The 83,121-nt window shown below is 69.5% G+C and carries 80 protein-coding genes, 1 tRNA gene, 1 rRNA gene and 1 other RNA gene (1 of these 83 cut by a window edge); 39 read left to right on the forward strand and 44 right to left on the reverse strand.

The window, feature by feature from the left end:
• Positions 1–1,168, forward strand: partial view of an FAD-dependent oxidoreductase gene (locus tag VNJ48_RS03155; protein WP_325599030.1) — the 3' portion only. 161 nt of this gene lie to the left of the window's left edge; 1,168 of the gene's 1,329 nt are visible here — the last part of the coding sequence; its start codon lies beyond the left edge, outside the window; it ends in the stop codon at positions 1,166–1,168.
• A gap of 245 nt (positions 1,169–1,413) precedes the next feature.
• On the opposite strand, the gene VNJ48_RS03160 is transcribed toward VNJ48_RS03155, so the two are convergent.
• The 6 genes from VNJ48_RS03160 to ctlX all read right to left on the reverse strand — a co-directional run bounded on the left by VNJ48_RS03160 (position 1,414) and on the right by ctlX (position 5,998).
• Positions 1,414–2,115, reverse strand: coding sequence for a hypothetical protein (locus VNJ48_RS03160; RefSeq protein WP_325599032.1), 702 nt, complete (start codon positions 2,113–2,115; stop codon positions 1,414–1,416).
• A 57-nt stretch (positions 2,116–2,172) separates the two neighbouring features.
• Positions 2,173–2,871 (reverse strand): hypothetical protein, encoded by a 699-nt coding sequence (locus VNJ48_RS03165; protein WP_325599034.1) that lies wholly within the window; start codon positions 2,869–2,871, stop codon positions 2,173–2,175.
• Positions 2,864–3,436 carry an RNA polymerase sigma factor gene (locus VNJ48_RS03170; RefSeq protein ID WP_325599036.1) on the reverse strand — a complete coding sequence of 191 codons (573 nt, stop codon included), beginning with the start codon at positions 3,434–3,436 and terminating at the stop codon, positions 2,864–2,866. Before VNJ48_RS03170 ends, VNJ48_RS03165 begins: the two co-directional genes overlap by 8 nt.
• Positions 3,437–3,537: 101 nt before the next feature.
• On the reverse strand, positions 3,538–4,197 hold the full coding sequence (locus VNJ48_RS03175; protein WP_325599038.1) for a class I SAM-dependent methyltransferase: 660 nt from the start codon (positions 4,195–4,197) through the stop codon (positions 3,538–3,540).
• Between the two features lie 74 nt (positions 4,198–4,271).
• Positions 4,272–4,904 (reverse strand): hypothetical protein, encoded by a 633-nt coding sequence (locus tag VNJ48_RS03180; RefSeq protein ID WP_325599040.1) that lies wholly within the window; start codon positions 4,902–4,904, stop codon positions 4,272–4,274.
• Positions 4,905–4,927: 23 nt separating this feature from the next.
• The gene (gene ctlX, locus VNJ48_RS03185) at positions 4,928–5,998 is read right to left on the reverse strand and encodes a citrulline utilization hydrolase CtlX (protein WP_325599042.1); all 1,071 of its coding nucleotides are present in this window, start codon (positions 5,996–5,998) and stop codon (positions 4,928–4,930) included.
• Between the two features lie 42 nt (positions 5,999–6,040).
• On the opposite strand from ctlX, the gene VNJ48_RS03190 reads away from it, so the two are divergent.
• From VNJ48_RS03190 to VNJ48_RS03215, 6 genes are all read left to right on the forward strand, one after another.
• Positions 6,041–6,838 carry a ceramidase domain-containing protein gene (locus tag VNJ48_RS03190; RefSeq protein WP_325599044.1) on the forward strand — a complete coding sequence of 266 codons (798 nt, stop codon included), beginning with the start codon at positions 6,041–6,043 and terminating at the stop codon, positions 6,836–6,838.
• Positions 6,835–7,587, forward strand: a complete 753-nt coding sequence (locus VNJ48_RS03195; protein ID WP_325599046.1) for a hypothetical protein — start codon at positions 6,835–6,837, stop codon at positions 7,585–7,587. The genes VNJ48_RS03190 and VNJ48_RS03195 overlap by 4 nt, the downstream gene beginning before the upstream one ends.
• Positions 7,587–8,084 carry an O-acetyl-ADP-ribose deacetylase gene (locus VNJ48_RS03200; RefSeq protein WP_325599048.1) on the forward strand — a complete coding sequence of 166 codons (498 nt, stop codon included), beginning with the start codon at positions 7,587–7,589 and terminating at the stop codon, positions 8,082–8,084. Before VNJ48_RS03195 ends, VNJ48_RS03200 begins: the two co-directional genes overlap by 1 nt.
• 46 nt (positions 8,085–8,130) lie before the next feature.
• On the forward strand, positions 8,131–8,997 hold the full coding sequence (locus VNJ48_RS03205; RefSeq protein ID WP_325599050.1) for a histidine kinase dimerization/phospho-acceptor domain-containing protein: 867 nt from the start codon (positions 8,131–8,133) through the stop codon (positions 8,995–8,997).
• Entirely contained in the window at positions 8,994–9,173 is a 180-nt protein-coding gene (locus VNJ48_RS03210) for a DUF1059 domain-containing protein (protein WP_325599052.1), read from the forward strand. Before VNJ48_RS03205 ends, VNJ48_RS03210 begins: the two co-directional genes overlap by 4 nt.
• 222 nt (positions 9,174–9,395) lie before the next feature.
• Positions 9,396–9,713, forward strand: coding sequence for an HU family DNA-binding protein (locus VNJ48_RS03215; protein WP_325599177.1), 318 nt, complete (start codon positions 9,396–9,398; stop codon positions 9,711–9,713).
• Positions 9,714–9,796: 83 nt separating this feature from the next.
• On the opposite strand, the gene VNJ48_RS03220 is transcribed toward VNJ48_RS03215, so the two are convergent.
• The 3 genes from VNJ48_RS03220 to VNJ48_RS03230 form a co-directional block, all read right to left on the reverse strand.
• Positions 9,797–11,215 carry a PepSY domain-containing protein gene (locus tag VNJ48_RS03220; RefSeq protein WP_325599054.1) on the reverse strand — a complete coding sequence of 473 codons (1,419 nt, stop codon included), beginning with the start codon at positions 11,213–11,215 and terminating at the stop codon, positions 9,797–9,799.
• Positions 11,216–11,303: 88 nt separating this feature from the next.
• Positions 11,304–11,990, reverse strand: coding sequence for a hypothetical protein (locus tag VNJ48_RS03225; protein WP_325599056.1), 687 nt, complete (start codon positions 11,988–11,990; stop codon positions 11,304–11,306).
• A gap of 73 nt (positions 11,991–12,063) precedes the next feature.
• Entirely contained in the window at positions 12,064–13,008 is a 945-nt protein-coding gene (locus VNJ48_RS03230; protein WP_325599058.1) for a helix-turn-helix domain-containing protein, read from the reverse strand.
• 70 nt (positions 13,009–13,078) lie between these two features.
• On the opposite strand from VNJ48_RS03230, the gene VNJ48_RS03235 reads away from it, so the two are divergent.
• Together VNJ48_RS03235 and VNJ48_RS03240 are read left to right on the forward strand one after the other, a co-directional pair.
• Positions 13,079–14,149, forward strand: coding sequence for a saccharopine dehydrogenase family protein (locus tag VNJ48_RS03235; RefSeq protein ID WP_325599060.1), 1,071 nt, complete (start codon positions 13,079–13,081; stop codon positions 14,147–14,149).
• A gap of 95 nt (positions 14,150–14,244) precedes the next feature.
• Positions 14,245–16,299: a PhoX family phosphatase gene (locus VNJ48_RS03240; protein WP_325599062.1), complete on the forward strand. Its 2,055-nt coding sequence runs from the start codon at positions 14,245–14,247 to the stop codon at positions 16,297–16,299.
• A 78-nt stretch (positions 16,300–16,377) separates the two neighbouring features.
• Here VNJ48_RS03240 and VNJ48_RS03245 read toward each other — a convergent pair whose 3' ends face one another.
• The 6 genes from VNJ48_RS03245 to VNJ48_RS03270 all read right to left on the reverse strand — a co-directional run bounded on the left by VNJ48_RS03245 (position 16,378) and on the right by VNJ48_RS03270 (position 25,001).
• Positions 16,378–17,115, reverse strand: a complete 738-nt coding sequence (locus tag VNJ48_RS03245) for a hypothetical protein (RefSeq protein WP_325599064.1) — start codon at positions 17,113–17,115, stop codon at positions 16,378–16,380.
• Between the two features lie 147 nt (positions 17,116–17,262).
• Complete coding sequence (locus VNJ48_RS03250) at positions 17,263–17,895, reverse strand: SatD family protein (RefSeq protein WP_325599066.1); 633 nt, start codon at positions 17,893–17,895, stop codon at positions 17,263–17,265.
• Between the two features lie 61 nt (positions 17,896–17,956).
• A complete protein-coding gene (locus tag VNJ48_RS03255; protein WP_325599068.1) occupies positions 17,957–20,923 on the reverse strand; it encodes a bifunctional [glutamine synthetase] adenylyltransferase/[glutamine synthetase]-adenylyl-L-tyrosine phosphorylase in 2,967 nt (988 codons plus the stop codon).
• 1 nt (position 20,924) lies between these two features.
• Positions 20,925–22,265 carry a glutamine synthetase family protein gene (locus VNJ48_RS03260; RefSeq protein ID WP_325599070.1) on the reverse strand — a complete coding sequence of 447 codons (1,341 nt, stop codon included), beginning with the start codon at positions 22,263–22,265 and terminating at the stop codon, positions 20,925–20,927.
• A gap of 52 nt (positions 22,266–22,317) precedes the next feature.
• A complete protein-coding gene (locus VNJ48_RS03265; RefSeq protein WP_325599071.1) occupies positions 22,318–22,908 on the reverse strand; it encodes a hypothetical protein in 591 nt (196 codons plus the stop codon).
• 56 nt (positions 22,909–22,964) lie between these two features.
• Positions 22,965–25,001, reverse strand: coding sequence for an NAD(+) synthase (locus tag VNJ48_RS03270; RefSeq protein ID WP_325599073.1), 2,037 nt, complete (start codon positions 24,999–25,001; stop codon positions 22,965–22,967).
• A gap of 81 nt (positions 25,002–25,082) precedes the next feature.
• On the opposite strand from VNJ48_RS03270, the gene VNJ48_RS03275 reads away from it, so the two are divergent.
• The 7 genes from VNJ48_RS03275 to VNJ48_RS03305 all read left to right on the forward strand — a co-directional run bounded on the left by VNJ48_RS03275 (position 25,083) and on the right by VNJ48_RS03305 (position 31,161).
• Positions 25,083–25,589, forward strand: coding sequence for a hypothetical protein (locus VNJ48_RS03275; RefSeq protein ID WP_325599075.1), 507 nt, complete (start codon positions 25,083–25,085; stop codon positions 25,587–25,589).
• Positions 25,586–25,909: a type VII secretion target gene (locus VNJ48_RS03280; RefSeq protein ID WP_325599077.1), complete on the forward strand. Its 324-nt coding sequence runs from the start codon at positions 25,586–25,588 to the stop codon at positions 25,907–25,909. The genes VNJ48_RS03275 and VNJ48_RS03280 overlap by 4 nt, the downstream gene beginning before the upstream one ends.
• Positions 25,906–27,792 (forward strand): alpha/beta hydrolase, encoded by a 1,887-nt coding sequence (locus tag VNJ48_RS03285; protein ID WP_325599079.1) that lies wholly within the window; start codon positions 25,906–25,908, stop codon positions 27,790–27,792. Before VNJ48_RS03280 ends, VNJ48_RS03285 begins: the two co-directional genes overlap by 4 nt.
• Positions 27,793–27,815: 23 nt before the next feature.
• Positions 27,816–28,337: a hypothetical protein gene (locus tag VNJ48_RS03290; protein ID WP_325599081.1), complete on the forward strand. Its 522-nt coding sequence runs from the start codon at positions 27,816–27,818 to the stop codon at positions 28,335–28,337.
• A gap of 137 nt (positions 28,338–28,474) precedes the next feature.
• Positions 28,475–29,332 (forward strand): 3-methyl-2-oxobutanoate hydroxymethyltransferase, encoded by an 858-nt coding sequence (gene panB / locus VNJ48_RS03295; RefSeq protein ID WP_325599083.1) that lies wholly within the window; start codon positions 28,475–28,477, stop codon positions 29,330–29,332.
• A 51-nt stretch (positions 29,333–29,383) separates the two neighbouring features.
• Positions 29,384–30,583 carry a PQQ-dependent sugar dehydrogenase gene (locus VNJ48_RS03300; protein ID WP_325599085.1) on the forward strand — a complete coding sequence of 400 codons (1,200 nt, stop codon included), beginning with the start codon at positions 29,384–29,386 and terminating at the stop codon, positions 30,581–30,583.
• Positions 30,584–30,594: 11 nt separating this feature from the next.
• On the forward strand, positions 30,595–31,161 hold the full coding sequence (locus VNJ48_RS03305) for a sugar O-acetyltransferase (RefSeq protein WP_325599087.1): 567 nt from the start codon (positions 30,595–30,597) through the stop codon (positions 31,159–31,161).
• Between the two features lie 11 nt (positions 31,162–31,172).
• Here VNJ48_RS03305 and VNJ48_RS03310 read toward each other — a convergent pair whose 3' ends face one another.
• On the reverse strand, positions 31,173–31,460 hold the full coding sequence (locus VNJ48_RS03310; protein WP_325599089.1) for a hypothetical protein: 288 nt from the start codon (positions 31,458–31,460) through the stop codon (positions 31,173–31,175).
• Positions 31,461–31,550: 90 nt separating this feature from the next.
• Positions 31,551–32,198, reverse strand: a complete 648-nt coding sequence (locus VNJ48_RS03315) for a hypothetical protein (RefSeq protein ID WP_325599091.1) — start codon at positions 32,196–32,198, stop codon at positions 31,551–31,553.
• Here VNJ48_RS03315 and VNJ48_RS03320 point away from each other — a divergent pair.
• The gene (locus VNJ48_RS03320; RefSeq protein ID WP_325599093.1) at positions 32,188–32,517 is read left to right on the forward strand and encodes a hypothetical protein; all 330 of its coding nucleotides are present in this window, start codon (positions 32,188–32,190) and stop codon (positions 32,515–32,517) included. The genes VNJ48_RS03315 and VNJ48_RS03320 overlap by 11 nt on opposite strands.
• 12 nt (positions 32,518–32,529) lie before the next feature.
• Here VNJ48_RS03320 and VNJ48_RS03325 read toward each other — a convergent pair whose 3' ends face one another.
• A complete protein-coding gene (locus tag VNJ48_RS03325; protein WP_325599095.1) occupies positions 32,530–32,766 on the reverse strand; it encodes a hypothetical protein in 237 nt (78 codons plus the stop codon).
• Here VNJ48_RS03325 and map point away from each other — a divergent pair.
• The 6 genes from map (at position 32,765) to mptB (ending at position 41,298) form a co-directional block, all read left to right on the forward strand.
• Positions 32,765–33,640: a type I methionyl aminopeptidase gene (map, locus tag VNJ48_RS03330; protein WP_325599097.1), complete on the forward strand. Its 876-nt coding sequence runs from the start codon at positions 32,765–32,767 to the stop codon at positions 33,638–33,640. The genes VNJ48_RS03325 and map overlap by 2 nt on opposite strands.
• Before the next feature lie 15 nt (positions 33,641–33,655).
• Positions 33,656–34,035, forward strand: an RNA gene (gene rnpB / locus VNJ48_RS03335) — RNase P RNA component class A.
• A gap of 25 nt (positions 34,036–34,060) precedes the next feature.
• The gene (locus VNJ48_RS03340; RefSeq protein ID WP_325599099.1) at positions 34,061–38,020 is read left to right on the forward strand and encodes a Pls/PosA family non-ribosomal peptide synthetase; all 3,960 of its coding nucleotides are present in this window, start codon (positions 34,061–34,063) and stop codon (positions 38,018–38,020) included.
• Positions 38,017–39,315, forward strand: a complete 1,299-nt coding sequence (locus VNJ48_RS03345; RefSeq protein WP_325599100.1) for a M1 family metallopeptidase — start codon at positions 38,017–38,019, stop codon at positions 39,313–39,315. The genes VNJ48_RS03340 and VNJ48_RS03345 overlap by 4 nt, the downstream gene beginning before the upstream one ends.
• Positions 39,315–39,773 (forward strand): hypothetical protein, encoded by a 459-nt coding sequence (locus VNJ48_RS03350; RefSeq protein WP_325599101.1) that lies wholly within the window; start codon positions 39,315–39,317, stop codon positions 39,771–39,773. Before VNJ48_RS03345 ends, VNJ48_RS03350 begins: the two co-directional genes overlap by 1 nt.
• A 67-nt stretch (positions 39,774–39,840) precedes the next feature.
• Positions 39,841–41,298 carry a polyprenol phosphomannose-dependent alpha 1,6 mannosyltransferase MptB gene (gene mptB / locus VNJ48_RS03355; protein ID WP_325599103.1) on the forward strand — a complete coding sequence of 486 codons (1,458 nt, stop codon included), beginning with the start codon at positions 39,841–39,843 and terminating at the stop codon, positions 41,296–41,298.
• Here the strand turns inward: mptB and VNJ48_RS03360 are convergent.
• The 5 genes from VNJ48_RS03360 to VNJ48_RS03380 are packed head-to-tail and all read right to left on the reverse strand — an operon-like array spanning position 41,191 to position 46,567.
• Positions 41,191–42,741 (reverse strand): DUF2142 domain-containing protein, encoded by a 1,551-nt coding sequence (locus VNJ48_RS03360; RefSeq protein ID WP_325599178.1) that lies wholly within the window; start codon positions 42,739–42,741, stop codon positions 41,191–41,193. The two genes, mptB and VNJ48_RS03360, sit on opposite strands and share 108 nt — an antisense overlap.
• Positions 42,732–43,955: a hypothetical protein gene (locus VNJ48_RS03365; RefSeq protein ID WP_325599105.1), complete on the reverse strand. Its 1,224-nt coding sequence runs from the start codon at positions 43,953–43,955 to the stop codon at positions 42,732–42,734. Before VNJ48_RS03365 ends, VNJ48_RS03360 begins: the two co-directional genes overlap by 10 nt.
• 34 nt (positions 43,956–43,989) lie before the next feature.
• On the reverse strand, positions 43,990–44,910 hold the full coding sequence (locus VNJ48_RS03370) for a lysylphosphatidylglycerol synthase domain-containing protein (protein ID WP_325599107.1): 921 nt from the start codon (positions 44,908–44,910) through the stop codon (positions 43,990–43,992).
• The gene (locus VNJ48_RS03375; protein ID WP_325599109.1) at positions 44,907–45,611 is read right to left on the reverse strand and encodes a class I SAM-dependent methyltransferase; all 705 of its coding nucleotides are present in this window, start codon (positions 45,609–45,611) and stop codon (positions 44,907–44,909) included. Before VNJ48_RS03375 ends, VNJ48_RS03370 begins: the two co-directional genes overlap by 4 nt.
• Positions 45,608–46,567 carry a glycosyltransferase family 2 protein gene (locus VNJ48_RS03380; RefSeq protein ID WP_325599110.1) on the reverse strand — a complete coding sequence of 320 codons (960 nt, stop codon included), beginning with the start codon at positions 46,565–46,567 and terminating at the stop codon, positions 45,608–45,610. Before VNJ48_RS03380 ends, VNJ48_RS03375 begins: the two co-directional genes overlap by 4 nt.
• Before the next feature lie 175 nt (positions 46,568–46,742).
• Here VNJ48_RS03380 and VNJ48_RS03385 point away from each other — a divergent pair, with 175 nt between their 5' ends.
• Complete coding sequence (locus VNJ48_RS03385; RefSeq protein ID WP_325599112.1) at positions 46,743–48,119, forward strand: hypothetical protein; 1,377 nt, start codon at positions 46,743–46,745, stop codon at positions 48,117–48,119.
• 10 nt (positions 48,120–48,129) lie between these two features.
• A complete protein-coding gene (locus VNJ48_RS03390) occupies positions 48,130–48,786 on the forward strand; it encodes a nucleotidyltransferase domain-containing protein (RefSeq protein ID WP_325599114.1) in 657 nt (218 codons plus the stop codon).
• Here the strand turns inward: VNJ48_RS03390 and VNJ48_RS03395 are convergent.
• Positions 48,783–49,157, reverse strand: coding sequence for a nuclear transport factor 2 family protein (locus VNJ48_RS03395; protein WP_325599116.1), 375 nt, complete (start codon positions 49,155–49,157; stop codon positions 48,783–48,785). The two genes, VNJ48_RS03390 and VNJ48_RS03395, sit on opposite strands and share 4 nt — an antisense overlap.
• A gap of 57 nt (positions 49,158–49,214) precedes the next feature.
• Between VNJ48_RS03395 and VNJ48_RS03400 the strand changes: the two genes are divergently transcribed.
• Positions 49,215–50,183, forward strand: coding sequence for an FAD-dependent oxidoreductase (locus VNJ48_RS03400; RefSeq protein ID WP_325599118.1), 969 nt, complete (start codon positions 49,215–49,217; stop codon positions 50,181–50,183).
• A gap of 12 nt (positions 50,184–50,195) precedes the next feature.
• Here the strand turns inward: VNJ48_RS03400 and VNJ48_RS03405 are convergent, their stop codons facing one another.
• The 6 genes from VNJ48_RS03405 to VNJ48_RS03430 all read right to left on the reverse strand — a co-directional run bounded on the left by VNJ48_RS03405 (position 50,196) and on the right by VNJ48_RS03430 (position 55,163).
• A complete protein-coding gene (locus VNJ48_RS03405) occupies positions 50,196–51,311 on the reverse strand; it encodes an acyltransferase (RefSeq protein ID WP_325599120.1) in 1,116 nt (371 codons plus the stop codon).
• Between the two features lie 243 nt (positions 51,312–51,554).
• Positions 51,555–51,932 carry a DUF1622 domain-containing protein gene (locus tag VNJ48_RS03410; RefSeq protein ID WP_325599122.1) on the reverse strand — a complete coding sequence of 126 codons (378 nt, stop codon included), beginning with the start codon at positions 51,930–51,932 and terminating at the stop codon, positions 51,555–51,557.
• A gap of 60 nt (positions 51,933–51,992) precedes the next feature.
• Positions 51,993–52,901, reverse strand: a complete 909-nt coding sequence (locus VNJ48_RS03415; protein WP_325599124.1) for an alpha/beta fold hydrolase — start codon at positions 52,899–52,901, stop codon at positions 51,993–51,995.
• A 19-nt stretch (positions 52,902–52,920) separates the two neighbouring features.
• Entirely contained in the window at positions 52,921–53,619 is a 699-nt protein-coding gene (locus VNJ48_RS03420; protein WP_325599126.1) for a GAF and ANTAR domain-containing protein, read from the reverse strand.
• Complete coding sequence (locus VNJ48_RS03425) at positions 53,558–54,523, reverse strand: sigma-70 family RNA polymerase sigma factor (RefSeq protein WP_325599127.1); 966 nt, start codon at positions 54,521–54,523, stop codon at positions 53,558–53,560. The genes VNJ48_RS03420 and VNJ48_RS03425 overlap by 62 nt, the downstream gene beginning before the upstream one ends.
• A gap of 361 nt (positions 54,524–54,884) precedes the next feature.
• Complete coding sequence (locus tag VNJ48_RS03430; protein WP_325599128.1) at positions 54,885–55,163, reverse strand: hypothetical protein; 279 nt, start codon at positions 55,161–55,163, stop codon at positions 54,885–54,887.
• Between the two features lie 140 nt (positions 55,164–55,303).
• On the opposite strand from VNJ48_RS03430, the gene VNJ48_RS03435 reads away from it, so the two are divergent.
• Together VNJ48_RS03435 and VNJ48_RS03440 are read left to right on the forward strand one after the other, a co-directional pair.
• Positions 55,304–56,755 carry a protein adenylyltransferase SelO gene (locus tag VNJ48_RS03435; protein ID WP_325599129.1) on the forward strand — a complete coding sequence of 484 codons (1,452 nt, stop codon included), beginning with the start codon at positions 55,304–55,306 and terminating at the stop codon, positions 56,753–56,755.
• 630 nt (positions 56,756–57,385) lie between these two features.
• Positions 57,386–57,811 carry an endonuclease domain-containing protein gene (locus tag VNJ48_RS03440; RefSeq protein WP_325599130.1) on the forward strand — a complete coding sequence of 142 codons (426 nt, stop codon included), beginning with the start codon at positions 57,386–57,388 and terminating at the stop codon, positions 57,809–57,811.
• Positions 57,812–57,871: 60 nt separating this feature from the next.
• On the opposite strand, the gene VNJ48_RS03445 is transcribed toward VNJ48_RS03440, so the two are convergent.
• Positions 57,872–59,335, reverse strand: coding sequence for an RNB domain-containing ribonuclease (locus tag VNJ48_RS03445; protein WP_325599132.1), 1,464 nt, complete (start codon positions 59,333–59,335; stop codon positions 57,872–57,874).
• Between the two features lie 64 nt (positions 59,336–59,399).
• Between VNJ48_RS03445 and yaaA the strand changes: the two genes are divergently transcribed.
• Positions 59,400–60,173 (forward strand): peroxide stress protein YaaA, encoded by a 774-nt coding sequence (yaaA, locus tag VNJ48_RS03450; protein ID WP_325599134.1) that lies wholly within the window; start codon positions 59,400–59,402, stop codon positions 60,171–60,173.
• Positions 60,174–60,192: 19 nt separating this feature from the next.
• Here the strand turns inward: yaaA and VNJ48_RS03455 are convergent, their stop codons facing one another.
• Genes VNJ48_RS03455 through VNJ48_RS03465 form a run of 3 tightly spaced genes read right to left on the reverse strand, consistent with a single transcriptional unit; the run spans position 60,193 to position 63,649 of the window.
• Positions 60,193–60,936 carry a zinc ribbon domain-containing protein gene (locus tag VNJ48_RS03455; protein WP_325599136.1) on the reverse strand — a complete coding sequence of 248 codons (744 nt, stop codon included), beginning with the start codon at positions 60,934–60,936 and terminating at the stop codon, positions 60,193–60,195.
• 40 nt (positions 60,937–60,976) lie between these two features.
• Positions 60,977–62,095, reverse strand: coding sequence for a Nif3-like dinuclear metal center hexameric protein (locus VNJ48_RS03460; RefSeq protein WP_325599138.1), 1,119 nt, complete (start codon positions 62,093–62,095; stop codon positions 60,977–60,979).
• 21 nt (positions 62,096–62,116) lie between these two features.
• Positions 62,117–63,649 (reverse strand): AMP-binding protein, encoded by a 1,533-nt coding sequence (locus VNJ48_RS03465; protein ID WP_325599140.1) that lies wholly within the window; start codon positions 63,647–63,649, stop codon positions 62,117–62,119.
• Positions 63,650–63,756: 107 nt separating this feature from the next.
• Between VNJ48_RS03465 and VNJ48_RS03470 the strand changes: the two genes are divergently transcribed.
• From VNJ48_RS03470 to VNJ48_RS03480, 3 genes are read left to right on the forward strand one after another with little or no spacing between them, the layout of a single operon-like run.
• Complete coding sequence (locus tag VNJ48_RS03470) at positions 63,757–64,254, forward strand: hypothetical protein (protein WP_325599142.1); 498 nt, start codon at positions 63,757–63,759, stop codon at positions 64,252–64,254.
• Positions 64,178–65,686: a sensor histidine kinase gene (locus VNJ48_RS03475; RefSeq protein WP_325599144.1), complete on the forward strand. Its 1,509-nt coding sequence runs from the start codon at positions 64,178–64,180 to the stop codon at positions 65,684–65,686. The genes VNJ48_RS03470 and VNJ48_RS03475 overlap by 77 nt, the downstream gene beginning before the upstream one ends.
• The gene (locus tag VNJ48_RS03480; RefSeq protein WP_325599146.1) at positions 65,664–66,338 is read left to right on the forward strand and encodes a response regulator transcription factor; all 675 of its coding nucleotides are present in this window, start codon (positions 65,664–65,666) and stop codon (positions 66,336–66,338) included. Before VNJ48_RS03475 ends, VNJ48_RS03480 begins: the two co-directional genes overlap by 23 nt.
• Before the next feature lie 13 nt (positions 66,339–66,351).
• Here VNJ48_RS03480 and VNJ48_RS03485 read toward each other — a convergent pair whose 3' ends face one another.
• From VNJ48_RS03485 to VNJ48_RS03510, 6 genes are all read right to left on the reverse strand, one after another.
• On the reverse strand, positions 66,352–67,230 hold the full coding sequence (locus VNJ48_RS03485; RefSeq protein ID WP_325599148.1) for a serine/threonine-protein kinase: 879 nt from the start codon (positions 67,228–67,230) through the stop codon (positions 66,352–66,354).
• Between the two features lie 6 nt (positions 67,231–67,236).
• Complete coding sequence (locus VNJ48_RS03490; RefSeq protein ID WP_325599150.1) at positions 67,237–67,611, reverse strand: hypothetical protein; 375 nt, start codon at positions 67,609–67,611, stop codon at positions 67,237–67,239.
• Between the two features lie 104 nt (positions 67,612–67,715).
• A tRNA-Val gene (locus tag VNJ48_RS03495) sits at positions 67,716–67,790 on the reverse strand.
• Between the two features lie 159 nt (positions 67,791–67,949).
• Positions 67,950–68,414, reverse strand: a complete 465-nt coding sequence (locus VNJ48_RS03500; protein ID WP_325599152.1) for a peroxiredoxin — start codon at positions 68,412–68,414, stop codon at positions 67,950–67,952.
• Positions 68,411–70,054, reverse strand: coding sequence for an AMP-binding protein (locus VNJ48_RS03505; protein WP_325599154.1), 1,644 nt, complete (start codon positions 70,052–70,054; stop codon positions 68,411–68,413). Before VNJ48_RS03505 ends, VNJ48_RS03500 begins: the two co-directional genes overlap by 4 nt.
• A gap of 36 nt (positions 70,055–70,090) precedes the next feature.
• Entirely contained in the window at positions 70,091–70,510 is a 420-nt protein-coding gene (locus tag VNJ48_RS03510; protein ID WP_325599180.1) for a DUF3052 domain-containing protein, read from the reverse strand.
• A gap of 159 nt (positions 70,511–70,669) precedes the next feature.
• On the opposite strand from VNJ48_RS03510, the gene aceE reads away from it, so the two are divergent.
• The gene (gene aceE / locus VNJ48_RS03515; protein ID WP_414689902.1) at positions 70,670–73,465 is read left to right on the forward strand and encodes a pyruvate dehydrogenase (acetyl-transferring), homodimeric type; all 2,796 of its coding nucleotides are present in this window, start codon (positions 70,670–70,672) and stop codon (positions 73,463–73,465) included.
• Between the two features lie 10 nt (positions 73,466–73,475).
• Here the strand turns inward: aceE and VNJ48_RS03520 are convergent, their stop codons facing one another.
• On the reverse strand, positions 73,476–74,450 hold the full coding sequence (locus VNJ48_RS03520) for an alpha/beta fold hydrolase (protein ID WP_325599158.1): 975 nt from the start codon (positions 74,448–74,450) through the stop codon (positions 73,476–73,478).
• A gap of 147 nt (positions 74,451–74,597) precedes the next feature.
• Here VNJ48_RS03520 and VNJ48_RS03525 point away from each other — a divergent pair, with 147 nt between their 5' ends.
• The 6 genes from VNJ48_RS03525 to VNJ48_RS03550 all read left to right on the forward strand — a co-directional run bounded on the left by VNJ48_RS03525 (position 74,598) and on the right by VNJ48_RS03550 (position 81,123).
• A complete protein-coding gene (locus VNJ48_RS03525; RefSeq protein ID WP_325599161.1) occupies positions 74,598–75,815 on the forward strand; it encodes a helix-turn-helix domain-containing protein in 1,218 nt (405 codons plus the stop codon).
• A 77-nt stretch (positions 75,816–75,892) separates the two neighbouring features.
• Positions 75,893–77,077 carry an acyltransferase domain-containing protein gene (locus tag VNJ48_RS03530; RefSeq protein ID WP_325599163.1) on the forward strand — a complete coding sequence of 395 codons (1,185 nt, stop codon included), beginning with the start codon at positions 75,893–75,895 and terminating at the stop codon, positions 77,075–77,077.
• A complete protein-coding gene (locus VNJ48_RS03535; RefSeq protein ID WP_325599165.1) occupies positions 77,077–78,090 on the forward strand; it encodes a beta-ketoacyl-ACP synthase III in 1,014 nt (337 codons plus the stop codon). The genes VNJ48_RS03530 and VNJ48_RS03535 overlap by 1 nt, the downstream gene beginning before the upstream one ends.
• Positions 78,091–78,128: 38 nt before the next feature.
• Positions 78,129–78,374 carry an acyl carrier protein gene (locus VNJ48_RS03540; protein ID WP_325599167.1) on the forward strand — a complete coding sequence of 82 codons (246 nt, stop codon included), beginning with the start codon at positions 78,129–78,131 and terminating at the stop codon, positions 78,372–78,374.
• A gap of 83 nt (positions 78,375–78,457) precedes the next feature.
• Positions 78,458–79,696, forward strand: coding sequence for a beta-ketoacyl-[acyl-carrier-protein] synthase II (locus tag VNJ48_RS03545; RefSeq protein ID WP_325599169.1), 1,239 nt, complete (start codon positions 78,458–78,460; stop codon positions 79,694–79,696).
• Positions 79,693–81,123: an acyl-CoA carboxylase subunit beta gene (locus tag VNJ48_RS03550; protein WP_325599171.1), complete on the forward strand. Its 1,431-nt coding sequence runs from the start codon at positions 79,693–79,695 to the stop codon at positions 81,121–81,123. The genes VNJ48_RS03545 and VNJ48_RS03550 overlap by 4 nt, the downstream gene beginning before the upstream one ends.
• Positions 81,124–81,207: 84 nt before the next feature.
• Here the strand turns inward: VNJ48_RS03550 and VNJ48_RS03555 are convergent, their stop codons facing one another.
• The 3 genes from VNJ48_RS03555 to rrf all read right to left on the reverse strand — a co-directional run bounded on the left by VNJ48_RS03555 (position 81,208) and on the right by rrf (position 83,104).
• On the reverse strand, positions 81,208–81,735 hold the full coding sequence (locus tag VNJ48_RS03555; protein WP_325599173.1) for a DUF3145 domain-containing protein: 528 nt from the start codon (positions 81,733–81,735) through the stop codon (positions 81,208–81,210).
• 164 nt (positions 81,736–81,899) lie between these two features.
• Positions 81,900–82,853, reverse strand: a complete 954-nt coding sequence (locus VNJ48_RS03560) for a tetratricopeptide repeat protein (protein WP_325599175.1) — start codon at positions 82,851–82,853, stop codon at positions 81,900–81,902.
• 134 nt (positions 82,854–82,987) lie between these two features.
• Positions 82,988–83,104, reverse strand: a 5S ribosomal RNA gene (rrf, locus tag VNJ48_RS03565).
• Between the last annotated feature and the right edge of the window lie 17 nt (positions 83,105–83,121).

Consider the following 83,121-nt stretch of genomic DNA (forward strand, 5'->3'; position numbering starts at 1 on the left):
CAAGGAGATCGTCAAGGCGCTCCAACGCGTGCTCGTCCACCCCGACGTGCGGCTCCTGGGCAACGTCGACCTCGGCGTCGACATCAAGCTCGAGGAGCTCCGGGAGTTCTATGACGCCGTCGTGGTGGCGACCGGAGCCAGGTCGGATCGCGAGCTGGGCATCCCTGGCGAGCACCTGCCCGGGTCGTACGGCGCCGCGGACTTCGTCTCCTGGTACGACTCCCACCCCGACGTGCCCCGCACGTGGCCCCTGGAGGCGGAGCACGTCGCCGTCCTCGGCGCGGGCAACGTCGCGCTGGACGTCGCGCGGGTGCTCGCCAAGACCGGTGACGAGATGCTCACCACCGACATCCCCGCCCACGTCCACGAGGCCCTGGTGGCCAAGCGGACGACGGACGTGCACGTCTTCGCGCGTCGCGGCCCGGCGTACGCGAAGTTCTCGCCGCTCGAGCTGCGCGAGCTGGCGCACTCGCCCCACGTCGACGTGATCGTCCACCCGGAGGGCTTCGAGGTCGACGAAGCCAGCATGGAGCACGTCGACCGCAACAAGCAGGCCAAGATGGTGCTCAACACCCTGGCCAACTGGGTCGGGCGTGAGCCCGAGGGCAAGCCGCACCGGATCCATCTCCACTTCCTCGAGCAGCCCGTCGAGATCGCTGGTGAGGTGGGCGTGGAGACGCTCCGCACCGAGCGCACGCGACTGGTCGGCGACGGCACGGTCGAGGGCACCGGACTGGTGACCAACTGGGACGTCCAGGCCGTCTATCGCGCGGTCGGCTACCGCAGCTCGGCCATCTCCGACCTGCCCTTCGACGACCGCGCCGCGGTCGTCCCCAACGAGGGCGGGCGGGTCGTGGACCTGGACGGCCAACGGGTCCCGGGCACCTACGTCACCGGCTGGGTCAAGCGCGGGCCGGTCGGCCTGATCGGGCACACCAAGAGCGACGCTGCCGAGACCGTGGCCCACCTGGTCGCTGACACCGTCCCGACAGCGCCCTCCCGGGAGCCCGGAGCGGTCGACGCCTTCCTCGTCGAGCGCGGTGTGGAGGTGACCGACCTCGACCACTGGCTCCGTGTCGACCAGCACGAGATCGAGCTCGGCGAAGCTGCCGGACGGGTCCGCGTGAAGCTGCCCGGACGCGAGGAGCTGCTCGCAGCCGGCCGGTGACGCTCAGACCCGGGTGGCTCGGGCCGCACAGGCGGTGCAGCGCATCATCGGCCACGAGACGTGTGCCGGCGGTGGTCGGGGGTCTCGTTCCGACGCCGGACCTCCGATCTGGCCTTCCTCCGGGAGTTGTTCGAGGTGCGCCCGCGCATCGGTGACTGAGTGGCAGGCCCCGAGCGGCTCGGCTCCGACATACCGAGCGTTCCTGCTGCACATCGGGCCCGCAGACCGCAGAATCGCTCGGAGCCTCAGCGCGGTGGGTCGTGGGCGGATCGGGCGAAGGTAGGTCCCTCCATCCCCCGGTCGAGGAGCATGCGACGAGGCTCGGCAGGTGCGCGGCGGCGCGACGCGAGCAGTCCGATCGCCAAGCCGCCCGCGGCACCGGGCACGACCCACCGCCAGCCGGCCAGGGTGAACCAGCGGGTCTCCGGGGCTGCAGGCGTCACAGGCGCGACTGTCGGCGCCGCCTCGATCGCCGGCGCCTCCTCGGCGACCGGCGGCTCAGCCGCTACGGGCTCACCGGAGAACAGGCGGTCCAGCAGTGCCGCCAGCTTCTCGCCGTCCGTGACCGCTCTCCACGTGGACTGGGAGCCCTCCGGCCCGAGCTGCTCGGAGCCGTTCACGAACGTGGTGGACACGGAGGCGGTGCCGTCAGGCGCCATGTGCACCGAGTCGATGCGCCACGGTGACACGTCGTGGATCAGCCAGGTCATCGTGTAGCGGGCGCCTCCGGACTCGGGTGGTTCCTCGACGGCCTCCGGACTCGCGGCGAGGAGCCGCTCGAGCTCGGCGTACGCCGCGGTGCCGGTGTAGAGACCGGTCACCTGGCCCGTGCCCGGTTGGCTGATGAGGACGCTGGTGGGTCCGCCTGCCTGGGCCGGGCCGGGAAGGCCGACGATTCCGACCAGGACCCACAGGGCAAGTACGGCGATGGTGAGTGATCTGCGCACGGCTCCTCCTTCAGACTGCTGTGCCCCACATACACCGCAGCCGGCGTCGAGGTTCCCTCAGTCGGTCGAGTCGGCGATCTCGATGGCGCGTTCGAGGCTCTGGTCCCCCTCGAGCCGCAACGTCAGGTCGCCCTGGGTCCAGACCAGCGTCGGAGCCGCGGTCCGGGGAGCCAGCCGCCGCCTGCTCCCGTCGTCCGCCACGACGCTGACGCCGTGTGGCGTCGGCAGCCACAGCGCGTCTCCGGCGTCGATGGTGATGATCTGCGCGTCGGTGACCATCTTCCAGAAGACCGGATCGAGGGTGCCCTCGAACTGGTCGAGGCGGACGGTGTCAGCACCGCTCCCCCAGCTGAGCGACACCCGGTAGCGGTCTGCAGAGACCGACACGCCGTCCGGCGCGCCGAGCTCGGCCGGGACCAGGGGGGTGAAGCCGGCGAGGGTGCCCGCTCGCTGCAGGCTGAGGCCTTGCGGTTCGGCAGGCACGGTGGGTTCAGCCGTCGTGGGGGGCTGGTCCTCGACGACGAGGACACCATGGAAGCCGAACCACTCCAGGATGGACGCGCCCACGGGAGTGGCCACGGCTCCGACGCCGAGGAGCGCGAGGAACAAGCCGGCGATCCAGCGGCGCAGCCGGCGTGGTCGGGATGCGGGCTCCTGGACGACGCGAGCCATGACGGCGGCCTCCAGGTCGGCGGGCACGTCGACGTGCAGGTCGTGTGCCAGCTGGCGCAGGCTCGCTTCGAGCGACTCAGACATGGCCCGCCTCCTGGTCGGGTGAGACGGCCTCGAGCTCGGTGCGAAGGCGCTCGAGCCCGCGGCTCAGTCGCGACTTCACGGTGCCTCGAGGCACGCCGAGGACGACTGCGGTCTCAGCCTCGTCCAGCTCGAGGAGGTAGCGGCAGGTCACCGCGGTCCTGAGCTTGTCGGGCAGCCGTCCGACCGCTCGCAGAAGCCGCTCCTTGTCCTCGCGCTGCACCACCTCGCCTGCAGGATCGAGGAGCTCGGGCGGGATCATTCGCTGCTCCCGTGCTGCGCGGCGGACGAACGACCGATGGACGTTGTGGGCCTCGTTGGCGACGATGCGCAGGAGCCACGGGCGGAAGGGGCGTCCGTCGCGGAAGCCGTCCAGCGACCGGTATGCCTTCACCAGGGCCTCCTGCACGACGTCCTCGGCGCTCGCGCCGGCCCCGAGCAGCGCCGCTGTCCGCATCGCCATCGGGGCATGCCGACGCACCAGCAGGGCGTACGCGTCGGGGTCACCCGCACGCGCCCTGCCGACCAGGGCAGCTTCGTCATCGGCGCTGATCATCACTCCGTCCATGGGAGCCGACACCTTCACACTGAGGTCTACACCGCCGGCTCCTCAATGGTTCCAGCCATCGCCCGGAACCCCAGACGGCCGTCAGAGGTCGTCGGCGATCCTCAGTGCCCTTCTGGTGGTACGCCGACGCGCTGAGCCACCAGGAGGTGGAACGCTCCCTCGCCCTCACCTACGCGGCGGTCCGCCGGGGCACCGAACCCGGCCGCCTCGAGCAGGCCGGCGACCTCCTCGACCGGTCGCAGGCGGAAGCCGTGAGCCGTGAAGGTCATCGTCCGCATGTTGTCGGGGTCACCGATGCCGACCACGACGCGGCCACCCGGACGGACGACGCGGGCGACCTCGGCGAAGGCGCGCGGCAGGTCCTCGACGAAGTAGACCGTGTTCGTCGTGATCGCCGCGTCGAGCGATGCGTCGGGCAGCGGGAGCGCACCCAGGTCGCCCGCGCTCAGGGTGAGTCGCCCCGCCTCGACCTCCTGGGCGAACCGTCGTCGCGCGCCGTCGAGCATGGTCTCCGAGATCTCCACGCCGTGGACGCGGCCACCGACGCCCACCCCGTCCAGGAGCAGCCGGAGACCGACGCCCCCGCCGAACCCGAGGTCCGCCACCGTCTGGTCGCGATGCACCTCACTGGCCGCCACGGCCGCGAGGACGACGTTTCGGTTGCCCTTGTTGAGCCCGCGAGCAACCAGCCGCCCGCGCATGCCCGAGGGGTGCCCGAGCTGCTTGGCGAGGCCCGCGCTGAACCGTTCCCGTAGTCCCATGGTCCGAGGCTGACGCACTGCTCGCCCGGCGGCAAGGCGCACCACCCGAGGTGGCGGAGCGGCAGGCCACCGGGCTACGCCGCGGTGTCCTTCGGCCCGGCCGGATCCTCGGCCTGATGCACGTCCAGGCCCAGCAGTCGGCTCGTGAGGTCGACGGCAAGCCCCAGCAGGAGGATCACTGCGAGCGTGCCGAGCCCGACCTTGGCGCCCAGGAGCCAGCCCACCAGTGCTCCGCCGCCCTGGACTGCGCTGTAGCTCCACCTGAAGGGGACTGGCGGGTCCCACGCCAGGGCAGCAGCCTCCGCCGGACCGGCGCCGGTGTCGCTGCCGAGATAGACCACGATCCCGACCGCCACCACCGGGAACGCCGCGGCCAGCAGCAGCAGGCGCATCGTCAGCCCGTCGGGACGGTCGAGCAGGGCGAGGACCCCCGAGACCGTGACGCCCACCAGGACGACCTGGACGACGGTGCCGGGTCCCGGACGGACGTGGCGTGCGGCGGCCATGGCGACGAAGACCGTGCCGACCAGCACGTTGGCGATCCAGAACGACGTGCCGGTCCACAGCGAGATCCCGTTGACCAGGGTCGAGTATCCGTCCGAGCCCAGCTCAGCAGTGAGCAGCATGCCAGCGCCGACGCCCAGCACCACACAGCCGCCCACCAGGAAGACCAGCTGGCGCAGCGAGTAGGGCACGGCATTCAGCATGCCAGCGGGCCCGTCACCTTGGCTCAGACGTCGGCCGGCGCGCTGTCGGAGCTGTCCGACGTGGCGTCCGGCCCGTCGACGTACCTGCCGTCCGGGGTCACCGGGTTGTCCTCGTTGATCGCCTCCACGGCCTCCGTCACCCCGACCTGCATCGCGGGCCGTCGACGGTCGAGGTGGATGCCCGCGATCATGCAGCGCACGGAGCCCCCCGCCAGCTCGATGGTCGGGATGTCGACGGCGACGATCTCGCAGTGCTCCTCGATCACGGCCACCTGCTCGGGACGCAGGCTCCGGTGGGCCCGTGCCGACATGGCCATGATGTAGCCGCGCTTGCCCTCCGGCGTACGCCCGCAGAGCTCGACCGCGTTGCCGGCGAACTCTCGAACCTGCTCCTCCGTCAGCTCGATGACGGCGCGGCCGTTGACGGACAGGCGCTCGCGCACCTGCTCACGACGTTGGACGTCGGGGATCATCTCGAGCGCGATGAGCGCGACCTCGGTGCCGACACAGGCGATGACGTTGGTGTGGTAGACGGGCACGCCCTTGGAGTCGACGGCGTCAAAGGCCATCGGCTCGTAGTTGAAGTCCGCGCAGAAGCGCTCCAGGACGGCGATGTCCGCGCGGTGGCTCCGCGCCGTGTAGGCCACGCGCGAGACGTGGTCGAGCACCATCGCGCCGGTGCCCTCGAGGAAGACACCGTCCGGCTCGAGGCCCGAGTAGTCGACGATCGTCTGCACGCGGTAGGTCGACTTGAGCATCTCGAGGACGTCGGACCGGCGCTCGTGGCGGCGGTTGGACGCGTACATCGGGTAGACCGCGACGTAGCCGCCCGCGTGGGTGGAGAGCCAGTTGTTGGGGAAGACGCTGTCGGGCCTCGTGTGGTCTTCGTCCTCGAAGACGTGGACCGTCACGCCGGCATCGCGAAGAGCATCGGCCAGGGCGTCCATCTCGGCCAACGCACGTGCCGACGTCGCGTCGTCGGACTGTCCCGCAGGCGCATCGGCCTGGAAGGCGTTGTCGGCGGCCGTCGCCGGATTGGGCGTGAAACGTTGGGCGCGGACCAGGATGACAGCGGCGGGGGCTTGGGCACTCACGCGGGGAATCTAGTCCATGTCAGGCCGTGGTGTGATGTTCGCGTGCATCCCCTGCGACCGCTGGCCATCACGGCCACGGTCGCAGCGCTGTCGGTCGGGCTGCTGGTGATGGCGGTCAGCTATGGATGGCTCGGCCCGGACGTCGGTCGCGGGGCCAACTTCTGCGAGGCCGCGCGCGCCGACGCGGTCGTCAGGCAGCCGACCAACACCTTCTCCAACGCGTCCTTCGTCCTCGCCGGGCTGCTGGTCGCGTGGCACGCGGTTCGTGCGGGCGCGTCCTCCCTGATGCCGCTCGGACTGCAGACGGCCTACGCGTCCGTGGTCGTCCTGCTGGGTCCCGCGTCGGCCGCCATGCACGCGACCCAGAGCTCGCTGGGCGGGCACCTCGACCTGCTCAGCATGTATCTCATCGCCGGCTTTGCCGCGTCCTACGCATGGGTCCGCTGGGTGCGCCGAGGCCCAGCGGCATTCGCCGGGGCGTACGCCGCATGCGTGCTCGGTTGCGAGCTCGTCGGTCTGTGGCCGCGTCCCGTCCCTGTGGTCAACCACGCCGGCAACATCGGCTTCGCGGTCCTGCTGATCGCCGCGGTCGTCCTGGAGACGCGGTTGTGGCGTCGGGGCGAGACCAGACGGTCCATCGGGTTCGGCCTCGCAGCGCTGGCCTCGATGCTGGTCGCGTTCGGGATCTGGATCATGTCCCAGCACAGCTGGTGCGACCCGCACTCGTTGTGGCAGGGACATGGCGCGTGGCACGCCCTCTGCGCCGTCGCGACCTACTTCCTCTACCGGCTCTACGCCTCGGAGCGGCCCGGCGTCCTCCGTGATGGGATCACGCCATGAAGACCTGGATCATCCTGGGCGCGATGGCTGTCGCGTTCAGCGCCGTCGGCGTCCTCCTGGCAGTGATCGCGATCGCCACCGGCAGCTGGATCATGCTCACGGGACTCCTCTTCCTCGCGGTGGGCCTGGTGATGGCCTGGTTCGTGCCGGTCACGCGTCGCGAGCAGAACGCCACCGCCACCGAGCCGCCCGCCGATGTCGCCGGGATCGTGCCGTTCGAGCGCGTGGCGGAGCTGATCCGGGAGCGGCTGGCCGGCACGCCGTACACCGTCGATCTCCAGGGCAGCCGGATCCTGGTGCACGCCGATCTGGCTGACACCGAGTTCCTCGGGTGGGCCTCGGCGCACAAGGTCAAGGTCGTCCGGGGCGTCGAGGTGGTGGCGAAGGAGCCGGGCGTGGCCATCACCCGTGACTTCGAGCAGGACTTCGAGCTCAGCCTGGGGGTCGGACGCGTGACTGGCAGCGCTCGGGTGCAGTCGGGACGGAGCCGATCCTTCGAGCGTCGCATCGAGTACGGCGTGGGCACGGACATGAAGGTCGGGCGTCAGGTCGACGTCCGGTTCTCGTCCCGGGAGATCAAGGAACCCGTCGGTGCCGTCCTGACCGAGACCGGTTGGAAGGGCGGCTTCTGGGCCTCGCAGCCCGCCGAGGCCAAGGTGGGCCTCATCATGGCGGTCGTTGCCGGAGCCGGCGGCGTGGTCACGGTCGCGACGCTCCTGGTCCTGGCCGCTCTGGGGAAGCTCAGCTGATGACCCGCGTGACCGCCGTGCTGGGCGACATCACCACCCAGGACGTCGATGCCGTGGTCAACGCCGCCAACAACCGGATGCGCGGGGGTGGCGGCGTCGACGGCGCGATCCATCGTGCTGGCGGCCCGGCCGTCCTGGCGGACTGCGTCGCCCGCTTCCCCGACGGACTTGCGACGGGTGACGCAGGATGGACGACCGCGGGCGCCATGCCGGCCCGTTGGGTGATCCACACGGTCGGGCCGATCTATCCGGGCGACCGGTCGCTCCTTGTCTCCTGCTACGAGCGGTGCTTGGCCGTGGCCGACTCCTTGGGTGCCACCTCGGTGGCCTTTCCGTTGATCAGCGCCGGTGTCTACGGGTGGCCCCTCGACGACGCCGTCCTGGCCGCGGTCGCGACGTTGCGTACGACGCAGTCGTCGGTCGACGAGGCCCGGATCGTGGCCTTCAGCCCGGCCACGCTCGTTGTCGTCGAGACGGCCCTAACTGCTGACGGATAGCCGCGACGCGGGCACACTGGGCAGACGGCAAGGTGCGGAGGTCCGGGTGGAACGTCCACGGCTTGTCCCCGGAACCAGCGAGCCCCCTGACGTGCGCGTGGTGGCGGTGCGCGAGGTGCTTGCTGGTGAACGCGTGCCTGACGTCGCTCGTCGCCACGATGTCGACGTCGCGGTGCTCCATCGCTGGGTGGCCGCCTTCGTCGATGCAGGGACGGCCGCGGTGACCAATCGGCCGACTGCCGACGACCATCGCCAGCGAGACCGGTTCTTGGCCGCCTTCGCCCACGAGACGCGGACACCCCTCACCACGGCGAGGGGATGGGTGGACATGCTGCGCGAGGAGGAGGTGCCTCAGTCGATGCTGACCCCGACCCTGGCCAAGCTGGACGACGCCCTGACCCGCTTGGCCGAACGCTCTCGTGATATCGAGCTGATGGCTTCAGCAGCACTGGGCCTGCTTCGACCCCGCGCGGGGCCGGTCTCGTTCGCAGAGCTGACAACCGGGCACGGGACGCCGGGCGCTTCGCAGGCGTATGCCGCAACGCGGCTGGTCGTCGACCCCGATCTCATGCAGCGGGTGCTGCGTGACCTGTGGCGGGCGGCCGAGCTGCCGCCCGTACCGGATGCCGTGGCCTGGGAGGCCCAACAGATCGGGCCGTGGACAGAGCTGCGCGTGGTCCGGACGGGTCCGCCGATGGATCACAGCACGTTGCAGACCCTTTTTGAGCCGTTCGACCTCAATCACGACGGCAGCGGCATTACGATCGGTCTGTACCTGGCACGAACTCTTGCGGTCGCACACGGGGGAACCGTCGGCGTCCACCAGGACGAGGAAACGACCACGTTTTGGGTCCGGGTCCCGAAACTCCACCCCGCCTCCCCCGAGGCGGACGAGCATGGAGTCCTGTCTTGAAGTTCTCATTGGCCTGTGGTGACGTGATGCCGGGTTGCGTCGCACGATTCGAAAGCAACTCGAGGGACGATCTGCTCGGTCAGATCGGCGCCCACGCGACCACCCACCACGGCATCAACGAGCTCAGCCCTGACATGCTGCGCTCCGTCGACAGCCTGATCGTCGCCTCGGCGTGATCTGAGCCGGCGATGCTCGGCGGGGATGGCACCTGCCCAGGGCGAGCGCCGACATCCCCTCGCTGAGTTCATTGATGACCACGAACGTGGCGGGCCATTGGGGTCGCGCCCGAGACAGAGCTTCGCGGACCCACTTGTGGACCCTTCGGCGACCACGCCGGGGAGGGGCCAAAACGCCGCAGACCGGGGCCAGTTTCCCGATTGTCCGGGCCGTGGTGTTGGCTGGAGGGCGTAACAACCACGAACTGTAGGGAGAACCCAATGAACAAGACCGACCTCCGCGACGCCATCGCGCAGCATGCAGAGCTGACCAACGCCCAGGCCGACAAGGCCATCGAGGCCGTGATCACCTCGATCACGAGCGCCGTCGCCAACGGCGACAAGGTCAGCCTACCCGGCTTCGGCACGTTCGAGGCGCGCCAGCGCAACGCGCGCACCGGCCGCAACCCGCAGACCGGTGAGTCCCTCGAGATCGCCGCGAGCACCGCCCCCGCCTTCAAGGCCGGCGCCGCCTTCAAGTCGGCCGTCAACAAGGGCTGACCCAGAAGCACCGCACCACCGCACCATCGGACGGCGTGACCCACGGGTCACGCCGTCCGTCGCACTTCGGAACCAGGGTGACTTCAGGACGCGTTGAGCCGCTCGGCCAGAGCTGGCACCCGCCGGGTGACGAGCTGGTCGAGCAGGACCACGACGAGCAACGACGCTCCGAAGAACGGCAGCAGCACTCCCAGGGCGAGCAGGCCCACCAGCAGCGCTGGCGTACCCCGGAGCGGCATGCGACCGCGAGGTGCCCCGATCGAACCAGCGGGCCGGCGTCTCCACCACATCAGCGGGCCGGTGAGGCACGACGCGATGACGAGCCCGCACATCAGCGCCGACCCCACCATCGACCACGGGCCGAACGACCGCCCCTCGTGCAGGCCGATCCCGTGCGCCACGACCTGGGCCAGGACCGGGTAGTCCTCGAAGCCGTACGTCGACACGACGTCGCCGCCGAACCGGTCGACATGCACCGTCCGCTCGTCGGACGGCGCATCGAAGGCGAACCCGATGACCGAGAAGACCCCGTCACCGGTGGCAGGCAGCGCGACCGTCATCGGATGCCGGAGGCCTTCCTCGGCGGCCACTGCGACAGCGGTGTCGACGTTGGCGACTGACCGCTCCCCCGATCCACCCAGGGGTCGCTCGGACCGTGGCACCGGGTTCTCTCCCTGCGCCCATGGGACGTCGGTCGCATGGCTGTGGGGCAACGACTCGTCCAGCGTGGACGTGGGGTCGGAGATGGCACCGTGGTCCAGGCTCCAGAAGGACGTGCCCCGCGAGGAGGCCAGCGACTGTGCCTTCTCTCCCCAGAAGCCGGTCCACGGGAGCCCCGAGACCAGCAGGAACAGCAACCCGACGCCGGCGACAACCCCCACCTGCGCATGCCGGGAGCGCAGCGTCCGCCCTTGTCGTGAGCGGGCGGCGCGTCCCTTCCAGAACAGGTAGTAGCCGGTGATGGCCATGACGATCGCCCAGCAGGCCGCGAGCTCGATGAGCCGTTCTCCCCAGGTCCCGGCCATCAGCTCGCCGTGAAGTCGCACGGCGTAGCCCGACAGCGTCCGGTCGGGGTCGAGCGAGCCGAGCACCTCTGCGCCGTACGGACTGACGAAGACATCGCGGGTCGATCCGTCCTGCATGGTGAGGGAGAACGTCGTGCTTCGACCCTCCGAGCGGGGTTCGGTCATCGAGACGACCCGTGCGTCGGGGAAGTCACGCTCGACCGCAGCCAGCTGGCTGGCGTAGGGCTGTTGGATCACGTCGGCGGACGGGGTCGACACCTTCATGAGGTCGGCATGGATGAGGGGCTCGAGCTGGAAGCGGAACAGGTAGATCAGGCCGGTGACCGCCAGGATCAGCAGCACGGGCGCCACGAGGAACGCGGCGTAGAAGTGCCAGCGCCAGCAGGCGCGGAACCAGCCGGACCGGGTGACGGGGCTGGCGCCCCTCGGCCGTCGCGGCGTAGATGTCGGCAGGGCAGGGTTCAACTCGGTGGTCATGTCTCTCCTCGACGTGAGGTCGCGACCGGGGTGCGAGGGGCGCGCAGGCGCGAGCGGCCCACGGTCGCGCGGGAAGGATGGTGGTCGATCAGGCGGCGAGGAGAGCCGGTGGACCGCGGCGTACGACGCAGCACGAAGCGCGCGCCAAGGACGGCAACGTGGCGGGACGTCGACGAAGGACCATCCTGGGGCGAGCGACGAGCGACGGGGCCAGCGGCACGACGCACAGCGCGACCACGGCAGCGAAGACCATGGTGAGCAGAGCCCACAGCGCTCGTTCGCCCGCTGCCAGCCACAGCCCCACCAGGATCGCCACGACCGTGTGGGCCAGGAACATCGGCAGGTGGTCGAGTATGGCGATCGGGTCCGGCATGCTGAGCGCCTGCGCCACCGAGGAGTGCGTGCTGATCGTCGCCTCGTAGTGGTCGTGGAGAGATCCCACCCGAGAGCCCTCGACAGCCGGCAGAGCGCTCGCCCCGGTGGGATCAAGCGGCGGCATGCCTACCGGGTCACCGCTGTGGCCCGCGGAGACGCTGAGCAGTACGTGGCAGGCAGTCTGGCCCGACACGACCAGGGCCACGATCCGACGGGTGGAGGCCGGCCGCACCAGGAAGACGGCACACAGCGGCGTACTGATCACGGACATGGCGGCCAGGACCGGCCAGGACGGCAGCAGCCCTCCCCCGCTCACGTGCCCGACCGCGCCGAGCAGGAACGTCATGGCCACGACCACTCCTGCGCGCCACCAGAGCAGCGGGTCAGGACGGTTGGGCACGGACGGCATCCTCCCACCCGCGCGGACCTGCCGCGCAGCCCGGCTCCGCAGCTCCGGATCCGCCCTGCGGGACTCAGCCGCGCCGGAAGGAGGCTCGGTAGTCGGTCGGGGTGACACCCACCGTGCGGCGGAAGTGTCGCCTCAAGGTGGCCGCCGTGCCCATTCCACTGCGTGCGGCGACCTCCTCGACGGCGGCTTCAGTGCGCTCGAGGAGCTCCTGGGCGCGCGCGATGCGCTGGTGGTGCAACCAGTCCAGCGGTCCCACCTGCAGCTCCGCGTGCATGCGCCGTGCCAGCTGGCGGGTGCTGAGACCGGCGTGACCCGCGAGGTCCTGCACGGTGAGCGGCTGGTCCAGGCGAGCGCCGGCCCACTCGAGCGTCGAAGCCAGGACGAGGGACCCTCGCGGGTCCGGGGGCGCCGCTATGAATTGAGCCTGGCCGCCCGTGCGGTGCGCGGGAACGACCAGCCTCCTGGCGAGCCCGTTGGCGGCGGCATAGCCGAGGTCCTTGCGGACGAGGTGGATGCACAGGTCGAGCGCGGCGGTCTTCCCTGCCGACGTCAGCACGCCGCCCTCGTCGACGTAGAGGACGTCGGCGCGGACGTCCACGTCCGGGTGTCGATGGGCCAGGTCCTGCGCGTGCATCCAGTGAGTGGTCGCCACGCGCCCGCGGAGCAGCCCAGCTGCGGCCAGGACGAAGGCTCCGGTGCACAAGGAGACGAATCGCGCGCCCCGCTCTTCTGCGGAGCGCAGTGCCAGCACGAGGGCCGGTTCAGGATCGGAGGCCGGGTCGTCGGTGGAGGGCACGATGACGGTGTCGGCACTGGCCATGGCGGCGTACGCCGACGTCATGGCACCCGGCAGCCAGGGGTGAGGGGCACCATCGGCAGTGCAGACCGTGAAGTCGTACCACCGGCCGCTTGCCGCGAGGTCCGAGCGGTCGACGCCGAAGACCTCCGCGGCGATCGCTGCCTCGTAGAGCATGGCCGTGCGATGCATGACGAGGACGACGCTGGGCATGTCCGAAATTGTACGCCAGGCGTCGTTTCCGACGCTCGCGCCGCCGGTGAGCGGTGGCAAGGATGTTCCGGTGAACACGACGCGGCGAGTCCTGGTCTACGGATCCACCGGCCACACGGGGCGCTTCGTCGTCGATGAGCTGCTGCGTCGCGGACTGACACCAGTGCTGGCCGGGCGCAGCGCCGACAAGCTGGCGGCCGTGCCGATGCGACACCGCTCGTTCGAACGGCGGGTCATGTGCCCGGACGACGCCCAGCTGGTGCAAGCAGCGTTGCAGAGAGTGGATGCAGTGCTCAATTGCGCGGGGCCGTTCATCGACACTGCACTGCCGCTTGCGCGGGCAGCCGTGCGCGAGGGGATCCACTACCTCGACGTCACAGCCGAGCAGGCGACCGTGCAGATGATCTATCAGGAGCTGGACGCGCCAGCGCGCGACGCCGGTGTCGCGGTCATCCCGGCGATGGCCTTCTACGGCGGCCTCGCCGACCTGCTCGTCACGGCTGCCCTCGAGGGGGGCTCACAGGCTGACGAGGTCGAGGTGGCCATCGGCCTCGACCGGTGGTGGCCCACTGCCGGCACCAGGACGACCGGTGCCCGCAACACGGCCACCCGGTTGGTGGTCCGTGACGGGAGGTTGGCGCCGTTGGCGAGCCCCGCTCCGCTCGGCAGCTGGTCCTACCCTCCGCCCCTGGGCGAGCAGACAGTCGTCGAGCTGCCGCTCTCCGAGGTCATCACGATCGAGCGCCACCTGCTGGTCCGTGAGCTTCGCTCCTACCTCAACACGGCGCCGCTCGACGACCTGCACGACGCGACCACCCCGCCCCCCGCAGCGGTGGACGACGACGGGCGCTCGGCCCAGCAGTTCGTCGTCGACGTCGTGCTGCGCGCCGGCTCCCGGACCCGCCGCGTCACCGCCACGGGCCGCGACATCTACGCCGTCACTGCTCCGATCCTCGTCGAGGGGCTGGTCCGCCTCCTCGACGGTCGTGGGCATGGTGCGGGGGCACTGGCCCCGGGCCAAGCATTTGACGCGGCTGACGTCCTGGCCGCCCTGTCGCGTCACCCCTACGGGATCGTCCTGACACATGGGAGACGAGGCAGCACGAGCGCTCCGCACCGATCGCTGCCCGCGGCCCCTTGAGGGGCGCCGTCCGAATCACCCCCGACGCACAGGCGCTGTTCACGTCGACGTCACCGCCCGGTCAGGCGGTGCCGATTGGCTCCGAGACACCACCCATGTCTCGATCGAGCTCGGAGAACACGATGACCCTCACACCTCAGCGCCCCTCGCTGCCCATGGCCGACCTCGTTCACGGCAACCGCAGTCCGGTGACCTGTCACCTCCGTTGCGGCGACGCCTGCTTCGGCGAAGCCCCCAACACCACTCGGACCTCCTACTTCCGCGACGTCGCCGCCACCGCCCTCTCGCGCCGCAGCGTCCTCGGCGCGGCTGCTGTCGGCACCACCGGGCTGGTGCTCAGCAGTCAACCTGCCGCCGCTGCGTTCCGGGAGATTGCCGCCACCGGCAAGCCGGGCACGCCTGGGTCCGGCTCCCTCCCCTTCGCTGCGATCGCCCCGGTGCCCAACACCGTCGACGCCTTCACTGTCCCCACCGGCTACCGCTGGGACACCATCATCAGGTGGGGCGACCCGATCCTCGCCGGAGCTCCCGTCTTCGACGCCGCCAACCAGACAGGTGCTGCCCAGGCCCAGCAGTTCGGCTACAACTGCGACTACCTCGACATCATCGTCACCGACCGCAAGGGCAGGCGCGCGCTGCTCGTCGCCAACCACGAGTACACCAACGAGAACATCATGTTCCCGCCGACCATGGACCCCTCCGAGCTGATCCGGACCGCCATGGCCGCTCACGGCATGAGCGTCGTCGAGCTCCGCCGCAAGTCGGTCGGCTCGACGTGGACGTACGTCCCCGACAGCGAGCGCAGCCGTCGGATCACCGTCGACACCCCGTTCACCGTCGACGGCCCGGCCGCCGGCTCGGACCTGCTCAAGACGGCCGCCGACCCGACCGGTCGCCTGGTGCTCGGCACCCTCAACAACTGCGCCGGCGGTACGACGCCGTGGGGCACAGTGCTCTCCGGCGAGGAGAACTTCAACCAGTACTTCCACCGGCCCACCGTCAACGTCACCCCTCAGGAGAAGCGCTACGGCATCGGCCCCGCGGACGGCCGCAACTGGCGTTCGGTCGACTCCCGCTTCGACGCAGTCGCCAACCCCAACGAGCCCAACCGCTTCGGCTGGATCATCGAGGTCGACCCGGAGGACCCGATGTCCACGCCGGTCAAGCACACCGCGATGGGCCGCTTCAAGCACGAGGGGGCCAACGTCATCATCAACGGCGACGGCAAGGTCGTGGCCTACATGGGCGACGACGAGCGCTTCGACTACGTCTATCGCTTCGTCTCCCGAGACACCTACCGCTCGGGCGGCAAGAAGAAGGACCGTGCGCACAACCTGACACTGCTCTCGAGTGGTGACTTGTCCGTCGCCCGCTTCACCGGCGACGGTCTCGAGGACGGCGTCAGCGACGGCACCGGCGAGTGGATCCCGCTGACGGTCAACGGCGAGTCCGTCGTCCCCGGCTTCACCACCGAGCAGGTGCTCGTCTACACGCGGCTCGCAGCGGACGTCGTGCAGCCGACCAAGATGGACCGGCCCGAGGACGTGGAGCCCAACTACGTCAACGGCTTCATCTACGTCGCCTGCACGAACAACACCGACCGCGGCAAGGTCGGCAAGGAGGGAGCGACCGAGCCCAACCCCCGCAACGCGAACAAGAACGGGCACGTCGTCGAGATGCAGCCGACCGGCGGCAACCACACGTCCCCGACCTTCGCCTGGAACCTGATCCTGATCTGCGGTGATGCTGCCACTGCCGGCACCTACTTCGGTGGCTACACCGGTCCGGTCTCGCCGATCTCGTGCCCCGACAACGTCGCCTTCGACTCGGCCGGCAACCTGTGGGTCTCCACCGACGGACAGCCCAACTCCATCGGCCTCAACGACGGACTCTTCAAGGTCCCAGTGGCCGGACCCGAGCGCGGGCGGGTGCAGCAGTTCCTGGCCGTGCCCATCCAGGCGGAGACCTGCGGCCCGGTCATCCATGACAGGGACGGCTCGGTCTTCGTCGCGGTGCAGCACCCCGGAGAGGAGGGCACCTGGGACGCCCAGACCTCGCGCTTCCCGGACTACGTGCCCTCGACCAGCGCGGCGCGCGCGGGTGAGTTCGCCGGACCCCGGCCCTCGGTGGTCCAGGTGACGCGCGGCTGACACACCACTGATCAACAGTCGCCGCAGCGGGGCCCCGGATCACGCATCCGGGGCCCTGTCGGCGTCTGGGCCCGCGGGTCAGGCGTGCAGCAGCACCAGCGAACCGAGCGCCACCAACCAGGAGGCGAAGCTGCCGACGAGGAAGTACTCGGTCAGCAGGTGGATTCGCTCCTGGTCGCGACGGCTCGACAGCTCGGGGAAGCGCAGCAGCCCCTTGGCTGCGACCACGATGCTGGCGGCGGTGACGTGCCCGCCGAGGCCCAGGGCCAGGATGAAAAGTCGCTCCATCGGTCCGAGCAACCGACCACCCTTCAGCTGCGTCTCCGGGTCATCCACGAGCCCGTGACGCAGGGGGTTGACCGTGCCCGTGGCCGCGAGCACCAGTCGCACGAGCACGTTGCCGGTGCTGAGCTGGATGCCGAAGGCCGCGGCGAGCAGCAGGGCACGATCGGCGCTCAGGTCACTCAGCAGGGGCAGAGGGGTGCTTTCGAGCCACTCTCCGAGTGAGCCACCCGCCGGACTGGCGAGACCGGCGAGCAGCACGGCGAGGACCAGTGAGGCTCCGAACACGAGCAGCGGCACCCAGGCAGGGATCCGCCCGGCGAAACCGCTGGTGACGGTCTGTCCCCACGCCAGGACCGCAGCGGCGATGAGCATCAGCGCCACGATGTCGCCGACCGAGGTGAGACCGGCAAGCAGTCCCACGAGGATCGCGCCGATCGCGCCGATGCACTGGGGCAGGATCCGCACCGGTCGCACCGAGTGGGCCAGATCAGCCAGGGCGAAGCCGATGAGCAGCAGGGCGAGCCAACTCATGCACGTCCTCGCTTCGCTCCGGGCGCGCATGAGGCACAGGTCACACTGAGCTTGATGACTCGCTCGCTCCGCTCACTCATGCACGTCCTCGCTTCGCTCCGGGCGCGCATGAGGCACAGGTCACACTGAGCTTGATGACTCGCTCGCTCATGCCAGACCTCTCATCAGTTCGTGTGCTGCTACCAGTGCCCCGAGGCCGTCAGCGCGAACCCGCTGGGAGACCGCTGAGGGACTGATGCCCAGCGCCTCGGCGAGGTCTCGCTGCGACTGTCCCGACAGCAGACCACGCAGGACCGACAATGAGCGCTCCGACAGGCCGGTGACCCGTTCGTCGCGCAGCAGGAGCGCCGCGTTGACGGCCGCCTCGTCCGTCGCTGAGACGGAGTCGTGCGCGACGTACGCGGTCCGCAGGCTTCGCGCCGACGGTCGTCCCTCGGCTCCTGCGGCCCGTTCGATGGCCTGACGCGCAGCCCACCAGCCGGGGCCGTCCTCGATCCTCGGGTCCTCGGTGAGGACCTCGACGGCACCTCGACCGATCCCGTGGCGGATGTCGTGGTCGGGCAGCAGCGCAAGCCGCACCAACAACGAGGCGGACAGCGCGTCACCCAGGGTCGCGAAGACCGCCTGGTACTCGTCTCCCACTTGCATCCGCATCGGCGTCAGCGGGGAGAAGTCCGCATTCACCTCCTCGAGCGCCCGCTCGAAGCGGGCATGGAGCGCCCGCCGGTCGACGCTGACGCGCGAGCCGATCAGGTCGCCGAGCACAGTAATTGATGACATGGCTTCACCTCACAAAAAAGAAGAATAACACTTCATTTCTTACGACGTGAAGCCTTTCGCTTCATCCCCAGAAGACTTTCTCCACCACCGCGTGGGCACGTCTCGTGGTGCGGAGGTAGTCGTTGACCATGCGATCGGAGTCTCCCGGTGCATACCCCAGCACCCTGGCGACGGCCGCTCGCTCCGCGGCATCGCGAGGCACCTGGTCGGACGGCTTCCCGCGGACCAGCGTGACTGCGTTGCGGGTCCGGCTCACCAGGCGCCAGGCCACGGCAAGAACAGCTGCGTCGGACTGCGAGATCAGCTCGGCGTCCACCGCGGCCTCGAGCGCCGCCAGTGTCTGGGTCGTGCGGAGCGCCGGGACCGCACCGGCGTGCCGCATCTGGAGCAGCTGTACGGTCCACTCCACATCGGCCAGGCCGCCGCGACCCAGCTTGAGATGGGTGTTGGGGTCTGCACCGCGCGGCAGCCGCTCGTCGTCGACGCGGGCCTTGATCCGGCGGACCTCGACGATGTCGCTCTCGCTGATCCCCGCCTCAGGGAAGCGCAACGGGTCGACGAGGGCCATGAAACGCTCCCGCAGCCCCTCGTCCCCCACGACTGCGTCGGCTCGCAACAACGCCTGGAACTCCCACACGTGCGACCACTTGGCGTAGTAGGCCTCGTAGGAAGCGAGGGTGCGCACCACCGGGCCCTGCTTGCCCTCGGGCCGGAGATCGGCGTCCACGACGAGCGGCGGGTCCGTCGCGGGCAGGGACAGGAGCCGCCGCAGCTCACTGACCACTGCCTGCGCATATCCGCCGGCCACCTGCGGCTCGACGCCCCCGACCGGCTCGTACACGAACATCACGTCGGCGTCACTGCCGTAGGACAGCTCGAAGCCGCCGTACCGGCCCATCGCGACGATCGCCATCCGCGCCGGCTGTGCGTCCAGACCCCGGCCGCTGCGCATCGACTCCATCGCGACTGCCAGGGTCGCCTCCAGGGTCGCGTCGGTGAGCCGCGAGAGAGCGTGGCCGACCAGGGCGACGTCGGTCTCCCCCACAAGCTCCCCGCACGCAATCCGCAGCAGCTCGCGTCGGCGTACGGCGCGAATGGCCCGGACGGCGTCCTCGGGATCGACCTGACGGGAGGCGACGGCCCGCATCTCGACGGTCAGGGCCTCCGCCGAGAGTGGCTTCAGGTCGGCCGCGAGCATCCGGACACCCTGCGGCTCGCGCTCGAGCAGGTCGGTGGCGTAGCGGGAGGTGCCGAGCAGGAACGCCAGCCGCTGGGCGACCTCCCCCTCGTCCCGCAACGTCTTGAGATACCACGGCGTGCTGCCCAGGCTCTCGCTGAGCCGCCGGAAGCCGAACAGTCCTGCGTCGGGATCGGGCGAGTCCGCGAACCACGACAACATGGCAGGGAGCAGGGTCCGTTGGATGTCGGAGGTGCGCGACACCCCCGAGGTCAGTGCCTCGAGGTGGCGCAGCGCCCCCTTCGGGTCGTCGTAGCCCAGCGCGTGGAGCCTGGCCTCCGCCGCATCCAGCGAGAGCCGGGCATCGCCACCGGCGAGCTTCGCCACCGCCGCGAGCAGCGGCCGGTAGAAGAGCTTCTCGTGGAGCCGTCGCACTTCTCGGCGGTGATACTTCCACTGCTTGTCGAGCTGGGCGACCGGCTCGGAGAAGAACCCGAGCGAGCGTCCCAACCTCCGCAGCGACGCTTCGTCCTCGGGCAGCACGTGCGTACGCCGCAGGCGGTGCAGCTGGATCCGGTGCTCCAGCATCCGCAGGAACGCGTAGGCCTCGTGCAGCGCCTCACCGTCGTCCCGCCCGACGTAGCCCCCCTGGATGAGCTCGGCGAGCGCACTCAGCGTCGCTGTGGAGCGGATGGACTCGTCGGCGCGCCCGTGGACGAGCTGGAGCAGCTGAACGGCGAACTCGACGTCCCGCAGGCCTCCCGAGCCCAGCTTGAGCTGCCGCTCTGCTTCGTGAGCGGGGATATGGTCCAGGACGCGTCGTCGCATGGCCTGGACGTCGTGGACGAAGCCGTCGCGCTCCGCCGCGCTCCACACCATCGGGGCGATCATCTCGACGTACTGATGTCCCAGCTCGAGGTCTCCGGCGACGGGTCGCGCCTTGAGCAGCGCCTGGAACTCCCAGGTCTTCGCCCACTTCTCGTAGTAGCCACGGTGACTGGCGAGCGTGCGGACCAACGGACCGGACGCCCCCTCGGGGCGCAGGTTGGCGTCAACCGGCCAGATGGTGCCCTCGGCCGTGTGGTCGGAGCAGATCTGCATCAGGTGCGCAGCGAGCTGGGTGGCGGCCCGCAGGGCGACGCCCTCGTCGGCGTCGTCCGCGGGCTCGAAGACGTAGATGACGTCGACGTCGGAGACGTAGTTGAGCTCATGTCCACCGCACTTGCCCATCGCGACGACCGCCAGCCGCGTCGTCGACGACGTCTCCCCGACCCGAGCCCTGGCGACGGCCAGCGCCGCCTCGAGCGTGCCGGCCGCCAAGTCGGCGATCTCGGCCGCGGCGTCGTCGAGGGCGAGGTGGTGGGCGAGGTCGCGTGCGGCCAGCCGGAGCAGGAGTCGTCGGTAGTTCACCCGGAGCGCGTCAACTGCCTCCGCGTCCGGCACGGTCGCCACCGGTTGGTCTGAAAGCGGGTCGGCGCCCACGCAGTCGAGCAGGGCCGCCCGGACGGCGAAAGCAGCCGGTCGGGTGGTCCCCAGGGTCGGATCGGTCAGCTCGCGCCACTGCGCAGGATGTTTGGCGAGGTGGCTCGAGAGCGCCTCGCTCGCGCCCAGGACCGAGCACAGACGCATCGCCGTACCCTCGTCATCAGCCAGCGCCGCCAGCATGCCGCTGCGGTCGTCGACCGCCTCGGCAAGTCGCAGCAGCCCGGAGAGCGCGGCGTCGGGGTCGGCGGACGCAGCCAGCTTGCTGGTGAGAGCCGGGCCGGCCTCCCCCAGCTGCGCGATGCCCGAGAGTGCGGCTTCGCCGTCGAGGAAGCCGAGACGGACGAGAGACCCGCTGGTGGGACCCACGTCAGATGACCGGCAGCATCCGGTCCCGCTCAAAGGCGGAGACTTGTCCGCGGTATTCCTCCCACTCCGCGCGCTTGTTGCGCAGGAAGTAGTCGTAGACGTGCTCGCCGAGGGTCTCGGCCAGCAGCTCGGAGTCCTCGGCGATGCCGATGGCGTCGTAGAGGCTCTTCGGGAGCGGCTGGATGCCGAGCGCCTTGCGCTCACGCTCGGTCAGCGACCAGACGTCGTCCTCTGCCTCGCGCGGCAGCTCGAGGCCCTGCTCGATGCCCTTCATGCCGGCCGCGAGGATCACCGCGAAGGCGAGGTAGGGGTTGCAGGCGGCGTCGATCGTGCGCAGCTCGATCCGGGTGGACTGACCCTTGTTGGGCTTGTACATCGGCACCCGGATCATCGCCGAACGGTTGTTGTGCCCCCAGCAGATGTAGGAAGGGGCCTCGCCGCCGCCGATCAGTCGCTTGTAGGAGTTGACCCACTGGTTGGTGACGCAGCTGATCTCACTGGCGTGGTGGAGGATGCCGGCGATGAACTGGCGCCCCGTCTTCGAGAGCTGGTATTCCGAGCCCGCTTCGTAGAAGGCGTTGCGATCACCCTCGAAGAGCGAGACGTGCGTGTGCATCCCCGAGCCGGGGTGCGTGGTGAACGGCTTGGGCATGAAGGACGCCCAGATGCCCTGCCCGAGCGCGACCTCGCGCACGACCGTGCGGAAGGTCATGATGTTGTCGGCGGTGGACAGCGCGTCGGCGTACCGGAGATCGATCTCCTGCTGGCCGGGCCCGCCCTCGTGGTGACTGAACTCGACCGAGATGCCCATGGCCTCGAGCATGGAGATCGCCTCGCGGCGGAAGTCGGAGCCGCGGGACTGCGCTGTGTGGTCGAAGTAGCCGCTGCGGTCGACCGGGATCGGGTCGTCCCCCGCGGACGGGGAGTCCTTGAAGAGGTAGAACTCGATCTCCGGGTGCGTGTAGAAGGTGAAACCCTTGTCGGCGGCCTCGGAGAGCGTCCGTTTCAGGACGTGGCGGGGATCGGCGTAGGACGGGCTGCCGTCGGGCATGGTGATGTCGCAGAACATGCGGGCAGTGCTCGGGCCTTCGCCGGAGCGCCACGGCAGGATCTGGAACGTCGTCGGGTCAGGCTTGGCGAGCATGTCCGACTCGTAGACGCGCGCGAACCCCTCGATCGCCGACCCGTCGAAGCCGATGCCCTCCTCGAAAGCCCCCTCGAGCTCGGCCGGTGCCACCGACACCGACTTCAAGAAGCCCAGGACGTCGGTGAACCACAGTCGAACGAAGCGGACGTCTCGCTCTTCGAGTGCGCGGAGTACGAAGTCTTCCTGCTTGCCCATGCCCACATCATGGCGCACAGGTGCGCCACCCGATCGAGGAGTCTCGGCGCGGTCAGCTCAGATCGCAGGCCAGCACGTCGCCGCTGACCAGGACACCGCTCCGGACACGCTCCATGGGCCGGACGAAGCTCTCGGTCACCGGGGCCCACGCCATGGCCACGGTTCGGCCGTTGCGTTCGACGCGTCGCACCTTGATCTTCAACGTGACGGCCTCGTTGACCGTGCCGGCCCAGCAACCGCTTGCGCGGCTCTTGGTCCGCGCCTGGGCCAGCGTGACACTGTCGCCGATCTCAGCGTCCGCGTAGCGCCACGCGATGTAGGTGTCGGCTTTGGAGTCGGCCCAGGTCGGGTCCACCTGCACGCTCATGCCAGCGGTCCGAGCGGTGGGCAGGGTGATCGTGACCGACCCGTCCTCCACGAGCTCCGGCGCCGACGAGTAGATCGGGGTCAGGCCGTCCCAGGAGAACAACGTGATGACGCAGTCCTCGCAGCTGGGCACCAGGAGGGTGAGATCGGTCTCCAGGTCGACCGCGGCGTCGCGCGGCATCGCGTGGGCCGACGTGGCGGCAGCGACGCCGAGCCCGAGGCCGAGCAGGCCTGCGAGCATGGCGGTGACGAAAGCGGAGATCAGGGGACGGAGCACGGTCGAACCTTCCGGCATCAGGGATGTTCTGAGAGTACGACGACCTATGCGCCCCGTTAGTTGTCGGGCACGTCGGCGAGATCTGCGAGCCACGCGGTGGCCTTCGCATCGCTCGGCATCCGCCAGTCGCCACGAGGACTCATGGTCCCGCCGGCGCTCACCTTGGGGCCGTTGGGAAGGGCACTCCGCTTGAACTGGTTGGCGAAGAATCGCCTCAGGAACAGCTCCAGCCACGTCTTCACCTCGGCCAGGTCGTAGGCGACGTGCGCGTCGTCCGGGAAGCCGGGGGGCCACTCCCCCCGCTCCACGTCGCGCCAGGCGTGCCAGGCGAGGAAGGCGATCTTGCGTGGGCGGTAGCCCAGGCGCACCACGTGGTAGAGCGAGAAGTCCTGGAGGTTGTAGGGCCCCACCGTGTCCTGGGTCGCCTGCGGCTTCTTGCCGTCCTCGACCGGGATGAGCTCCGGGGTGATCTCCTGCTGGAGGATCTCCTTGAGCACGTCGTTGGTCTCGGCGCCGAAGTCGCCGCTGGCGATCACCCACCGGATCAGGTGCTGCACGAGGGTCTTGGGGACGCCGGCGTTGACCGAGTAGTGCGACATCTGGTCGCCGACGCCGTACGTGCACCACCCCAGGGCCAGCTCGGACAGGTCACCGGTCCCGACCACGATGCCGCCGCGGTGGTTGGCCAGCCGGAAGAGGTAGTCGTAGCGCAGCCCGGCCTGGACGTTCTCGAAGGTGACGTCGTAGACCTTCTCCCCGCTGGCATACGGGTGGTCGAGGTCCTTGAGCATCTGCTCGGCCGCGGGCTTGATGTCGATCTCTTCGAAGGTGACTCCCAAGGCGCGGCTGAGCCGGGTGGCATAGCTCTTCGTGGCCTCTCCGGTCGCGAATCCGGGCATGGTGAACGCGTGGATGTCGCTACGGGGCCGGCCGAGCCGGTCCATGGCCTTCGCGGCCACGATCAGGGCGTGGGTCGAGTCGAGCCCGCCGCTGACGCCGATGACGGCCAACGGCCGGCCGATGGCCTCCAAGCGCCGTTCCAGGCCAGAGACCTGGATGTTGTACGCCTCGTAGCAGTCGAGTGCGAGCCGCTCCGGGTCGTCGGGCACGAAGGGGAAGCGGTCGACCTTCCTCATCAGGCCGACGTCCCCCTCGGGCGGGTCGAGGGCGAACTCGATGACCCGGAACTCGTCATCACCGCCGGCGCCGCGACGGTTGTCGTCGAAGGTGCCCATCCGCAGCCGCTCCTGCCGCAGCCGGTCGAGGTCGACGTCGACGGTGGTCCGGATCGCACCGGCTGCAAACCGTTCGCCCTCGCCGAGCAGGTCGCCGCACTCGTAGACCATGGTCTGGCCGTCCCAGGACAGGTCCGTGGTCGACTCGCCCTGGCCGGCGGCGGCGTAGAGGTAGGCAGCGGCGCAGCGTGAGCTCGCACTGCGCACCAGCAGTCGGCGTTCCTCGGCCCGGGCCACGGTCACGGGGCTGCCGCTCAGGTTGGCCAGCACCGTCGCCCCCGCGAGCGTGGCCTCGGCGCTCGGCGGGATCGGCACCCACATGTCTTCGCAGACCTCGACGTGGAGCCGGAGTCCGTCGAGGTCGGCGGCCGAGAAGATCAGGTCCGGCCCGAACGGCACCTCGTCACCGCCCAGGGTGATGAACTGCCCGTGCTGGTCGTCGCCGGGCGCGAACCAGCGGCGCTCGTAGAACTCCCGGTAGTTCGGCAGATGGGCCTTCGGTGCGACCCCGAGGATCTCCCCCCGGTGGATGACGACGGCGCAGTTGAAGACCCGGGAACCCTTGACCAGCGGTCCGCCGACGACGAGGACCGGCAAGAGGTCCGCACTTGCGTCGACGATTTCCTCGATCGCCACCTTGACCGCCTCGAGCAGCGGGTCCTGGAGGAAGAGGTCCTCGATCGAGTAGCCGCTCAGCGCGAGCTCGGGGAAGACCGCGACCGCGACGTGATCCTCGGACGCCGCCCTGGCCTGCTCGATGATCCGCTGGGCGTTGGTCGCCGGGTCGCCGATGGCGACCGGCAAGGTGATGGCGGCAACCCGCGCGAAGCCCTGGGAGTAGGCGGAGTAGAAGTCCACGCGCTCACTCTAGGGCTGGCAAGTTGTCCACAATCGAGCCGTCAGAGGTTTTGCGCGCTCCCCACGGGTCACTCTCTTGTCATGGACCCCGAAGACGTAGTCGCGGCCGACCCGATGATGCGGATCCTGCGCGAGCGGCACCCGGACGTGAACATCGTGCTGCTCCCCCCGGTCGAGCCGCTCGACGATCAACCTGCTGCAACTCTGGGGCAGTGCCGCTCGGTCCAGCAGCACGCAAGCACCGTGCTGTCGACCTTGAGCACCGAGATCGGGCTCGAGCCGTCCACCCGCGTGGACTACTGGTGGAGCCAGAACCACCCCGAGGTACGCCGCTGGGTGACCGCGGCCAGCTACACCGACCTGGGCCAGGGGGGCGCCGTCGCCCTGCTCCGGACGCTGGGCAACCTGCTCGCCCGCCTCGGGTGGGACCCCCGGCCCGCGGCCGACGGCAACCCGCGCGTTCGGGGCAGCGCCGGTCCGTTCGAGCTGATTGCGAGCGCCGACGGCGAGGTCGTGACGATCAACCTCACCAGCGACCCGCTCCACATCCCAGCCGACGTCTACGACGAGCTGAGGGCTGACACATGAGCCTCCACGTCTACCTCGGCGCACTCATCACCTCCGCCCAGGGCTGGGAGGACACCAGCGAGACGATTCGTGGTGCAAACAAGTCCCTCACGGACGTCGACGTGAACCTTCTCGGGGACCGAGTGGCGGGTGCCGCCCAGGGCTTCATCGACACCTGGGCGAGCGAGATCAACCGGCTCCAGACGACCACCCGCGACCACGGCGACGCCCTGCGGGAGACGGCACTGCTCTACGAGCAGGCCGACACCGACGCCATCGAGCGCAGCCAGCAGCTGATGGTGTGGACCGACCGCGACGTCTCGCCGAGCAGCGTCCCGTGACGACGACCATCCTGGTGCCCGCCCATGTCCCGGCCATCCCTGAGATGACCGCGACCGCGCAAGCAGCCAGCGTGACCACGGCGCTGCGCTCCACCGCCACCACCATGTCGGACGTCTCGGAGTGGATGACCGCCCACGGCGCTCCGGCGGACTGGACGGGCGACGCCTCTCTGGCCGCCGACCACGCCATGACCCGGGTCGCCGAGGACACCGACGCGGCCAGGGCCGCGTTCACCCGGGTCGCCATCGCGTGCGACAAATTCGTCGACAAGGTGTGTGCGTTGACGGCCGTTCGCGACGGGCTGGTCAGTGACCGCTCCAAGCGCAACGGCGAGATCGACGCCCTGACCACCCGCATCAACCAGTCCACCGCCGACGACATCGCCACCCTGCAGGGAGAGGCAGAGGCACTGCAGGCTGAGGTCGACCGACTCAACGACCGCATCGTGAGGCTCTGGGACGACGTCGAAGCTGCGGAAGACCTCCTCATCGCAGCCTTCCAGGCCGTGGACAGCACCTCAGAGGGCCAGGACGCCGCTGACAGGGACACCACCGACGTAGCGGCGTTGCGGGCCGAGCTGACTGCGATCGGTGGTGATCCTCAAGCGATCAACGACTGGTGGACCCACCTGTCGCCAGCCGAACGCGAAGCACTGAAGATCAGTGACCCGGACCTGATCGGCAACACCAACGGCATCCCGACCGGTGATCGCGATGACGCCAACCGGACCTCGCTGGATCGCGACCTGGACGACCTCACCGCCAAGCAGGACGCCGGAGAGGGGCTGAGCAAGGAAGAGCAGCGACTGCTCGACCGGGCGAAGGCGGCCGAGAAGGCCATCGGAATCCCCGACACCCAACCTCTCGTGGACAGCGACGGTGACGGGGTGGGAGACCCCGTGGACGTCAACCTGCTGGTCTATCAGCCCGGTGCCTTCGGCGGCGACGGGGCCGTCGCAGTGAGCTACGGCGATCCCGACACAGCCGACAACACCGCTGTCATAGTCCCCGGCATCACCAACGACGGCACCAGCATCGCCACGCAGGGGGCCGACGCGTACGAGTTGTACAAGAACTCAGTTGGCAACCACGAGTCGGCCGCCACGATTGCCTGGATGGGCTATGACGCCCCGAGCTGGAACCCGCAGAACGCGCTGGACTGGCCTGGCGACGGGCTCGACATGGGCAGCGTCATCAACGAGCAGAAGGCTGAGGCCGGCGGGAGGCTGCTGGCCGACTTCGTCGACGGGCTACGGGCCACCGACACCGTCGACCCTGACACGGGGGATGCCAGGTCCAACCTGACTGTCATCGGGCACAGCTACGGCTCGACGACGGCTGCGCATGCGGCGGCTGACCATGGGCTCGACGCAGACGCACTCTCGCTCATCGGAAGCCCGGGAGCCGGTGGCAACGATGTCAACAACGTGAAGGATCTGGGCATGCCGGAGGGCAAGGTCTACGTCGGAGCCGCCGACAACGACTTCGTCACCTGGCTCGGCACGGACGGCCCCGTCGGGATGGGCCAGGACCCGGCTCAGGCCGACTTCGGCGCCAAGGTGTTCCCCGTCGCGGACGGACCCGAGTTCCATGCCGACGATGTCGGTCAGGGCATCACCAACCACACCTCCTACTTCGACCCCGTGCTGAACCCAGAATCCCTCTCGAACCTCACCTCAATCGTCCAGGGGGACGAGCCCACGCTCACGGGCGGGCGCACCCAGGACGCCAACGACATGGCCTTCGAGTGGGCTCAGGACGAGGTGGCGCACCAGGTGGAGCAGGAAGTCGCGACGACGGTGCAGGAGGCCACGGACGTCTACAACGACAGCGCCGACTGGGTCGGCGACCGAGTGGACGACTTCACGGGCCTGTGGCCATGACGGCTGGTCCTAGGGTTGGCGGCATGACTCGGATCCTGTTGGTAGCCCTCGCTGTCGTGTTGGCAGCCACCCTCGCGGCGTGCACACCCGACGGGTCGACCAACGGTGCTGGCGCCCCGGACAACGACGCCGAAGCATTCAAGACCGAGATGGACGCCTTCGCGCGCGAGACCTTGCCACAGCTAGAGGCCCAGGTCGGGGGTGAGTGGACCGGTTTCCAAGGACGCTTCTTCGAGAAGGGCGGCAACACCGGGCAGTGGGAGTACACGGCCGAAGGAGGCACCACCAAACCTCCGGGGACCGCGGACGAGGTGCTTGACAAGATCGAAGCCGTATTGATCGAACAGGGCATGGAGATCACCCGACCCGACATCATCGCCGACATCACCGGCCGCAAGGGCAACGTCGCGGTGCAAGTGACGCGGGCACTCGACGACGACGTGGAGTCGATCTCCCTCCTCCGGGTCACCTTCAGGTCGCATGACCGCCTCAAGTCATCCGACGACTTCGCCGAGAACGCGGGCACGACGGACCTGCTGAAGTGACGCTGGCTCCGGCCGAGGACCACCTCACCTACGTCGAGTGACGCGACACACACCGCCACGGGTGGCCTCCCGGGTCTAGCCTGAGGACGGTCCGTGGACTCCGACCGGGAGCTGCGAGATGTCGTGAGGAGAGCACCATGAGCGAGGAAACCGCGCCGTACGGCGACGGCAGCCGCCCCGCGGCGCCGGCGGCGGTGCCGATCAAGAAGATCCGTACCCACCACCTGCGGGAGATGAAGGAACGCGGGGAGAAGATCACCATGCTGACGGCGTACGACATGTACACCGCGCAGACCTTCGACGAAGCCGGGATCGAGCTCCTCCTGGTCGGCGACTCGGCCTCCAACAATGTCTACGGCAATGAGACGTCCTTGCCGGTCACCGTCGACGAGCTCCTCCCCCTCACCCGTGCGGTGTCGCGCAGCGTCAGCCGCGCGATGGTCGTCGGCGACCTCCCCTTCGGCAGCTACCAGGCGTCCCCGGAGCAGGGCTACCTCACCGCCGTGCGGTTCATGAAGGAGGGCGGCGCCCACTGCATCAAGCTCGAGGGCGGCGCCGAGATGGCGAGCGTCATCGAGAAGTGCACCCTGGGCGGCATCCCGGTGATGGCCCACATCGGCTTCACCCCGCAGTCCGAGCACACCCTGGGTGGCTACCGCGTCCAGGGTCGGGGCGGGTCGAGCGACCGGATCATCGCCGATGCGCACGCCGTGGAGGAGGCGGGTGCGTTCGCCGTCGTCATGGAGATGGTGCCGGGGGACGTGGCCGAGCGGATCTCCAAGGAGCTCACCATCCCCACCATCGGGATCGGCGCGGGCAACGGCTGCGACGGACAGGTCCTGGTCTGGCAGGACGCCTTCGGGCTGCGCACGGGCCGGATGGGCACGTTCGTGAAGCAGTACGCCGACGTCCACTCGGTCCTCCTGGAGGGCGCCAAGGCTTTCGCTGACGACGTGCGGTCGGGATCGTTCCCCGGACCGGAACACACCTTCTAGGACCCGGCTGGGGCTCGTCAGCACGCTGCGAGCGACGGTAGCGTCGCCAGCATGACTCTGCGTTCCCGCGCGACTGCGCTCGCGCTCTCCGGACCCCTCGCCCTCGGGGCGTTCACCGCGATCAGCTCACCGACGTATGCCGACGTGTCGGCCGCCACGACGAGCGTCAGCCAGCCCGGGTCTGACGCTGCTCGCATCGCTGCACCGCGGCTGAAGGTGCGCACGGTCGTGGCGGGCTTGGAGAACCCGTGGGACGTCAAGCCCATCGGAGGAGGCTCGCTGCTGGTCACCGAGCGGGACAAGGCCCGGCTCAGCGTCGTGCGCGATGGCACGCGGCGTACTGTGCGTTTATCGCGCTCTCGCGTGTGGGTCTCCGGCGAGACGGGCCTGATGTCGCTCGCGGTCGACCCCCGCTTCCGGCAGACCCGGCACTTCTGGACCTGCCAGGGCTGGAAGGCCAACGGCGGTCAGGACGTCCGGGTGTCGGTGTGGAAGCTGAGCGCCAGTGCTCGGCGCGCCCGGCTCGTGAGGCACGTGGTGACCGGCATCCCGACCACGAGCGGGCGCCACGGCGGCTGCCGACTGCTGCTCGACTCGGGCAGCGACGCCCTCTACATCGGTACCGGCGACGCTGCCGACCCGGCCAACCCGCGCGACCTCACCTCGCTCGGTGGCAAGGTGCTCCGCGTTCACCGGCTCACCGGCGCAGCCATGTCTGACAATCCGTACGCCGCAGCGAGCAACCTACGCCAGCGACTCGTCTTCACCTACGGCCACCGCAACGTGCAGGGGCTGGCCCAGCGGCCCGGTGACGGTGCCGTGGTGAGCGTCGAGCACGGCTCCTACCGCGACGACGAGGTCAACGCGTTGACTCCCGGCGCGGACTTCGGGTGGAACCCCGGCCCCGGATATGACGAGAGTGTCCCGATGACCGACCACGGTCTCCCGGGCCAGCAGACCGACGCGATCTGGAGCTCGGGCACCCCGACCATCGCGACGTCGGGCGCGGCCTGGACGTCAGGTTCGGACTGGGGCGAGTACGCCTCAGCGCTGGCCGTCGCCACCCTGGGCGGCGAGCGGATGATCTTCATCCGGTTCGACGAGGCACTGCGGCAGGTCGACGTCAGCACACCGGCCGCGATGCGCCGATACGGACGGCTGCGCTCGGTGACCTCGCTGTCCAACGGCGACCTGCTCGTCACCACGAGCAACGGAGTGGATGACCGGGTCCTCCGAGTCTCTCCGCGCTAGCACCTCCAGGAATGGGTGAGCAGCGGGACCGCCTCGAGCGCGGAGACTGGTATCTCGACGACGACGAGCTGCGGGCACTGCGTCAGCGGTGCTGGGAGCGCCTCGACGTGTTCAACTCCGCCCCAGCCGCCGGCGACGCCGTACGCGCGCAAGCGCTCAGCGCCGTCCTCGGCGAGGTGGGTCGCGGCGCGGTCGTCATGCCCCGTTTCCAGTGCAGCTACGGATACAACATCCGGCTGGGTGAGGACTCCTTCGTCAACGCCAACGCGTTCTTCATGGATGACGCCCCCATCGCGATCGGCGCCGGGGCCAGGATCGGTCCCGGCGCCCAGCTGATGACCGCTCTGCACCCTGTCGATGACCATCAGCGGAGGCGTGCGGGTTGGGAGCGCGCCGCAGCCATCACGATCGAGGACAACGTGTGGCTCGGCGCTGCCGTGACCGTAGGTGCCGGCGTTCGGATCGGGCGGAACTCGGTGGTCGGCGCCGGAAGTGTGGTTCTGCGTGACGTTCCCGACCACGTGGTGGCAGCAGGGACGCCGGCAACCGTCATCCGCCGCATAGGTGGGGACGGCTGAGGGCGAGGCCGTCAGACCCAGTCGAGCCAGCGGGCACCAGCCATCACGACCGCGAACCACCCGAGGGCCAGCGTCACCGACAGCACCAGTACGGCGACGGGTCGGCGCACGAACCAACGGCAACCCTGCACCAGCGCGACGATCCACACGACCATCAGCAGCGCCACGACCCACCACGGACAGTCGACGACGGTGGGCGTCGCCGCGAACAGGAAGAAGACCGCGGCGAGGCCGATCATCCCGGCGAAAGCCCACGGCGACGCGTCGTCTCGGCGCCCTACGGGCTGCTGCTGTGACACGCGCGCACCGTACACGAGTGACATCGCTTGCCAGCACAGGCAGGATCAGAGGCTCAGCCACCTTTGCGCCTAGGAGAGTTCATCCATGAGTCAGACCCCGACCACCCCGACGAGCACGACGTCGACGTCCAGCACCCCGGCCAGCACGCCGTCCTCGTCGACCACCCCGGCAAGCAGCACGACGTCCTCGAGCACCCCGGTGAGCACGCCGTCCTCGAGCAACCCGGGAAGCTCGGCGCCGTCCTCGGCATCGACCTCGACCACCTCGTCGTCGACGAGCTCGACGGCTGCCAAGAAGGCTCCGGCGGCGAAGACGACCAGCTCGAGCAGTGGCACCGCGACGAAGTCGTCCCCGGCCAAGAAGACCAGCAGCGCGAGCAGCACCACGAAAAAGGCGTCCCCGGCGAAGAAGTCCTCGTCGTCCTCCAGCAGCACCGCCAAGAAGGCGTCACCGGCGAAGAAGTCCTCGTCGTCCTCCAGCAGCACCGCGAAGAAGACGTCACCGGCGAAGAAGTCGTCCTCGTCCTCCAGCAGCACCGCGAAGAAGACCACCGCGAAGAAGTCGCCGGCCAAGAAGGCCAGCGCTACCGCCAGGAAGGCGACCAGCACGGCGACGAAGGCGAGCACCGCCACCAAGTCGGCAGCCGCCAAGAAGACCAGCACCGCGAAGAAGAGCTCCACCGCCACCAAGAGCTCTGCCGCCAAGAGGAGCCAGGCTCCCAACCCGGTGGACGTCACGGCGCGCCAGGTCGCGGCCGCGGCGACTGCGCCGGCGAGCGTTGCCTTGCGGCGTACGCCCGTCGGACTCGCGGCGGCCGCTGGCGCGCAGGTGGTCGACTCGGCCGTCGCCGTCCAGAAGATCGCTCAGGACACGGCGGAGCGCGTGGCGCGCGAGTTCGCCGGCCGCATCGCCGACGAAGTTCTCAAGGCGATCACCGAGGCGGCCACCATGGGGATGACCGTCGCGGACACGGCAGGCAAGGTCGCCGGCAAGGCCGTGAGCAAGGGCTCGAAGAAGAACAAGGACAAGAAGAGCAAGAAGAACAAGAAGAAGTAGGACGACCCGACGTCAGTGGTCCGGGGTTCCGTCGACGAGGCCGTCACCAGGCCCGTCGCCGGACCCCGGACCGTCGTCGTTCCAGGCCGGGTCGTTGTCCCACTGCTCGTTGCGCTCGGCGACCTTCTCGAGTGCGCGCGAGGCCTCTTCGGCGGAGGCATAGGGGCCGAGGCGGTCCTTGCTGCGACAGCCGTCTGCCCCCTCGACGGTGTGGTGGGTCAGACAGAACCAGTGCTCGCTCTCGCTCATGCATGGAGAAACTACACTCGCCGACGTGAGTCCTGTAGCCCCCGCCGTCATCTCTGCCCGCCGAGCCGTGCCTGCCGCCATCGAGCGTCCCGAATACGTCGACCAGGCGGCCCCGACTCCCTTCACGGGCTCTGAGGTCAAGGACGCGGAGACCATCGCGAAGATGAGGGTGGCCGGCAGGCTCGCCGCCCAGGCACGCGAGCTGGTGGGCTCACACGTCACACCGGGCATCACCACCGACGAGCTCGACCGCATCGGCCACGAGTTCCTGTGTGACCACGGCGCCTACCCCTCCACGCTGGGCTACCGAGGATTCCCCAAGTCCTTGTGCTCGAGCGTCAACGAAGTCATCTGCCACGGGATCCCCGACAGCCGGGTCGTCGAGGACGGGGACATCGTCAACATCGACATCACCGCCTATCTCGACGGCGTCCACGGCGACACCAACGCCACCTTCCTGGCAGGCGACGTCGACGAGGAGTCGCGGCTCTTGGTCGAGCGCACCAAGGAGTGCCTCGACCGCGCCATCAAGGCCGTCAAACCCGGACGCCGGGTCAACATCATCGGCCGCGTCATCGAGGCCTACGCGAAGCGCTTCGGCTACGGCGTCGTCCGCGACTTCACCGGCCACGGCATCGGCACCAGCTTCCACTCCGGGCTCGTCATCCCGCACTTCGACTCCGACCACCACGCCGAGGAGATCCAGGTCGGGATGACGTTCACCATCGAGCCGATGCTCAACCTGGGCACGCACGAGTGGACGATGTGGGACGACGACTGGACCGTTGTCACCCGCGACCTCAAGCGCAGCGCGCAGTTCGAGCACACCCTGCTCGTGACACCGAACGGTGCCGAAGTCCTGACCCACCCCTAGACTCCCCCCAGCGAATGGGTTGGCTGGGCGATCGCGCCTCGCCGTACGGCAACGTGCGGCGGGTCGAGGAAGGTCCGGGCTCCACAGGGCACGGTGGTGGCTAACAGCCACCCGGGGAAACCCGCGGGACAGTGCCACAGAAAACAGACCGCCTCCCGGCTTGCCGGGCGGTAAGGGTGAAACGGTGGTGTAAGAGACCACCAGCGCTCCGGGTGACCGGAGCGGCTCGGTAAACCCCACCAGGAGCAAGATCAGACAGTGTGCGTCCGAGGGCGGCCCGCCCGAGCACACGGGTAGATCGCTTGAGGGGGTCGGCAACGGCTCCCCTAGATGGATGATCGCCCCGCCCGGCTCGACCGGGCGGACAGAACCCGGCCTACAGGCCAACCCATTCGCCCTACCGCCCCTGACGTGCCACACATGATCCCAACGCTCACCACGGTGCCGGCCCAGTCGTGGGCAGGACACCTGTCGGTCACCGGCATGCCCCACAATGCCCGCGTGCCGACCCTGCTCCCTGCCCTGCTCGCCAGCGATCGCGCGTCCGCTCCGCGCACCCTGGTCGACATCTTCCGGGAGGTCGCGGCGTTCGTGCCCCAGAGCCCGGCCGTGGACAGCGGCGTCGCGGTGCTGACCTACGCCGAGCTCGCCGAGGCCGCTGACCACGTCGCCGCAGAGCTGCACGAGATCGGGGTCCGGATCGGCGACAAGGTCGGCGTCCGGATCAAGTCCGGCACCACCGACCTCTACGTCGCGATCCTGGGCATCCTCTGCGCGGGCGCTGCCTACGTCCCGGTGGACGCCGATGATCCCGACGAACGGGCGCGAGTCGTCTTCGACGAGTCGCAGGCTGTTGCGGTGATCGGCGACGACCTGCAGATCGAGAGTCGGATCGCGGTCGGGCTCGCGCACCGGGCGGCGCCGCAGACCCCGGTCGATCCGACGGCAGCGCACGACGCGTGGGTCATCTTCACGAGCGGCTCGACCGGCAAGCCCAAGGGCGTCGCGGTGACCCACCGCAACGCCGCAGCCTTCGTCGACGCCGAGGCGCGGATGTTCCTCGTCGACGAACCCATCAGCCCCGGCGACCGGGTGATGGCCGGGCTCAGCGTCGCCTTCGACGCCAGCTGTGAGGAGATGTGGCTGGCCTGGGCGTACGGCGCCTGCCTCGTGCCCGCACCACGATCGCTGGTGCGCAGCGGCGTGGACGTCGGACCGTGGCTGGTCGCCAACGCGATCACCGTGGTCTCGACCGTGCCGACCCTGGTGGCGCTGTGGCCGACGTCGTCGCTGGACAAGGTGCGATTGCTCATCATGGGCGGTGAGGCCTGCCCGCCCGAGCTCGCCCAGCGGTTGCAGCGCGAGGGCCGCGAGGTGTGGAACACGTACGGCCCCACCGAGGCGACAGTCGTGGCCTGCGGCGCCCGGCTCGACGGCACCGAACCGGTTCGGATCGGGCTCCCGCTCGACGGCTGGGACCTCGCTGTCGTCGATGGCGAGGGCGCCCCGGTCGCCGCGGGCGACACGGGCGAGCTGATCATCGGCGGCGTCGGGCTCGCGCGCTACCTCGATCCCGCGAAGGACGCCGAGATGTACGCCCCCATGGCGAGCCTCGGCTGGGACAGGGCGTATCGCTCCGGAGACATCGTCCGCAACGACCCGCTCGGGCTCGTCTTCGCCGGTCGGTTCGACGACCAGATCAAGCTCGGCGGCCGACGCATCGAGCTCGGCGAGATCGACGAACAGCTCCTGCGGCTCCCCGGGGTCAGTCAAGCGGCTGCGGCGGTCCGGACCACGAAGAGCGGCAACAACCTGCTCGTCGGCTATCTGACGGTCGACGCGTCCTACGACCCGGCCACCGCCCAGGAGCTTCTCCGCGGCCGGCTCCCGGCGGCCCTGGTCCCTCGTCTCGCCGTGGTTGCCGCCATGCCCACCCGCACGAGCGGCAAGGTCGATCGGGACGCGCTGCCGTGGCCGCTGCCCAAGACCGCACCCGTGGCCGTGCCTCTGAGTGAGGTCCAGCAGTGGCTCGCCGACATCTGGGCCGAGGTCCTGGGCGCAGACGTGACCAGTCCGAAGGACGACTTCTTCGCCTTCGGCGGCGGTTCGCTCACGGCCGCCCAGGTCGTCAGCCGCATCCGTGCGCGCTACCCGGAGATCGTCGTCGGCGACGTCTACGCCAACCCCAGCATCGCCGCCCTCGCCGACGTACTGCCCGCCCTGGTCGGCAGCCAGGTGGTCAGCAATCGCGACGTCCGGCCGCTGCCGCTCAAGAGCCAGGCCGGGCAGCTACTCGCGCTGATCCCGCTCCGCGCTCTGGCCGGCCTTCGCTGGGTGAGCTGGTTGCTCCTGGGCTCGGCCGTCGTGGGACCTGTCCTCGACCTCGACTGGCTGCCGACGATGCCGGCCTGGGTGCTGGTCCTGACCACCTGGTTCTTCCTCGCTCCCCCGGGCCGGATGATGGTCGCGGCGCTGCTCGCCCGCGGCGTCCTCCTCCCCCTCAGGCCCGGCGCCCACCCCCGCGGCGGCAAGATCCATCTCCGCATCTGGCTCGCCGAGCGCATCCAGGACGAGCTCGCGGCGACGTCGCTCGCAGGTGCTCCGTGGTTCCCGTTCTACGCCCGCATGCTCGGCAACGAGATCGGCAAGGGTTCCGACCTGCACACGCTGCCACCGGTCACCGGCCTGCTCACCCTCGGCGAGGGCGCAGCCATCGAGCCCGAGGTCGACCTGGCCGGCCACTGGATCGACGGTGACGTCATCCACGTCGGCCCGATCTCGGTCGGCGCGCGGGCCCGCATCGGCGCGCGCTGCACGCTGAGCCCGGGTGCGTCGGTCGGCGAGGACGCGGAGATCGCTCCCGGCTCCCTCGTCGAGGGCGACGTGCCCGCCGGCGAGTTCTGGGCCGGCTCTCCCGCCGAGCTCCGCCGCGTCGAGGCGCGCGGCCCCTGGCAGGGCGCCCCCACCGACAGCGTCGCCAGCACAGGACGGGTGTGGCTCGGTCTGTACGGCGCCATGGCGGCCGTGATCGCCGCGTTGCCCGCCGTCGCGGTCCTGCTCGGGGCCCTTGTGCTGCTGCCGGTCGTGCGCGACGCGGAGAGCCTGGGCGACGCTGCTCGCAGCGCACTGCCGTGGGTGCCGTTGGCGGCGTTTGTCGGCTATGCGTTGTTGATCGTGATGATCTGGGTCCTCGTGCGGCTCCTCGCGCTGGGCCTCGAACCCGGATTCCACCGCGTCCGGTCCGGCACCGGCGTGCGGATCTGGAGCACGCTGCGTGTCCTCGACGAGGCTCGGACGTGGCTGTTCCCGCTCTATGCCAGTGCCCTGACGCCGGTCTGGCTCCGGATGCTCGGTGCCCGCATCGGCCCGGGGGTCGAGGCCTCGACGGTGCTGCTGATCCCGAAGTTCACCACGGTCGGCGAGCACGCCTTCCTCGCCGACGACACGCTGGTCGGCTGCTATGAGCTCGGCGGGGGCTGGATCCGGGTCGGCCCGGTGAAGATCGGCAAGCGAGCCTTCGTCGGCAACTCCGGCATGGCGGCACCCGGTCGCAAGGTCCCCAAGGAGTCGCTCGTCGCCGTCCTCTCAGCCGCCCCCTCGCGTGACGTCGCCAAGGCCGGGTCGAGCTGGGTCGGCAGCCCGCCCACCCGGTTGCGGCGGACGGCCGGGAAGGCCGACGACACCCGCACCTATGCGCCGCCGACCCGGCTCAAGGTGGCGCGCGGCCTCGTCGAGACCGCCCGGGTCGTGCCCTTGCTTCTGCTGGCGTTCGTCAACCTCACGGTCGGGGTGACACTGCTCGCGCTCGCGGCGTGGCACCCGGGCCTCGCCGTACTCCTCGCAGGACCGGTCCTGATCGCCGCCGGGCTCGCCGCAGCGCTCGTCACGGTGGCGGCGAAGTGGCTGCTGGTCGGCCGGCACAAGGTCGGCGACCACCCGCTGTGGTCGTCCTTCGTCTGGCGCAACGAGCTCGCCGACACCTTCACCGAAGTGCTGGCGGCGCCATGGTTCGCAGCGCCTGCGCAGGGCACGGTCGCGCTCAACGTCTGGCTCCGGCTGCTCGGCGCGAACGTCGGGCGCGGCGTCTGGTGCGACACCTACTGGCTGCCCGAGACCGACCTGGTCACCCTCGACGACGGGGCCACGGTCAATCGGGGCTGCGTCGTGCAGACGCACCTGTTCCACGACCGGGTCCTCAGCATGGACACCGTCACCCTCATGGCGGGTGCGACTCTGGGACCGAACAGCGTTATCCTTCCCGCCGCGACGATTGGTCGGCACGCGACCGTGGGCCCGCTGTCTCTCGTGATGCGCGGGGAGGGTGTGCCTTCCCGGACCTGCTGGATCGGCAACCCGATCGGCCCTTGGGAGGCACTGTGAGCACTCAGCCCGGATCGAGCGGGTGCTACCTCCCCGACCATGGCGACGACTCGTTCGACGTCACGCGCTACTCGTTGGGTCTCGCCTACAAGCCCCTCGGCAACCGCCTCGACGGCGATGCCGTGCTCTCCTGCGTGGCTCTGACCGACACCCAAGCCGTCACCCTCGACCTCGCCGGACTGCGCGTCGCGAAGGTCTGGCTCGACTCCGTGCCGGCGCGATACACGCACCGCGGTCACCGTCTGCGCATCCCTGCCGCCCTGTCGGCCGGCCAGGAGTTCGAGGTGCGGGTGAAGTACGCCGGCTCGCCGGGTGTGCTGAAGGCTCGCGACCTCGACGACGCCGGCTGGGAAGAGCTGACCGACGGCGTCATCGTGGCTGCCCAGCCGCACGGCGCACCGACGTGGTTCCCCTGCAACGACCGCCCGAGCAACAAGGCGACGTACGCCATCACCATGGCCGCCCCGAAGGACTACTACGTCGCGATGTGCGGCCAGCTCGTCGACCAGCGCCAGCGCGGCTCGGTCATCGAGTGGACGTGGGAGATGCCGCATCCGATGGCGCCGTACCTCGCGACCGTGCAGATCGGTCGCTACGAGCGACGTGACCTCGGCCTCGGCGTGGTCGTGGTGGCGCCGCCGGACCTGATCGGCGAGGGCTACGACGCGTCGTTCGGCCAGCAGCCCGCGATGATGGAGTTCTTCGAGTCGGTGTTCGGGCCCTACCCGTTCGACGACTACACGGTCGTCGTGACCGACGATCCGCTCGAGATCCCGCTGGAGTCGCAGTCCCTCTCGACCTTCGGGCGCAACTTCGCCACCTCGGACTGGGACGGCGTCCGGCTCGTCGCCCACGAGCTGGCACACCAGTGGTTCGGCAACGCCGTGACCCTCCGCGAGTGGCGTGACATCTGGCTGCACGAGGGGTTCGCCTGTTATGCCGAGTGGCTGTGGTCCGAGGAGTCCGGGCGGGAGAGCGCCACCTGGTGGGCCGAGCACCACCACGGCGTGCTGGCCACACTCGATCAGGACCTGCTGCTCGCCGACCCGGGTCCAGCGCTGATGTTCGACGACCGGGTCTACAAGCGTGGCGCCCTCACGCTGCACGCGTTGCGTCAGGTGGTCGGTGACCACGACTTCTTCGACATCCTGCAGAGCTGGGTCGAGAGGTACGCCGGCGGCAACGCAACGACGGCCGACTTCGAGGCGCTCACAGCCGAGATCAGCGGGGAGTCGCACGACGACCTCTTCGGTGCCTGGCTCCGGACGCCCGAGCTGCCCGACCTCCCTGCCTGATGGACGAGGGGCACCTGCTCTGGCACGACGCCTCGACCAGTGCCTCCGCCGCCCTCGCGACCCACGCACAGACCGTCCTCGGGCCCGGGACCGTCACGTCGGGACGACTGTGCCCGGCCTGCGGCAGCTCCGACCACGGACGACCATGGCTGCGCCACGCCGGTCAGCCCGTCCAGGTGTCCTTGTCGCGTTCCGGCCCACACCTGCTCACCGCGATCGCAGCTCGGGAGGTCGGGGTCGATGTCGAGACGGCGGTGATCGAGGTGCTTCCCACGCTGGTGCACGCCCCCGGTGAAGCTGGTGACCTCGCGCGGGCGTGGGCTCGCAAGGAGGCCGTCCTCAAGGCCCGCGGCACCGGGCTTGCGACCCCGATGCCGGCGGTCGTGCTCGCGCAGGAGCGCTGGTGGGACGTGGACGCCCCCGAGGGGTACGTCGCCGCGTTGGCCGTCCTCCCCTAGCCGGATGTTCGGATCGGGTTCACCCCGTCGTGGCGACCGCGTCGGCAACCGGACCTAGCCTCCCCGCATGGTGACTCGAGGGTTTCTCGGCGGCCTGCTGGTGCTGTTCGGGGGACTCGTCATCTCGACGCTGCCCGGGTCGACGGCCCTCCTGCAGACGACGTCGCTGCCATCACTTCGCGGCTCCGAGGCCGGGAGGATGACCGGGCTCGCCGTCGTGCTGGTCGGTCTGGCCCTCTACGCCGCCGCGTGGCTGCGTCTGTGCCGACACGTCGCGCGGGCCGAGGGCGCCGAGCGTGAGGACGCCCTGGCGTTGGTGCGCCACGCCACCATCGTGTGGTCGGCCCCGCTCGTGATCGCACCCCCGCTGTTCTCCCGGGACGGCTGGTCCTATGCCGCCCAGGGCGTGCTGGCGAACTATGGGATCTCCCCCTACGAGCACGGCCCGGGCGTCCTCACCGGACCGATCGTCCAGGGGGTGGACCCCCGCTGGATGGAGACGGCTGCGCCGTACGGGCCGCTGCCGTTGATGTTCGGTGATGCTGTCTCGGGGCTGACCGGCAACCCCTGGGTGCTCGTGGTCGGGCACCGCTGCTTCGCGCTGGTGGGGCTGGCGCTGCTGGCCTGGTCGGTGCCTCGACTCGCGCAGTGGACCGGCACGAACCCGGCCCTGGCCTCCGCCGTCGTCCTCTGCTCACCGCTGATGCTTGCTCACGGCGTCGGCGGGCTGCACAACGACCTGGTCATGGTCGGGCTGATGACATCAGCCCTGGTGCTGACCGTCGAGCGCGGCTGGGTGTGGGGCGCGGCACTCGGCGGACTCGCGGCCGCTGTCAAGCTTCCCGGCGGCCTCGTCTGCGTCGGCGTCGCGTTGCTGGCGCTGCCGGTCGGAGCAAGCCTTGCCCTCCGGGTACGCCGCTTGGGTGGAGTCGCTGCCGTCGCGATCGGGGCCCTGGTCGTCCCTGGCGTGATGGCAGGGCTCGGTGTCGGCTGGGTGCATGCGCTCGGGGTCCCGGGCACCGTCAATGGGCCACTCTCGATGCCCACGGTGGCGGGTGGCTTCCTCGACCTGCTCGCAGGCGGGCTGGGGACCGGCCTCGATCCCGGCACGTTCCTCGAGCTGGTGCGGCGCCTCGCCATGCTGGCCGCCCTCGTGATCACCCTGCGGGTGGCCCTGCGATGGCCGACGGGGAGTCGGGCGCACGCCGTGTCCGCCACGGCCGTGCTGATGGGCTCCGTGCTCCTTCTCAGCCCTGTCGTGCACCTGTGGTACTTCCTGTGGGCGCTGCCGTTCCTGGCCGTCCTTCGTCTGCCGCGGACGGGCGCCGTCGGACTGCTCGCCGCGGCAGTCATCTCCGGCGTGGTCGCGCCCCTCGACTCGTCGCTGCACGGCGCCTACGTCGCCATCGTCGTCGGGTCACTGCTGGCAACGGCACTCGTCCTCGTGCTCCTGGCGACCCGGAGCGCCCGCGAGCGCATCGACAGGATCGCCGCCGCTTCCTGGCTGCCGTCCGCCGTCCCGTGACAGACGACTGCCAGCACGCGCCTGCCCCACCATCACGGCCAGGAGGGCCGCCCCGGCCCCGAGCGCGAGCACGACGAGCGCGTCAGGCAGGAGACCGTCGACCGGCGAGCTGGTCTGCCGGCTGAACACGTAGTGGTGCTCGAGCCACGCGACGGCGCCGGCCAACCACACGAGCAGCAGCGCTGACCATCCGGATGCCGTCCACCAGTCCCGGCGGTCCGCGGCCGCCGGGTCGAGGCGCGCGCGGGACCACCACCTCCCGACCTCGAGCATGCCCAGGGCGGTCGCGGTGGCCAGGACCGGCATGATCTGCATCAGGTAGCGGTCGTGGAAGCCGCCTCCGATGGCGAGGAACGCCACGACGTTCTGCGCGGTCACCAGCGCATGGATGACCAGCAGCGCCCACGCAGCGTCCAGGCGCCACCCGTGACGCTGCACCCATCGCACCAGGAACACTGGCACCAGCACCAGCGCAGCGGCGAGTGCGATCCCGGTGGCGAGCGCCGGCTCGGCCAGGCCGGGGATGTCGTCGATCTGGTCCAGGCCGGTCACCGGAGACCGGTCGAACTTGTCCAGCAGTGCGTCCTGGCCGGTGAGGTCGCCGTACAGGCGGAGGTTGCGGAGGTAGAACCAGCTGACGGCCGCAGCCGGGATCCCTCCAACGGCCGCGAAGACACCCACGCCACGGTGCCAACCGTCGCGTCGGCTGATCACGACGAGCAGGGCGCTGGCGCACACCGCCACTGCCAGCACTCCCTGCGCCCGAGTGCCCGCCGCCACGATCCCCGCCACGACGGCCGTGATGAGGAGCGGCGATGTGACGCGACCGCGCAGCATCCGGACCGTCATCAAGAACAGCAACAGCGCCGACGCGGCTGCCCAGCCGTCGTTGACGAAGAACGCCGATCGCAGCACCATCGTCGGGGCCGCAGCCACCACCACCGCGAGCGCGGACACCGCGGGACGCCGAGGCACGAGCTCGCGAGCCACCGCACCGACGAGGTAGAGCCACACCGCGAAGCCCAGCGTGTTCGCCAACCTCATCGTGATGATCATCGCCGTCTGATGATCGGAGGCGACCCACCACGCGGGCACCATCGCCAGGTGGAACAACGGCGGGTGGTTGGCGGTCCAGATGTCGCCGTGCTCCTCGTCCCAGCCGCGGAACTCACCGGCCGTGCCCGGGAATCGAGCCGGGTCGTCGACGATGTTCGTCTCGATGGTCGGCAGACGTCCCTCCGCGAGCGACGCGACGTAGCCGACGTGAGCCGGTTCGTCGTTGCCCCAGCTCGGCACCTTGAACACCAGCGCGATCTGGGTGCCGATGAGCACGAGCAGGATCGCGGCGAGCAGCGGCACCGCGCTCGGGTGATGGGCCAATCGGCGTACGTGGTGCGCAGCGCCCCCTCGGAGCCGGGATGCCGCGCGTGCCATCACGACCATGTCCACCACGCGCTCCAGGGTCCGTCGAGGCGCGGGTAGCCGACGCTCTGGGTCGCGGCGACGAGCCACACGGCGACGCTCAGGGTCGACAGCGCAGCCAGGGACAGGTCGTCGCGACCGCCCGTTCTCGCGCTCTCGGTCCGTACGGCACAGCGCGGCCGACCGACGAGGAGCAGCCACCCCAGGAGCATCGGTTCACAACCCCATCGCAGATAGGCCTGACCGCGATCCCACACAGGCAGGCACAGCAGCACGAGGAGGTACCCGGCCAGGGCAATGCGCTCGTGCAGCGGCTCCTCACGGAACCGCAAGGCGGTCCCGGCGAGGACCAGGGCAGCCAACGTGGGCAGCAGGAGCACGAGGTTGGGCCACTGCGCGCCGAGGTGGGTCAGACCATGAGCCAGACCATCCAGCAGCGCCATCAGCGGCGCCCCGAGGGGGTTGTCCGAGGGCGGGTCCGGCACCTGGTCGGACCAGCGCGCCCGGACCCACCACCGCCACCCGGCGTAGGCGACCAGCGGGACAGCGCCGACCCACCACGGCGGGATCGTGCGACCCGGCCGCGACCCGGCGCCCTGCGAGAGCGATGCGATCGATCCGAGGAGAACCGCGACGGCAAGGACCAGCGTTGTCTCCCGCGTCAGGGCAGCGGCAGTCAGCGCGACGGCGGCAGGCACGAACGAGCCCACCCGCATCGCATACAGCGAAGCGAGCATGAGCGCCCCCGCCAGCGGCTCGGTGAGGTCCTGCCCGACGCCGACGACGTACCCCGCCCATGCCGCCGGGACGGCGCCCCACCACGCGCTGCGACCGCGGGACAGAGCCCATCGCGCCGCGAGAAGGACGAGGGCGACCACGGCGAGCAGATTGACCGCCACCATGGCGCCGGGGACCCACGGCCCGTGGCCGCCGGCCGAGACCACCCACGCCGCCAGTGGGTAGCCGATCCGCGACTGCCAGTAGGCCGGGCGCGTGAAGGTGATCCCGTCCGCGGTGACGTCATTGGTCAGCGGGTCGCGCGCCAGTCGGAAGTACGCCTGACCGTCGTATCCGCGCGTGCCGCTGGTGACCAGCAGGTGGTCGGGGGCCGCGGCCGCATCGGTGGTCAGCTCGCCGGCGGTGACGAAGCCGCTCGGGTCGCCGTCGAAGACGACGAGCCGGGCGCCGACGAACGCGAGGTACGCCGCTGCCACGACCCCGACGACCAGGGCCACGCCAGCACGTCGCCGTACCTGACCAGTCGCGGGCCTACTGGTCGTGGACACCGACGACCTCTGGGGAGCGGCTTCCTCGTACCAAGACCGCCGCACCGGCCGCGAGCACGAAGTCGGCGACCGAGTGCGTCAGGCGCGCGAGCAGAGCAGCCGCCGCAGCGGCGGGGACGCCGACCGCGGGCGCCAGCAGCACGATGAGCACCGCTTCCCTCGCCCCGACGCCGGCCGGAGCGAGAACCATCAGCACCCCGGCCGTGTGCGCCAGCGCGAACGCGGCGACGGCGGCCACCAGGTCCTGGGGGTCCGTGCGGGCGGACGGGATCAGGACCCACAGGCAGGTCCCGTAGCAGGCCCACACGCCCGTCATCAGCGCGAGGCTGCGGACCAGGTCAGTGCCGTCGAAGCGTGTCCGCACGCCTGCAGCGGCCACGCGGTCGCCGACCGCCCTCAGCAGGGGCGGGGACAGCGCGATCGCCCCGGCGGCGGAGAGCAGCAGCCACCAGGCCACGCCCGGGTCCGTACGGATGGCTCCTGCTGCAACGAGGACGCCGCCGAGCACCAGCCCGCTGACGGCGTGGATCACCAGGAACAGGGCCGACGCGGCCACACTCGACCTCGGTGGCACCCCGCACCTGCGACCGAGCTGAGCCTGCGCCGCGAAGCTCCAGACCGAGCCGGGCACGTACTTGCCGAGCTGACCGACGAAGAACACGGCTGCCGCCTCGCGCGGCTCCACGCGTGGACCGAGCGCCGTCAGCAGCATCCGCCACACCACGCCGGTGAGCACCAGCCCCCCGACGGCACAGCCCATCGCCACGACCAGCCGGGCAGGCCCGGTGTCGGCCACCACACCACCGATCTCGTCCCATCGACCGCGAAACCCCCACCACGCCAGAGCCACGGTGAGAAGGACGAAGACGATGCGAGCACCTCGCATGGCGTGCGTACGCGTCATGCGGGACCGATGGGGCGGAGCAGGGCAGTCCGAGTCGGGTAGGGCAGAGCAGGAGTCAGACCTCGCGTCATGGTCATCACGAGTCGGTGGCCCAGTGTGTCGATGGCCTCCAGGTAGCGACGACGGTCGACGTTGTCGAAGACGATGAGCCCGTCGGGGGAGAGCCGCTCAACGGCGCGAGCCAGGCATGCCTCCCTGGCCCGGCCGTCGATGACGACGACGTCGAAGGTGCCGCCGACGCCATCGATGGCCGCGACGTAGTCGGCGAAGTCCAGCCCGTCGTGGCCGGGCTTGGCGGACGGTACGCGCGGAGTCGCGGCCACCCGTGGCTCCACCACCTGCAAGGTCACGTTTGCGGGGAGCCGCGAGGTGAGCTCGTCTGCCCAGCCCGCGTGGTGCTCGACGGAGTGCACCGACCCGGCGCGCGCTGCCAGCCACAGGGTGGACGCGCCTGAGCCCCACTCGAAGACCCGGGCGCCCGGGTGCGCGTGGAGGTGGGCCGCGACCTGGTCTGCGGAGTCGAAGGTCCACCACGGGATGTCCAGTCGGGCCAGCCCGTCCACGTCGTGAATGGCGAACAACGACACCAACCAGGTCGCCGTCCGCGAGCGCGGGGCCCGCTGCTCGAGCGCGCCGAGCACGCCCATGGCGCGCGCCGGCGGACCGGCCGCTCGGACGCACCGGACGTACGCGCCCTTCACAGGAGGTCTGCCATGTCGGGCACGCGCAGGATGTCGAAGCGCGCGCGTTTGGTGTGCTCGAGGTTCGTCTCGATCAGGGCGCGGTTGGTGCGGATCAGGTCGGAGATGATGCCGAGCATCAGGCACAGCGATGACATGACGATGAGCGCGGCCCCGACCAACAGGGACTGCACGTGCCCGCCCCCCTCGCCGGCGGCGGTCAGGAACGCGTAGCGCACGTAGGGCAGCAGGCCGAGGATGCCGAAGAGGCTGGCCATCAGACCGAAGATCACGTAGGGCCGATACATGATGTAGGCGCGGACGATCGCCGCCGCCGACTTGAAGACGTGCTGACGGGTCGAGGAGAACAGACGTGACTCGCGAGTCTTGGCGTTGGTGAGGACGGGCACGCTGACGATCGCGAGGTTCTTGTTGCCCGCCTGGATGATCGTCTCCATGCAGTAGGAGAAACGAGTCACGGTGTTGAGGCGCATGAGGCTCTCGCGGGAGTAGGCACGAAAGCCGCTGGCAGCGTCGGGCAGCTCAGTACGGGCGGCGACATTGACCACCGACGATCCCAGACGCTGCAGCGCCTTCTTGGACGGCGAGAAATGGTCGATCAGCGCGACCTGTCGGTCCGCGACCACGATGTCGGCCTCGCCACGAAGGATGGGTTGCACCAGGTCCGCGATCCGCTCCTGGGGGTACTGATTGTCACCGTCGGTGTTCACCACGATGTCGGCCCCGAGGGCGAGGGCGTGGTCGATGCCGTCGGTGAAGGACCGAGCCAGCCCTTGGTTGCCGCGGTGACGGACGAACTGCGTGACGCCGTGCGCCAGGGCGACCTCGTACGTACGGTCCGTGGAGCCGTCATCGATCACGAGCACCACGATCTCGTCGATGCCGGGGATCGACACCGGGATCGAGGACAGCACGAGCGCGAGGGTCTCCTCCTCGTTGAGACAAGGAATCTGCACGACGAGCTTCACGCGTGGCCTCACAGGGATCCGGTGGTCTAACAGCTTCGGTCCGGGCGAGACTGGCGCGGGGGCGTGCCCGCTCGGGGGCCTCAAGGTGTCGGCCCGACGAATAATGGGCGAGCGTCTGCTACGCCGCTCGTCGCGAGCCACGCTCGACTGGACAATGACCTCCATGCCAGCCGACGGTCGTTCCCCGCGACCGCGGGTGATCCGATGTGTCCTGCCGGCGGTCCTGTTCTGTGTCTGTGCCCTGGTCTACGGGCTGACGGTGAGCACCAATCCGAGCCCCGACGCCTTCTCCGCGGACTTCGCAGCCTGGCACATCGCCCGGACGGGTGAACCAGTGCCGGACATCTCTGACTTCCCTCTGCTGGACGACAACCCCATCCGCGAGACCTGGATCGTGGAGACCGCCGACGGCCGGGAGGCGGTGGGGCGCGCACCCGGCGTGATCGCCGCGGCGGTGCCTGCGTACGCAATCCTGCGGCCCACCTCGATCAGCGCCGTCCCGGGCGGGCTCGCGGCGGCCCTCCTCAGTGCTGGTTCGGTGATGCTGCTGTTCCTGCTGCTGCGCGACCGCACCGGATCCCGCACCGCCCTCGTCGCGGCCGGCTTGCTGGGCTTCGCCAGCCCCGTGTGGGCGGTGGCGGCGGACGCGATGTGGCCGCACACCCTCACCACCCTCGGGATCCTGGGCATGGCATGGGCAGCGGACCGCCGTCGGTGGTGGCTGGTCGGGCTGTTCGGCGGTGTGGCTCTGTGGGGACGGCTGCACGCCGCGCTGATCTGCGGGGTGCTGGGGCTCGGGCTGGCGTGGGCACGTCGTCGTCCTGGCATCGCGGTCCGCGTAGGGACGGCCGCCGGGTCGATGCTCGCTCTCGTATCTGTCTGGACTCGATGGATGTACGGCTCCTGGGACCCCACGTCGGGCTATCGAACCGGCGACTTCGGCCAACGCGCTGCCGACAACGTCCTGCACCTTGCCAACTACCTCGGCTTCGTGGTCTCGGCCGACCGGGGCCTGCTCTGGTGGTCGCCGCTGCTCGTGCTGCTCGTGCCAGCCGCGTGGCGCAACCGGCGCGAGCTTCCGGACTGGAGCCGCTGGCTGGCAGCCGGCGGCGGGTCCTACCTGCTGAGCCAGGCCGTCCTGAATCGGTTCAGCGGCGGCGACCACTTCTACTCCTACCGCACGAGCTTGGAGCTCGTCGTCAGCCTTGCGCCCGCCCTCGCGTTGAGTGCGCACATGATGTCGGACCGCGCGCGGCGCTGGTTCACACCGGTCGCCGTGCTCCAGGTCGTGCTCATCGCGCCCGGCGCAGTGCTCGACAGCTTCTACGTCCCGGTCGCCGACGTGTGGTGGCGCAACGCGTTCCTCGACGCGCTCCTACGACGACCCCTTGACCTGCTTCCGCTGGCCGCATGCGCCCTGCTGGTGTCGCTCATCGCCGTACGCCTCCTGCGGTCCCCGCGACTGCTCCGCATCCTCGAGCAGGATGCTCCGACGCCGGTTCGTACGTCAGCCCCCGTTCAGTCAACCGGTGTGTTGTAGCCTCCGATCGATGTCGTCAGCCAACCCGCCCACAGCAGAGCCGGTAGGGGCACCTCACCTCGCGCCCGAGGAGTTCGACCGCTGGTACGGCGGTTGGGACCCGCTCGACCCGACCACGATCGCCGCCTTCATGGACAGGTTCGACCGTCCGTGGTGGGTGATCGGCGGGTGGAGCATCGAGGCCTTCACCGGCGTCCCGCGCCAGCACGAGGACATGGACATCTCGATCCTGTCCAGTGACGTGGAGGAGTTCCGGCTGTTCCTCGACGACCGTTACACGCCATGGAACGTCGATGACGGCTGGTTCCGGCCGTTCGACGCACGGTTCACCGATGTCCGGCCTGACAGCCAGGTCTGGGTGCGCCGGGACGCACAGTCCCCCTGGATCCTCGATGTGCCCTTCACGCCGGACACTGACGGACGCTGGACGAACAAGCGTCACCTCGCCCACACCGAGGACGTGGACGACGTCACCTGGGTCGCACCGGACGGCCTGCGCTACGCCCGACCGGAGGTGACCTTGATGTTCAAGGCCGCTCAGTCCCGGGAGAAGGACCGGCAGGACGCCGAGGTGGCGCTGCCCATGCTCGATGCCGGGGCACGCCGTTGGCTGAGCGATGCCATTGCCCGCTTCGCCCCGCACCACGAGTGGGTCCAGGCTTTCTAGAGCCGCCGTGGCCCGGCGTGGCCCGCCAGGCACACCCAAGCACCGTCGCTGCGTACCCAGACCTGCGTCATCGGCATCCGGAACGTCTCGGTGTCGTCGTCCCCGGCCAGCACCACGTCGATGACCTCCGCGAAGAGGACGGCTGTCTCCCCCACCACCACGACCTCGGGGTCGAGCAGCTTCTGTGACCGCCAGGTCGTGTGGCCGGTCGTGTTCCGCCGGATGTACTCGGTGCGGTCGTACGTCTCCCCGACATGGGCGGTCCACCTGAAATCCTGGTGGAGGAGCGCTGAGAGGCGTTCGGCGTCGCCGTCGGCGAGCGCAGCGGCTCTGGCTTCGGCCGCCTGGATGACCTGCCTCGTCACGTCCACCACGCCAGCGTGTCACGCGAAGGCAGGAGCGCGCCCCCGGGCTGGGATCATCGTCACATGAGGGTGGTCGTCGTGGGTGCCGGGATGAGCGGGCTGTGCTGCGCCCGGCTCCTGGTCCGGCAGGGCCATGAGGTCACCCTGGTCAGCGCCGACGCCCTGGACCTGACCACGTCCTACCTGGCCGCGGCGGTCTGGTTCCCGACTGCTGTGGGCCCACCCGAGAAGGTCGCGCGGTGGGGTGCTTCGACGTACGACGTCCTTGCTGCTGAAGCCGCTGCCGACGTGCCCGGGGTGGTGATGCGCGAGTCCCTGATGCTCTACCGGGACCGGGAGTCCGTGCTGCCGCCCCTGCCGGGGTGGGCTGGCGAGGTCGGAGACGTCCGCCCAGCACGCCCGGACGAGCTGCCCCCGGGCTATCCCTACGGGCTGCGGTTCGTCGTCCCCCTGGTCGAGATGCCCCTCTACCTGCCCCACCTCTACGCGGAGGTCCTCGCAGCCGGCGCGCGCCACGTCGTTCGCCGGGTGTCCAGACTGGACGAGGTGCTGGACCTCGCGCCTGACGTCGTCGTGAACGCGTCCGGGATGGCAGCGGGGGCGCTGGTCGGCGACGACACCGTGTTCCCGGTGCGTGGCCAGATCGTGCGGGTGAGCAATCCGGGGGTGCACCTGTCGGTCCGCGACGAGCACCACCCCGGTGGCCGGGCGTACGTCCATCCGCGCTCCGAGGACTGCATCCTCGGCGGGACTCTCGACGTGGGCGACTGGCACACCGAGCCCGACCCCGCCGAGACCGCCGCCATCCTCGAGCGTTGCATCGACATCGCGCCCCGCCTGGCCGACGCGGAGGTGCTCGAGTCGGTCGTCGGGCTGCGCCCGGGACGCCGCGAGGTCCGTGTGGAGCTCGACGAGGACCTGTTGCCCGTCCCTGTCGTCCACGACTACGGCCACGGGGGCGCGGGGATCACCATCGGCTGGGGATGCGGCGAGGACGTGGCTTCGCTCGTGGGGGAGCTGGCGGCTCCGTAGGGGCTGCCGCGCCTATGAGGCGCTGGCTGCACGTGCAGCGGGCGACGGGACCGCCTCCGGCTGCCGACCGAGCGAGCTCCGCGGCCGGCCGAAGGGTGGGGCGAACAGCCAGGCGAACCCGACTCGGGTGAGGGCGTGCTGGACGACGAAGCAGCCGAGCACGACGACGCCCGTGATCAACAGCGGATACAGCGCGACTGCCAAGACCGACGCCGGGCCCGTCCCTTCGAAGCGGACGATGTCGACCAGCAGGACGTGCACGACGGCTAGCACCGGGACGTGCAGGACGTAGATCGGCAGGGTGCGGGCTCCGAGGAACGAGCCGACCGACGCCGCCGGTGACCACTGCGCGAGCGCCGCGGCACCCCTGACCGCGAGGGGGACAGCCAGGACACTCACGACGAATCGGGTCGTCTCTCCGCCGACGGTGATGGCGAGGTGAGCGGTGAACGCCACCGCTGTGGCGCTCGCCAGGAGAGTGGTGTCGCGCCGGTCCAGTCGAGCCATGCCCCAGACGACGTGTGGGAAGAACGCCCCGAAGGCGAAGTAGACGAAGTGCTGCAACAGTGACTCCCGGTTGACCGCGTCGATCCCCAGGGCGGGCGCCGCGAGCGAGACCACCGCTGCTACGGCCACCACGATGCGGGGGTCTGCCGAGGTCACCAGTCGCGCGACCAGGAAGTACGCGACCAGCGCGTAGAGATACCACAACCCGCTCGAGGCCACGACGAGGTCGGCGACGAGCTCGGTGCCTCCGCGGACACGGTTCATCGGGAGGTCCACGAGGACCATGAAGACGCCCATGTGGATGACCAACCAGGCGGCGTACAGGAAGTAGACGTTCAGGACCCGTTTGCCTGCGACGTCTCGCCACTGCCGGGTCAGAGAAGGTCCGGCGAGCAGGCCGGACACCAGGAAGAACAGCGGCATCCGCACGATCTTCAGCGCATGGGTCACCCCGAGCCAGCCGGCCTCCACCCCGGCCAGCGTGTCCGGCACGAGGAGGTCGACGTGCTTGCTGACGGTGTGGTGCAGCACGACCAGGACGATCGCCAGTGCCTTCGCCGTGTCTGCCCAGATCATCCGTCGGTCGGTCATGGAGGCAGGCGAGGATGGCGTGTCGGACATCGGGACTCCTTGTCCGCGGGATGCCGGCGCGCGGGGACTGGTTCGGCGGGCACAGTGGGGCGCGCTCCGGACCGATCCCGAGTGACCGATCGGCTGAGGCTCGCTCTCGGCGAGCGTATCGACATCGCGACCGGGTCCCCCAGTTCTGGACGCACATCAGGGGTGTGACGTTGCTCGCCCTGCAGGACGACCGACGCTGTCGCGGTTGTACGTCGACGGGTCGGCGAGCGCCATACGAACGAGCTACTGGGTGCTCCGAGGTGGGCTCTCCACCGCTCGCCGCCACGGCAGGCTGCCATCGAGCTCGACCTCCAGCGAGAAGCTGAGGAAGGTCCGGACCAGCACGATCAGCCCCAGACCCAGCGCGCTCTCGAGCGTCGGATCCACGGTGATGGTGAGCACGATGTCGGCGATGATCAGCAGCTCGAGGCCCAGGAGGATCACCCGCCCCATGCCGCGCCGAGCCCTCTCGTAGGCGCCGCGCACCCCGACGCGTCGCACCGACCAGCCCGCGTGGGCGAAGGCGCCCACGGCGCCCAGCACGAGGACCGCGACACCGGCGAGCTCGAACCCGTGGACCACCAGCTCCATCAGGGCATCAAAGCGCTCATCATCGATCATGTGCCAAGGCTGCCACGTCATCGCACGGTGCGACACAGCGCTAGAGGTGACGGTTCACTGCTAGCCGTGGTGTCGGGTGGAGTCGATGAACGACTCGGTCTCGCGAGCAACCACCTCGGGGTGGGTCAGCGCCGCCCAGTGTCCATAGGGCAGTTCCACGCGCTCCAGCCGATCGGTCCAGCGCTCACTCTCGCGCAGACTGCCCGGCCGGATCGCGACGTCTCGCGTGAGCACCAGCTGGAGGACGGGCACCGTGGTGCGCCGTTCCCGTGGCCGCGCGCCCCGGTTGAAGGTGTTCGCGCGGTAGTAGCTCAGCCCGTTCACCATGTCCTGGACCAGCGTCGAGGCGTGGGCGTCCATCTCGGGCTCGCCTCCCTCGGTAGAGCCCACCACCCGGCGCCAACGGTCGCGAGTCGCCACCGTCCGCAGGACCGGGCCAGCCAGCGGGGAGACGAAGAACGGCACGTAGGACGACGACACTCCCTGCGCCACCGTCTGGAGCAGCCTGCGCGGCGTCGGGCGGCTCAGGTTGCGGCGTACCCACATCCCCAGGTGGTCGAGGTTGGGTCCGCTCATCGAGGCGAAGGAGGCCACCCGGTGCTCAGCGCCGTTCTCGCACACGGCCTCCCACACCTGGATCGAGCCCCAGTCGTGGGCCAGCACGTGCACGGGCTCGGTGGGACTGACGTCGTCGATGACAGCGAAGAAGTCCCGAGCGAGGTCGGGGAGGGCGAAGGACACCTTGCGGTCGACCGCTTCGGGCAGGGCGGACTCCCCCTGCCCCCGCGTGTCGTACATGACCACCCGAAAGCGCGACGCGAGGTGTTCTGCGACGGAGCGCCACATCAGGTGCGTGTCCGGCCAGCCGTGCACCATCACGAGGGTGGGTCCCTGCGGGTTGCCACCGACGAACACGGCGAGCTCGACACCGCCGTTCGTGACGGTCCGTCGGGTCAGGGCGAGGCTCATGTCGTCATCCTGGGTCCGCTCAACGGCTGTCGGCGTCCTGCGGCAGGTTGCTCCGTTCGTCGAGCAACCTTTGGGCAAGGACACGCAGCTTCACGTTGGTGTCCTGGGAGAGCCGGGTCAGGAAGCTGAAGGCGCGGGCGTCGCTGAGGTCGAACCGCTCCATGATCACGCCCACGGCCTGGCCGATCAGCTGCCGGGTCTCCACTGCCTGTTGGAGCTGGTCGATCTGACGGGCGTACGACAGCGCCACCGCAGCCTGGTGCGCGAACAGCTGGCCGACGGTCGTCAGGTCCTCGAAGACTCCGGGGCGCGTGCTGTAGAGGTTCAGGGCTCCGTTGGAGGCGGGTGAGTCGTAGAGCCGGATGCCTGCCTGGGCCTCGATGCCGGCCGCTGCTGCGATGGGCCCGTATGCCGGGAAGCGGCTGTCGGTCGCGAGGTACGGCGCCGCAGCGTGCATGGTCTCCGTCGCCGCGTCGTAGCACGGACCTTCGAGGAGGTCGTACTGCGCAGCGTCGAGGTCGCAGATCAGCTGGTCAGTCGGCGCAAAGGTCTCGAGGCGACCGTCTGCGTGCTTGACCGTGATGCTGGCGTATTCGACGTCGGGCAACACCTCGACCGCCGCGGCGGTGATCCGCTCGAGCGTCCTGTCGAGATCGTCAGGTGCCAGTGCCTCGGAGAGACGCCGACTTGCCTCGACCAGGTTGAGGTGCTGATCCATGAGCCTGCCGTCCCGCGCTGATGAGTGAGGGCTGAACTCTAGCCAAGCCGTGCGTCCGCTTGCGCATCGCACCGACCTCGTCGACGGGCCCGCCGGCCGTGAGCCGCTGGCGTAGATCGTCCAGGACGCGGTTGAGGATCCTCGACACATGTGCCTGACCCACGCCGATCTCATCGGCGATCTCGTGCTGGGTCCGCTGCTCGAAGAATCGGAGATAGACCACGCGGCGCTCACGCTCGGTGAGGTCTCGGACGGCCGGCAGCACCATCACTCGCGCTTCGCACGCTTCGAGGGCGACGTCCTCCTCCGACAGGAGCTCCCCGAGCTCCTGGCCGGAGTCCGACGACGTGACCGGCTGATCGAGCGAGGTCGGACGGAAGCAACCGTTGGCCGAGACGACCTCGGCGTATTCCACCTCACTGATGCCCAGGGCCTCGATCAGCTCGGCCGAGCGCGGTGGGCGGCCGAGGGTGGCGGTCAGCGCCTCCTCCACCCGCACGGCGCGCCACTGGGTCTCCTGGACCCAGCGCGTCGGCCGGACCATCCATCCGAGGTCGCGGAAGTGCCGCTGGATCTCCCCACGGATGGTGGGTACGGCGAAGGACATGAAGTCGTGCTCCGAGGAGGGATCGAACCGTCGGACGGCCTTGATGAGGCCTTCGAAGGCCACCTGCTCGAGGTCCTCCCGGTCGATCCCCCTGCCGGCGAAGCGACGCGCCATGGCCCGGGCGACCCGCGAGTTGGAGGTGACCGCCTCGTCCCACAGCTCCTGCTTGCGGGCGTCGTCATCAGTGCCTGCCGCTGCGGCCAGCAGCTGCGCCGTACACCGCGAACGGTCCTGGAACGCAGTCGGGAGCCCCGCGAAGGAGGCTCGATCCTGGGCTCGTTCGGGGGCGATGGTCACTCTGAGTCACTTTCGGCTGCGACTGGGGACGCCCGATTCTTGAGCGAGGCGTGACCGGCTCCGGAGGTCGTCACTCGGACGCGGAGGGGGATCACTTCAACGAAACTATCCGGGCCCTCAGGTGGGGAATACCTCCCAAACGGTGACCGTCCCGGACCCTCACAAGGGCTGAGTCGGCCCGCAGCTCGCGACGCGAGAACGCCCCGGACCTCACAGAGGTCCGGGGCGTTCGATTCACGTTGCTCTCAGTTGCGGTTCATCGACGCTCGCATCGCAGAGACTGCGGCGGCGGCGGCCGTGACGGTCAGCAACTGCAAGGCCTCGCCCAGCGAACGGGCGTACAACGACCTCACTGTCGTGCTCAGTGGTTGCGGTGGCCGTCGACGTCGTCGTCGTAGAAGTCGCGGCTTCCGGACTTGGCGAGGCCGCGGCTGATCATGTAGCCGATGGTCAGCAGGCTGACGTAGAACCACGCCTCCTGCGAACCGAAGTCGCTGCGGTCCGTCATGGCCGCGGCGATGAGGACACCGAGCACCGAGGCGACGTAGGCAATGAGCTCGGTCGTCTTGAAGGACGACTTCGTCTCGGTGCTCACGCGGCGGGTGGCGGTGCGGTCATGGGTGTGGGCGGTGTTCGCCATGGTGAAACCTCTTTCAGGAATTTTTGCGAAGTTCCGGCCAGTTCTTGATCGGATTTCAGGACGCCTTGAGGCGCCTCCGCCACATTGCCGTCGTCTTTCGTGTCAGCGCAAAACGACTACACCCCAAGTAGGGTGGCCGGATGAGCGCAGATCTTCTGCTCCAGCGCCACTTCGCCACCGATCTCCCGGGCCTGGCCATCCCGTGGCAGGCGGAGCCGGCCCCCAACCCGCGTCTGGTCGCCCTGGACGAGTCGCTCGCCGTCGAGCTGGGCCTGGATCCGGCGTGGCTGCGGACTCCGAAAGGGGTCGGGCTGCTGACCGGCGCCGTACTCCCGCCGGAGGCGACCCCGGTGGCACAGGCCTACGCCGGCCATCAGTTCGGCGGGTTCTCCCCACGTCTCGGCGATGGCCGTGCCCTGCTTCTCGGGGAGCTGATCGACACCGAAGGGCGGATGCGCGACCTGCACCTCAAGGGCGCCGGGCGCACACCGTTCGCACGCGGCGGCGACGGCCTGGCGGCCCTCGGGCCGATGCTGCGCGAATACGTCGTGAGCGAGGCGATGCACGCCCTCGGTGTGCCCACGACCCGATCCCTCGCCGTGGTCTCGACCGGACGCCAGGTGCTGCGCGAGGACGCCCTGCCCGGGGCTGTGCTGGCACGAGTCGCGAGCAGCCACCTGCGTGTGGGCAGCTTCCAGTACGCCGCGATCTCAGGCGACCTCGACCTGCTGCGCCGCCTGGCTGACCACGCCATCGCGCGTCATCACCCCGCAGCTGCGGAGGCCGATCTCCCGCACCTGGCGCTGCTCGAGGCGGTGGTGGCCGCGCAGGCCTCGTTGATCGCGAAGTGGATGCTGGTCGGGTTCGTCCACGGCGTCATGAACACCGACAACATGACGATCTCCGGCGAGACCATCGACTACGGGCCGTGCGCCTTCATCGATGCCTTCGACCCGGCCACGGTCTACAGCTCGATCGACCACGCCGGCCGATACGCCTTCGGCAACCAGGCCGTAGTGGCCCAGTGGAACCTCGCTCGGCTCGCCGAGACGCTGCTGCCCCTCATCGACCCTGATCAGGAGCGGGCGATCGAGCTCGCAGTGGGCGCGCTCGACGCCTTCCCGGGCCTGTACGCCGATGCGTGGGCCGCCGGGATGCGTGCGAAGCTCGGCCTCGCCGACCAGGCCGACAACGAAGCAACGGCCACGCTGGTGGCCGACTGGACCTCGCTCATGCACCGCAGCCGCGTCGACCACACTGCGGCATACCGCGCGCTGGCTCGGGCAGCACGGGGCGACAACGAACCCGTCCGCGGGCTGTTCCTCGACCTGCGTGAAGTCGACGAGTGGCTGTCCCGCTGGTCGGCGCAGGAGCCGGATGCGGCCCTGATGGACCGGACCAACCCGGTGTACATCCCCCGCAACCACCTCGTGGAGGAGGCCCTGACCGCCGCCACCGACGGCGACCACTCGTTGTTCGACCGTCTGGTCGAGGTCGTCACCGCGCCGTACGACGAACGTCCCGGACTCGAGCGCTACGCCCAGCCGGCTCCCGACGACTTCGGCACCTACCAGACCTTCTGCGGCACCTGAGCCGCCTCGAGCGCGCACCTGAGGGCGTGTCGGACGTGTCGAAGTCCTAGGCGTACGCCGAGGCGCAGCGCTCCGGCAGCCGCAGTCCTGGCATCATCACGTCCGACGCGCCGTCCGCCCGCCCCTGTGGATGAGCCCAGGCGACTTCGGCGCGTCTGGGGCACGCTGGCGGGGTGGACGCGGCCAAAGCACTGGAGCGCTGTGGCGGGGTGGCCACCGCGGGCGAGATCCTTCGATGGACCACCCGACGCAGGCTGCGGAAAGCCGTCGGAACCGGAGCGATCTCGCGCACGTCGAGGGGCCGATATGCGTTGCCGATACTCGGGCAGCCCCGTGACCTGGCCGACGCACTCACCGCCACGGTGTGCCTGCGGAGTGCCGCGGCGACGCATGGGTGGCCCATGAAGCTCGCTCCGCCCACACCCGAGATCGCCGTCCGCCCCAACCGGAAGGTCGAAGGGGAGCGATGGGACGGCGTACGCGTCTGCTGGCTCAACCTGGCAGACGACGAGGTTCAGGACGGCGTCACCACCCCACTCCGCACGGTCATCGACTGTGCCCGGCTGTTGCCGTTCGACGAAGCGCTGGCCATCGCCGACTCCGCTCTGCGCTCGGGCAAGGTGACCCGGCGTGAAGCTGGACGACGTACGCGTACGCGGCGCCGGCGCGGCGGCCGTGCATCGGGTGCTGCGTCACGCCAACGCGAGGGCGGCCAACCCGTTCGAGTCAGTGCTGCGCGCTCTATGCATCGAGGCCGGACTTACCGTCGAGCCGCAGCGTCCGATTCAGCACTCTGAGGGGGTGATCCACCCTGACCTCGTCTGTCTGGAGCTCCGGTTGATCTTGGAGGCCGACTCCTGGACCTTCCACGCCACGCGCAAGGCGTTCAAGCGCGACTGTGCGCGATACAACCTGCTCGTGTTGCAGGGTTGGTCCGTGCTCCGCTTCGCGTGGGAGCACGTGATGCTCGATCAGGTCTACGTTCGACAGGTGCTCGCGCAGGCGCGGCGCGTCGAACGTGTCGAAGTTGTTCACGCCCTCGCGCATCCCGCCTGAGCGCCGCGCGCTGATCGTCTTCATCACGTCCGACGCGCCGCAGGAACGCGCGCTCGGATGTCACTCGAGGGTGAACTCCACCTTCCTGGTGGTCACGTCGGCGGTCGTCAGCCTGACGGTGACCTGCTCCCCCACCGGAAGTGGGGCCGTCCCCGAGACGTGGGCCTCGATCGCCGGGTCCTCGATCGTGACCTCCCCACGACGGTCGTCCTTCTCGTCGGTCTCCACGACTACCCCCGCGAACGACTCGCCCAGCCGAGGAGCCAGGACGGCGGCTTCGACGAGGTTGAGGATGGCGTTCTCGTACTGGTTGGCGCGCCTTCCGGACTCCCGCATCGTGTCGGGCAGCTCCGGCAGCCTGGCCAGCACCCAGTCAGGGACCTCGTCACCAGCGCACAGCGCCACGCAGATCTCGAGGGCGTAGCGGTCGACGAGGCGGCGCAGGGGTGCCGTGACGTGGGCGTACTCCGAAGCCAGCGCCGAGTGCTGCGCCTGGTCGGGCAGCTCGCCGTTGAAGCCGACGTAGCCGCTGCCGCGGAGCAGCCGCGTGCACGCCACGACCATCGCGGCGTGATTGGCCTTGGAGACGTCCAGCGAGCGGATGAAGTCGGGGTAGAGCAGCTCGGCCGGCCAGTCGATCTTCAGCGCCCTCGCCGTCCGGTGCAGCCGCTTGACGTCGCGCGGGTCCGGTGGGGGCAGGGTGCGCAGGAGCCCGACTCGGGCGTAGACCATCAGGGACGCTGCTGCAAAGCCGGTGAGCAGCGAGATCTGCGCGTTCCAGCTCTCGACGGGCAGCATCCTGCGGAACTCGAGGCGCCAGGTGCCGTCCTCGTCCGCGATCTCCTGCTCGGGAAGGGGCAGGGAGACTCCCCCGCGGGCAGCCTCCCGCTCGAGGCGGAGCTCGCCGACCTCCCTGAGGATCGTGAACATCTCGTCGGCCGTCCCCGCGTCCAGGTCGGCTTGTACGGCGTCGTAGGAGAGCTTGGCCCGCGACCGCACCAGCGCCCGCTCGACCGTCGCGTCGGCACCCTCACCCTGGGCGTCGACCTGGATCCTCCACACCAGCGCGGGGCGGACCTGGTCGGGCAGGAGGGAGCCGGCATCCTCGGAGATCGCCTTGGGGTGCAGCGGCACCTTGGAGTCGGCGCCGTAGAGCGTCTCCCCGCGCCGGTTGGCCTCGATGTCGACCGCGTCGCCCGGGGTGATGAAGGCTGAGAGGTCTGCAATCGCGTAGTGAACGACATATCCGTCCCCGGACCGCTCGAGGAACATCGCCTGGTCGAGGTCCATCGCCGACTCGGGGTCGACGGTCACGAACGGGAGATCCGTGAGGTCCTTCTCCGGCAACCTGGGGCTCGCCGCCGCTGCGGCGGCGACCTCCTCGACCTCGGCCGGAAACTCGGCGGAGACGCCCATCTCCTTCTGGATGGCGGCGATGCCGTCGCGGAGGGTGTCCCCGGACACCGAGTCGGAACCGGAGTCCGGGCCTGACGATCGGACAGTGATCACACGAGAGCTGGCCATGGCTTTCACCCTAGCCACACACCTCGTAGCGAGCTGGGCACGCATCCGCCCTACCCTTGCTCGCGTGCTGATCCTGCTCCCGCCCAGCGAGGGCAAGTCCATCCCCCGTCGCGGTCGCGCCCTCGATCTCACCACCCTGAGCACGCCGGCCCTGACCCCGCACCGCGAGCGCGTCATCGACGCCCTCGTTGCCCTGGCTCGACGCCCTGACGCCGCCGCCATCCTGGGGCTCGGCGGCACGCAGGCCGACCTGGTCGAACTCGATACTCGTCTGCTGACCGCGCCGACTGCCCGCGCCGACGCCGTCTACACCGGCGTGCTCTACGACGCACTCGGCTTCGCGTCCCTCTCGAGCGCAGCCAGACGTCGGGCCACGAGTCGAGTGGCGATCACCAGTTCGGTCTTCGGCCTCGTCCGCCCGACTGATCGGATCCCCGCCTATCGCCTCGCCGGCGACATCTCCCTCCCCGGTCTCGGGCCCGTCGCCGGCGTGTGGCGGGCGTGCCTGGGCCAGGCCGTGCAGGAGGAGGTGGGATCGGGGCTGCTGGTGGACCTTCGCTCGACGATGTATGCCGCCTTCTGGCGCCCTCCCGCACCTGGACCGGTGCGCGTCGCGACCGTGCGCGTCCTCCACGAGATCGGCGGGGTGCGCAAGGTGGTCAGCCACTTCAACAAGGCCACCAAGGGACGCATCGTGCGCGACCTGCTGGAGGACGGAGCGAATCCGCGGACCCCTCAGGCGCTCGCGGACGCCCTGCGGGACCTCGGGTGGTGCGTCGAGCTCCGCGACGACGCCGCCAGGGGGGCCCAGCTGGACGTCGTGGTGACCGAGGTCTGAGCCTGGGTCGACGTCCGGGTCAGAGTCCGGACTCGGGGGTGCGGACCAGGATGCGTTGGCACTCCTCGCACCGGACGACCACGTCTGCGGCGGTGGCGCGGATGGCGGAGAGCTCGGCCGCGTCGATCGTCATGTGGCAGCCTCCGCACTGACGGGCTCGGAGGGGTGCAGCGCCGACGCCACCCTTCTGCGCCCGGATCCGTTCGTACAGCGCCAGCAGGTCCTCCGGGAGGCCCTCGACCGCCGGACGACGGGCGGCCTCGATCTCTGCCAGCGTGCCGTCGATCTCTGCCCAGCGGGCGTCCCGGATGCCGGCCAGCTCGGCGATCTGGTCGTCGGTCTGCTGCACCTGCGTCGTCAGGCTGTCCGCGGCTCGCTGCGCCTCCTCGAGCTGCTCCATGATCTCGAGCTCGGCGTCCTCGAGACTGTTGATCCGACGCTCCAGTGACTCCAGCTCGTGCTGCATCCGCTCGAGGTCCTTGTGACTGGAGATCAGCCCCTGGTCCATCCGGTCCCGGTCGCGCGTACGCCGCACCTTGACCTGCTCGACGTCGGCGTCCGCCTTCTTCTGCTCGACCGTGAGGTCGTCGACGACGATGCGCGCGTCCCGCAGCCGGTCGTCGAGGTCACCGCGACCGGTCTCGAGCTCGGTGAGGCGGATGTTCTCCGGGAGCGTCGTGCGCTGGTGACGGAGCTGGTCGGCGCGTGCGTCGAGCTCCTGGACGGCAAGGAGCTGCTGCTGGGCGGACGGGTCGGCCTTCAAGACGTGGAACTCCTCGATCGGACTGCAACGGTGAGTGGTGTCAGACGCGGAACTGCCATGGATCGGTGCAGGTCGTGCTGACGCGAGTGCTCACCGTATCCCCCAGCGCGGAGCGGAGCCTGCCCTCCACCACCGGCAGCCATGTCCACTCGGCGGCCCAGTGCGCCACATCGATCAGCGCCGGGCCTCGGTGCTCGAGGAACTCCCCCGCTCGGTGGTGGCGCAGGTCACTCGTGACGTAGGCGTCCACGTCCGCGGTCGCGAGCTCGTCGAGCAGGAAGTCGCCTGACCCACCGCACACGGCCACGCGGCGTACGACGCGGTCGGGGTCGCCTGCCACCCGCACGCCGTGCGCCGTGGCCGGCAGGGCCGAGGCAACCTGCGTCGCGAAGTCTCGCAGTGTCGTCTGCGACACCGATCCGATCCGCCCGGTGCCGGTCGGGCTCTGCCCGGGGTCCGCGAGCTCGATCACGTCGAAGGCAGGTTCCTCGTAGGGATGGGCGTCGAGAAGGGCGCGCACGACACTGGCGCGGCGTGAGCGCGGAAGAACTGATTCCACCCTCGTCTCAGGCACGACGGCCAGGGAGTCCACCTCACCGATGGCTGGGTCCGCTCCCTCGAGCGGCCGAAAGCGTCCCTCCCCCGTCACCGAGAAGGTGCAGGAGTCATAGTCACCGATCGCGCCGGCGCCAGCCGCGGCCAGTGCGGCCCTCATTGCCTCCGCGTGCTCGTGCGGGACGAAGGTGACCACCTTGTCGAGCGCGGTCCCGGGGGCGGGCCGGATGGGGGCGAGGTCCTCTAGCCCGATGGCGCGCGCCAGCGCCTCCGAGACGCCGCCCGCGGCCTGGTCCGCGTTGGTGTGGGCCGTCAGGAGTGCGCAGCCGCCCGCCGTGAGCGCGTGCAACGTCCGCCCCTTGGGGGTCGTCGCCGCGACGCTGTGGACCGCGCCCAGGAAGAGCGGGTGGTGCACGACCAGTAGGTCGGCTCCCCACTCGACTGCCTCCCGCGCGACGTCGAGGGTGGGATCGACGGCGAACATGACTCGCGCGACCTCTGCCGAGGGATCTCCCGACACCAGACCTACCGCGTCCCACGAATCGGCAGTGGACGGCGGATACCAGGAGTGCAGCAGGTCGACGACGTCGGCAAGCAGGGGCATGGCTGCAGGCTAGCGACCGGGTCAGTTGACCTGTCGTTCCTGTCCGTCCCAGTAGGGCTCACGAAGCTTGAACTTCTGCAGCTTGCCGGTCGCGGTGCGGGCGAGCTCGTCACGGATCTCCACCGACGTGGGCGCCTTGTAGCCTGCCGCCCTGTCCTTGCACCAGGCGATGAGCTCCGCCTCATCGGCGGACTCCCCCGGTTTCAGGACGACGAGGGCCTTGATCGTCTCTCCCCACTTCTCGCTCGGCACTCCGATCACGGCGACCTCCGCGACCGAGGGATGGGAGAACAACACGTCCTCGACCTCGATTGAGGAGACGTTCTCGCCACCGGTGATGATCACGTCCTTCTTCCGGTCGGTCAGCGTCAGATAACCGTCGTCGCCGAGCACTCCGCCGTCGCCCGTGTGGAACCAGTCGTCCGCCAGCACCTTCGCCGACTCCTCCGGCTGCTCCCAGTAGCCCTCGAGGACGACGTTGGAGCGCGCCAGCACCTCCCCCTCGGGATCGGTCATGAGGCGTACGCCGAGGGCAGGTGCTCCCGCCCGGATGAGCTTGCCGGCGAGTTCCTCCGACGAGAGGTCGTCCCACTCAGCTCGGGCGCGGTTGACGGTGAGCAGCGGTGAGGTCTCGGTCAGACCGTAGATCTGGAGGAACTCCCACCCGAGCTCCTCCTGGACCCGGACGACGGTCCTCGTCGGCGGAGGTGCGCCGGCGCAGATGATCCGCACCTTCTCCCGACCGGGGACCTCGCCGTCCCACTCGGACGCGGCGTCGAGCACGGCAGCGATCACTGCTGGCGCGGCGCACATCACGGTGACGCCGTACGCCTCCACGCGACGCAGGATCTCGGCTCCATCGACCTTGCGGAGGACGATTTGCGGCACGCCCAGGCCGGACATCGCGAACGGCATGCCCCACCCGTTCGCGTGGAACATCGGCAAGGTGTGGAGGTAGATGTCGCGGTCGGTCACGGCTGCGTGCATCGCGAACGTCACAGCGTTGACCCAGATGTTGCGGTGGGTGATCTGGACGCCCTTGGGCCGCGCCGTGGTGCCGGACGTGTAGTTGATGCAGGCGGTCGCCGACTCGTCGGGCTCCCACGGCCGTGGCTCGACTCCTTCGGGGGCGAACATGTCCTCGTCGCGGCCCAGCACGAACCGGTGCTCAGCACCCACGCCGGCGAGGGTCTCGTCAAGCTCTGGGTCGACGTACAGGACCCGCGCACCCGAGTGCTCGACGATGTAGGCCACCTCGTCGGGGCGCAGCCTGAAGTTCACCGGCACCAGCACGCGCCCGGAGCCGGCCACACCGAAGAACGAGGTCAGCAGCCGCGCACTGTTGTGGGAGACCACAGCGACTCTGTCCCCCACCGCGATGCCCAGCTCGTCGAGCTTGGCCGCCTGGCGTTGCGCCAGGGCTGCCAGCTCGGCGTAGGTCAGGTCCCCCAGCGACGCAGCGGGTTGGTCTGGCTCGTCGATCACGCCGGTGCGCTCGCCGTAGACCACGCGGGCCCGGTCGATGAAGTCCATGACGGAAAACGGCACCAGCATGTCTCCCACTGTGACACGGACCACCGACCTCCCGGCCAGACCAGCCGATGAGAGAGTTCTCATCGCCTTCTCATGTCGGGGCCACCCAGCCGAGCGACCATGCGCATGTGAGCTCATGGTTGAAGACCTTGCTGGTGATGATCGTCGTCGTGCCGATGACGATGTACGTCGCCGGGTCGCTCGTCGCCTCTCAGGCCGGCGAACCCGCCGACCGCAGTCCGGTGATCATCGAGGACCCCCGCTCGCCCACCTCCGAGGACCCTCGTCGGACCACGGGCAAGTCGGGCGGCGGGGCCGACGACGTGCAACGAGAAGACCGCCGCACACCCGTCGCGACACCGTCGCCCAGGCCCACCTCCGTTCCCACGTCAGTCGCCACCCGCACTCCACCACCCGTCCCCACGCCCACTGACGAGGCCCGAGACGACGAGTCGGCTCGAGTCGTGACGCCGAAGCCCACGCCGGTGGACGATGATGAAGGTCCGGACGACCGGGACGAGGACGACGACACCATCACAGACGAGGACGATGACGACGACGCGGAGGACGGCGGAGGCGACAACGACGAGGACGATCGAGGTCCCGACGACGGGAGCGACGACTGATCGTCGCTGGCCGGGACGCCTGTCGCAGATCTCGGTCCGCACCCGCATCGTCGCTGTCATCGCCATCTTGATGGCGGTGGCCATGTCCGGCGCCGGCCTGCTCGTCTACGCACTTGAGGCTGCGCGGATCGAGCGAGACGTCACCGATCAGATCGATCAGGAGATCGCCGAGTTCCGCGAGCTGACGATCGACCCTCTCACCGGCCAGCCTTTCGACGACGTCTCGAGAATGCTGGACGTCTTCTTGACCCGCAACGTGCCCGGCGACGACGAGATGCTGGTCGGGTATGCCGACGATGCTCGCCCCCTGCGCACTCGCAACCCCTACGGACAGGAAGTGTTGGACGAACCGGCCTACCAGCAGGCGGTGGACAGCCCACCTGTCGATGGCGGGACCACCGTCATCGCCTCCGAGCGGTTCGGCGAGGTCTGGGTGACGGTTGTTCCGGTCAGCAACTCAGACAGTCAGGGCTCACTGGTCATCGTGAACTTCCTCGAGGGCGAGCACGAAGAGCTTCAAGGAACGCTGAGCACCTACGCCCTGGTCGCTCTCATGTCCCTCGCGCTGATCACCACGATCGCCGGCTTCCAGTCAGGACGACTGTTGGCTCCGCTACGCACGCTCGAGGAGACGGCGCGCGACATCACCGCCACCGGCTTGTCCCGACGGATCCCGGAGCGGGGCAACGACGACATCACGGCGCTCACCCGCACCATCAACCTCATGCTCGCTCGGCTCGAGGCGGGCTTCGCCGAGCAACGGCGCTTCCTCGACGATGCCGGTCACGAGCTCAAGACTCCACTGACCGTGCTGCGCGGCCACCTGGAGCTGCTTGACGTGAGCGATCGCGACGAGGTCGCTGAGACGCGCGTCCTCCTCCTCGACGAGGTCGACCGGATGGCACGACTCGTCGGTGATCTGACCGTCCTTGCCAAGAGCCGACGCCCCGACTTCCTGGCCCCGGGACCGGTTGATCTGGGGCAACTGACCGCGTCCCTCCTGGCCAAGGCCCGCGGACTCGGCGATCGCGACTGGCGTCTCGATGCGAGGGCAGAGGGCAGCACCATCGTGGACGAGCAACGACTCACCCAGGCCGTCCTGCAGCTGGCCGACAACGCCGTCAAGCACACCGCTCCGGGCGACACCATCGCACTTGGCTCCTCACTCAGCAACGGCACCGCTCGAGTGTGGGTCCGCGACAGTGGACCAGGCGTCCCCGAGCACCAGCGCGGCTCCATCTTCGAGCGCTTCGGCCGCGGCGACGTCCACCCTGGCGACGAGGGCTTCGGGCTGGGGCTCTCGATCGTCCAAGCGATCGTCATCGCCCACGGCGGGTCTGTGTCAGTGTCTGACGCGGAGCCCGCTGGAGCCCTCTTCGAGCTCGTCCTACCGACACAGGAGGTCTCGCATGGCCCGCATCCTGATCGTTGAGGACGAACAACGCATTGCCTCGTTCGTCGCGAAGGGCCTCCGCGCCGAAGGTCACCAGCCGACTGTCGTCGCCGACGGGCCGGGCGGGCTGGACGCAGCACTGTCCGGCCGGTTCGACCTGATGGTGCTCGACATCGGCCTGCCAGGCATGAACGGCTTCGAGGTGCTCGACCAGCTCCGCTCCCAGGGCAGCAGGATGCCGGTCATCATCTTGACCGCACGTGACTCCGTGACCGACACCGTCGCAGCGCTCGACAGCGGCGCGGACGACTACATGGCCAAACCCTTTCGCTTCGCAGAGCTGTTGGCTCGCGTGCGGCTGCGGCTCCGCACCACCGATGCCCCCGACGCGCGTGCTCGCGACGAGGTGCTCCGCGTCGGCGGCCTCGAGCTGGATCGCCGCACCAGACGGATCATGATCAACGCAGAGGTGCTCGACCTGTCTGCCCGCGAGTTCGCCCTGGCGGAGATCTTCATGCTCAACCCGGGCCAGGTGCTGACCCGCGAGCAGTTGCTGGATCACGTGTGGGGCTACGACTTCGACCCCGGTTCGAATGTTGTCGATGTCTATGTGGGCTATCTGCGCAAGAAGGTCGGCAACACCACCATCGCGACCGTTCGCGGAGTCGGCTACCGCTTCGAGCCTGCCTGATCCGAGCGTCCGTTCAGCGGAGCTTGAAGCCGGACAGGCTGCCCTTCGGCTGGCGCTCGAGGACCGGTGCCAGGGCGTCGACGATCTCGGACGGGGCCGGACGTTTTTCCGGAGCGTGCTGGAGCATCGAGCGGATCACGGCATCGACGTCGTCCGGTACGTCGCCCGGCAGATCTCGCGGCTCGGCACTGACCTGCGGGAACCTCTCGCTGAGGCCATCGGCTCGCGGCTGCGGATCGTCGAAGGCGCGATGGCCGGCCACGGCCTGGAACAGGCTCGCCCCCAGCCCCCACACGTCACTGGCGTAGGTGGGTGCCACCGTGCCTGGGTCGCACTGCTCTGGGGACATGTAGGCGTCGGTCCCGATCAGGTGTCGCAAGCTCCGGGCCTGTTCCTCCGGCCGCGCGACCGAGAGGTCGATGAGCCGGGCCGGCGAGCCCATGATGATGTTGCTGGGCTTGATGTCGAGGTGCGTCCAACCGATGTGGTGCAGATAATGGAGCGAAGCCGCCACGTCGATCGCCAGCGGCAGATACTGCTGCTCCTGCAACCGCCCGTGGCGACGGATCAGGGTCGAGAGCCGCGGACCGTCGATGTGCTCGAGCACGATGTGCGGGCGCGGTCCGTCGAGGTCGTGGCGCAGACCGCGCACCACGACCGGGTGGTTGACCGCGGCCAGGGCCGTGACCTCCCGACGCATGCCGCGTCGGGAGGACTCGTCCTCGATCTGGTCGGGCCGGAGCAGCTTGACGACGACGGCCGAGTAGGTCACCTCGTCGAACGCGAGCCAGGCCTCGTAGGACGCTCCGCCACCGAGCTTGCGGACCGCCGTCAGCTCTGCGGTGATCGCGTCACCTTCGACGAGATCCCAGCTGCGCGCCGAGTCTCCCATCGCCGATCAGCGACGACGAGTGTCGTTGCGGCTGTTGTCGTTCGTCGAGTTGGCCGAGAAGTCACGGTTGTCGTCCCCGGGACCGTCCGAGGTGAAGTCCTTCGTCAGGTCCCCGCGGCTGACGTCCCGGTCGCGGCTGACAGCGCTGACCCGACTGTTGGTGTTGTCGTTCGACTCGAGGCTGGGTGCACCGGTGACTTCGTCGTCAGTGCTGTCGTCGTTGGTGTCGTCGTCGTCGTCGTCAGCGGCCAGGACGAGCTCGACGGCATCGTCGTCGCGCTTGATCGCCTCGTCTGCGACGGCCGGGGCCTGCATGCCGATCAGGCCGATCACGACGGCACCAGCAAGGCCGAGCAACGTGGTGGGGATGAGCTTCTTCATGGGTTACCTCTCCGGGGGGGTCCTGCGGAACGAGACACAGCGTCCCCCGTCGGTATGAGGCCGATGTGAAGCACGGATGAGAGACCTCTCATCAACACGATCGATGGTGCGTCGGGACGGTTTCGAACCGCCGACCGCTCGGGTGTAAACCGAGTGCTCTACCGCTGAGCTACCGACGCGCTGGGCATGAGCCCGATGGTGCGCTGTCGGACACCCTATGAAATGAGTTGAACCGCTGGCGTCTCGGGTCACCAGCGGTTCAACAATCACGAGATTAGGGCGGTGCTCCACACTTGTCAGCGGTTCTCCATAAACTGCTGACAAACCTCGTCAGTGGTTCAGACCAGTGCCCGCAGCTGCGCCAGGTGCTCGTCCAGGTCCCGGCCGTCCGGGTTTGCGTTGTGCACCGCCCAGGCCACCCGACCCTCCGGATCAATGACGTAGGACGACCGCCGCGGCGTGCCCTTGCCTTCATCGAAGATGCCGTAGGCGCGGGAGACCTCACCGTGTGGCCAGAAGTCGGAGAGCAGGGGGAAGTTCAGGCCCTCGGCATCCGCGAAGGCTCGCACCGAGTAGACCGGGTCGCACGAGAGGGCGAACACCTCGCTGTCGAACGTCATGAACTCGTCCAGGCGCTCCCGGATGCCGGCCAGCTCGCCCGTGCAGACCCCCGAGAAGGCGTTGGGATAGAAGAGGAGCAGCACTGCTTTGCTGCCGCGATGGCTGCTGAGCGTGACGTCCTGGCCGAACTGGTCGCGCAGGGTGAAGTCGGGTGCCTCTCCACCCAGCTCGAGCCCCGTCATGCCTCGCCGTCCCATTCCACCAGGTCTCGCTTCAGGACCTTGCCGGTGGCGTTGCGCGGCAGCTCCTCGAGGATGACGATCTCGCGTGGCACCTTGTAGCCCGCCAAGTTGGCCTTGACGTGGGCCTTGAGTTCGTCCTCGGAGGGTGGACCGTTCGCAGCACCTCTCAGTGACACGAACGCCCGCAACCGTTTGCCGTAGTCGTCGTCATCGACGCCGATCGCAGCGGCCTCGGCCACGGCCTCATGTCCGACGAGACAGTCCTCGACCTCCTTGGGGAAGACGTTCTCCCCGCCGGAGACGATCATCTCGTCGTCGCGACCTTCGACGTAGAGCCGGCCGTCGGGATCAAAGCGCCCCACGTCACCGGTGGACATCAGGCCCTCGATCATGTCCTTGGTCCCGCCGCCGGTGTAGCCCTCGAACAGCATGTTGTTGCCGACGAAGATCCGGCCCACTTCCCCCGGCTCGACCTCGTGACCGTCCTCGTCGAAGATCTTGACGACCGTGCCGTACGGCGGCATGCCGGCCGACCCTGGTTGGGCTCGAAGATCCTCCGGGGTGGCGATCGAGGCGTAGGCGACCTCGGTCGAGCCGTAGATGTTGTAGAGGTTGTCGCCGAAGTGGTCCATCCATGAGGTCGCCATCGTGCCGGGCAGGGCCGAACCCGAGGCCGCCACGACCCGGACCGTGTCCAGGGTGTGGGCCCCCAGTGTCTCGTCGTCGAGGGCCAGGATGCGCTGCAACATCACCGGGATCACCACGAAGCTCTCGCACCGGTGCTGCTCGATGGCACGGAGGGCCTCCTCGGGGTCGAACCTGCGGCGGAGCACGACGGTCGAGCCGAGCAGCATCGCCAGCGCCAGGTGGGCGAAGCCCCAGGTGTGGAACAACGGGGCGGCGATGTGGGTGGTCCAACCGGCTCGCAGCGGCATCCGCGAGAGCATCGAGACCGCCGCGTCGATGCCGGCCTCGTTGCGTGGCGCACCCTTCGGCGTCCCGGTCGTACCGGACGTGAGGATGACGATGCGGGCATGCCGGTCGGGGACCCGGACCTCCGAGTCGTCGTGGGCCGAGATCAACTCCTCGAGGGTCTCCCCCGCCCCGGCGCCCGAGCGGTCCTCGGGTGCGCTCTCGACCCAGGCCAGGACCCGCCGCCCGAGGTCCGCCTTCGCCAGCATCGCGGCGAACTCCTCGTCGTGGATCACCACCGTGGGCTTCTCCCGCTCCAGGACGTCGACCAGCTGAGGTCCGGCGAAGGCGGTGTTGAGGTAGAGGATGTCGGCGCCCAGCTTGGCGACCGCGAGGGTGGCATCGACGAAACCGCGATGGTTGCGACACATCACCGCCACCGAGTCGCCCTCCTCGACCCCGAGACCCTGCAGCCCACGAGCGAGCGCGTTGCTGCGCCGGTGCAGCTCACCGAAGGTGAGCTCGCCGAGCTCGTCGATGAGGCCGACGCGGTCGGGGCTGCGAATGGCGAGACTGGCGAACCCGCCCGCCGGGCCCGTCCCCCAGCGGTTCACCGCCAGCCCCAGCCCCACGAGCTTGAGCGGCCCGTAGGGACGGATCACCCCGGCACGACCCAGGACCCGCAGGGTCGTCGCCGCCGAGGCGGCGTGGCCCACCAGGCGGTTCACGTGGTGCTCCTGTTGCGCGACCGGCCCATCAGGAGGTCAGGCCGGCGTCTTGGGAGTGACCAGGCGCGAGGCCTGCCAGTCCTTGCTGACCGCTGCAGTCGTCGTCTGCGAGAGCCCCGCGATGGGCGCCGCCTCGGCGATGTCTGCCGCGTCCACCGAGCCCGGACGCCCGACCTTGGGCGTCAACAGCCAGATGGCTCCGCCGCCGACCAGGTCGGTCAACGCGTCCACCAGCGCATCCACGAGGTCGCCGTCGCCGTCGCGCCACCACAGGATGATCGCGTCGACCACGTTGCCGTAGTCACCGTCGACCATGTCCGCATCGATGGTGTCCTCGATCGCGACCCTGAGCTCGTCGTCGGTGTCGTTGTCCCAGCCGAGTTCCTGGATGACCATGCCGGACGTCACGCCCAGCCGCACTGCGGCACCTGTTGCCTGGGCGGCTCCGCCACCCATTGTCGAGCTCACGCCACGCCTCCGTTCGTTGATGGTCCGCCTGACGCGGAGTGGGGGTAGTCCACCGGAGTTGTGGCAGGGACGCAACCCCAAGCCCCGTGGGGACCGCGTGTTGTGCAACTCGTCAGTAGATTTTGTCGCAACCTCAGGCGTGACACGATGCCTCCTGTGAGTGATGAGTCGACCAGCGCCCAGACGGAAGTACCTGCCTCCACGACCCCCACCCGGGCCGTGATCCACGAAGGTCTGCCGACCCAACTGCCGGACATCGACCCCGAAGAGACCCACGAGTGGCTCGACTCCTTCGATGCCCTCCTCGAGGGCCGGGGCCGTGACCGTGCCCGCTACGTCATGCTGCGGCTGCTGGAGCGTGCACGCGAGAAGCAGGTCGGTGTCCCCGCCCTGCGCAGCACCGACTACATCAACACCATCCCCCCCGAGCGCGAGCCCTGGTTCCCGGGTGACGAGGACATCGAGCGCCGCATCCGCGCGTTCATCCGGTGGAACGCCGCCGTCATGGTCTCCAGCGCCAACCGCAAGGGCCTCGAGGTCGGCGGCCACATTGCGACGTACCAGTCGGCCGCGAGCCTCTACGAGGTCGGCTTCAACCACTTCTTCCGCGGCAAGGACCACCCCGGCGGCGGTGACCAGATCTACATCCAGGGCCACGGTTCGCCGGGCATCTACGCCCGCGCCTTCCTGGAGGGTCGCCTGAGCGAGGAGCAGCTCTACCGCTTCCGCCAGGAGGTCCAGCACGGTGTCGGCCAGGGGCTGCCCTCCTACCCCCACCCCCGCCTCATGCCGGACTTCTGGGAGTTCCCGACCGTCTCCATGGGTCTCACCGGGATCAACTCGATCTACCAGGCCCGCTTCAACCGCTACATGCACAACCGCAACATCAAGGACACCTCGCAGCAGCGGGTGTGGGCGTTCATGGGCGACGGCGAGATGGCCGAGCCGGAGTCGTTGGGCGCGATCCGCATTGCTGCACGCGAGGAGCTCGACAACCTCACCTGGGTCATCAACTGCAACCTCCAGCAGCTCGACGGACCGGTCACCGGCAACGGCAAGATCATCCAGGAGCTCGAGGCCAACTTCCGTGGAGCGGGCTGGAACGTCGTCAAGGTGATCTGGGGCCGCGAGTGGGACGCCCTGCTCGCCAAGGACGTCGACGGCGTGCTCGTCAACCGGATGAACTCCACCCCGGACGGTCAGTTCCAGACCTACTCCACCGAGGACGGCGGCTACGTCCGTGAAGACTTCTTCGGCGGCGATCCCCGCCTGCGCGCCATGGTGGCGCACATGAGCGACTCGCAGATCGAGAAGCTGCCGCGCGGCGGTCACGACTACCGCAAGGTGTACGCCGCCTTCGACGCCGCCACCAAGCATGTCGGCCAGCCGACGGTGATCCTCGCCCACACCATCAAGGGCTGGACCATCGACGCCCTCGAGGGCAAGAACGCCACCCACCAGATGAAGAAGCTGACCCCGGCCGACCTGAAGAAGTACCGCGACCGGCTCTACCTGCCGATCAGCGACCGCGAGCTCGAGGAGTCCTACGAGAAGACCGGTGGTGCTCCGTTCTTCCACCCCGGCAAGGACTCCGACGAGGTCGAATACATGTTGGAGCGCCGCAAGCTGCTCGGTGGCTCGGTCCCGCGCCGAGTGACGCGGGCGACGACGCTCAAGCTGCCCGGCGACGAGCTCTACGCCGAGCTCAAGCAGGGCAACACCAAGAACAAGATCGCCACGACGATGGCCGTCGTCCGGCTCCTCAAGGACTGGATGAAGGACCCGGAGATCGGCGAACGCATTGTTCCCATCGCCCCCGACGAATACCGCACCTTCGGCATGGACTCGATGTTCCCGAGCGCGAAGGTCTACAACCCCGGTGGCCAGCAGTACGACTCCGTCGACCGCAAGCTGCTGCTCTCCTACAAGGAGTCCGCGCAGGGCCAGATGCTGCACGAGGGCATCTCCGAGGCCGGGGCCATGGCGTCGGCGACGGCCGCCGGTTCGGCATACTCCACGCACGGCGAGCACATGATCCCGTTCTACATCTTCTACTCGATGTTCGGGTTCCAGCGCACCGGCGACTCGATCTGGGCGATGGCCGACCAGCTGGCGCGCGGCTTCCTGATCGGAGCCACCGCGGGTCGCACCACCCTGACCGGTGAGGGACTGCAGCACGCCGACGGCCACTCACCGCTGCTGGCCTCGACCAACCCGGCGGTCGTGCACTACGACCCCGCGTTCGCCTTCGAGGTCAGCCACATCATGCAGTCCGGCCTGGAGCGCATGTACGGCGCCGACGCGGAAAACGTGATCTTCTACATCACGGTCTACAACGAGCCGGTGACCCAACCGGCCCAGCCCGAGGACGCCGACGTCGAGGGCATCCTCAAGGGCATCCACAAGTTCAGCACCGGGGAGGGCGACGGGCCGCGCGTCCAGCTCCTCGCCTCCGGTGTCGGGTTCCCGTGGATCCACGACGCCGCCCGCATGCTGGCCGAGGAGTGGGGTGTCACGGCCGACACCTGGTCGGTCACGTCGTGGAACGAGCTGGCGCGCGACGCCGTCGCCGCCGAGGAGTGGAACCTCCTCAACCCCGGCGAGCCGAAGCGCACGCCGTACGTCGCCGACAAGCTCGCCGGCGTCAGCGGCCCGGTCGTCGCGGTCTCCGACTACATGCGGGCAGTCCCCCTCCAGATCGCCCGCTGGGTCCCGGGTGACTACCGCGTGCTCGGGGCCGACGGCTTCGGCTTCGCCGACACCCGACCGGCGGCGCGCAGGTTCTTCCACATCGACGCCCAGAGCGTGGTGGTCCAGGCGCTGCAGGCGCTCGCCGACGCCGGCGAGATTGGGGTCGAGAAGGTTGTCGAGGCGTCCGCGAAGTACCGCATCGACGACCCGACCGCCGTACGCGACGTCAAGCAGGAGGGCGGGGACGCCTGAGGGACAGCCCTCAGGCGCCGGCACCGAAGGCGCGCACGGGACTCACCGGCGCGTTGCCGGCCTGGGCCTCGGCGGGCTCGATGGCAGCGCCTGTCTCCAGCAGCTCTCGCCACCGATCACGGTCGTACGACGCAGGCTCGGTCGAGCGGATGAACTCGTTGATGATCTTGACGAACCGCTGGGGGTGGTCCTTGTGTGGGAAGTGCCCCGAGTTCGGAATGACCTCGATCCGCGCCGTCGGCGCCAGCGCCGCGGCATTGCTCGCGTGCCGGACCGGGATGGTCGTGTCGTGGCGACCCCACACGACACACATCGGCATCGCGTCGGTGAGGTAGGCGCGATCTGACATCGAGATGATCTGGCCCTTCCAGTCCACCACTGCGCGGACGACGTGCCGGATGGCCGCCCGGCTGCGGCGGTCCTTGAACGAGTCGTAGATCTCGGCCACCTCTGCCAGGTCCCGCAGCGACACCTTGCCGGTCGCTGCGAGCGCCCGCATCCCGGCCGTGCTCACGTGCCGGATGCCGGGCAGGGTCAACAGCCCCATGACCTGCTGGAAGCCCGGCGTCGTGATCGCCCGGATCGCCGGTGAGACCTCCGGACCGAGCCCGCCCGAGCTCACCAGCACGAGCCGCTCGGTGCGCTCGGGGAACTGGTAGGCGAACTGCATCGCGACACCACCGCCGAAGCTGTGGCCGACGACGGTCACCTGCTCGATCCCGAGGACGGTGAGGAGGTCGCGCATGCCGTTGGCGTACCCCCCGACGCTGTAGTCGGCGCGCGGCTTGTCCGAAGACCCGTGGCCCAGCAGGTCGGGCGCGATCACCGTGTAGCGCGTGGCGAGCGACTCGATGACCGGCGACCACGTCGTGTGGTCGCACCCCAGACCGTGGAGCAGCAGCAGGGCAGGACCCGAGCCGACCCGGACGAAGGCGCGGCGATGTCCGTGGATCTCGACGAACTCGAGCTCGGGCATGTCACCCATGGCAGCCTCCTGGTGGATGTGTGCCGCCAAGGAGAACACGTTCCACTCCTCGCGACACCACCTCAACGAGGGGTGGAACAGGATCGTTACTCCTTGGCTGGTGTGAGCCTCACGACTCCACAGGACGGAGGGGACTAGATTCGGCGGGTGCCGACCGCAGAGCCGTCCCGTCGCCGCGCCGCTGCAGCGCTGCAGCGCTCGACGGGAGCCCTCAGCACCGCGGCCATGGCCAGGATGTCCAGCGACCTCGACTGGTTCGAGAAGCTGAGCGCGCAGGACCGCTCGTGGGTGGGGCTCATCGTCCAGGCGGGCATCAAGGGCTTCGTCGACTGGTACGGCGAGGACGGCCCGGACGGGGAATGGGATCCCGTCCGCGCCAGCCATGCCCCTCCACTTGCCGCGGCGGTCTTCGGGGCCGCTCCCCGTGAGCTCACGGGAGTGATCAACCTGAGGCAGACCGTCGACCTGGTCCGACTGAGCATCACGGTCGTCGAGGCCAACATCGACGCCGTCCTCGACCCGGCCGATGCTTTCGACGTGCACCAGTCGATCCTGCGCTACGGCCGTGAGGTCGCCTTCGCCACCGCCGAGGTCTACGCGCGTGCCGCCGAGGTACGCGGCGCTTGGGATGCCCGGCTCGAAGCACTGGTCGTCGACGCCGTCCTGCGCTCCGAGGCCGACGAGACCATGCTGTCGCGCGCCAGTGCCCTGGGCTGGGGTGCTCGAGGCGATGTGGCCGTGGTGCTCGGCTCCGTTCCGGCCCAGCGGACGGAGACCGACGTCTTCGACGGGGTTCGCCGGGTCTCACGAGCGGCGGGGGTCGATGCCCTCTGCGCAGCCCAGGGTGAACGACTCGTGGTGGTGCTGGGCGGGGTTGACGATCCCCACAAGGCAGCAGAGCGCATCGTTGACAACTTCGGTCCGGGACCCGTCGTCGTCGGGCCGCTCGCCGAGGACCTCAGCCATGCCCACGCCTCGGCCCGGGCGGCCATGTCGGCCCACCGCTCCGCCAGTGGGTGGCCGGAGGCTCCTCGCCCCGTGCGCAGTGAGGAGCTCCTCCCTGAACGAGCCCTGGCAGGCGACGGACATGCTCGGCGGCACCTCGTGGATCACGTCTACCTACCCCTCCTGGGCGCCCGCGGCACGCTGATCGAGACGCTGTCGGCGTACTTCCAGCACGGCTCCTCGCTCGAGGGCACGGCGCGTCACCTCTTCGTCCACCCCAACACCGTGCGCTACCGCCTCAACCAGGTGACCACCGTGACGGGCCTGGCCCCCACGGCATCGCGCGACGCGTTCACCCTGCAGATCGCGCTGGTCCTCGGCCGGCAGTCCGGGCGAGGGACTGCTGACCCTTCTTTGTAGGATATCTACAAGAATGTGTCATCGGGTTCGTGCGAGTCGGAGGCGCCATCCGGTCCGTGACACGGCACGCTGGTGACGTGCTCGTCATTGTCGCTCCCGGCCAAGGGGCCCAGTCCCCCGGTTTCCTCACCCCTTGGCTGGAGGATCCGGTCTTCGCGTCGCGCTTCGACTGGCTCGCAACGGTCGCAGGCATCGACCTCGCCCACTACGGGACCCAGGCCGACGCCGAGGCCATCCGCGACACCCGGATCGCCCAGCCCCTGCTGGTCGCGACCGGGCTCGTCGCTGCGCTCGACCTGTTCCCCCAGCCGGCCGACGCCTTCGAGCGGATCGGCGCCGTCGCCGGCCACAGCGTCGGGGAGTTGGCCGCAGCGGCTGGCGCACGGGTCATCTCCGCAGAGCAGGCCATGGTGCTGGTGCGCGAGCGCGGAGCTGCCATGGCTGATGCCGCTGCCCAGACGCCCACCGGGATGACCGCCGTCCTCGGCGGCGACCGCGAGGAGGTCCTGGCCGCCTTGGCGAAGCACGGACTCACCGCAGCCAACGACAACGGCCCCGGTCAGATCGTGGCTGCCGGCACGATGGAGCAGCTCGCGGCCCTCGCCGAGACTCCGCCGGCCAAGGCTCGACTGATCCCCCTGTCGGTGGCCGGCGCGTTCCACACCTCGCACATGGAGTCGGCCGTGGGCCATCTGGCCGGCTTGGCGCGCTCGGTCTCCACCCACGACTCCCGCACCCCTCTCATCTCCAACCGCGACGGCCAGGTGATCCACGACGGTCGTGACGTCCTGGCCCGCCTCGTCGGCCAGATCGCGAGTCCCGTGCGGTGGGACCTCTGCATGGAGACCATGCTCGACCTCGGCGTCACCGGCATCCTGGAGATGCCGCCGGCGGGCACCCTGACCGGCATCGCCAAGCGGGCCATGAAGGGTGTCGAGACGTTCGCCCTCAAGACGCCCGACCAGCTCGACGACGCCCGCGCCTTCGCCGACAAGCACGGGGAGGCGTCGATGATCGAGAGCAGCCCCACCTGGCGCATGGTCGTCTCCCCTGGCAAGGGCGTCTTCCACCTCTCCCAGGAGGTTGCCGGTCTCGACGTCCTGTCGCCCGGCGCGAGCATCGGCGAGGTGGCCAGCACCCGCGACAGCACCCCGGTGAAGGCGCTGCACGGCGGACAGGTGGTCGAGTGGCTCGTCGAGGACGGCGACCCGGTCGCGCCCGGCCAGCCGCTCCTGCGTCTGCACCCCGAGGGCGTCTCCTGATGGCCGCTCAGATCGCCAGCGTGACCGGCGCGCCGCACGCCCGGGTGCTCGGTGTCGGCGCCTACCGCCCCGAGCGCATCGTGCCCAACGCCGACGTCATCGAGGCCATCGACTCCAGCGACGAGTGGATCCAGCAGCGTTCGGGCATCAAGTCGCGGCGCTGGGCAGGCCCTGAGGAATCCGTGCAGATGATGTCCGTGGCGGCCTCCCGCCTGGCCATCGAGCGATCCGGCCTTGATGCAGCCGACATCGACTGCGTGGTCGTCGCGACCGTCAGCCACCTGCTCCAGACTCCGGCCGTGGCCACCGCGATCGCCCACGAATTGGGCACCCATGCTGCGGCCTTTGACATCTCGGCCGCTTGCTCGGGTTTTTGCCACGGCATCTCGTTGGCCTCCGACTTCGTCCGCGCAGGAAGCGCGCGCCACGTGCTGGTCATCGGCGTCGAGCGGATGACGGACATCCTTGACCTGAGCGACCGGGGCACCGCCTTCATCTTCGGCGACGGCGCGGGCGCGGCTGTCGTGGGGCCGAGCGACACCCCCGGCATCGGCCCGGTCGTGTGGGGCTCCGACGGTGAGCAGTTCGACCTGATCCGTCAGCGCGAGGACTGGCGCGACGTGGTCGGCACCGCAGACTCGCCCGGCAGCGGCGTCATGCCCCACCTCGTGATGGAGGGCAACCCCGTCTTCCGCTGGGCGTCCTTTGCCATGGCCAAGATCGGCACGCAGGCGCTCGACAAGGCCGGCATCACCCTCGACGACCTCGACGTCTTCGTCCCGCACCAGGCAAACATGCGCATCATCGATGCCATGGCCCGCTCGATGAAGCTGCCGGCCCACGTGCGCATAGCTCGCGACGTGGCCGAGCAGGGCAACACCTCTGCCGCTTCCGTCCCACTAGCGCTCGAGAGGATGATGACTGAAGGCGACGCACGCTCCGGCGACACGGCCCTGCTCATCGCCTTCGGCGCCGGGCTCTCGTATGCCGCGCAGGTCATCACCGTCCCCTGAATTTCCGCCCAACAGTTCCACCAGTGAAAGGAAGGCCCATGGCCACCACCGAAGAGATCCGCTCCGACCTCGCCGAGATCGTCAACGAGGTCGCCGGCATCGACGCCGACGACGTGCAGCTCGACAAGTCCTTCGTGGACGACCTCGACGTCGACTCGCTCTCCATGGTCGAGGTCGTCGTGGCCGCCGAGGAGAAGTTCGGCGTGACCATCCCTGACGACGAGGTCAAGAACCTCAAGACCGTCGGCGACGCGGTCGCCTTCATCGAGCGCCAGCAGGACTGATCAGACGGCGGCCGGGCCACTGGCCCGGCCGCCCCAGCTCGCCTACCCGGCCGCGACACCCTCAGCAGAACGGACAGATCCCCATGACCACGACCCGCGTAGTCGTCACCGGACTCGGCGCCACCTCCCCCCTCGGAGGTGACGTCAAGACAACGTGGGACGCCCTCCTCGCGGGCAAGTCCGGCATCCGCCACCTCGAGGACGACCTCGTGGGCCAGTTGCCTGTCAAGATCGGTGGACGCGTGGCCGTGGAGCCCTCCGAGGTCCTCGAACGCGTCAAGGCACGCCGCCTGGACCGCTCGAGCCAGTTCGCCATGGTCGCCGCGGACGAGGCCTGGGCCGACTCCGGGCTGGAGGGCTCCATCGAGCCCGAGCGCCTCGCGGTGTCGCTGGCCTCGGGGATCGGTGGCGTGACGACGCTGCTCGCCAACTACGACGCACTGCTCGAGAAGGGCCCCCGTCGCGTCTCGCCCCTCGCCGTACCCATGCTGATGCCCAACGCGCCCGCGGCCAACGTCAGCCTCAAGTACGGCGCGCGTGGTGCCGTGCACGCCCCGACGTCTGCCTGTGCCTCCGGCAACGAGGCCATCGCCATGGCCATCGACCTGATCCGTCTCGGCCGCGCCGACGCCGTGATCGCGGGCGGCACTGAAGCCGCCATGCACGCCTTGCCGATGGCGGCCTTCGCCAACATGATGGCGCTGTCCAAGAACGAGGGCGACCCGACGACGGTCTCGCGCCCCTGGGACGTCGCACGGGACGGCTTCGTGCTGGGTGAAGGCGGTGCCGTTCTGATCCTGGAGTCCGAGGAGCACGCCCGTGCCCGCGGTGCGCGGATCTACGCGACCGTCCTCGGCGCCGGCATCAGCAACGACGCCCACGACATCGCGCAGCCCGATCCCGAGGGTCGTGGCGGCACCCGCGCCATCCAGATGGCCCTCCGCGAGGGCGACGTCGACCCGGCCACCGTGGTGCACGTCAACGCACACGCCACGTCCACGCCGAAGGGCGACATCGCCGAGGGCCTGATGCTGCACGCCGTCCTGGGCAAGCACGTCGATCGCTGTGTCGTCACCAGCACCAAGTCGATGACCGGCCACCTCCTCGGTGGCGCGGGTGCTCTCGAGGCCGTCGCGACCGTGCTGGCCCTCCAGCACCGCATGAGCCCTCCCACCATCAACCTGGACAACAAGGACCCTGAGGTCGACCTCGACATCCCGACGTCGGCACGTGAGCTGCCGGAGGGCGACATCGTCGGCCTCAACAACTCCTTCGGATTCGGTGGCGCCAACGTCGCTGTCGCCTTCGGCAGCGCTTCGTGACCGCAACGGCCACCAAGCCGGCGAAGCTCCCCCGCGACCGGGATCCCCGTCACCCGGTCCAGCGCCTCTCAGCCCTTTTCGACGAGGACAGCCTCGAGCTGCTCACCGCGGACGACGACTCCGGAATGCTGGCCGCCGTCGGGCGCGTCCACGGCACCACCGTCGTGGCCTTCTGCAGCGACGCGACCGTGATGGGCGGAGCCATGGGCGACGTCGGTTGCCGCGCGGTCGTCGATGCCTATCACCGCGCGATCACTGACGGCATCCCCATCATCGGGCTGTGGCACTCCGGCGGCGCCCGCCTCGCCGAGGGCGTGCTGTCGCTGCACGCCGTGGGGCGGATCTTCCAGGTGATGACCCAGGCCTCCGGCAAGATCCCCCAGGTCTCGGTGGTGCTCGGTCCTGCCGCCGGCGGTGCCGCCTACGGTCCGGCGCTGACCGACGTGGTCATCCTCGGCCCCGAGGGGCGGATCTTCGTGACCGGTCCCGACGTGGTCCGCTCGGTCACCGGCGAGGACGTCGACATGCTGCGTCTCGGCGGGCCTGAGCCGCACGGCCGTCGCTCAGGCGTGGTCCACATCCTCACCGAGTCCGAGGCCGAGGCGCTCGAGCGTGCCCGCGACGTCGCGTCCCTCCTCGGCGCGCAGGGCAGCCTCGACCAGGACTCGGTGCTGGACCGTGACCTGGCCGCGATGCTGCCCGAGTCCAAGAAGCGGGCCTATGACGTCCATCCCTTGGTCGAGGCGGTCCTCGACGAGGGCACCGGGCAGGAGCTGCACGCCCGTTGGGCACCCAACATCGTCACCACACTGGGCCGCTTCGGCGGTCGCACCGTCGGGGTCGTGGCCAACAACCCGCTCCGCCTCGGCGGCTGCCTGGACTCCTTGTCCGCCGAGAAGGCATCCCGCTTCGTGCGGATGTGCGACGCCTTCGGCGTACCCCTCATCGTGCTCGTGGACGTGCCCGGCTATCTGCCAGGGGTCGGGCAGGAGTGGGACGGCGTCGTACGCCGCGGCGCCAAGCTCCTGCACGCCTTCGGCGAGTGCGTCGTCCCCCGGGTCACCCTGGTGACTCGCAAGACGTACGGCGGCGCCTACATCGCGATGAACGCCCGGTCCCTCGGCGCGACCCGGGTGCTGGCCTGGCCCGGCGCCGAGGTCGCCGTCATGGGCGCGGTCGCAGCCATCCGGATCCTGCACCGCCGAAAGTTGGCCGAGGTCTCGCCGGAGATCCGGCACCGCGTCGAGGCCGAGCTGGCCGCGGAGCACGAGCGGATCGCCGGTGGCGTCGACAAGGCCGTCGAGATCGGTGTGGTGGACGAGATCGTCCGACCCGACCGCACGCGTAGCGCCATCGCCGCCGCCTTTCGCCACGAGATCGACACGTCGGGCGTACGCCGCGGGCAGCACGGCAACATCCCGTTGTGACCAGCTCGACGCCGGACGCCGGACGCCGGACGCCGGACGCCGGACGCCTGACGCCGGACGCCGCGTCTGCCGCAGTTCTCCGGGTCAGACGACCTGGTGCAGCCAGCGCACGGGTGCGCCCTCGCCGGCATGGCGGAACGTCTCGAGCTCGTCGTCCCACGGCTTGCCGAGGAGCTTGTCGATCTCGTTGAGCAAGGTGGTGTCGCCCAGGGCGGCCTTGACGACCGCCGCCTTGAGCCGGTCCTCGGGGATCATGACGTCGCCGTGCAGCCCGGTCACCGCGTGGTAGACGCCGAGCTCGGGGGTGAAGGAGAAGCGCGTGCCCTCACTCGCGCTCGTGGGCTCCTCGGTGATCTCGAACCGCAGGTGGTCCCACCCACGCAGGGCGGATGCGACAGCCGCCGCGGAACCCACGGAGCCCGCCCATGACAGCTCGGCGCGATAGGTGCCGGGCTGGGCCGGCTGCGGGATCCAGTCCAGGCTCACCGCGACGCCGAGCACCCCGCCAACGGCCCACTCGATGTGCGGGCACAGCGCAGAGGGTGCTGAGTGCACGTAGAGGATGCCCCGGGTCCCGGCAACGTCCGGGCGGGTGTGGTTGCGTGTGGTCACCGTGACCTCCTTGAAGTTCCGACGCCTAGATGCGCCTTCCCCAGCGGGTCTGCGCGACGGCTCAACAAGATCTGATGACACCTATGTGGTTTGTGACTTCATTGTGACCCATGTGGCGGGCGATTGCCAGTGGGACGGCGCAGGTCGGTCCCGTGGCATCAGGATCAGCCGATCCGCTTCTCGAGCAGCTCGGCACGCTCGGCGGCGTCCGTGATCTGCTCGCTGTCGATCGCGTGGGTCCGGTGGAACCACGCCAAGGCGTCGCTCTCGCGGCCAGCGGCCTCGAGCGTATCGGCATACGCGTAGCGGAGTCGGACGACCCAGGCCGCCCGACTGTTCGAGGTCAACGGCGCGAGCTCGAGGGTGCGCAGCGCCGCGTCGAGCTGTCCCATGTCGCGGCGCGCCCCTGCCTCGACGAGGGTCATCTCCGCCTTGGCCTCCGGCAGGAAGTTCGCCACGGACGGGCTCTTGGCCAGCTTGAGGGACTGGGCAGGATTCCCCAGGGCGCGATGGCAGTCAGCCATGATCGGGATGTAGCCCGTGGCTCCGTTCATGCGCTTGGCCGCCCTCAGCTCGGCGAGCGCCTCGGCATAGTGGCCCGCTGCGTATGCCGCCTCCCCGACGGCCTCACGGACCACGGCGATGCGCGACGCGCGAGCGCGCGCGGCGAGGGTGTGCTGGTAGGCCGTCTCGGGGTCCTCGTCGATCAACAGACCGGCGGCCGCAAGGTGGCGCCCCACCCGGGCGGCCAGCTTCTCGGGGAGCCCCTTGAGCTGGTTGGCCACGGCCCGGTCGAGCTCCTGGCCCGTGACCTCGTCGGGGAGAGGAGGGCCGTCGTACTGCGCCTGATCGGTGGTCCGAGGGCCCTGTTCCTCCCGAGGACGCTTCCAGTCCCCGTCACGAGAGCCCCGGCCACCCGCCGCGCTGCGACCACCGCCACGGGTGTCCCTGCTGTCGCGGCTGTCCCGACCGGCCGGCTTCCCATCACGCTGGTCGGACTTGGAAGCCCCGCGTTCCGGCTTGGACCCACCTCGGGCGGGCGGCTTTGACCCGCCTCGGGCGGGCGGCTTGGCGCCACCTCGTGATGCGGGGCGCTGGCTGCGACGGTCCTCGGGCACGACGGAAACCTTTCGGTGATGCTTGATCGCTGTTCTGATGTCGGGACGAGATGGCGGTGCGTGCCACGATACTGCCTGTGGCGCAAATGCAGCAGAGGCCACCTGTCACCAGGTGGCCTCTGCCTCAAATGTATGTCCGGCGGCGTCCTACTCTCCCACAGCCTCTCGGTTGCAGTACCATCGGCGCTGAAAGGCTTAACTTCCGGGTTCGGTATGGGACCGGGTGTTTCCCTTTCGCTATGGCCGCCGTAACTCTGGCGGAACACAC

This window comes from Nocardioides sp. (assembly GCF_035576065.1).
Classification (GTDB): Bacteria; Actinomycetota; Actinomycetes; order Propionibacteriales; family Nocardioidaceae; genus Nocardioides.

Coding starts and splice junctions, on each gene's coding strand:
- VNJ48_RS03165 (WP_325599034.1), bottom strand. CDS start 2,871: ATGTCTGAGTCGCTCGAAGCGAGCCTGCGCCAGCTGGCACACGACCTG.
- VNJ48_RS03170 (WP_325599036.1), bottom strand. CDS start 3,436: ATGGACGGAGTGATGATCAGCGCCGATGACGAAGCTGCCCTGGTCGGC.
- VNJ48_RS03175 (WP_325599038.1), bottom strand. CDS start 4,197: ATGGGACTACGGGAACGGTTCAGCGCGGGCCTCGCCAAGCAGCTCGGG.
- VNJ48_RS03180 (WP_325599040.1), bottom strand. CDS start 4,904: ATGCTGAATGCCGTGCCCTACTCGCTGCGCCAGCTGGTCTTCCTGGTG.
- VNJ48_RS03195 (WP_325599046.1), top strand. CDS start 6,835: ATGAAGACCTGGATCATCCTGGGCGCGATGGCTGTCGCGTTCAGCGCC.
- VNJ48_RS03200 (WP_325599048.1), top strand. CDS start 7,587: ATGACCCGCGTGACCGCCGTGCTGGGCGACATCACCACCCAGGACGTC.
- VNJ48_RS03220 (WP_325599054.1), bottom strand. CDS start 11,215: ATGACCACCGAGTTGAACCCTGCCCTGCCGACATCTACGCCGCGACGG.
- VNJ48_RS03230 (WP_325599058.1), bottom strand. CDS start 13,008: ATGCCCAGCGTCGTCCTCGTCATGCATCGCACGGCCATGCTCTACGAG.
- VNJ48_RS03240 (WP_325599062.1), top strand. CDS start 14,245: ATGTCTCGATCGAGCTCGGAGAACACGATGACCCTCACACCTCAGCGC.
- VNJ48_RS03245 (WP_325599064.1), bottom strand. CDS start 17,115: ATGAGTTGGCTCGCCCTGCTGCTCATCGGCTTCGCCCTGGCTGATCTG.
- VNJ48_RS03250 (WP_325599066.1), bottom strand. CDS start 17,895: ATGTCATCAATTACTGTGCTCGGCGACCTGATCGGCTCGCGCGTCAGC.
- VNJ48_RS03260 (WP_325599070.1), bottom strand. CDS start 22,265: ATGGGCAAGCAGGAAGACTTCGTACTCCGCGCACTCGAAGAGCGAGAC.
- VNJ48_RS03275 (WP_325599075.1), top strand. CDS start 25,083: ATGGACCCCGAAGACGTAGTCGCGGCCGACCCGATGATGCGGATCCTG.
- VNJ48_RS03280 (WP_325599077.1), top strand. CDS start 25,586: ATGAGCCTCCACGTCTACCTCGGCGCACTCATCACCTCCGCCCAGGGC.
- VNJ48_RS03290 (WP_325599081.1), top strand. CDS start 27,816: ATGACTCGGATCCTGTTGGTAGCCCTCGCTGTCGTGTTGGCAGCCACC.
- panB (WP_325599083.1), top strand. CDS start 28,475: ATGAGCGAGGAAACCGCGCCGTACGGCGACGGCAGCCGCCCCGCGGCG.
- VNJ48_RS03300 (WP_325599085.1), top strand. CDS start 29,384: ATGACTCTGCGTTCCCGCGCGACTGCGCTCGCGCTCTCCGGACCCCTC.
- VNJ48_RS03305 (WP_325599087.1), top strand. CDS start 30,595: ATGGGTGAGCAGCGGGACCGCCTCGAGCGCGGAGACTGGTATCTCGAC.
- map (WP_325599097.1), top strand. CDS start 32,765: ATGCATGGAGAAACTACACTCGCCGACGTGAGTCCTGTAGCCCCCGCC.
- VNJ48_RS03325 (WP_325599095.1), bottom strand. CDS start 32,766: ATGAGCGAGAGCGAGCACTGGTTCTGTCTGACCCACCACACCGTCGAG.
- VNJ48_RS03340 (WP_325599099.1), top strand. CDS start 34,061: ATGATCCCAACGCTCACCACGGTGCCGGCCCAGTCGTGGGCAGGACAC.
- VNJ48_RS03350 (WP_325599101.1), top strand. CDS start 39,315: ATGGACGAGGGGCACCTGCTCTGGCACGACGCCTCGACCAGTGCCTCC.
- mptB (WP_325599103.1), top strand. CDS start 39,841: ATGGTGACTCGAGGGTTTCTCGGCGGCCTGCTGGTGCTGTTCGGGGGA.
- VNJ48_RS03360 (WP_325599178.1), bottom strand. CDS start 42,741: ATGGTCGTGATGGCACGCGCGGCATCCCGGCTCCGAGGGGGCGCTGCG.
- VNJ48_RS03370 (WP_325599107.1), bottom strand. CDS start 44,910: ATGACGCGTACGCACGCCATGCGAGGTGCTCGCATCGTCTTCGTCCTT.
- VNJ48_RS03385 (WP_325599112.1), top strand. CDS start 46,743: ATGCCAGCCGACGGTCGTTCCCCGCGACCGCGGGTGATCCGATGTGTC.
- VNJ48_RS03390 (WP_325599114.1), top strand. CDS start 48,130: ATGTCGTCAGCCAACCCGCCCACAGCAGAGCCGGTAGGGGCACCTCAC.
- VNJ48_RS03400 (WP_325599118.1), top strand. CDS start 49,215: ATGAGGGTGGTCGTCGTGGGTGCCGGGATGAGCGGGCTGTGCTGCGCC.
- VNJ48_RS03405 (WP_325599120.1), bottom strand. CDS start 51,311: ATGTCCGACACGCCATCCTCGCCTGCCTCCATGACCGACCGACGGATG.
- VNJ48_RS03410 (WP_325599122.1), bottom strand. CDS start 51,932: ATGATCGATGATGAGCGCTTTGATGCCCTGATGGAGCTGGTGGTCCAC.
- VNJ48_RS03415 (WP_325599124.1), bottom strand. CDS start 52,901: ATGAGCCTCGCCCTGACCCGACGGACCGTCACGAACGGCGGTGTCGAG.
- VNJ48_RS03420 (WP_325599126.1), bottom strand. CDS start 53,619: ATGGATCAGCACCTCAACCTGGTCGAGGCAAGTCGGCGTCTCTCCGAG.
- VNJ48_RS03430 (WP_325599128.1), bottom strand. CDS start 55,163: ATGGCGAACACCGCCCACACCCATGACCGCACCGCCACCCGCCGCGTG.
- VNJ48_RS03435 (WP_325599129.1), top strand. CDS start 55,304: ATGAGCGCAGATCTTCTGCTCCAGCGCCACTTCGCCACCGATCTCCCG.
- VNJ48_RS03445 (WP_325599132.1), bottom strand. CDS start 59,335: ATGGCCAGCTCTCGTGTGATCACTGTCCGATCGTCAGGCCCGGACTCC.
- VNJ48_RS03460 (WP_325599138.1), bottom strand. CDS start 62,095: ATGCCCCTGCTTGCCGACGTCGTCGACCTGCTGCACTCCTGGTATCCG.
- VNJ48_RS03465 (WP_325599140.1), bottom strand. CDS start 63,649: ATGCTGGTGCCGTTTTCCGTCATGGACTTCATCGACCGGGCCCGCGTG.
- VNJ48_RS03475 (WP_325599144.1), top strand. CDS start 64,178: ATGACGACGACGCGGAGGACGGCGGAGGCGACAACGACGAGGACGATC.
- VNJ48_RS03480 (WP_325599146.1), top strand. CDS start 65,664: ATGGCCCGCATCCTGATCGTTGAGGACGAACAACGCATTGCCTCGTTC.
- VNJ48_RS03485 (WP_325599148.1), bottom strand. CDS start 67,230: ATGGGAGACTCGGCGCGCAGCTGGGATCTCGTCGAAGGTGACGCGATC.
- VNJ48_RS03490 (WP_325599150.1), bottom strand. CDS start 67,611: ATGAAGAAGCTCATCCCCACCACGTTGCTCGGCCTTGCTGGTGCCGTC.
- VNJ48_RS03500 (WP_325599152.1), bottom strand. CDS start 68,414: ATGACGGGGCTCGAGCTGGGTGGAGAGGCACCCGACTTCACCCTGCGC.
- VNJ48_RS03510 (WP_325599180.1), bottom strand. CDS start 70,510: ATGGGTGGCGGAGCCGCCCAGGCAACAGGTGCCGCAGTGCGGCTGGGC.
- aceE (WP_414689902.1), top strand. CDS start 70,670: ATGCCTCCTGTGAGTGATGAGTCGACCAGCGCCCAGACGGAAGTACCT.
- VNJ48_RS03520 (WP_325599158.1), bottom strand. CDS start 74,450: ATGGGTGACATGCCCGAGCTCGAGTTCGTCGAGATCCACGGACATCGC.
- VNJ48_RS03535 (WP_325599165.1), top strand. CDS start 77,077: ATGGCCGCTCAGATCGCCAGCGTGACCGGCGCGCCGCACGCCCGGGTG.
- VNJ48_RS03540 (WP_325599167.1), top strand. CDS start 78,129: ATGGCCACCACCGAAGAGATCCGCTCCGACCTCGCCGAGATCGTCAAC.
- VNJ48_RS03545 (WP_325599169.1), top strand. CDS start 78,458: ATGACCACGACCCGCGTAGTCGTCACCGGACTCGGCGCCACCTCCCCC.